Source organism: Streptomyces sp. NPDC046557, from assembly GCF_040645975.1.
Lineage (GTDB): Bacteria > Actinomycetota > Actinomycetes > Streptomycetales > Streptomycetaceae > Streptomyces.
On sequence record NZ_JBEYZH010000001.1, the window covers coordinates 331,432 to 443,399 of the forward strand.

The following is a 111,968-nucleotide window of genomic DNA, read 5'->3' on the forward strand; positions in this document are numbered from 1 at the left end:
TCCCCCTCGTCCACGAACGACCCGAGGCCGGCCGCGGAGCGCACTTCCTCCGCGAGCGGGATGGGCAGGTGGGTGTGAGGGTCCAGCAGGACGTACTCTTCCTCGACCCCAACGGTGATCATGTCCGTCGGCTACCCATGAATTCGGGCATGAATTCCGGCTCCAGGGGTTTGTGGCGGTCATTCGTGGTCAGACGCTTCAAGGTCCGCATTTCCCTTTCGGATGGAGTGAAAGCCATGTCGGGTGACGAGAAGGTCAAGTCCAAGGGCGAGCAGGCCAAGGGCAAGGTCAAGGAAGCCGCGGGACGCGCCGTCGGCAACGAGCGGCTCACCGCGGAGGGCCGTGCCGAACAGGCCAAGGGCGATGCCCGGCAGGCCAAGGAGAAGATCAAGGACACCCTCAAGGACTGACTCCCTTTCTCCGGCTCTTCCGCTTTTCCCGTGCCTCCCGAGCACCCTCGTGGTGCCGGGAGGCACGTTCCGTTCCGCTTCCGTTGCGCCAGGAGGTCCCATGCCCGCCGATGACACCGAGGACAAGGCCGACGGTGGCGCACGGGACCCGGGAGGCACCCGCCGGGACGACGGGCGCCACGAGAGTCCCGAACAGCGCGCTGACCGCCAGTGGGGTGAACTGGTGCAGGAGATCCGCGTGGCCCAGACGGGTGTGCAGATCCTGTTCGGCTTCCTCCTGACGGTCGCCTTCACCCCGGTCTTCCAGCACCTCGCGCAGGTGGACCGGACGATCTATCTGATCACCGTCATCCTCGGTTCGCTGGCCACCGGCGCCCTCATCGGTCCCGTCGCCTTCCACCGGATCGTCTTCCGGCGCCGCATCAAGCCGCAGGCGGTCACCTGGGCCTCGCGGCTCACCATGGCGGGCATCGTGCTGCTCCTGATGACCCTGTGCACGGCCCTGCTCCTGATCCTGCGGGTGGCGACGCACGACGCGCTCGTCCCGTGGCTGGTGGCGGGCGTGCTGGCCTGGTACCTGCTGTGCTGGTTCGCGCTCCCGCTGTGGGTGCGCCACCGGCACACGAGCCGGCGCGACTAGCGTCCGGGCCTCCGACGAGGCGCGCCTAGTCCGGAGGCTCCTGGGCGGGCGGCTGCTCGCTCGGGGGCTGTCCACCGGGCGCCGGCGACGTGGGGGCCGGCGCGGGCGGTTTCTCCCCGGGGCGGGCGGGCCGCGGGTCTCGGGGCACCGCTCCGGGGCCGGGGGTCGGGCCCGGCCCTTCGGGCGGCGGGGTCTTCGGGTCGTGGCCCGGCGTGTCCGGCTCCCGCGCGCCCGACGCCCGGTCGGTCCGTAGCGGCTCCGTGGCCCGGTCCATGCGACTCACCTCGGCTTTCGTCTCGTGCGTGCCGCTCGGCGCGGCCCGCGCGTCCCTCCGCATGCCCGGGAGCGCGACCTGCAACCGCACCGTCCGGGTGGTTCCGACGTTCCGAGTAGACCTGGTCCGGGCGGTTTCCGCATGGTTTCGTACCCATGGGCCGGTACGCGTCGACCTGGCATTCCCGCGGTCCGGGTACGCGCGGTCCGGGTACGCGCGGGCGGGCGGGTACGCGAAGCGGCCCCCGGGCCGCGCGGCGGCTTCCGGGGACCGTGTCGACGCGGGACTCAGCCGCCCGCCGGGCCCGCGGCCGGAGCGGCGGCCGGAGGGGCGGTGGTGCGGGCCGAGAGCGGGGTGGCGATCTGCTCCAGCGAGCGGCCCTCGGCGGCGACGGCGAAGAACACCGCCACCACCCCGGCCGCCACCATCAGGGAGGCGCCCACGCAGAAGGCGATGACCGCGTCGGACACCACACCGCTGGAGGTCAGCTTGGCGAAGAGCAACGGACCTGAGATGCCCCCGGCCGCCGTGCCGACGGCGTAGAAGAAGGCGATGGCCATCGCCCGCGTCTCCATCGGGAAGATCTCGCTGACGGTCAGGTAGGCCGAGCTGGCTCCCGCCGAGGCGAAGAACAGCACCACGCACCAGCAGGCGGTCATGGTCACCGCGCTGAGCCGCCCGGCGCCGAAGAGCCATGCCGTCCCGAAGAGCAGCAGCCCCGAGAGGATGTACGTGCCCGCGATCATCGGGCGACGTCCGGCGGTGTCGAAGAACTTGCCCAGCAGCAGCGGGCCGAGGAAGTTCCCGAAGGCGATGACGGCGAAGTAGTAACCGGTGTGACCGGAGGGGACGTCGAAGAACGTGACCAGGATGCTGCCGAACCCGAAGGTGATCGCGTTGTAGAGGAACGCCTGACCGATGAAGAGGGACAGCCCGAGGACGGCCCGGCGCGGATAGGAGCGGAAGACCGTCTTGGCGATCTCGCGGAAGCCGGTGCTGCGCCGCTGGGTGACGGTGATGGCATCGCCCGCCTCCGGCAGCGGCCGGCCCTTCTCCTCCTCCACCTGCCGTTCGACCTCGGTGACGAGTTCCTCGGCTTCGGTCGCCTTGCCGTGGATGAACATCCACCGCGGGCTCTCGGGTACGTGCCGGCGCACCAGGAGGATCACCAGCCCCAGGACCACGCCGAGGGCGAAGGTCAGCCGCCAGCCCAGCCACATGGGGAAGAGGTCGGTGTCGAGGGCGAGGACGGACAGCAGGGCCCCGGCGACGGCGCCGAGCCAGAAGCTGCCGTTGATGATGAGGTCGACGCGGCCCCGGTACTTGCTGGGGATCAGTTCGTCGATCGCGGAGTTGATCGCCGCGTACTCCCCGCCGATGCCGAATCCGGTGAGGAACCGGAAGACGAAGAACCACCAGGCGGAGAAGGAGAACGCGGTCAGCGCCGTCGCGGCCAGGTAGACCCCGAGCGTGATGAGGAACAGCTTCTTGCGCCCGAAGAGGTCGGTCAGCCGGCCGAAGACCAGGGCGCCGGCGCACGCCCCGGCCACGTACAGCGCCGCCGCCATACCGGTGACTTGGGCGTCCGTGACGGCGAGGCCGCTGCCGTGCTCGGAGAGCCGGCTGGCGATGTTGCCGACGATGGTGACTTCCAGACCGTCCAGGATCCATACGGTTCCCAGTCCGATCACGATCATCCAGTGCCATCGGGACCAGGGGAGCCGGTCCAGCCGCGCGGGAACCTTGGTGGTGACGGTCCCCTGTTCCACAAGATCAGCCATGCCACGGCGTCTGCCCTGCGCCCGCGGCCGTAAACCCGCCGTAAAGGCGCCGCGGCAGCCTGCCCGGGGGACACGCGCCGCCCGTTCGGGCGCGCCGCCGGTCCTGACGGCCCGTCGGCCTGTAGGGCAGACGTACGGCGCGGGGGCCGCGGGTTCCCGCTGCCGCGAGGCTCCCTGGAGGACGGATGACGTCGGTGGACCACGCACCGGATGCGGCACCCCCGGACGACCGGCCGGCGTCCGGCACCGACCGGCGGACCCGCCACGGCGCGACCGTGCTGCGCGTACTGTCGACCACCGACCACAAGGTGATCGGCAATCTCTACCTCGTCACCGCGTTCGGCTTCTTCCTCTTCGCGGGCGTGCTGGCGCTGACGATGCGGGCCGAACTCGCGCGCCCCGGAATGCAGTTCCTGTCGAACCAGCAGTACAACGAACTGTTCACCATCCACGGCACGATCATGATGCTGCTGTTCGCGACGCCGACCTTCACCGGATTCGCCAACGCGCTGATGCCGTTGCAGATCGGCTCGCCCGATGTGGCGTTCCCCCGGATGAACGCCTTCACCTACTGGGTCTACCTCTTCGGCGGGCTGATGGTGGTGGGCGGCTTCCTGACGCCGGACGGGCCGGCCGCCTTCGGTTGGTTCGCGTACGCGCCGCTGAACGGCGCCGCGCACTCCCCCGGCACCGGGCCGGACCTGTGGGTGATGGGACTGGCCGTGGCGGGGTTGAGCACGATCCTCGGGTCGGTGAACTTCATCGCCACCATCGTCTGCCTGCGGGCGCCGGGGATGACGCTGTTCCGGATGCCGATCTTCACCTGGAACGTGCTGTTCACCTCGATCCTGGCATTGCTGGCGTTCCCCGTGCTCACCGCGACGCTGCTGGTCCTGGAGGCCGACCGGAAGTTCGGCGCGCACGTCTTCGACCCGTCCAACGGCGGGGCGATCCTGTGGCAGCACCTCTTCTGGTTCTTCGGGCATCCGGAGGTCTACATCGTGGCCCTGCCGTTCTTCGGGGTGATCAGCGAGATCGTCCCGGTGTTCAGCCGGAAGCCGATGTTCGGTTACCAGGCCCTGATCGGGGCCACCATCGCCATCACGGCGCTGTCGGCGACGGTGTGGGCGCACCACATGTTCGCGACCGGCGCGGTGCTGCTGCCGTTCTTCTCCCTGCTGTCGTTCCTGATCGCCGTCCCGACGGGCGTGAAGTTCTTCAACTGGATCGGGACGATGTGGCACGGGTCGCTGTCCTTCGAGACGCCGATGCTGTGGTCCATCGGTTTCCTCGTCACCTTCCTGCTCGGCGGCCTGTCCGGAGTGCTTGTGGCGTCACCGCCGCTGGACTTCCATCTGACGGACAGCTACTTCGTGGTGGCGCACCTGCACTACGTGCTCTTCGGGACGATCGTCTTCGCCACGTTCGCCGGCTTCTACTTCTGGTGGCCCAAGTTCACCGGCCGGATGCTGGACGAGCGGCTCGGCAAGATCCATTTCTGGGCCCTGTTCATCGGTTTCCAGACGACGTTCCTGGTCCAGCACTGGCTGGGCGAGGCCGGCATGCCGCGCCGGTACGCGGACTACCTCGCGAGCGACGGTTTCACCGTCCTCAACTCCCTCTCCAGCATCGGCTCGTTCCTGTTGGGGTTGTCCACCCTGCCCTTCCTCTACAACGTGTGGAAGACGTGGCGTCACGGCACGCCGGTCGGGGTGGACGACCCGTGGGGCTGGGGGCGCTCGCTGGAGTGGGCGACCGGTTGCCCGCCGCCGAGGCACAACTTCCACGCGCTGCCCCGCATCCGTTCGGAGTCCCCCGCCTTCGACCTTCACCACCCGGAGGTGCCCCGTGAAAGTTGAGGCTTGGCTGTTCACCGGTACGGCCGCGTTCTTCGCGGTGACGTCGGTCGTCTACGGCTGGTTCTCCCCCGATCCCGCGGGACGCGCCGCGCTGTGCGTGTCCTTCGTGATGTCCGCCTTGATCGCGGCCTTCCTCTGGCGGCAGCGGGTGAAGGGCGGGGAACGCCCGGAGGACCACAAGACGGCCGAGGTACGGGACACCGCCGGACGCCGGCTCTACTTCCCCGCCCGCAGCTTCGCGCCGGTCCTGTCGGCCGCGGGCAGCGCGCTGATCGGCCTGGGCGTGGTGCAGGGCCTGTGGCTGTGCCTCGTCGGGTTCGGCGTACTGCTGCCGGGGGTCCTCGGTTTCGCCTTCCAGGAGCTGGGCCACGCGGAGTAGCCCGCCGGGTCAGTCGCCGGGCGGGGGTGGTGGCTCCCGGTCGGGGCCGGCGAGGGTCGCGGCGATCTTGCGGCGCTGTTCGGCGGTCGCCGGGAAGCGGATCCGGTCGCGGTAGTACCAGGCGCTGAGCGCCGTACGGGTCCGGTCCGCGAGCCGCCGCGGCCCGCCGCCGGGCGCCGGGTCGACGGGCTCCAAGGGGACCGGCACCTCGCGTACCAGGAGGGCGAGACGGGCGGGGACGGGCAGGGGCGCGTGGTCGGGGTGGAAGCCGCCTTCGAGACCCTGCCTCACCAGACCGGTCTCCTCGCCCTCGGTCAGCAGGTCCCGGTCGTGGGCCTGCAGCGCCAGAGCGAGGCGTCTGGTGAGCCAGAACGCGCCCGCCGGGACGGCGAAGAACCCGACGCGCAGCACCCAGGTCACCCCGGACACCGGGACGTCGAAGACGAAGGCGATGACGTCCTGACCGCCCGCGAGCAGCAGCACGGCGTAACAGGACAGGGCGGCCACTCCCAGGCCCGTACGGGCGGGTCGGTTGCGGGGGCGGTCGCACAGGTGCCGCTCGCCCGTCGCTCCGGTGACCCAGCGTTCGAAGAAGGGGTAGGAGTACAGGGCCGCGAAGAGCAGTCCGGGCAGGACCACCCCGGTCAGGAGCGGGTTCCACGCCACGGTGTGCCCCCACAGCCGGGTCTCCACGCCGGGCATCAGGCGCAGGGCTCCCTCCAGGAAGCCGACGTACCAGTCGGGCTGGGAGCCGGTGGAGACTACATCGGGGCGATAGGGGCCGTACGCCCAGATCGGGTTGACCTGCGCCAGCGCGCCGAGGGCCGCGAGCAGGCCGAAGACCATGAAGAACAGGCCGCCGGACTTGGCGAGGTACTGGGGGAAGAAGGGCAGTCCGATGACGTTTCGGCCGGTTCTGCCGGGGCCGGGCCACTGGGTGTGCTTGAGGGTGAACACCAGCAGGACGTGGAGCGTGATCAGGCCCAGGAGCAGGCCGGGGACCAGCAGGATGTGCACCGGGTAGAGGCGCGACACGATGTCGTGGCCGGGGAACTCGCCGCCGAAGACGAACATGTCCAGGTAGGTGCCGACCACCGGGACGGAGAGCACGATGCCCTGGGCGATGCGCAGTCCGGTGCCGGAGAGCAGGTCGTCCGGGAGCGAGTAGCCGCAGAAGCCCTCCAGCAGCGCCAGCAGGAAGAGGGTGACCCCGATGGTCCAGTTGGCCTCGCGGGGGCGGCGGAAGGCTCCGGTGAGGAACACGCGCAGCATGTGGGCACCGATCGCGGAGAGGAAGAGGATCGCCGCCCAGTGGTGGGTCTGGCGGATCAGCAGTCCGCCGCGTACGTCGAAGCTGATCCGGAGGGTGGAGAGGTACGCCTGGGACATGCGCACCCCGCGCAGGGGCGCGTACGTACCGCGGTAGGCGCTCTCGGCCGTCGAGGGGTCGAAGAAGAAGGTCAGGTAGACCCCGGTCAGCAGCAGGACCAGAAAGCTGTAGAGGGCGAGTTCGCCCAGGAGGAACGACCAGTGGTCGGGGAACACCTTGCGCAGCACGCCGCGCGCCAGCTCCCCCAGGGGCAGCCGGGCGTCCGCCCGGTGGGCGCCGCGCACCGCCGCGCGGCGCGCCCGGTCCAGCGGCCGAGCCCTGCGCCGTGACCCCAGCACCCCGGTGCACCTCCTGTCCGCGTGACCGGTCCAGGAGTCACTGTGCCGGGCCTCGCGGGCGCGGCAGCGTTCGGCGCGCCCGGGGCGGAACGCGGTCACCTGGTCGGTCACACCCTCGCGGTGGGGGGCGTGCGCGCGGCGCGGACGGGTAGGCGTCGACGGACACCACGTACGGCCACGAGGAGTCTTCTATGGATGTCACCCGAGCACTGAACGGTGTCCGGCGCCGCGCAAACCGCGAGGAGCGGGCCTACGCGGGGACGGAGGAGCGCCCGCTGAAGGGGTATCTCGCGCTCATGGGGGCGTACGGCGCCAGTGTCGCGGGGCTGGTGGCGGTCGCGCGGGCCACCCGCAGGCCGGTGCCCCGGCTGTCCCCCTTCGACGTGCTGCTGCTCGGCGGCGCCACGCACTGGGTCGCGCACACCCTCGCCAAGGACCCCGTCACCAGTCCGCTGCGGGCCCCCTTCGCCCGCTACAAGGGCACGTCGGGCCCGGCGGAGTTGGTCGAGGACGTGCGCGGTTCGGGGGCTCGGCACGCGATCGGCGAGTTGTTGACCTGCCCGTTCTGCCTGGGCCTGTGGGTGACGACGGGGTTCGGCGCCGGATACGTGTTCGCACCGGCCCTCACCCGCTTCGCGGTCGGTTCGCTGGCGGCGCTGACGGGGGCGGACCTGCTCCAGCTCTGTCGCGCCCGGCTGCAGGACGACGAAGGGTGACGGCGCGCGGATAACGGCGCGCGGCCCGGACGAGAGGCGGCGCGGCGCGCGCTCAGAGCGGGAGGTCGTCGGCGTCGGCCTCGCTGATGCGGGCGGACATGTTGGTCTCCATCATGCGCAGGGCGGCGTCCGCGAGGTCCCGGTGCAGGTATGCCACCGCGTCCCGGACGACGGTGACGTCGATGTGACGGATGTGCGCGTCCAGCGCGGAGTAGAGCACGCACTGTTCGGTCGCCTGCCCGCACAGCACCAGGTGGTCGACGTCCAGTTCCCCCAGCAGGTAGGCCAGCGGCGTCTCGAAGAAGATCGAGTGGCGTGCCTTGAGCACGAAGAGGGACTCCTCGTCGGGCAGCAACGGCTTCACCAGGTCGGCGTGCGGGCCGTCGAGGGCCGTCCGCAGGATCTCCCCGTGGTGCGAGCGCCACTGACCGAAGTTGTCGTTGACGTAGATGACGGGGGTGTCGCCGCGTCGGGCGCGGTCCAGGAGGAGCTGGATGCGGGGCACGGCCTCGCGGGCGGAGGGCAGGAGCAAATCCGCGTCGGCGTGCTCGTACCGGTTGATCATGTCGATGACTACGAGTGCGCTTCCTGCCATGTCCTGACCTCCCGCGCGTGCGCTTACCGCCCGGAGGAAGGCATCCTCCGGTCTTCGGCTGGTACCCGCCCGGCCGCCTCCGATGCCCTCGGCAAGCACCCGGGCGGGGGGTTTGCCCCCGCCCGTGGTGGGTTAGCCGCGAAGCAGGGCGCGCAGCGCGCCCCCGGCCCCGGCGGGCCGCACCGGTTTGCGAACGGAGTCCGCGCGATGAAGGTCTCGGATCATCTCCTGGAACGGCTGCGCGCGTGGGGGGTGGAGCACGTCTTCGCCTACCCGGGGGACGGCATCAACGGCCTGCTCGGCGCCTGGGGCAGGGCCGACGACAAACCCCGGTTCATCCAGGCCCGGCACGAGGAGATGGCCGCCTTCGAAGCGGTGGGCTACGCGAAGTTCTCGGGACGCACCGGGGTATGCGCCGCGACCTCGGGTCCGGGCGCCATCCACCTGCTCAACGGCCTCTACGACGCGAAGCTGGACCACGTACCGGTGGTCGCCATCGTCGGGCAGACCGCCCGGACCGCGATGGGCGGCTCCTACCAGCAGGAAGTGGACCTGTTGGCCCTCTACAAGGACGTGGCCTCGGAGTTCTGCGAGATGGTCACGGTCCCGCAGCAGCTGCCGGGCGTCCTGGACCGCGCCATGCGGGTCGCGACGGCGCGGCGCACGGTCACGGCGGTGATCATCCCGTCCGACGTGCAGGACCTGGAGTACGAGGCGCCCACGCACGAGTTCAAGATGGTGCCCTCCAGCCAGGGCATGGGCCGCTACGCGCCGGTGCCGGCGGACGAGGACCTGCAGCGGTGCGCCGAGATCCTCAACGCGGGCGAGAAGGTCGCGATGCTCGTCGGCCAGGGCGCGCGTAACGCGCGGGCGGAGGTCGAGGAGGTCGCCGAGGTTCTGGGCGCGGGCGCTGCCAAGGCGCTGCTGGGCAAGGACGTCCTGCCGGACACGCTGCCGTGGGTGACGGGCTCGATCGGGCTGCTGGGGACCCGGCCCTCGTACGAGATGATGCGTGACTGCGACACCCTGCTGGTGATCGGCTCCAGCTTCCCGTACAGCCAGTTCCTGCCCGCGTTCGGACAGGCGCGGGCGGTGCAGATCGATGTCGATCCCTCGATGGTCGGGATGCGCTACCCGTTCGAGGTGAACGTCGTCGGCGACGCGACGGAGACGCTCAAGCGGCTGCTGCCGTTGCTGGAGCGCAAGACCGACCGGAGCTGGCGCGACGGCATCGAGCAGGCCACCGAGCGGTGGTGGGAGGTGATGGAACGCCGGGCCAAGGTGCCGGCCGATCCCGTCAACCCGGAGCTGGTGGTGCACGCGCTGGACCCGCTGCTGCCGGACGACGCGATCCTCGCGGCGGATTCCGGTTCGGCCGCGAACTGGTACGCGCGACACCTGAGGATGCGCGGCACGATGCGCGGCTCCCTGTCGGGGACGTTGGCGACGATGGGGCCGGGTGTCCCGTACGTGATCGGGGCGAAGTTCGCCTTTCCCGAGCGGCCGGCGATCGCGATCGTCGGTGACGGCGCGATGCAGATGAACGGCTTGGCGGAGCTGATCACGATCGCCAAGTACTACCGGGAGTGGAGCGACCCGCGCCTGATCGTGGCCGTCCTGAACAACCAGGACCTCAACCAGGTCACCTGGGAGATGCGGGCGATGGAGGGCATGCCGCAGTTCGAGCAGTCGCAGCGGTTGCCCGACGTGCGCTACGCGGACTTCGCCATCGGGCTCGGGCTGGGCGGTGTCCGGGTGGAGGAGCCCGAGGGCGTCACGGCGGCCTGGCAGCAGGCGCTGGCGGCCGACCGCCCGTTCGTGATCGATTTCCGTACCGACCCGGCGGTGCCGCCGATTCCGCCGCACGCCACCTGGGACCAGTTCAAGGCGACCGCGGCGTCGGTGCTGCACGGCGACAGCGACCGCTCCTCCGTGGTCAAGCAGGGACTCAAGTCGAAGATCCAGGAGTTCCTGCCCGGCAGCGGGAAGGAGTGAGGCGCGATGGCGCCGACCCTTCAGGACATCCGGCACGGCCGGTTCGAACGGTCGCTGTCGCTGCTCACCTCCGGGGGCGCGCTGGTGACGGCGGCCGAGATCTACCTGGAGCACGACCGGGCGAGCTTCGGCAACCGGATGATGTGGTGGCCGGTCGTGCTGGGCCCGCTCGGCGCGGCGGCCGGGATCGCGGGGTTCTACAGCCCCCGGGCGGCGCACACCGTGCTCCCCGTGGTGTCCGCGGCGATCTTCGCCAACGGGTTGCAGGGCACGTACCTGCACGTGCGGGGCATCACCCGCAAGCCCGGCGGCTGGTCCATGGCCCGCTTCAACGTGGAGATGGGCCCGCCGTTGTTCGCGCCGTTGCTGGTCACCATGGTGGGCGGCATGGGGCTGCTGGCCTCCGTCCTGCGACGGGAGCCGTGACCATGCCCCTACGCAAGCCGCGCCCCGGCCCGCAGAGCGGTGCCGCGCAGCCCCGGACGGTGCCGTCCGGGGAGTCCGGGCGGCGTTTCCCCGGTTTCGACGTGTTCGACCAGGCGGACACCTGGGACGGCGCCACGCGCGCGGTCGTGACGGGGCGCCTGACGCTCCAGCCCGACCTGCGGTTCTTCACCCTCCCCGAGGAGGCGACCGCCTCCGCGCTCTTCGACCGGCTCCTCGCCCAGGACGGACCGCCGGGGGCTCCGAAGGTGCCGATCCTGCAGATGATCGACTCCCGGTTGGCGGAGGGACAGACCGACGGCTGGCACCACCGGGACATGCCCGAGGACGGCGAGGCCTGGCGGAGGTCGCTGCGCGGGCTCGACGTGGAGGCCGCCGAGCGGTACAGGACGGATTCCTTCGCGGGACTGACGCCCGAACGTCAGGACGAGCTGATCGAGGGTGTCCGGGTGACGGCGCACGAGACGCCCGGCAAGGAGTGGCACGGGATGCCGGTCGGGCACCTGTGGGACCTGTTGATGCGCTACGCCTGTACGGCCTTCTACGCCCACCCCTGGGCATGGAACGAGATCGGCTTCGCCGGCCCCGCCTATCCCCGCGGGCACTCCCGGCTCGGCGTGGGGCTGCGCGAGCCCTGGGAGCACCCGGACGAGGCGCCCGAGGACCCGGCCGCGCCGGGCGGCGCCGAAGGACGGCCCCGGTGACCGGGCGCGGCGGGCCGAAAGGGCCGGGCGGCGCGGGCGGGGCGGACGGCGCGGGCGTGGGCAGGGCCCGGGCCCTGCGGGAGACGCTGAAGCTGACCGCCGGCTCGCAGCGGGCGGTGCGGGAACGCAACGCGTCGGCCTGGCTGCTGCCCGACGGTGACGCCCGCTTCGACGCCCGCCTGGTCCGGGACATGCGCCGGTTCGAGGACTCCGACGAGGTGGACCTCGTCATCGTCGGCTGCGGGGCCGGCGGCGCCACCCTCGCCCAGCGCATGGCGCGCGCCGGCTGGTCGGTGGTGTGCCTGGAGGCGGGCCCGTTCTGGGATCCCGACCGGCACTGGGTCAGTGACGAGGCCGGCTCCCACCACCTCTACTGGACCGAACCCCGGGTGCTGTCCGGGACCGACCCCGTGCCGCTGGGCTCCAACAACTCGGGCCGGGGCGTAGGTGGTTCCACGGTGCACTTCGCCGGGTTCGTGCCGCGGCTGCACCCGTCGGACTTCTCCATGCTCACCGACGACCGGATCGGCGCCGACTGGCCGATGTCCTACGAGGACCTGCGCCCGTTCTACGAGCGGATCGAGCAGGAACTGCCCGTCGCGGGCCAGTTCTGGCCCTGGGGCGACCCGCACGCCTACCCGCACGCCCCGCACCCGGTCGGCGGCAACGGCGAGATCTTCCTGCGGGGTGCGGCGGCCCTCGGCATCGAGGCCCGGGTCGGACCGGTGGCGATCACCAACGGCCGCTTCGGGAACCGGCCGCACTGCGTCTACCGTGGCTTCTGCCTCCAGGGCTGCAAGGTCAACGCCAAGGCGTCCACCCTGATCACACACGTCCCGGACGCCCTCGCGCACGGCGCGGAGATCCGTACGCACTGCATGGCGACGACCGTGGTGACGGACGACGAGGGCCGCCTCGCCACCGGGGTGCGGTACCTGCGCGACGGCCGCGAGCACCTCCAGCGGGCCCGCACGGTGGCGGTCGCGGGGTACGCGATCGAGACGCCCCGGCTGCTGCTGAACTCCGCCAACCGCCGTTTCCCCGACGGACTGTGCAACGACCACGACCTGGTCGGCCGGTACGTGATGGTGCAGGGCGCGCCGCAGACCTCGGGCCGTTTCGCCGAGGAGATCCGCGCGTACAAGGCGCCGCCGCCCGAGGTCTCCACGGAGGAGTTCTACGAGAGCGACCGCCGCCGGCCCTACCGGCGCGGGTACGCGATCCAGACGGTCTCGCCGATGCCCGTCACCTGGGCCGAGCACGTGGCCGCCCAGGGCCACTGGGGACGCGACCTGCGCCGCTACATGCAGGACTACATCCACTGGGCCACGCTGGGCGCGCTCTGCGAGTTCCTGCCGCAGGCCACGAACCGGGTGACGCTCAGCGGGCAGCGGGACCGCTACGGGCTGCCCGTCGCCGAGTTCTCACACAGTCTGTGCGACAACGACCGGGCGCTGGTGCGTGCCGCCCGCACCACCATGGAGGAGATCCTCCGCGCGGCCGGCGCGACGGAGGTGATGACGATCGAGCGGTTCGCCCACCTCGTCGGCGGCTGCCGGATGGGCCGCGACGCCCCGCACGGTGTCGTGGACGCGTCCTTGCGTTCCTTCGCGGTTCCCAACCTTCTGGTCACCGACGGCAGCGTGCTTCCCACGCAGGGCTCGGCGAACCCGGCGCTGACCATCATGGCGCTGGTCGACCGTGCCGCCTCGCGGCTGGTCGCCGGCGCCCGGAGCGGGCTGCGCGCTCCGCTCCCGGCGGAAGGAGGCGGGCGGTGAGCGTACGCGGTGACACGCCGGTGCGGGGGCTGGAGGCGCGGGTGCTGACGATCCCGACCGACGGCCCGGAAGCGGACGGCACGATCCGCTGGGACTCCACCACCATGATCCTGGTCGAGGCGACGGCGGCTGGGGTGACGGGCACGGGCTGGACGTACGGTGCCGGCGCCGCGGCCGATGTCGTCCGCGAGCTTCTGCGCGAGACGGTGCTGGGGCGCAGTGCCCTGGACGTGCCCGGCGCCCACGAGGCGATGGGCCGCGCCGTGCGCAACGCCGGCCGGCCCGGGCTGGTCGCGGGCGCGCTCTCGGCGGTGGACATCGCCCTGTGGGACCTGAAGGCGCGCCTGCTGGGGCTCCCGTTGGCCGCGCTGCTGGGACGGGTCCGCCGGGAGGTGCCGGTGTACGGCAGTGGCGGTTTCACCACCTACGACCGGCAGCGCCTGGACGAGCAACTGGACGGCTGGCGAAAGCAGGGCATCCCGCGCTTCAAGATCAAGATCGGCGAGTCCTGGGGCAACTGCGAGGACCGGGACCTCGCCCGGGTCGAGCAGGCGCGGCTGGCGATCGGCGAGGACGCCGAACTGTTCGTGGACGCCAACGGCGGCTACACCCGCAAACAGGCCGTGCGCGTGGGACGGGTGCTGGCGGGGCTGGGAGTGACCTGGTTCGAGGAGCCGGTCTCCTCCGACGACCTGGCGGGCCTGGAGGTCGTGCGGGACGCGGTCACCGCCGACGTGGCCGCCGGCGAGTACGGCTACGACCTGCCGTACTTCGCCAGGATGGCGCCGGTCGTCGACTGCCTCCAGGCGGACGCCACCCGCTGCGGCGGGATCACTGGCTGGCTGCGGGCCGCGGCCCTCGCGGAGGCACACTGCCTCCAGTTGTCCGGACACTGCGCCCCGCACGCACACGCCCACGCGGCGGCCGCCGTGCCGAACCTGCGCCACCTGGAGTGGTTCCACGACCACGTGCGTGTCGAGGAGCTGCTCTTCGAGGGCTCCCTCCCGCCACGCGGCGGCGTACTGCGCCCCGGGGCGGACGGGGCGCCGGGGCTCGGCCTGACGCTGCGCGCCGAACGGGCGGCCGCCTACCGGACCGGCTGAGGCGGCCGTCGTGGTGCCCTCCTCCGGTCCCCCGCCGCCCCGGTCGCTGCGCGACTACGCGCTGCTGGCGGACGGTGAGCGCGGCGCGCTGGTGGGGCCGTGCGGGGACCTGGTGTGGCTCTGCGTGCCGCGCTGGGACAGCGACGCGGTGTTCGCGGCGCTGATCGGCGGCCCGGGCTGGTACCGGATCGCGCCGGACGAGCCCGGTGTCCGCAGCGGCTGGTACGAGGAGGGGTCGCTGATCTGGCGCGGTCGCTGGACGGGGCGCACCGGTAGCACCGAGTGCCGCCAGGCGCTCGCCTACCCGGCCGACCCGCACCGCGCGGTGGTGCTCCGGCAGGTGCGGGCGGTGGACGGCCCGGTGCGTACCGTGGTGTCCCTCCAGTTGTCGGCGGCGTTCGGCGACACGCCCGTGCGGGGACTGCGGCGCGCGGAGGACGGGAGCTGGACCGCGCGCGCCGCCGGACTCCACCTGCGCTGGTCGGGGGCGCCGGGGGCACGGGTCGAGGAGGAGGGCGGCCGGCCGCTGCTGTCCGCGGAGCTGCGACTGGAGGGCGGCGGCGTCCACGATCTGGTCCTGGAGTGTTCCGACCGGCCGCTCGGCCCGCCGGAATCCGCCCACCGGCTGTGGCGGGCCACCGAGGATCACTGGCGCGAGCGGGTCCCCGACGGCTTCCGCGGCGCTCTGGGGGCCCGGGACGCCCGGCTCGCCTACGCCGTGCTGCGCGGGATGACCGGCACGGACGGCGGGACGGTGGCCGCAGCCACCACCAGCCTGCCCGAAGGCGCCGAGCAGGGCCGCAACTACGACTACCGGTACGTGTGGATCCGGGATTTGTGCTACGTCGGGCAGGCCGTCGCCGCGGCGGGCCACCATCCGCTGCTGGACGACACGGTCCGGTTCCTGACCGCGCGGCTGCTGGAACACGGCGCCCGGCTGCGCCCGGCCTACACCTCCGCGGGCGGACCGGTCCCGGGCATCCGGCGGTTGGACCTGCCGGGCTACCCCGGCGGCTACGACGTCGTCGGCAACCGCGTCAACCGGCAGTTCCAGCTCGACGTGTTCGGGGAGGCGCTGCTGCTCCTGGCCGCCGCCGCCCGGCACGACGCGCTGGACGACGACGGCCGGCGGGCGGTGCGGATCGCCGCCGACGCGATCGCCGAACGGCACGTACGCCCCGACGCCGGCATCTGGGAACTCCGGGACGCCCACTGGACCCACAGCCGTCTGATCTGCGCCGCGGGACTGCGCGCCGCCGCCTCGGACTGCGCGGCGGGCGCCGGTCGGGCGGCGCGCTGGGCGGCCCTCGCCGACCACATCGTCGCCCGGACCGCCGCCGAGGGGCTGCACCCGAGCGGCCGCTGGCAGCGCTCCCCCGACGACCCGGGCTGTGACGCCGCGCTGCTGCTCCCGGCGCTGCGCGGCGCCGTGTCGGCCGCCGACCCGCGCAGCCGGGCGACGGTGCGCGCGGTGGCCGCGGAACTCGGCCGCGACCACTACCTCTACCGGTTCCGGCACGACGACCGGCCGCTGGGGGACGCGGAGGGCGCCTTCCTGCTGTGCGGGTTCCTGATGGCACTGGCCGAGCACCAGCAGGGCCGGCCGGTGGAGGCCGTGCGGTGGTTCGAGCGCAACCGCGCGGCCTGTGGGCCCCCCGGCCTGTACGCGGAGGAGTTCGACATCGTCCGCCAGGACCTGCGGGGCAACCTGCCGCAGGCCTTCGTCCACGCGCTGCTGCTGGAGTCGGCGGTGCGGCTCGCCGAGCCTCCCGGCGGCGGGCTCGGCGGGCTCAGGGCGGCTCGGGGATGAAGGGGAGGTAGTCCTCTTCCTCGTCGCCGGTCGGCAGGACGACGTAGCTCGCCTCGGGGAGTTCGTTCCACACGCCGGGCAGGTCACCGAGGGGTTCGGAGACCACCAGGCGGGTGTCGTCGGAGACCTTCCGCAGGTAGGGCAGCTCCGGGTACAGCTCCCGCACGGTGTCGGCCCGGCTGCTGTAGAACAGCGACCGGGAGCGACCCTGGCTGGAGTAGCGGAACGCCCAGACCTTCTGCCCGTCGCTGACGGCGATCGTCATCTGGAGCGGGTCGTCGACGCCGTGCTCCTTGCCGAGTCGTTCGACCAGGCCGACCATCCGGCCCACGGCGCCCGGCACGTCCTGGTCGAGGCCGAAGGTGACGGCCAGGTAGAACATGAGCTCGGAGTCCGTGGAGCCCTCGATGGAGGAGAAGAGGGCCGGGTCGACGGCCATGCACAGGTCCCGCTGGAGCCGGTGGAAGTCGGTGATCGCCCCGTTGTGCATCCACAGCCACCGGCCGTGCCGGAAGGGATGACAGTTCGTCTGCTGGATGGCGGAACCGGTGGAGGCGCGGACGTGGGCGAAGAAGAGCCGCGAGCTGACGTGGGCCGCCAGCTCGCGCAGGTTCCGGTTGTTCCAGGCCGGCCCGATGTCACGGAACACCGCCGGGGTGCCGTCACCGTGCTCGCTGTACCAGCCGATGCCGAAACCGTCGCCGTTGGTCGTCTCCACGCCCATCCGGGCGTGGAGGCTCTGGTTGATCAGCGAGTGCTCGGGACGGTAGAGGACGGTGTCGAGCAGGACCGGCGAACCCGAGTACGCGAGCCAGCGGCACATCGGCGGCACCCCTTTCAGCACATGGTTCGAGCCTAACGCGGCGGACGGCGGCGGGCCCGGCGGTCACAGGGGTGTCCGCAGCGCGCTCGCGCCCTGCCGCCACCGGTCCAGCAGCAGGGCGCCGAGGCGGTCCTCCAGCAGGACGGTGGCGTCGGCGCCGAAGGCGATGTCGCCTTCCAGCTCGGGTTCGTCCTCCAACAGACCGGCGATGACCTCGCGGCGCACCAGCTGCTCGTGGACGGCGTCGGCCTCGACGTGCTCGTCGTAGAAGTGCTCGGCGGCGGCGCCGGCGTCCAGCCGGCGCATGGCCGCCGCCAGCCGGCGGGAGCCGGGCGAGGAGGTGACCTCGACGCAGGCGAAGTGGCCGACCAGCGCACCGCGCAGCGCCCGGTGCAGCCCGAACAGGGACATCAGGTTCACGATCGCGAGGGCCTCGGCCGGGGCGGCGTCGAGGTAGTGGCCGTAGTCGGTGTTCAGGCCCAGGTCCGCCATCAGGCGGGCGAACAGCTCGGCGTGCACGCGGTCGGCGTGCCCGGCGCCGAACTCGTCGTACTCGATGGCGACCATGGCGGCCTTCGCGCGGCCGCGCAGGCGCGGGATGACCCAGACGTGCGGGTCGGCCTCCTTGAGGTGGTACAGGGAGCGCAGGGCGGCGTACTCGCGTACCTGCCCGAGGTCACCGTCGCGCTCCAGGTACCCGCTGACGCTGCCGGAGTGGTCGACGGGCTCCAGCAGCAGCTCGCCGAACGCCTCGTCGACGGTGCGGCCTCCGGGGGCGTCGGCGCGCAGGGCGGTGAGGAAGCGGTGCTCAAGGGCGCGGCGCAGGGTCAGGAGTGCCGGGTCCCATTCGCGGGTGTCGGCGACGCCTTCGAACCCCCGGTAGTGGAGTTCGTAGAGCAGGTAGAGGGCCAGGTGCAGGTCGTCGCCGTACGGGTCCGCGGTGTGGGCGGCGGTGGTGTCGGGGAGGGGGGCCGCCGGGTCGCGCAGGGCCGCGGCCACCGCGGCGGAGAGGGTTCCGCGCGGGGACGGGAGCCGGGGGGTGGCGGACGTGCGGGGGCGGGTGGTGCTCGCCGTCACGGGTGGACCCTCCTCAGGTGCCGGTGGGCGTCTCGGGGTGCGGGGGCGGCGGGCGCGACGGCGCGGACGACGACCAGTTCCTCCGTCGTCTCCTCCGGGCCCACCAGACCCCGCTCGCGCAGCCAGGGCAGCCGGGAGCGCAGCACCGGGCCGAAGGGGATGCGGGTCCGGTCCGCGACCTCGGCCCGCATCCCGGCGGCGGTGAGCCGCCGTAGCGTCTCCTCCGTGCCGCAGAGGGCGGAGTGGACGATCAGCAGGGTGCCGTGCGGCTTGAGGAGCCCGGGGGCGGTGGCGCAGATGCGGTCGACGATCTCGCGCCCGTCGTGGCCCGCGTCCCAGGCGCGCGCGGGCCCGCGCGTGGGCACGCCGGGGTCGGGGGCGGGGACGTAGGGCGGGTTGCTGACGACGAGGTCGAAGGGGCCGAGGGTCTCGGCGGTGGCCACGCTCCCCCGCCGGACGGTGACCGGCTGGCGCATCCGCAGGGCGTTGAGGCGTACGGTCAGGGCCGCGCGCCAAGAGACGTCCACCGCGGTCACCCGGGCCCCTCGGCGCGCCGCGTACAGGGCCAGCGCCCCGCTGCCGGTGCCGATGTCCAGCACGTCCATGCCCGGTGCCACCTCGTCCCGTACGGCTTCGGCGAGGAGGCAGGTGTCCTCCTGCGGGGCGTAGACCCCGGGGAGGGTCCACAGCCGGGCGAATTCGTGACGCGCCTGGGGGAATCCGAGGCTCAGCGACATCCAGCACCTCCGTTGTCGGTCGGTCAACGGGCGGCTACCCCGTCCCGGGCGCACCACACGTACCCGCCAGGTGTGCGGCCGCGTGAGGTGGGGAGGCGCGGGATGAAGAGTCCGCTTCTTCGACGGAGGGAAGACCATGCGCGCATTGACCTGGCAGGGCACGCGAGACGTGCGGGTGGAGACCGTTCCGGATCCCGGCATCAAGGACCCGACGGACATCATCGTGAAGGTGACGTCCACCGGGATCTGCGGCTCCGATCTGCACCTCTACGGGGTCCTCGGGCCGTTCTTGGAGCCCGGGGACATCCTCGGCCACGAGGCCATGGGCGTGGTCGAGGAGGTGGGCGCGGACGTGACGACGCTGCGCCCGGGTGACCGGGTGGTCGTCCCGTTCAACGTCTCCTGCGGCGACTGCTTCATGTGCGACCAGGGCCTGCACTCGCAGTGCGAGACCACGCAGGTGCGGGAGTACGAGAAGGGCGCCTCGCTGTTCGGCTACACCAAGCTCTACGGGCAGGTCCCCGGCGGGCAGGCGGAGTACGTGCGGGTCCCGTTCGGTGACAGCTTGCCGGTGAAGGTCCCCGAAGGACCGCCGGATGAGCGTTTCGTGTACCTGTCCGACGTGCTGCCGACCGCCTGGCAGGCGGTGCAGTACGCGGCGGTCCCGCCGGGCGGCAGCGTCGCCGTCCTCGGCCTCGGGCCGATCGGGCAGATGTCCGCGCGGGTCGCCCTGCACCGGGGTGCGAAGCTGGTCATCGGCGTGGACCTGGTGCCGGCCCGATTGGAGCGGGCGAAGGCGTTCGGGGTCCACACGCTGGATCTCAAGGAGCAGGGCAAGCACCTGGTGGCGGCGGTGCGCGACCTGACGGACGGCCGCGGCCCGGACTCCGTCATCGACGCCGTGGGCATGGAGGCCCACGGGGCCCCGCTGGCGTCCGCCGCGCAGCGGTTCACGGGGCTGCTGCCGGACGGCATGGCCAGGCCGCTGATGGAACGGGCCGGAGTGGACCGGCTGACCGCGCTGCACACCGCGATCGACCTGGTGCGCCGGGGCGGCACGGTCTCCGTGTCCGGCGTCTACGGCGGCGCGGCCGACCCGATGCCGCTGCTGACCATGTTCGACAAGCAGATCCAGCTCCGGATGGGGCAGGCGAACGTCCGGGCATGGGTGAACGACATCCTGCCGCTGCTGGAGGACTCCGACCCGCTGGGCGTCGAGGGCTTCGCCACCCACACCATGCCGCTCGACGAGGCGCCGCGGGCCTACGCCATGTTCCAGGCGAAGGAAGACGGCATGATCAAGACCCTGCTGAAGCCCTGAGCCGGCGGGCACCGGGCCGATGGCCCTGGGTCGGCGTGGAGCCGCTCAGGGCCACCGGCGTGGAGCCGCTCAGGGCCACCGGGCGAGGGGCCGGGCGAGGGGCCGCCGCCGGGCGAGTGAGGGGCTATGGGGCAAGTTAGGGGCTACGGGGCGAGGGGCACGGTGCCCATGCCCGCGCCCTCGCGCAGGCCGTCGAGGAACTCCTCCACCGCCTGCACCGCGGTGTGCCGCGGCTCCCAGCCGAGTTCGGCGCGGGCCCGCGCACTGTCCAGCAGCGGCAGCCGCAGCACCGCGTCGAACAGGTCGGGGGACGCCGGTACGGCGCGCAGCCGCCAGGCGGCGGAGAGCGCGGCCCGGACCGGCGCGGCCGGCATCCGCACGGTCTTGGCCTTGAAGATCTCGGCGAGGCGTGCCGCGTCCAGCGGCGGGTCGGCGGCGAGGTTGAAGGCGCCCCGGACGGGCCGGGTGACCGCGGCGACGTAGGCGGCCGCCGCGTCGTCGGTGTGGAGCGCCTGCATGCGCAGCCCGGGCAGGTCGGGGACGATCGGGATGAGGCCGGGCCGGACCAGCCGGCCGGGCAGCAGCCGGCCCGCGAAGATCCGGCGCTGTTCGGAGGCGGCTTCCCGCTTGAAGAGGAAACCGGGCCGCATCCGTACCACGCGGATCTCGGGGTGGGCCGTCTCGTAGGTGTCCAGGACCCGCTCCAGGTACGACTTCTCCCGGGTGTAGGCGGCCTGCGGCCACCCGTGCGTGGGCCAGGACTCGTCCACGGCGCGGTCCTTGGGGCCCGGCGAGTACGCGCCGACCGAGGAGGCGTGGACGAGTGCGGGCACCCCGGCGGCGGCCACGGCGTCGAACACGCGGATGCCGCCCAGCACGTTGGTGCGCCAGGTCTCGGCGGGATCGTGCGTGGGCTGGAATTTCCATGCCAGGTGGACCACGGCGGCGGCGCCCTCGAAGAGCGGGACGAGATCGTCGCCGCCCGGTTCGATGGTCACGGCGCGCCAGTCGGTGCCGTCCGGCCGCCAGTCGGGGAGCCTGCGCGCGAGGCCCAGAACCGATCCGACGGCGGGGTCGTCGAGCAGGGCACGTACGACGCTGGTGCCGACGTTGCCGGTGGCGCCGACGACCACGACGCGCAGCCCGCCGCCCGCCGCGCCGGTCTCGGGCGCGGGTGTCGCGGTCATGCCGCTCCCCTTCCCGCGGAGAGCCCCGTCCGGGATGAGGGGGACGTCTCGGAAGCGCGTTCCCCCGGTTCCCCGGCGAACGGACTGTCGTCGAGACGGGCGAGCAACTCGGCCGGGTCCGCGTACACCGCGCGGGCCCCGGCCTCTTCGAGGTCCTGGCGCGGCATGCCGCCGCACAGCAGGCCCACACAGGCGACGTCGGCCCGGGTGGCGGACTTCATGTCCCACACGCTGTCGCCGACGAACACCGAGGCGTGGGCGGGCGCGTCGGCGAGGTCGAGCGCGTGGTGCACCGGGTCGGGCGCCGGCTTGCCCGCGCTGACGTCGTCGGCGCTCGCGGTGGCGGTGATGGCGTCGTCGGCGCCGATCGCCCGCCGCAGTGCCTCCAGTTCGGTGCTTCCGGCCGAGGTGACCAGCACCACCCGCCATCCGCGCCCGTCGAGTGCGCGCAGCAGTTCGGCGGCGGAGTCGAAGCCGGGGAGCCGGTCGAAGTAGGTGGCGTAGAGGGTGTCGTGGGCGGCCTTCAACGCCTCGTCCCGGTCGGAGTCGCGGTCGTCGCCGAGCAAGTGGGCGATCAGGTCCTCACCGGGGAGGCCGATCGCGCGGTGGATGGCATGCATCGGCACGTCGTGACCGGCCTGGCGCAGGGCTTCCCACCAGGACGTCACATGCAGGTGGTTGGTGTCGGCGAGGGTGCCGTCGACATCGAACAAGGCGGCGCGGTTCATGCGTTTCCTCCCGTACGGCCGGTGGGGCGGCGGCTTGGGCGTCCCGGGCGTCGCGCGGCCCGGGACCACCCGGGGCTCACTTGCCCAACTTCTCCTTGAGCTCGGCCTTGTTCATGGACGAGCGGCCCTGCAGGTTCTTGCGCTTGGCCTCCGCGTAGAGCTGGTCGTAGGTCGGCCCCTGCGCACCGCTGTGGGAATGCCGGCCGCCGCGCTCGGACGAGGACATGTCCTCCAGGGAGGTCTTGCTCGCCGTCTTCGACTCCCCGGCCCGCGCCCGCTCCTTGTTGACGGTGCGGGCGGCAATCTCCTTGGCCCGGTCGGCGCTCTCGCCGCGCTCCTCCGCGCTCTCCTTGATGTGCTCGTACTGCCGCTCGCGCTTCGGGCTGGATCCGGCAGGCATGGTCACTCCTTCGATCGGTTGACGGTTTCGACCTTTCGGCTTCACGGCTGTTCGGTTTACGGCTGTTCGGTTTTACGGGTGGGGGGCCTGCACGCCGCGGGACGGCACGCCGTCGGCGCGGACCGCCGTGCGCGCGTGGGCGACGACGAAACCGCTGCGCGGCCGGGTGGGCATCCGGTGGAGCGGAATCGTCAGATCCTGATCCGGGACATCGCACTCCAACTGCGCGAGTGCGGTGACGAGGGCCGTCAGCAGATTGACGGCGATGTCCTCGCCCGGGCAGCGGTGCCCCGTGCGGGCGTCCCCGCCGCCTTGGGGGACGAGGTCGTTGGCCGGTGGTTCACGGCCCACGAAGCGGCAGGGGTCGAAGTCGCAGGGCCGGGGCCACAGCTCGGGGTCGTGGTTGCGCCCGTACAGGTCGAGCAGGAGCAGGCTGCCCTCGGGCACGGGGGTGTCCCGCCACCGCAGGTCACGGGCGGCGAGGCCGCCCACGAAGGGGGCGAAGGGGTAGAAGCGACGGACTTCGTGGGCGAAGGCCCGGGCGTACGTGCCGTCGTCCCCCCGGAGCCGGTCGCGGTGGACGGGGGCGCTGTGCAGGGCGTGCGCGGCGAAGACCGCGAACCAGGACAGGGCCACCGTGGGGCGGATGATGTTGAGGAGTTCCACGGCCGCGGTCCGGGGTTCCAACAGGCGCCCTTCGGCGTCGCGGTGCCAGGCCACCGCGGCCAGGGCCGAGCGGGGTCGTCCGTCGAGCGGGACCGGGACGGCCGCGCCGCGCAGCTCCGTCACGGCGCGGCACAGCGCCCGCTCCTGCCGGGCCCGGGCCCGGCGGGCCTTCCAGTGGCGCGGGCCCGCGGTGGCGAAGCCGTCGACCATGGCGACGCAGTCCTCGCCGACCGAGCGCGCCGCCCCCTCCGAGAGGGGCAGCCCGACCCAGTCGCAGACGGCGCCGGCGAGGACGGCGCTCACTTCGTCGAAGAGCACCACCTCGCGCCCCTGCCAGCCGGCCACGGCGCGCGGCCAGCGCGCCGTGAACCGTTCCGTGAGCGCGGCGATGCCGCCCTCGGCCATGAGGAGGGAGACGAACATGTCCTTGCGGACGCGATGGCGGTCGCCGTCCAGCGTGTGCACGGCGCCCCGGCCGAAGAGGGTGTCGAGGACGGGGCCGGGGAGCGCGCCCTCGCGCAGCACGTGCTGCTCGTCGTAGAAGAACTCCACCGCTCCGGGGCCGTCGAGGACGACCGTCCGTCGGCCCATCAGCCGCGTGACGACCGGTTCCTCTCCGGCCCGTTCCTGTAGACCGGGCAGCCAGGCGTAGCCGCGGGCCAGCAGTGAGGCGGTGCTGTCGATCACGGAAGCGAACATACGCGGCGCCTACCCGCTTCGCCGCTCGGCACTCCTGCCCGTTCGGGGTGGGCCCTGCGTGCCGGGGCCGCCGTCCGGGGTAGACGCGGGAGGGGAAGGGCCCGACGCGGGCCCTGCGGCGACGAGGAGGACGGCCATGGACGGGACGGGACGGACGGGCGGTACCGGTGCGGGCGGCGGCATGGAGGACAAGGCCCAGCGGCCCGGGATCGGCCGTGAGGAGCAGGTGGGCGAGGTTCCCGGGCAGGAGGGCCGCACGCGCGGCCGGAGCAAGGAGGAATCGACGCGTCGACGGCCCGGAGAGCCGCTCGCCCCGGAGGGCGAGCACGCGGACGACGACGGTGCGCGCGACCGGTAGGCCGGCGGGGCGGGAAACCGACGGCGCGGGCGGCCGAACGGGTTTCGGCGCGCCGTGACCGGCAAGGCGGACCGTATGAACGCGAAGCGATCCGAGGCATACGCGGCGCCCGCGCGCGGGGCGACACCCGCCGGCACCGGCAGTACCGGCACCGACTCCCCGGTGCGGCACATCGTCGAGCCGGACGGCCCCGAGCTGGTGGAAGGGCCGGTGGAGCGGCCCCGGCGGGACGGTTCCACTGCCCGCTCGGAGCGCCCGATGGTAGCCGTGTGTACCTGCCGGCGGAGCCGGATCTACCCCTGGTGCGACACCAGCCACCGTGAGCGCACCCGTGGGGACGAGGCCGCGGGCGGGCTTCGGCGGGAAGGAGAGCGGTCATGAGTGGCTCCCGCTCGTCGAGCCGGGTCGTGGTCGTCACGGGGGCCAGCGGCGGCGTCGGACGCGCGGTCGTCCGGGCGTTCGCGGCCCGCGGCGACCGTCTGGCACTGATCGCCCGCGGCGGGGCGGGCCTCGCAGGGGCCGTCCGGGACGCCGAGGAACTCGGCGCCAAGGCCCTCGCGATCGAGGCGGACGTCGCCGACCCGGAAGCGGTGGAAGCCGCCGCACAGCGCGCCGAGGACGAGTTCGGCCCGCTCGACGTCTGGGTCAACGTCGCCTTCACATCGGTGTTCGCGCCGTTCACCGAGATCGACCCGGAGGAGTTCCGCCGGGTCACCGAGGTCTCCTACCTCGGCTACGTGTACGGGACCCACGCGGCACTGCGCCGGATGCTCCCGCGCGACCGCGGCACGCTGGTCCACGCCGGTTCCGCGCTGGCCTACCGGGGCATTCCGCTGCAGAGCGCGTACTGCGGCGCCAAGCACGCCATCCAGGGCTGGCACGAGGCGCTGCGGTGCGAACTGCTCGCCTCGGGCACCCGGGTCCGCACCACGATGGTGCAGCTCCCGGCCCTCGACACCCCGCAGTTCGACTGGGTGCTGTCGCGGCTGCCGAGGCGGGCACAGCCGGTGCCGCCGATCTACCAGCCGGAGCTCGCCGCCCGGGCCATCGTGTACGCCGCCGACCACCCTCGGCGGCGGGAGTTCTGGGTCGGCGGCAGCACCGCGGCGACCTTGATGGCCAATGCGGTCGCGCCTGGTCTCCTCGACCGGTACCTGGCCCGTACGGGCTTCGATTCCCAGCAGACGGACACCCCGCGCGGGGCCGACGAGCCGGCGAACCTGTGGGAGCCGGCCGACACCCGGCAGGACTTCGGCGCGCACGGCCGGTTCGACGCGTCGGCGCACCCGCGCAGCTTCCAGTGGTGGGCCACCCGCCACCGGGGCGCCCTCGCGGCGGCGACGCTGTGCGGGGCGGGGGCCGCCGCCTTCGCCTGGGCCCGGCGCGCCGGCGGCTGAGCCGGCCCCCGTAGGCGCCCGACCGCCCGACCGCACTTCGTACGGGTGTCTCAGGTCAGGGGGAGCCGAACGCGGATGCTCTTGCCGCCGTCCGGGTGCAGCGTCACGGACACCTGATCCGCCAGCAGGCACACCAGTTCCCAGCCGAAGCCGCCCTCCGACATGGCGCTGTGCGAGGGCGCCGTTCGGGGCACGTCATCGCTGGCGTCGCCGACGGTGAGGGTCATACCGTCCCGGCCGAGTTCGGCGTCGAATCCGGTGAGGCCGCCGCCGTGGCGAAAGGCGTTGGTGATCAGTTCGGAGGTCACGAGGAGGATGTCGGCCCGGGCGGTGCCGCCGACCGGTGACCCGACCGTGCCGGGCGCCGCGTTCAGCAGGGCCGCCACGATGGAGCGTGCTTCAGCCGCGTCGGACGGCACTCGCCGTTCCGTCCGGCGTTGCGCGTGCTCCCCTGCCGTCACACCGTTCCACCCGCTTCTCGTCGTCCGATCGTCGCTTCATCACCCCGTGTGCCCCTTCGCCGCGGCCCCCATACCCCGCCTGCGGCCGTAAGCCGGCCGGGCAAGGCGCGAGGCCCTGATCATCGAACGCGATCCCGCCGGAAACCACGTCATCGTCCGACGGCGGGGGTGCCGGGCAGCCCCGGCGTCCCCAGCACCGCTCCGACCCGCCGGGCCGGCCGTCGACGTGCGACGTCCGCCCTCAGTCGCAGGGCTGCGTTCCGCGGCGGGCGCTGCGGATGCCGTGCGCGCGCTGTTCGAGGGCGCGGACGTACACGGCGCGCCGCAGGAACGACAGGGCCTCGTCGTCCGCGGGTGACGGCGGGCCGACCCTGGGAGCCAGGTGGGGCAGGGCCGGGAGAACCGCGATCCGCTCGGCGATGACGGCGACGGGGACGGCGTGGTCGGACCCGTGCCGGCCAGCCGGAGCAGTCCGGCGCCCGTGCCGGAGGCGCTGGGTCCGTGCTCGATGTCCAGCACGATCGCCTCCAGACCCGGGGGGAGTCTCTTGAGGGCGGCGTCGAACACGGCTTCGGTCCGCGGTCCGTCGCCGCCCACGCCGCAGAGCGTCAGGAGCGCGGTCCGGCCGTGGATCTGTACATGGATGCGCATGGGCTTCCGCACGGCGCACATGGCGGGCTCCCCGGGATGAATCGGGTAGCAGCCCAGAGCCGTACCCGGGGCGCCCTCTGACCAGGGGTGCGGGTCTCGGCGGTCTGGGGCGGGGCGCCCGGCGGGGCAAAGCGGGCGGGCAGGCTCGATGATGGAAGGGTGCCGTACGCGTTCTGGATCGGGGTCCGGCGGCAGGGGAACACCCTGCTGGTGACCCCGCACGGCGCGATCGACCACCGGGCGGAACCGGAACTCGCCCGGGTCCTGGCCGTGCTGCCGGTCGACGGGCGCTTGGTGGTCCTGGACATGCGGGGCGTCCCGTTCATGGACTTGACCGGCCTGCACTTCCTGGTGCGCCTGCATCGCCGCGTCCAGGAGAACGGACAGCAGCTCACGGGGCTGGGGTGGCAGTCCCAGCCCCGTCGGCTGCTGAACACCGTTCTGGAGCGCGACCACGCCGTCGACGAGGACGCGGCGGACCGCAGGCCCGCCGCCCGCGATCTGCGCCGGGCGCTGCGGGAGCGGGCCGCGTTCCTGCGGGAGCGGGGGCGCGAACGGCCCCGCGGCTCCCGCGCGCCCGAGGCAGTCACCGAAGTGCGTCGCTGGCTGCCCGCATCCCTGGAGGACCTGCTGGGCTAGGGGCCGGGTCGGATGACCCCCGGCACCACCCACCGCGCCCACCGCCTCCTGCTCAGGTCGTGAGGGCGCCGGTCAGGTGGTGAGGAGACGGTTGAAGAAGGAGCGGTAGCGCTGGAGCGCGATCCGCAGGTCTTCCGTCACTACTTCCTCGCCCTTGCTCCACTGGCCTTCCAACTCCTCCTTGTGCGAGGCGAACGTAGCGGCCAGTGTCTGCATCACCTCGGCGACGAGGGTGTCCGCGGACCTGACCGCCTCCTGCGGGTCGTCGACGAAGCGGCCCTGTATCTCGCCCCACCTCCTGCGGAACTCCTCCGCGTCGGGGCCCGCGAGCAACGGTTCGTTGCCGCTTTCGCCCTCCGCGCCCGTTCCGTTCCGGGTGCCTGCCGCCGTCGTGCCCGCCGTCGCGGTCGCCTCGTCCTGCCCCAGGTCGTCCGGGAACGTGCCCCGCGCGTCCGCGTCCTCTCCGGTGTCCTGTCCCGGTTCCTCTCCCGCGTAGTCTTCGCCAACGCCTGCGCCTTCGTTACGGTCGCCCGTCGCCTCGCCCGGGTACACGGCGGTGTTCCGCTCGTCGCCTCCCGGGTGCGCGAGGCTCTCCGTGGTCAGGCCGCCCTCGTCGGGCCGGCCGACCGTCTCGTCGCGGTCCTGCATGTCATCGGCCTCCTTGGTCACCGAGCAGCTCCTGGAACAGGGCCCGGTAGTGGACCATCGCCCCGCGGAGCTCCTCCGTCGTCGCCTGTCCTTCGCTGCTGCGCGCGTTGACCGCGTGCGCGGCGCGGTAGTGCTCCAGCGTGCTTCCGTGCTCGACCGAGAGGTCGCGCAGTTGATCACCGAACCCGTCGGTCGGATAGCCGCGTTCCCTCATGAGCCGGGTCACCAGCTCGTCCGCCTGGGCCACGGCCCCCTCGGGGCGGTCCACGAAGCGCTCCTGGACGCCCTGCCACTCCTCGGCGTACTGGGTCCGGCGCGCGGGCGGCAGTTCCTTGATGTCCAGGTCCGCGTGGCGCTGCTCGCGGGCGCGCAGTTCACGCTCGGCGGCCAGCCGGCCGCCCTCGTCCTCGACCGTGCGGTCGTACTCGGGACCGAACCGCTCCCGCAGGTGCCGTCGGCGCGAGACGAGCCAGAATCCGACCGCGATGGCGATCAGGACCACCACTACGGGAACGATGATCGCGATGAGCGTGCTTGTCGACATGGGGGCCTCCACTCGGGGCCGTGCTCTCATCGGTGTCGTCATTGGCGCGTGCCCGCCCATGGGTGTCGCAAACGCGCCGCGCGGCTCCGCCGGGGCGCCTGTCCCCGCCCGGTCGGTCGTGGGTCAGTCGCCGGGTGCCGGTTCGGCCACCGCCACTTGGGCGGGACGGAGCAGCCGGCCGCCGACCCGGTAGCCGGGGCTCAGGACACCGGCGCAGGACGGGGCGGTGCTGCCGGGGACGGGAGTGGAGGTGACGGCTTCGTGGACGCGCGGGTCGAAGGGGTCGCCGGGTTCGCCGAAGGTCTCAAGGCCGAGGCCGGCGAGGCGGGACGCGAGCGCGCGGGCCACGGCGTCGAGGCCCTCGCCGGCCTCGCCGCGCGCGCGGGCGTCGTCCACGGCGTCGAGGACGGGCAACAGTGCGGTGAGCACGTTGGCGACGGCCGCCTCGCGGACGGCGAGACGGTCCCGGCGGACGCGTTTGCGGTAGTTGTCGTACTCGGCTTTGAGCCGTTGCAGGTCGGCGGTGCGCTCGGCGAGCAGGCGGGCCGCTTCCGGCACAACCGGAGCCGAAGTGGGTCGACCCGGGGCCGGGTCTTGGGTTTCGGGACGGTCCCGGCGGCCGGGGCCACGCGGGTCGAGGGCACGGGGTGTGAGGGCACGGGGTGTGAGGGCACGGGGTGTGAGGGCCGGCGGGCCGGTCCGTCGGCGGTCGCGCAGGACGACGACCGTCGGGGCCTCGGGGCGCTCCGGGCGCGGGGGCTCGGCCGGGTCGTTCATACCGTGCCTCCTCTCGGTTTCTCGTCGTCGATGATCTCGGCGTCGACGACCTCGTCCTGGGCCGGGTCACCGTTCGGGGCCCGTCCGGTCCGGCCGTCGTCGGCCTTGGCCTGGCCGGCGTCGGCCGCGCCGCCGGCGGCGTGGGCCGCCTGCGCGTCGGCGTAGATCGCCTGGCCGAGCTTCTGGCTGACCGCCGCGACCTTCTCCGTCGCCGTACGGATCTCAGCGGTGTCCTCGCCCTTGAGCTTCTCCTTCAGCTCGGCGACGGCCGCCTCGACCTCGGACTTGACGTCGCCCGGGACCTTGTCCTCGTTGTCCTTGACGAACTTCTCCGTCTGGTACACGAGCCGCTCGGCCTGGTTGCGCGTCTCCGCGGCCTCCTTGCGGCGGCGGTCCTCCTCGGCGTGCTGTTCGGCGTCGTGGACCATCCGCCGGATGTCGTCCTTCGGCAGCGAGGAGCCGCCGGTGACGATCATCCGCTGTTCCTTGCCCGTGCCGAGGTCCTTCGCCGTGACGTGCATGATGCCGTTGGCGTCGATGTCGAAGGTGACCTCGATCTGCGGCACACCGCGCGGGGCCGGCGGCAGACCGGTCAGCTCGAACATGCCGAGCTTCTTGTTGTACGCCGCGATCTCGCGCTCGCCCTGGTAGACCTGGATCTGCACCGACGGCTGGTTGTCCTCGGCCGTCGTGAACGTCTCGGACCGCTTGGTCGGGATGGTCGTGTTGCGCTCGATGAGCTTGGTCATGATGCCGCCCTTGGTCTCGATGCCGAGGGACAGCGGCGTCACGTCGAGGAGCAGGACGTCCTTGACCTCACCCTTGAGCACACCGGCCTGCAGGCTCGCGCCGATCGCCACGACCTCGTCCGGGTTGACGCCCTTGTGAGGGTCCTTGCCGGTGAGTTCCCTGACGAGTTCCGTCACGGCCGGCATCCGGGTCGAGCCGCCGACCAGGATCACTTCGTTCACGTCCCCGACCTGGATCTTCGCGTCCTTGACGGCCTGGTGGAAGGGGGTCTTGCAGCGCTCCAGCAGATCGGCGGTCAGTTGCTGGAAGCCGGTGCGGGTGAGCTTCTCCTCCAGGTGCAGCGGGCCCTCCGGGGAGGCGCTGATGTAGGGCAGGTTGATGTTGGTCTCGGTGGCGGAGGACAGTTCGATCTTCGCCTTCTCGGCAGCCTCGCGCAGCCGCTGGAGCGCCATCTTGTCCTTGGTCAGGTCGATGCCGTAGCCGTTCCGGAACTGCTTGGCGAGGTGCTCGACGATCCGCTGGTCCCAGTCGTCGCCGCCCAGGTGCGTGTCGCCGTTGGTGGCCTTCACCTCCACGATGCCCTCGCCGATCTCCAGGAGGGACACGTCGAAGGTGCCGCCGCCGAGGTCGAAGACGAGGATCGTCTGGTCGTTCGCCTTGTCGAGCCCGTACGCCAGGGCGGCGGCCGTCGGCTCGTTGACGATGCGCAGGACCTTGAGGCCCGCGATCTCGCCGGCCTCCTTGGTGGCGGTGCGCTGGGCGTCGTTGAAGTAGGCGGGGACGGTGACCACGGCGTCGGTGACGTCCTCGCCGAGGTACGCCTCGGCGTCGCGCTTGAGTTTCTGCAGGACCCGCGCGGAGATCTCCTGCGCCGTGTACCGCTTGCCGTCCACGTCTCCGCGCTCGGGGAAGCGCCACTGCGGGTCGCCCATGTGCCGCTTGACCGAACGGGCGGTGCGGTCCACGTTGGTGACCGCCTGGCGTTTGGCGACCTCCCCGACGAGGACCTCCCCGCCCTTGGCGAAGGCCACGACCGAGGAGGTGGTCCTGGCCCCTTCCGCGTTGGGGATGACGGTGGGTTCGCCGCCTTCGAGAACGCTGACGACCGAGTTCGTCGTTCCGAGGTCGATGCCGACCGACCGTGCCATGGTCCGCTCCCTTCGCGCGTCAGCGGGCCGGTCGTGGATCACCTCGGCGCGGGAACCTCCCTGTCCCGCGGGACGGTTGCGGACAGCCGCCGACGCGTGCCGGGGCCGGCCCTCACTTCCTGGATACGTCCGTGCCGCGCGCCCTGTCAACGCGCCCCGACGGTTCACCCCGCCGGGCGGTTTTCGGGCGGTTCGCAGCGGGCAGGCGCCGGCACAGACGGTCCGTCGCGGCAGCGGAGGTGACCATGCCCGTCTTCGTCGGGACGTCCGGGTGGCAGTACCGGGACTGGGCCGGGACCTTCTATCCGCCGGGCGTGCCCCAGCGCCTGTGGCTGGAGGAGTACGGGCGCCGCTTCGGCACGGTGGAGAACAACAACGCCTTCTACCGGCTGCCGTCCCCCGAGACCTTCGCGGCCTGGCGCGCACGGACCCCGGAGGGCTTCGTCATGGCCGTCAAGGCCAGCCGTTTCCTGACCCACATCAAACGCCTGCGCGACCCGGAGGAACCGGTGCGGCGGCTGATGACGCACAGCGCCGGCCTCGGACCCCGGCTCGGACCCGTGCTCCTGCAACTGCCGCCCACCCTGCGCGCGGACGCGGGCACCTTGGACGCCTGCCTCGCCTGCTTCCCGGCCGGTGTCCGGGTGGCGGTGGAGCCGCGGCACGAGTCGTGGTGGACGGAGGAGATCCGGTCGGTGCTGGTCGAGCGGGGTGCCGCACTGTGCTGGGCGGACCGGCATTCGCGACCGGTGACCCCGCTGTGGCGGACCGCCGACTGGGGGTACGTACGGTTCCACGAGGGCCGGGCGCAGCCGTGGCCGCGGTACGGGCCCGGCGCTCTGCGTTCGTGGGCCGGGCGGATCGCTGAGACCTGGCCCGCGGCGGCGGACGTCTTCGCCTACTTCAACAACGACCCGGGCGGGGCGGCCGTCAGGGACGCCGAGGCGTTCCGGCGGATGGTGGTGGACGCGGCGGCCGTCCCCGCCTGAGCCGCTCGGGCCGTCCCCGCCCGCACGGTGGGCGTCAGCGGTTCACCCGTCCGCTCCCGCCGGACGGGCGGACGCGCGGCCGCAACGGTGGTTTGGGCCCGCGGGGCGCCCGGTACCTGCGAGGCTGGCGCCATGGTGCTGACGACCTCCCCTCCCACCAGCGGCCAGGAGCAGCGTCAGTGGGTACGCCGCAGGCCGGGCCCGCAGAGCGCGGCCGCCGCGGTCGCGGCGGCGGTGTCGATGGGGGCCTACTGCCTGGCGATGGCCGTGCACGGCACGTACCCCTTCGGCGGGCGCTCGCGTGCGGTCAACGACCTGGGCAACCAGTTCGTGCCGTTCCACGCCCACCTATGGGACCTGATGCGCGGGGGGACGGAAGGGGATCTCTTCTTCAACTGGGGCAGCGGCTACGGGGTCCCGTTCCTCGCCGACTTCTTCACGTATCTGATGAATCCGTTCTCCTGGCTCGTCGCACTGTTCCCGCGCGACCGGGTCGAGCTGCCGGTGTTCCTCGTGACGCTGCTGAGCATCGGTCTGGCGACCGCCCTGATGACGGTCTGGCTGGGCCGGTTGCGGCCGGGCCCGCCGTGGCCGCGCGCGGCCCTGGCGGTGGGCTACGGCGTCAGCGCGTGGACGGTGTCGAACGGTTTCGCGGACCCCATGTGGATGTGGGGGCTGGTGGCGTTCCCGCTGACCGGCTTCGCGTACGACTGGTGCCTGCGCCGCCGGCGCTGGGTGTCGGGGACGCTGCTCGTCGCCGCGTGCTGGGCCGGCAACTTCTACACCGCCGCGATGGCCACCCTCGGGATGGGGCTGGTCCTGCTGGTCAGGCTGCTGCTCGACGGGCGGCCACGGCCCGTTCGACGCCGGGTCCTGCTGCGGGCCGCGTCGATGACGGCGGTCGGCGTCGCGCTGGTCGCCCCCGTGCTGACGGTCACCTTCCCGGCCTCGCGGGCGTCGCAGCCGGGCCCCGAGGTCCACTACCCCGGGCCGCCCGCGCTCCACGACTACGTCGCCCACCTGCTGCCGGGCGGCTTTCACGCGAGCGCGCCGCAGATCTCGGTGGGCATGCTGCCGCTGGTGCTCGTCCTCGCCTATCCGTTCGTCCGCCGGGTCCCGGGCAGGGAGCGGGCCGCCTGGTGCGCGCTGCTCGTCCTGGTGGCGGCGTCGTACGTCTGGACGCCGACGATCCTGCTCTGGCACGGCCTCGCACTGCCCAACGGTGGCCCCTACCGGGCCTCGTTCACCCTCACCGGGATGCTGGTGGCCGTGGCGTGGTCGGCCCTGACCGCCCGGCCGCGTCCCCGGGAGCTGCTGGCGGGGGTCGGGGTGCTGGGCGTGCTGCTGGTCGTGGCCGGGTTCAGCGCGTACGTCACCGCCGCCACCTGGACCCTGACCGTGGTGGGGGGTGCGGTGGTCCTGGCCCTGCTGGTCATGGCGGCGCGGCGTCGGGGTCGTCGGGCGCGCGTCGCCGTGACGGGGGCGCTGATCGGCACGGTCTTCGTCTCGACGGTGTTCACGGTGCTGTCGGTGACCGAGCAGCGGGACCGGGACGAGTGGTGGCGGCCGAAGCGGACGCTGGACGCGCAATCCTCGGCGGCGCGGCGGGCGGTGGAGGCGCGGAACCGTTGGCCGGACCTGCGCAGTGAGCCCGGCCCGCACGAGTTCGCCGACAACGACCCGCTGTTGCTGGGCGGCCAGGGCGGCTCCTACTACAGCAGCTACCTGCCCGCCCGGACCGCGCAGACCCTGCGGGCACTGGGCGCCGGGTGGTACATGGCGGGCCGGCACACGGTCGGCTTCGAGGACCCGGTCGGTCGGGCGGTCATGGGGGTGGGCAGCTACCTGGACCACGGCGGCGCGGGCGGGTTCACCCCGCGGTCGGCCGACGCGGCTCCGGTGGTGACCTTGCGGGACGGCGCCCCGCCGGCCGCGGCGGACACCGTATTCGCCCGTCAGGAGCAGGTGCTGGGGGCGCGGGTCTACGCCGTGCCCGACGCCCGGCCGGTGGGCGGCGCGGCGGCCGGCTCGCGGCCCGACGGGTCGTGGCGGCTGTCCCGGGGCGTCCGGAGCACGTTCGCATTCACCTGCGCCCCCGGGACCTCGGCCTTCGCGTACGTGCCCTGGTTCTCCGGCACCCTGGACGCGCTCGGCACCGCCGAGCGGCTGTCGGGCGGGTATCCCATGACGAACAACGGGCTGGTGCCGCTCGGGACCGTCCCGGCCGGCGGTGAGGTGGTGCTGACGCTGACCGGCGACCGCGCCCAGGACGTCCCGCGCTCCCCCGTGGGCTGCCTGGACCGGGATGAACTCGGTGCGGCGGTGGCGCGCCTGAGGGCGTCGGCACCGACCCGGGTGACGGCGGGCGGCCACACGCTCGCAGCGGTGTTCCCGGCGCGGTCCTCCTCCGGCACCGCCGTCGTGGCCGTCCCCGCCGTGCGGGGCTGGCGGTGTTCCGTGGACGGGGCGGACGCGAAGGCGCCCGGCACGCTCGACGGCCTGATCGCGGTGCCGTTGGGGCCGGGGGCGTCCCGGATCGCCTGCGCGTACCGCACGCCCGGTCTGTCGGCCGGGATCGGGGTGAGCGGGGTGGCCCTGGCCGCGCTGCTCACCCTGGTCTCGGTGTCCTCCGCACCGCCGGGCAGCAGACGCCGCGCGGTGCGGGCGGGTGCGGTCCGGCGGCTGCGGCGACTGCGGCTGCGGCTGCGGCTCAGGACACGTTGACGGGCGCGGCGGCCTCCATCGCCCGGAGCCTCCGCAGGGAGGCGCGTCGCTGGACGACGGAGAGCGCCGCGACCGCCGCGCCGAGCACGATCCATCCCGCCGGTCCGGCCGACATCACGGCCCCGGTCAACAGCAGTGGCCCAGCCGACTTCTGTACGGACTGGGACATCCCCGCGACGCCCAGGTAGGCCGCCCTGGACCGGGCCGGGGCGAGGGAGACCGCCAGCTCCCAGGAACTCACCGACCGCATCAGCTCCGCCGCGGTGGCGAGCACCGCCGCGATGAGGAGGCCGACGGAGGCGGTCCAGGCTCCGGCCCCGCTGGACACGGCGAGCAGTACGCAGCAGGCGGACAGGGTGGCTCCGTAGACGGCCACCGCTCCCGCGGCCTGGCGCGGTTGCCCGACCTTCGCCGACACGCGCAGTTGGAGCACCACGACGAGCACCGTGTTGATCACGAGGAAGGCCGGGACGAGTGCGTGCGGCGCGTCGGTGCGGGTGATCAGCCACAGCGGCAGCCCGACGGAGAGGATCGAGTCGTCCAGGTTCATCGGGATGTCCAGCAGTACGAACCGCAGGTAGCCGCGGTCGCGCCAGGGGTTCGCCGCGGCCGGCGGCACGTGGGCGGGCTCGCCGGTCCGCGCCGCGACCCGCCCGTGCTCGCGCGGCTCGCGCGTGCGCCGGACCAGGAGGGCCGCCGCGAGGAAGGAGAGGGCGTTGGCCAGGATCAGGCCCTGGTACGCCTCGCGGCTGCCGATGGCGAGCCCGATCGCCGCGACGCCCGCGCCGAGCGCGTAACCCGCGTTGGCCGCACTGCGGGCGAGGGCCTGGTAGGTGGCGCGGCGGTTGCCCGCGACGCGGGTCGCGAAGAGCATCTCCAGTGTCTTGGCGGCCCGGTCGCCCAGGCTGGTGAGGGCCACGACCGCCAGGAGCACCTCGTACCGCGTCACGACGAGCAGCGCGCCCAACGTGCCCAGGCGCAGGAGGTGGGCGGCGATCAGCAGCCGGCGGACGGGGAACCGCCCCGCGAGGTGGCCGGCGAGCGGGGAGCCGGCGATCCCGGCCACCCCGGCGGCGCCGAGCAGGATGCCCACCTGCCGGGCGTCCAGCCCGACGACGAAGGTGAAGTAGAGGACGCTCGCGGCGGCCCACACGCCCGTTCCCGACCGGTCCAGGAACTGCGCGAGGAGCATGGTCCGCGCGTCCCGGCCGCCGGGTGGCCGGCGGAGCTGCCCCAGCAGGCCCTCCGGTCGGTCCTTACGGGTCCTCGTGCCGCCCCGCATCCCATGTCTCCGTTCCCCCGGACCATGTATCTCGATGTCGAGATACGTGCAGGAGCCTGCCCGATGAGAATCTTGACGTCAAGATATTTCCGACGTTCCGGAGGCCGGATGCGAGCGACCGCCACGCCGAGGGCCGCCGACAGTGCTACAACTGGGGACGTGACCGATCCTTGCCACCCGTGCCGGGGACGTCGGTGCGGTCACTGAGCAGAAATCGCCCTCGAAGCGTCGCCCGACAGGTATTCGTCCTCCAGGTGGCGATCGTGGTGCTGCTCGCGGCCGGTGCGGTCCTGGCCCTGGTGCTCCAGTCGCGCCACGACATCGACCGCGAGGCCCGCACCCGCTCCGTCGCCGTCGCCCAGTCCTTCGCGCACTCGCTCGGACTCCGGCAGGCGCTGCGCTCCCCCGATCCCTCCAAGATCCTCCAGCCCGTCACCGAGGCCACGCGCAAGGAGGCCGGGGTCGACTTCATCGTGGTGATGGACACCCATGGCATCCGCTACACCCACCCGCTGCCCGACCGCATCGGCAAACGTTTCGTCGGCACCATCGGCCCCTCCCTCGCCGGTCACGTCCACACCGAGAGCGTGAACGGACCCCTCGGCAAGGAGATCCAGGCCGTGGTGCCGGTCTTCGGCCCGGACCACAAGGTGGTGGGTCTGGTGTCGGCCGGTCTCACCGTCAAGAACGTCACCGGCGTCGTGGACCGACAGCTCCCCGTCATCCTGGGCGCCAGCGCGGTGGGCCTCGCCCTGGCCACCGTCGGCTCGGCGCTGATCAGCCGGCGCCTACGGCGCCAGACCCACGGCCTCGGCCCGCTCGAAATGACCCGGATGTACGAACACCACGACGCGGTGCTGCACGCCGTGCGCGAGGGCGTACTGATCACCGACGGGACCGGAAGGCTCCTTCTCGCCAACGACGAGGCCGTGCGACTGCTGCGGCTGCCGCCGGACGCCGAGGGCCGGCTCGTCGGGGAGTTGCCGGGGCTCGACCGGCAACTGGTCGAACTCCTGCGCTCCGGCCGGGAGGCCACCGACGAGATGCACGAGGCCGGGGACCGCCTGCTCGTGATCAACCAGCGCCCGACCCGGCTGCGCGGCCGGTCCGAGGGAACCTCGGTGACCATCAGGGACTCCACCGAGATGCGCGTCCTCAGCACCCGCGCCGACGCGGCCCGCAGACGGCTCAAGCTGCTGTACGACGCCGGTGTGGGCGTCGGGACCACCCTCGACGTGGAGCGCACGGCCCAGGAGCTGGCCGATGTCGCCGTCCCGCGCTTCGCGGACTTCGTCACCATCGACCTGGCCGAGCCCGTCCTGCACGGCGACGAGCCCACCTCCACGTCGGACCTGCGACGCACCGCCGTCAGCGGCATCCGCGACGACTCGCCGCTCTACCAGCGCGGCATCCTGATCGACTTCCTGCCCTCCACCCCCCAGGCCCGCGGCCTCGACAGCGGCCGGGGCGAGGTGGTCACCGACCTCGCCGACGCCCCCGGCTGGTACGCCCAAGACCCGCCCCGGGCCCAAGCCATCATCGACTACGGCATCCACTCCCTGATCACCGCGCCGCTCAAGGCCCGCGGCGTGGTGCTCGGGGTGGTCAACTTCTGGCGCTCGCGCAAGCCGGAGCCCTTCGACGAGGAGGACCTGTCGCTGGCGGAGGAACTCGTCGCCCGGGCCGGCATCACCATCGACAACGCGCGCCGCTACACGCGCGAACACGCCCTCGCCGTGACCCTCCAGCACAGCCTGCTGCCCCGCGACCTGCCGGAGCAGAACGCCGTCGACGTGGCGCACTACTACCTGCCCGCGCAGTCCGGGGTCGGCGGCGACTGGTTCGACGTGATCCCGCTGCCCGGCAGCCGGGTCGCGCTCGTGGTCGGCGACGTCGTCGGACACGGTCTGCACGCCGCCGCCACCATGGGCCGGCTGCGCACCGCCGTGCTCAACTTCTCCTCCCTCGACCTGCCGCCCGACGAACTCCTCGCCCGGCTCGACGACCTCGTCCAGTACATCGACCAGAGCACGGACGGCTCGGGCGGCGGCCCCGACAGCGCCGGCCTCCTCGGCGCCACCTGCCTGTACGCGGTGTACGACGCGGTCAGCCAGCGGTGCACGATCGCCCGGGCCGGACACGTCCCGCCGTTCGTCGTGCGTCCCGACGGCCGGGTCGAGATGCCGGAACTGCCGCCCGGCGCGCCCCTGGGGCTGGGCGGGTTCCCGTTCGAATCGGCCGAGCTGGACCTGAGCGAAGGCAGCCAGTTGGTGCTCTACACCGACGGGCTGATCGAGGACCGGGCCCGGGACATCGACGACGGACTCGCCCTGGTCCGCTCGGCGCTGGGCCACGCCGACCGGGAACCGGAGGAGACCTGCCGGGCCCTGCTGAAGGCGATGCTGCCGGTACGCCCACGCGACGACGTGGCCCTCCTGGTGGCGCGGACCTCGGCGCTCGGCGCGGACCGCATCGCCGAATGGGAGGTGCCGTTCGAGCCGAGCGCGGTCGGCGAGATGCGGGCCCTGGCGGTCGCGAAGCTGGAGGAGTGGGGTCTGTCGGAGCTCGCCTTCGGCACGGAGCTGGTGCTGAGCGAACTCGTCACCAACGCGATCCGGCACGGCGTCGCCCCCGTACGCCTGCGCCTGCTGCACGACCGGGTGCTGACCTGCGAGGTCTTCGACAGCAGCAGCACCTCGCCCCACCTGCGCTACGCCGCCACGACGGACGAAGGCGGCCGGGGGCTCTTCCTCGTCGCGCAGATCAGCCGGCGGTGGGGGGTCAGGTACACCCCGGAGGGCGGGAAGGTCATCTGGTCCGAGCAGCAACTGCCCGACGCCGCCGGCCCCTGACGCTCACTTGGGGCCCTTGGGGGTCGGGTACACCCGGGACTGCTTGACGCTGCCGTACGCGAAGCTCGACTCGATGGACGCGATGCCGGGGATGGCGTGGATGCGGTCGCGCACGAGGGCTTCGTACGCCTGGAGGCTCTCGATGACGACCCGCAACAGGTAGTCGCTGCTGCCGGCCATCAGGTAGCAGTCCTGGATGTGCTCGATGACGGCGACGTGCTCCTCGAAGAGCCGGACCGCCTCCCCCGTGTGCCGCTCCAGCCGTATCCGCACGAACACGGTGATCGGGAGTCCGAAGCCGACCTGGTCGACCATCGCGGTGTAGCCGCGGATGAGACCGGCCTCCTCCAACCGGCGCACCCGGCGCAGACAGGGCGACGGGGACAGCCGTACGCGGTCGGCGAGGTCCTGGTTGGACAGCCGGCCGTCGGCCTGCAACTCGCGAATGATCTGGAGATCGACCGCGTCCATCGGCACTCCTTGGCAGATTCTGCCCCCACGGTAGGTGCGGAGGGCAGAACTGGCAATCGGCTGCCCCCGCGAAAGCCATAGCGTTGCCCCGTGGCCGGCCCCGGCCCTTCCAGGCTGGAGGAACCTCCTTGGCAACGACGGAAAGTCGCCCCGCGACCGCACCACCGCAGGGCGCGGACGCGCCCGTCCGGCGGGTCTCGCCCCAGGCGCGCGGGCTGCTGGCGCTGGCCGCGACGGTGGCGATCTGGGCCGCCTTCGCGCTCAGCGCGCGGGCCCTGAGCACCTCGTCCCTGTTGCCCGCCGACGCGGCGCTGCTGCGCTTCGGGGTGCCCGTCGTGGCCTTGGCGCCGGCGCTCTGGCGCCGCCGTCGGAACATCGTGTCCGTACGGCCCGCCACCGCGGCGAAGATCATCTGTGGCGCGGGCGTGCCGTTCTTCCTGGCCGCGATGTACGGCGGCTCGCTGACCTCCGCGGCCTTCGTGGGTTCGCTGATACCGGGGATGGTCCCGCTGTTCGTCTCCGGGCTCATGGTGGCCGGCGGGCGCGGTGCGCCGCGCGGCACCCAGGCGGCGGGGCTCGCGCTGATCGCGGTGGGGGTCGTCGCCCTCGTGTGGCGCCACGTGGTGCCGGTGGACACGGACGTGCTCGCGGGAGCCGGGGTGCTGCTGCTGGCCAGCGGGCTGTGGGCGCTCTACACGGTGGGGCTGAAGGAGGTCGCGCTCGATCCGGTCGGGTCGATCGGGCTGCTGTGCGTGCCGTCGTTCGCCGTGATGGCGCTGTTGGTGCTGACCGGTGCGCTGCCCACCGGTCTGGCGTCGGCGGCGGGTGGCGACATCGCCTTGTTCTTGGTGGTGCAGGGGCTCGGGGTCGGGCTGTGCGCGGGTCTGCTGTACGCGTTCGCCATCCGGCGCCTCGGCGCCGAGCGCAGCTCGGTGTTCGGCAGCCTCAGCCCGGTCGCCGTCGTACTGCTCGCCGTTCCGCTGCTGCACGAGTCGCCGACGGTGAGCGTGCTCGTCGGCGTGCCCGTGATCACCGCGGGCGTCGTCCTCGCCAACCGACGCCCGACAACCGCCGCGTCCGCCTCCCCGGCTGCCGCCGCGTCCGAGTCGGTTGCCGCCGCCCCGCCGGCGCCCGTGTCCGCCCCCGCCACCCCGAGGTTGCCGTAATGCTTGAGCTCCTCCTCCCGCCGCCCGTCGACCCCCTGTGGGACCTCACCGAGGCGTTCGGCGCCGACACGCGGCCCGAGCGGTTGAACCTCGTCCTCGGCGTGTACCGCGACGAGAGCGGCGGCACGCCGGTCATGGCGGCCGTCCGCGAGGCCGAGATACGTCTGGCGGAACGTTCCGCCTCCAAGGAGTACCGGGGGTTGTCGGGGAACCTCGCCTTCAACCGCGCGATGCTGTCGATGGTCCTCGGCCCGGACGGCCCGGTCGAGCGGGCCGTGGCGGTCCAGACGGTGGCCGGCAGTGGCGCCCTGCGCCTGCTGGCGGACCTGATCTGCCGGACCCGCCCGGGCACGACGGTGTGGATCAGCGATCCCGCCTACGTCAACCACCGGCCCATCCTGGAGGCGGCGGGCCTCACGGTGCGCACGTACGGCCGGCCGGACCGGGACGGCATGCTGCGGGACCTGGCCGCGGCGCGCCGCGACGACGTGGTGCTGCTCCAGGGGTGCTGCCACAACCCGACCGGCGTCGACCCGACTCCCGACGCCTGGGAGGCGCTGGCCGCGCTGGCCGTGCGCGACGGCTGGGTGCCGTTCGTCGACCTGGCCTACCACGGGCTCGGCGATGGCCTCGAAGCGGACCTCGCGGCGACGCGGATGCTGGCGGAGCGGGTCCCGGAGATGCTGCTCGCCATCAGCTGCTCGAAGAACTTCGGCCTCTACAGCGACCGCACCGGCTGCGCCGTCGTCCTCGGGGCGTCCCGCGCCTCGCTCCGTCACGCGGAGACGGCCCTGCAGAACGCGGCCCGCACCCAGTACTCGATGCCGCCGGAGCACGGCGCGGCGGTCGTCACGACCATCTGGGAGGACGCGGACCTCCAGGCGTCCTGGCGCTCCGAGCTGGACGCCATGCGGCAGCGGATCGCGGCCAACCGGACGGCCCTGGTGGAGGAGCTGGTCGCGCTCGGCCGGGGCGCCGAGGCGTCCTCGCTGGCGCGGCAGAAGGGGATGTTCTCGATGCTCCCGCTGTCACCCGAGCAGATGCTGCGGCTGCGCCGGCGGTACGCGATCTACGGGACGACCGCGGGGCGGGTGAACATCGCCGGGATCGGGCTGGAACGGGTCCCCTGCCTCGCCCGGGGCATCGCCGGGGTCCTGGAGGAGCGGCGCGCGACCCTGGTGCGGTAGGCCCTGTCGTCACGGTGCTCCCGCCCCGGCGCGGTGGCCCTAGCCCCTTCGGCCGTCATCCCACCGGGTGCGCAGGGGATGCCCGCCGGCGCGGGAGGAGCCAGGCTGCGGTGACGGGCAAGCCATCACCGCACAGACGAGGACCGAGCCATGTCCCACCTCCGGCGCATCGGCGTCATCACCGGGGCGGCGCTGCTGCTCACGGCCACGGCCTGCTCGGCGGGCAAGACCACCGTCGGCAGCCTCAGCTTCCGCGCCCAGGACGGCCCGGTCGAGGTCACGTACCTGAACACCGCCGTCCAGGGCTGCCATACGATCGGCCTGCCGCGCGGCGCCGCGCACGTGGACAACAACACCCTGGTCGACGTCATCCTTTACCGGACGCCGAAGTGTCAGCGGACCGACGCGGCGGACGGGGTCTACATCCCGACGTCCAGCTCGAACGTGACCGCGCCCGGCAGCCTGCCGTGGCGCAGTTTCAGCGTCGTGCACTGAGCGGCCGCGCGGCGCGACCGTCCGTACGCGCGAAAGCGGGGCGGCGGCGGGGCCCCGTCCGTACGCGCGAAAGCGGGGCGGCGGCGGGGCGGCGGGCTCCCTCTCGGAAGCGTCGCCACCCCGTCCGTCGCCCCGCTTCACGAGACGGCCGACGGGCCGCCGGCGGTCGGACCGCCGGGGCCGTGCGCGGTCAGACCGCGGGGGCCGGGTAGGTCGGGTACTCCACGCCGGAGACGTGCTGGACGACGCGGATGACCTGGCACGAGTAGCCGAACTCGTTGTCGTACCAGAGGTAGAGGATGGCGTTGTCGCCGTCGACCTTGGTGGCGCCCGCGTCGACGATCGAGGAGTGCCGCGAGCCGACGAAGTCCATGGAAACGGCGTCGGGTGCGGTGGTGAAGTCGATCTGGCGCTTCAGCGGCGAGTGCAGCGACACGTCGCGGAGGTAGTCCAGGACCTCTTCGCGGGTGGTCTCGCGGCCCAGGCGCAGGCTCAGGATGGCGATCGAGACGTCCGGGACGGGGACACGGATCGAGCTGCCGGTGATCGGCGCCTTGAGGTCGGGCAGCGCCTTGGCGACGGCGGAGGCGGCGCCGGTCTCGGTGATGACCATGTTCAGCGGCGCGGAGCGACCGCGGCGGTCCGCCTTGTGGTAGTTGTCCAGCAGGTTCTGGTCGTTGGTGAACGAGTGGACGGTCTCCACGTGGCCGCGCAGCACGCCGTATTCGTCGTCCATGGCCTTCAGCGGCGGGACGATCGCGTTGGTGGTGCAGGAGGCGCAGGACAGGATCTGCTCGTCCGGCTTGATCGTGTCGTGGTTGACGCCGTGCACGATGTTCGGGACGTCGCCCTTGCCCGGGGCGGTCAGGACGACCTTGTCGATACCGGGACGCAGGTGCTTGGAGAGGCCCTCGCGGTCGCGCCACTTGCCGGTGTTGTCGATGAGGATGGCGTCCTTGATGCCGTACGCCGTGTAGTCGACCTCGGACGGGTCGTTGGCGTAGATCACCTTGATCGTGTTGCCGTTGGCGACGATCGTGCTGTTCGCCTCGTCCACGGTGATCGTGCCCTGGAACTGACCGTGGATGGAGTCGCGGCGCAGCAGCGAGGCGCGCTTGACGAGATCCTGCTCACCGCCGCCACGGACGACGATGGCACGCAGCCGCAGGCCGTTGCCGGAGCCGGCCTTCTCGATGAGCAGGCGGGCGACGAGGCGGCCGATGCGGCCGAAGCCGTACAGGACGACGTCGCGCGACGCGCCGCGCTCGATCTTGTTCGCACCGGTGGCGCCGGCCACGGCCTCGGCGGTGAACTCCTCGACGGACAGGCCGCGGTCGTCGGCCTTGTACGTGGCGGCCAGCATGCCGATGTCGATCTGGGAGGGGCCGAGATCGAGCGCGGCAAGGGCCTGGAGGAACGGAAGCGTCTCGGTGACCGAGAGCTCCTCGCCGTCGATCTGCCGGGCGAAGCGGTGGGTCTTGAGGATGCTGACCACCGACTTGTTCACCAAGGAGCGGCTGTGGAGGAGGACGGTGACGTCCTGCTCCCGGTGCAGCTTCCCGATGATCGGGATCATCGACTCCGCGATCTCCTCGCGGTTTTTCCAGTGGGTGAACGAGTCGTCGTTGACAGTCACAGGTTTATCTTTCGAGCTAGGCGGCGCTCAGATGCTAACGCACCACCCGTTCGGGCCCTCGAACGGGTGCCCCCGAGCGATCCCTCCATGGGTCGTTTCGTGATGATTGATCCCCATCTCAGCGGACAGGGCCGGCGTAGTAGCGGCGGCAGGCCCGGAGCATGCCCTCCGCGGAGAGGTGAAGACGTCCACGAATTCCCGCTGCTGGGGGGCGACCCGACCCATCGCCACCACGCAGTCCCCGTCGGCGACGATCCTGGTGATGTGGTGGCGGGCGCCGATCGCGGGGCGCTCCAGTTCGGCGACGCCGAGCAGGCCCGCGTGCAGGAGGGAGCCGTAGCCGTCGAGGTCGCCCGAGTCGAGGTAGTGGTAGGCGAGGCGTACGTGGTCGACTCCGGAGTCGGTGACCACGGGGCTCGGCGGCACCCGCCCGGAGCACCGTGTTCAGCTCGCTGTCCCTGGCCCTCGGCGTCCAGACCACCGGGCTGCTGTGCGGGGCGATCGCGTTCGTCTCGCCGCTCGCGGCCGTCCTGGCGCTGCGGCACCCCGCGAAGGCGGCGGAGCCGGCGCCGGTGCGGCTCCCCGTCCCCGCAGCCGTGTGAGGAGGTTCCCGCGATGAAACCGGGCACTGTTCACCTGCTCGTACCGACCCCGTTGTCGGGTCCGGGACCGGGTCCGGGAGCGGCCGGGGCCGTGTTGGTGGCGGCGAGTCCGCAGCTGTGGATCGTGGACACGACCACCTACCGGGCACACGCCTCCCGGCACGCCCCCGGCACCCTGGACGCCCAGGAACTGGCCCGCGCGGCCGAGTTCGTCCGGGCGGCGGACCGCGACGGCTACGTCTGCGCCCACGTGGCGCTGCGCCGGCTGCTCGGCGCCTACCTGGGCATGCCGGCGCGGGAGGTGGTCGTGGACCGGGCGCCCTGCACGCACTGCGACGAGCCGCACGGGCGTCCGGTGCTGCCGGGCGGGTCCCTGCACTTCTCCCTCTCGCATTGCACGGGGATCAGCCTGCTGGCCTTCGCGACCGCCCCGGTCGGGGTGGACGTGCAGGAGTTGATCCTCCCCCAGTCGATCGCGGAGACGGCCGACGTCCTGCACCCGAGGGAGGCGGCGGAGCTCGCCGCCCTCCCGGCGGCGGACCGCTCCCTGGCCTCCACGCGGGTGTGGACCCGCAAGGAGGCGTACCTCAAGGGGCTGGGGGTGGGTCTGTCGGAGAACCCGGCGGCGGACTACGTGGGTTCGGGCCCCGTTCCGGCCCGCCTGCCGGGGTGGACCCTGACCGACGCCCTGGTCCCGGACGGCCACTGCGCCGCCGTGGCCCTGCGGGACCCGTGACCCGACGGCCCTGTCAGTACGGCCGGTCACCTGCATCGGTGATCAAGACGACTGACGACGACCGGAGTTTCCCGGCCCGCCGAGGAGACCATCTCCTGGCTGCGGAGCCGGCCGGGCAACCCGGCCGCGGACGGTGACGCGTTGCGGGTGTTCGGCCAGGACGGCTCGGGCGGGCTCACCGCCCTGTGGTGCGTACGGGCCGGCCGACCCCTCGCCGTGTGCCGTCGCTCGCCGAGCGATACGCGACCACCCCCCGCCGCCCGGCCGACGAGATCGTCCTCGTCGGACGGGTGGAGTTCACGACGTATGCGCAGGACATCGCGGCCCTCTGCCGCCGAGCGCGCCGACCACCCCCCGGTGGGCGTGTCCGGTGGGACGATGAATCGTTTTCGCTGGCATGACGACGACGCACTCCTCGCCCACCACCACGGCGCGGCACCGGGCTGCGGACGACGGCGTCCGCAGCTTGTTCGTGCCACGCCGGCCGTCGCACGCCGCCGGGTCCGCCCCGTTGTTCGACGAACTCGCCCGGGAGTGGGCGGCGCGCGGCGCCACCGTGCCCAACCGGCCGGACCCGACCTGGCTGCGGCTGGTCTCCTGGGAGCACTTCCAGCGCGAGACGGCCGCCACCATCAGGGACCTGCACCTGCGGGGCCCCGAGCCGACGCCCGGGCCCGCCACGCCGGACGGCCGCCCCCGCAGGCAGCGCGTGTGAGTCGGTGAAGCCCGGCTACGCCAGGGCGGCGCCGCCGAGGGCAACGGCGTCCAGCTTGCCCGCCTTGGCGTCCTCGACCAGTGAGCCGAACTGGTCGGCGCTCATCTCCACGCGCTGCCCGAAGTCGTCGGTGATGACGATCCGCCGTTCGACGGGCGCGGACTCGTCGACGAACAACTGCGGGCAGCCACAGTCGCATTTGCCGCAGAACGTCGCCACGGGTTCCAGGGAACGGTTGTCGGTCACAGGTGCCTTCCTTCCACATCCCGTCCGGCACACGGCCTCCCGCCACCGGTCCCCAGGGACATGCCCGTACGGCGACCCCCGCAAGCCCCCGGGCCGAAGCACGGGGCGCGGTCGGCGTGCGCCCCGAACGCGCCCCGGTGGTCCTCAGTCGCCGACGTGGATGCCCGGGCGCCGGTCGGGGCGGGGTTCGTGCTTGCGGATGATCTCCCGGGTGACGGGCGCGGTGTCGCCCCGGCCGAGCAGGAAGTAGCGGAACATGTGCCGCAGCGGGCTCCCTTCCGCCCACGCGAAGTAGCAGTGCGGCCGGACGCCGGTCGTGTCGCGCAGGGCGAGGAGGATCGCGGCTATGGCGTTCGGCGCGGCCGGTGCCTCGGCCCGCAGGACGCGGTACCCGTCGACCTCGACACCGCGAACGGTGAGGGTCTCGCTGAAGTCGGAGGGATCGACGACGTCGATCTCCAGGAACAGGACGTCGGCCGGTCCGGGGACCGGGTTGGTGCCGCGCTGCTCCCGTTCCTTGCCGGCGTACTCGGCCCGGTCCCCCGCCTCGCGCCGGTTGGCGATGATGTTGATGGCGTTGTCGTGGGCGAGGGTGTCGGTGACGAATCGGCGCGCCGTGTCGTCGAAGACGATCCGATCGGCCCGCAGTTCGGTGGTGCGCGAGACGCGGGAGACCAGGGACACGATGACGATGCCGGCGATGAACATCCCAGAGATGGTGATGCCGTCGGGCTTGTCGACGATGTTGGCGACGAGCGCGTAGAGCAGGACCGCGGTCAGTACCGCGAAGCCCGCGGTCGCGGCCCGCCGGCGGCGGCGCAGGGCCGAGACGGTGACGGCGAAGGCGCCGGAGACCATCATGGCGAGGATGCCGGTGGCGTAGGCACCGGCCTGGGCGTTGACGTCGGCGCCGAAGGCGATGGTGAGGGCGACGCACAGGACGGTGTAGACGAGGACGACGGGCCGTACCGCGCGGCCCCATTCGGGGGCCATCCCGTAGTCGGGCAGGTAGCGGGGCACGATGTTGATCAGGCCCGCCATGGCCGAAGCGCCCGCGAACCACAGGATCAGGATGGTGCTGATGTCGTAGACGGTGCCGAAGGCTTCGCCGACGTGTTCGTGGGCGAGCCAGGCCAGCGCACGGCCGTTGGCCGCGCCACCGGGTTCGAACTCCTTGTGCGGGATGAGGACCGTGGTGACGAAACTCGCCGCCAGCAGGTAGACGCTCATCACGAGCGCGGCCGTGGTCAGGAGCTTGCGGGTGTTGCGGACACGAGACCGCAGGCGTTCCTCGGGGTCGGCGCCCTCGGCCGCGACGAGCGGCATCATGCTCACGCCGGTCTCGAATCCCGACAGGCCGAGGACGAGCAGGGGGAACGCCAGCAGTGCCGGTCCGGCCAGATCGCCGAGGCTGCCTCCGCCCGCGGCGAGGGCGTCCGTCCAGGCCGACCATGCGCCGGGGGTGGTGAAAACGTCGACCGTGCCGACGCCGATGGTCACCGCGTTGAGGAGCAGGAAGACGGCGACCAAGGGGATGGCGACGCTGACCGCCTCGCTGAACCCGAGCAGGAACACGCCGCCCAGGAGCAGCAGCATTCCCACCGTGATGGCCACCTCGTGACCGTGGAGCGATTGGGGAAAGAAGGGGTTCTCCACGACGTGCACGGACGCGTCCGCCGCCGAGAGGGTGATGGTGATGACCCACGAGGTGGCGACGAAGCCCAGCAGGACCAGTACGAACAACTTGCCGCGCCAGAAGGGCAGCAGGTCCTCCAGCATGGCCACCGAGCCGGCACCGTGCGGACTCTCCTTCGTGACCCTGCGGTACATCGGCAGCATGCCGAACAAGGTGAGTGCGACGATCACCAGCGTGGCCAGGGGCGAGACCGCGCCGGCCGCGAGCGCGGCGATCGCCGGTACGTAGGCCAGGCTGGAGAAGTAGTCGACGCCGGTCAGACACATCACCTTCCACCAGGCGTGCGGCTCGTTGTGCCCCTCGCCGGCCGCCGGCCCGACCGGCTGTACCCGGTGGCGCAGCAGCCACCGTGCCAGCCCTCCACTCGGTTGTGGTCGCAGGGCGGGGCTGTCCACCACTTCCGGCACGGCCAGTTCGTTCATTTCCTTCATGTCCCCCATCAATCCTTCCGGAGCGGAACGCGGGGCGCGGCCACCGTCGCGGCCACGTCTGCGCGACGATCACCGAGTATGCGGCCTGCCGCGCACGCCGCCCCGGCCGGGGGCGCTCCGGCGCCGGGAACCCGGGTTGACCCCCGCCCCGAGGTCTGCCTATACATCACCATGTCTTCGAACGTGGAGCCGCAGACCGTCGGTGACCCCCCGAAACCCGCGAAACCCGTGAACCACCTGTACCCACCGGAATCCGCGCGATCCGCGACCCCGGCCCCCCGACCCCTCACGAAACTGAGGGGTTTTCGCTTTTTCCTCCTGTCCAGGACGATCTCCGCACTGGGTTCGTCCGTCACCGCGGTCGTCCTCCCCGTCCTGACGTACCAGCAGACGCGGTCGCCGCTCCTGCTGTCCCTCGTCGCCGCGTCGGGGACCCTGCCTTACCTGCTGTTCGGGCTGGTGGCCGGCGTGGTGGCGGACCGGGTCGACCGCCGTCGCCTCATGGTGGCCTCCGACGTGCTGAACGCCCTCTGCCTGGGCTCCCTCCCGGTGGCCGCCGCGCTCGGCGTGCTGACCGGGGTCCAGTTGATCCTGGTGGCACTGCTGTCGTCCTGCCTCGCGCTGTTCTTCGACGCCGGGGTGTACGGGTTCGTTCCCGAGACGGTGGGCAAGGAGAACCTCGCCCGGGCCAACGGCCTCGTCCACGGCGCGGAGTCCCTCGTCCGGATCACCGGCACGGCGGTCGCGGGTGTCCTGATGGTCCTGCTGGGCCCCGCCGACTCCGTGGCCGTCGACGCGGTGTCCTTCATCGTCTCGGCCCTCCTCATCCGGGCCGTCGTCCGCACGCCGGGCGGGAAGGCTCCGGCCGTCGCCCGCCCCGGTGTCAGGCAGTCCGTCGCCGAGGGGCTGCGGTTCCTCCTGGGGCACCGGTTGCTGCGCACCATGACCGTGGTCGGCACGCTGCAGTCCTTCGCCGGAGGCGCGATCGTCGGCCAGCTGGTCGTCTACGCGGACCGGGGACTCGGGCTCCACGGCACGGACGCGCGGATCGGGTACCTGTACGCGGCGTGGAGCGCCGGCGGGATCGGCGGCGCGCTGCTCCTGCCCCGGCTGCGGCGCCGGCTGGACGCCTTCCGCGTCCTCCTGCCGGCGCTGCCGGCGGGGGCGCTGCTGGGGCTCGTCGTGGTGTCCGTCCACGACTGGCGGGTCGCGGTGCCGGCGCTCGCCCTGTGGGGCTCGGCGTATCTCGTGGTGCTGGTCAACACGATGACCTACGCGCAGGAGGTCACGCCGGCGGAGCTCCAAGGCCGGGTGAACACCACGCGCCGGATGCTCTCCTCGGGACTGGGCGTCCCGCTCGGCGCGCTGGTGGCGGGGGCCCTCACCGTACGCTTCGGTGTACGTGTCGGGATGTCCACGGCGGTCGCCTCCGTCGCGCTGGCGGCGCTGTTGGTCTGGTCGGTGCGGGTGCGCCGGCTCGTACGGGGCCCTCGCCGCGCGGGTGAGGAACCGGCGGCCTCAGCGCTGCCCGGTGTCGGCGGTGGGTCGGCGGCCCCACACGGTGATCATTCCGGGTGAGAGGGCGGCGCAGCCGGGAGAGTCGAGGTAGCGGATCGCCGCGTCGATGTCCGCGTCGTCCACCAGTCCCGTCCCGGTCATGGCTTCTCGGGCCCGGTCCCAGGTGTCCGCCCAGAATCGGCTCAGCGCAGAGCCGGGTACGAGCGGCGGGACGTGGATCTCGGCGGCCACGGCCTCCAGTCCGAGACCGCGCAGCAGGTGCGGGTAGCGCGGTGTCCAGGAGACGTCGGTGCCGATGGTGTCGTGCAGGCCCTGCCACATGGCCTGCACGGCCCGGCTGTACGGGCTGGGGGGCGCGGTGTCGGAGGCCGGATCGACCGCGTCGCTGAGGACCAGTAGCCCGCCGGGGAGCAGCAGTTCGCGCAGGCGCGCCATCAGTCGGTAGCGGGTGGGCAGGTGCATCAGGACGAAGCGGGCGTGGACCAGGTGGAACCGCCCGGGGTCGAAGCCGGGGTCGGTGAGGTCCGCCTCCAGGAGGTCGAGGCCGGGCCGTGGGTGGGCGGCGAGGAAACGGGTGTCACGGTCGACGGCCAGCACCCGCGTGACACCGAGCTCCCCCAGCAGGCGCCGGGCCACGCTGCCCGTGCCTGCCCCCACGTCGAGGCAGGTCCAGCCGGGCCCCGCTCCCAGCTCCCGCAGCCGGGCGATGGTGGTGTCGTCGTAAACCAGCGCACCGAGGTCGATGCGCTCGTCCTCGCCGGCCTGCCCGGGCCGGAACACCGCCTCGCCGTACTGGCCGGAGCCGGGGAGGCCGGAGCCGAGGCCGGAGGAGCCCGCGGGTGTTCCACCGTCGGTCGGATGCATGTGAACACCGCCTCCCGTGCCCGTCGGGCGGGACGCCCGCGAAAGCCCGTTGCCCCCAGTATCGACCACGCGGGCGGGGAACGCGGCGGGGGACGACCGCCGCCGGGCCGCGTACCCGGGGTCAGGTCACCTATCCCGAGGTCAGGGGAGCGTCTCGGATACGCTCGCCTGTGCACATGGAGATCGACGATGTGCACCCGGACCTCGGAAGGCAAGCTCGCCATGCCGGAGGTCACCGGCATCACGCAGGGCGCCGACGCGCGCTGCTCCCACCGCTGTTGTGGGTGGTCTCGGCGACGCTGTTGGCCGCCCGCATCACCTTCGACTCCGACACCTTCCGGCACTGCCGTTACCTCGGCCCGTCCCCGCGGATGTACGTCACCTCGTGAGCCGGTCTCGCGTGCGCGCTCGGCTCCGTGGTTGTGTACGCCGCCCCGCGCCGCGCCGCGCGCCGGTACGGACCGTCGGCGTGGTCGACATGGCAGGGGCGGTGCGCGACGGTGTCCGTCCCGATCACACCGATATCCCTCGTGCTCCTGCTCATGGCGACTACTTGTTGCACACCCCGGATCCGAGCGACGGGTACGACTGCTCGGGCCTCCACGTCGCCGTCCTGGCCGTGGTCCCCTTCCTCAGCGGCTCCGCCCGCTCCGAGGCCGGCAGCCCGCCCGCCGTATCCGACGGCAGCGTCTTCGCGGTGGGCGCGCTGCTCGTCCTCACCCTCGCGGCGTCCTTCTACGTCATCGCCCGGACCTCCGACGCCCTCGCCCGCCGCGCCACTTTGGCCACGCCCTGAGGCGCCGCTCCCGCCCGGTCGCTCCTCCTACCGCCGACCCTCACACGGCCGGGGCCCGAACGTCGAGGTAGGCCCGCGGCGTGCCGCCCGAGCGCAAGGCCACCTCGACCCTGGCGTACTCGTCCACCCGGCGTCGTCGTCTTCGGAGGAGACAACCACCAAGAGCCGTACCAGCCGTGCGGGGTACCTCCGGAGGATGCGCAGTCGACCTGGCGTGGGCCAACGTACCGACCGCGACGCGACGCAAACCCCCGCAGCGGCGCGAAGCGCGCCATCCGGCCCGCGGCGTCGCACGGGGCTCCGGCGCCCGCACGGTCCGTGTGCGTGCATGCAACGCAGCCGGTATCGTCCCTTATGTGCGATCCGCCCGACCTGCGGACATGCGGTCGGGCAGCCGTGGATGCAGGCATGCCGGCGGAGGACGCGATCACATGGCACCTCACAGCATCAGCCCGCAGGGCAGCGGTCCGAACAGCGATCGGTCGTCCGGATCGGAGGCGTCGGACACGGAGGAGCCGCCACGGCGGTCGGCCCGGCCTTTCGCGCGTGCGTCGTCGGCCGGGGTGAACGCGGCAGCCGCCACGGCGGCCATGCTCCTGCTGACCGGCTTCGGCCCGGCACTCGGCGGCGGCCCAACGGCGGAACACGACGTACGCCCGTCCGTCCACGGAGCGCTCGACGCGGTCGCCCCGGCGCGGTTCGTACCCGGTCCCTGCCCCGAGACGTCCGCGCCGGTCCAGGCCCTGCGTCACGCACGGTGCGGTTTCCTGGAGGTTCCGGAGAACCGTGAACACCCGGGCCAGCGCACGATCCGGTTGGCCGTCGCGGTCATTCCCGCCACGTCGGCGAAGCCCGCCGACGACCCCGTGGTCTTCATGGCGGGCGGCCCCGGAGGCGACGCGTTCGACGACATCCCCCTCCTCGTCGACGCCGGTCTGAACCGCGACCGCTCACTGATCATCATGGCCCAACGCGGGAACCTCCACTCCCGACCGAACCTCGCCTGCCCGGAGATCGACCGGGCGTCCGCGCAGGCGGTCGGACTCCGCTACGACGAGCCCGCCGCGCGACAACTCCTGCTGCGCGCGACGAAGGAGTGCCACGACCGCCTCACCGCCGACGGCACCGACCTGAGCGCCTACAACACCACCGAGAACGCCGCCGACTTCGCCGACCTGCGCACCGCGCTCGGCATCCGTCAGTGGAACGTCTACGCGTACTCCTACGGCACCGACCTCGCCCTCACCTACGTGCGCGAGCACCCCCAGGGCATCCGCTCGCTGGCCCTCGACTCGGTCACGCCCCCGCAGACCGTGAGCCTGCCCTGGACCTGGAGCAGCGCCCACGAGGGCATCGACACCATCCTCAAGGCGTGCGCGGCGCAGCCCGCCTGCAAGAGCCGCTACCCCGATGTCGTCCGTACGCTGACGGAGCAGGTGAACAAGCTGGAGGCGCACCCCCTGACCCTCGACTCCGCCCCGCCGCGCGGCGGGAAGCCCGTGAAGGTCGTCCTCGACGGCGGGGCGCTGGTGAACCTGCTGGTCGGCAACGCCCTCCCGGCCGCCGACGTCCCGGCGGCCCTCGACGAACTCGCCCACGGGCACCCGGAGCGCTTCGCCCGGGCCCGCGCGGCGGGTGCGCTTGCGGCCGTCGGGCAGACGGCGTACGGCCTCACGGAGTCGGTGGCCTGCGCCGAATGGGCGCCGGGTTCCTCGGAGTCCGACCTGCTGAACGCCGGACGCAAGGCGTTCCCCGGCATGGTGGACACGGTCCTGGCTCAGGCTCCGCAGCTTCCGTTCCAGCACGAGCTGTGCCGGGTCTGGAACGTTCCCGACCGGACCGCCGTCCAGCGGGTGGCCACCGTCAGTTCGGTGCCGGCGCTCGTCATCTCGGGCACGTACGACGCGAAGACAGGGGCGAGTTGGGGGGCTCGTACGGCACGTGACCTGTCGCGCTCGACCGTCCTGCGCATTCCCGGGATCGGGCACTTCGTCGTCCCCCAGTCACCGTGCGCGCAGCGCGTACTGTCCTCGTTCCTCGCCCGCCCCACCGCACCCGAAACGAGCTGCGCGGCCGACGTCAAGCCCAAACCGTTCACGATCACCCCGAAGTAACGCTTCGGCCCGCCCGCACCCACCGCTACACCGACCGCCCGCACCGACCGCCCCGCACCGACCGCCCGACGCAACCGGGAGGCACCCGATGGCATCCGATGATGTGCCCCGCCGTCACCGCACCACCGTACGGCGCCTGCGCGCCGTACCGGCCGGGTTGGCGACCGGCATCCTCGTCACCGGCCTCGTCGCGGTGCCCGCCCACGCCGCAGGCGCCGGCCCGTCCCCCGGCTCGGCGACCGGAGCGGCGATCGGCACGACCGCCGGGACGGCGGGCGACGCCCGCTACGACCCCGGACCCTGCCCGAAGACCCCGGACCCTGTCGCCGCCCTGAAGACGGCCCGCTGCGGAACGCTCACGGTCCCCGAGAACCGCGACAAGCCCGACGGCCGGAAGATCAGACTCGGTGTCGCGATCGTGCCGGCGGCCGCGCGACAACCGAAGCCCGACCCGGTCGTCTGGCTCGCCGGAGGCCCCGGCGACGACGCCGTCGGGGAGATCCCGCTGGCGCTCGACGGCGGCCTGAACCGCGACCGGGACGTCGTCTTCATGTCGCAGCGGGGAACGTATTCGGCCGACCCCGCGCTGACCTGCCCCAATGTCGACGAGTTCAACGCCCGCGCGGTCGGCCTCGTCTACGACGCGCCGTCCACCGGACGCCTGCACGTCGACGCGACGCGGGCCTGCCGCGAGCGACTGGCCGCCCGCGGCGTGGACCTCGCCGCCTACAACAGCTCCGAAAGCGCCGCCGATTACGCGGACTTGCGCGTCGCGCTGGGCGTCGACCAGTGGAACGTGTTCGGCATCTCCTACGGCACCGACCTGGCCCTCGTCTACATGCGGGAGCACCCGGAGGGCATCCGCTCCGTGGGCCTCGACGGCGTCCTGCCCCCGTCCACGGCCGGACCCGCCCTCACCTGGGACAGCGCGCGCGAGGGCTTCGACGGCCTGTTCCAGGCATGTGCGCGGCAGCCCGCCTGCAACAGCCGCTACCCGAACCTGTCGGCAACCTTCGACCGCCTCGTCCGGCAGCTCGAAGCCCGACCGGTCACCACCACCGTCTCGCTCCCCGGCCGGCCCCAGCCGGTGAAGGTGGTACTGGACGGCGGGGCATTGGTGACGTGGCTGACCTCCGCGACCCACCTCGCGGCCGGGGTGCCCCGTTCCCTCGACGAGCTGGCCCACGGCAAACCGCAGCGGATCGCGCGGCAGTGGGCGGGCGGCAAGCTCAGCCCCCAGTCCGTCGGCAGGGTCTCCCACGGGCTCGCCTACGGCGTCTTCTGCCGCGAGTGGATCCCCTTCGAGAGCGAGGCCGAGGGACTGCGCGCCGGGCAGCGGGCGTTCCCGTCGTACCCCCGCTCCGTCCTGGCCCAGGCTCCACAACTCGCCTTCCTCCACGCGGACTGCGACGCCTGGCACGTTCCCGCCGCGCCACGCTCCATCCGCGACGTGACGCGCGGCGACATCCCCACCCTCGTCATGTCGGCCGGCTTCGACGCCCAGACCGGTGCGCGCAACGGCCCGTACGTCGCCCGAACGCTGAGCCGGGCCACCGTCGTCACCATCCCCTACGTCGCCCACGTCGCCTTCGCGGCCTCCCCGTGCGCGCAGGACATCACCCTCTCCTTCCTCAACACCCCGACCGCCCCGAAGACAGGGTGCGTCGCCACCCTCAAGCCACCCGCGTTCGAGATCGCCCCGAAGTCCTGACGCGTCCCGTGCGCACGCCGTCCTCCCGGGTCGCTACCGGGACCCCAATCCCCTGAGGAGCAGTTCGACCAAGCGTCGGGGGTCGTAGCGGGGGTCGCTGTCACGCCCGATACGGAGGTTGCCGATGCCCCGCATCAGTTGGAGGTGCGCGTCTCCGCGCCGGTGACCGGGGCCCGGCTGCCGGTCGTCCTCCTCTCCCACGGCATGGGCCGCTCGAACAACCTCTCCCCCTTGAACGGCTAGGCCGTGTCTGACGGCTCTTTGATGAGGTCGCGGAGCCAGATGACTATGGCTGCGGTTGTCAGGGTGCCGTGGAAGATGTAGTCGCGTTTGTCGTAGCGAGTCGCGACGGCCCGGTGCTGCTTCAGCTTTCCGATGGTGCGTTCGACGGTGTTGCGCTGGCGGTATTGCTCGCGGTCGAAGGCTGGGGGTCGGCCGCCGGCCCGGCCGCGTCGTCGGCGGTTCGCGCGTTGGTCGTCCGGCTGCGAGATGGTTGTTTTGATGCCGCGTTTGCGCAGGTAGGTGCGGTTGGCGCGGCTGGAGTACGCCTTGTCGCCGCGGGCCCGGTCCGGTCGGGTGCGGGGGCGGCCGGGACCGGTGCGGGCCACGTTCAGGGCCTGCATGAGCGGGATGAACATCGGGCTGTCTCCGCGCTGGCCGGGTGAGGTCAGCCAGATCAGGGGCCTGCAACGGTCGTCGGCCAGCAGGTGGATCTTGCTGGTCAGTCCGCCCCGGGAGCGGCCAAGGGCCTCGCGGCCATCTCCGTCCACACGCGCGCCACCCCCTTTTCGGGGTGGTCGGTCGGGGGAGCGTGCCGGGCTCCGGCCGCGTGCTGGTGGGCCCGGCAGGTCGTCGAGTCGACATTCACCGCCCACGAGCCATCCGCGTCCTGGGCGGTGGCGTCGGCTCCGGTCTGGAGGGCTCGCAGGATCTTCGACCAGGTGCCATCGGCCGACCAGCGGCGGTGGCGTTCGTAGACCGTCTGCCAGGTTCCGTAGCGTTCGGGCAGGTCACGCCAGGGAATCCCGGTCCGTGTCCGGTAGAGCACACCGTTGACAACGGTGCGGTGATCGGCCCACCGCCCGCCCGGGTTTCCGGTCTGCGGCAGCAGTGGAGCTATACGGTCCCACTGAGCATTCGTCAGTTCATGCCGACGCACCATGACGACTTCTTGCCCGGAACAGCGGTAGATCCACCACCCGGGCAAGAGCCATCAGACACTGCCTAGGCCGACCGGTCGGGCGCGGTGCGGGCGCCCGGCGGAAACAGGGGACTGATCCTCGCGGTGTCGGCAGGGCGGGAGCAGCCGGGCGCCGGGCCCGGCGCAGCCTGCCTCGGCGCCCTCGTCTCGCTGACGGCCGGGGTGTGACCGACCAGGCTAGCGGGAGCCGAGGTCGGCCACCGTCTCGGCCTGGTCCCAGACCGTCAGGAACGACATCCGCAGGCAGGCCGCGAGGGCCGGGTGCTCGATGTAGAGGGCGGTGGTGGCCCGCGTCTCGGCCATCGGGTCGGGCATGTCACACAGGACCATGGAGGCGTCGGCGACGATCAGCTTCAGGGGGAGCTCCCGGGTGAAGCGGGACTCCTCACCGGCCCCGCCGAACCGATTGACGTTCTCCAGGACTTCCGCGTCGCCAAGGGCCTCGTGGGTGTAGACGGCACGCGCCCTGCCCCCGGCCCGACGCAGCCTGCGGACGGCCTCGATCCCCTCGTCGTTGGCCGCCGGGGCGACGAAGGGAGGCTTGCAGAAGCTGAGCAGCTCCTGCGTCGCCTGCTCCTGGATTCCCGCGAAACGCTCGGCGATCGCCTTGGGATCGCGCAGCACTTCGATGTAGTCGAGCGGGTCGGTGTGCGTCTGGCCGGCGGCCCAGACAGGGGCCAGCGCCGCGGCGAGGGCGACCGAGGCGCGTTCCATCCGCTCCAGCGACTCCCTCTGCAGGGCCATGAGCCGGGCGAGGGCCGGCTCCGGCGCCACGGCGGAGAAGGTGGCCACCCGCCCGGGGCGCAGGACGGCGAGGTTCCGGCGTACCAGCGCGTCGAGCACGTCGTACACCCGCTGGCGGGGTACGTCCGCGGCGCGCGCGACCTGCGCCGCGGTGTACGAGTCGCGCCTGACCAGCGTGAGGTAGACCCGTGCCTCGTAGCGGGAAATGCCAAGCGCCACAAGGTCGTTGACCGCGCTGTCGTCCAACTCCATGGCAGCACACGGTATACCCGGAGATGACTGACCGAAAGCAATCCTTTGCCCTTGCCGGGTAGCCCCTTGGGGCCGGCGTCACTAGGTTCTGCGGTGGCCACCACAGGACGTGGTGGCAGTTCGTCAGATCAATGAACCTGTGCCACTCGTCAGCCGCGGCGTTCCTCGTGATCAGAAATGACATGAACCTGCCACGCATGAGGACCCCATCCCACGCCGCGGCGATCCCACCCCCCATGGAGGGCCGTTCATTGCACTCGAAATCCGTCACCCGCGTCAGAAGCCTGGTCGCGGTCGCGGCCCTGATATCCGGCGGCTTACTCGCCGTCGCCTCGCCGTCCACGGCGTCGACCGGGCCCGCGCCGACCGCCTCATCGGCCGTGCACACCCAGCGGCTCTGCTCGGAGCCCGTGAAGGCCGGTTTCATGGCCTGCCACGCGCTGGCCCGCACCGACGTCAAGCAGCAACTCAGCCTCGCGCCGAACATCCTGCCGTCCGGCTACGGACCCACCGACCTGCAGAGCGCGTACGCCCTGCCGGCCTCGGCCGGCGCCGGCGCGACGGTCGCCATCATCGACGCCTACGACGACCCGAACGCCGAGTCCGACCTGGCGGCGTACCGCTCCCAGTACGGCCTGCCGGCCTGTACCACCGCCAACGGCTGCTTCAAGAAGGTGGACCAGAACGGCGGCACCTCCTACCCGACAGCCGACTCCGGCTGGGCCGGCGAGATCTCCCTCGACGTGGACATGGTCAGCGCCGTCTGCCCGTCGTGCCACATCCTGCTCGTCGAGGCGAACCAGCCGTCGATGGTAGACCTCGGCGCCGCCGTCAACCGCGCCGTGACCATGGGGGCGAAGTACGTCTCCAACAGCTACGGCGGCGGCGAGGACTCCACCGACCCGACCTCCGACTCCTCGTACTTCAACCACCCGGGCGTCGCGATCACCGTCAGCTCCGGTGACAGCGGCTACGGGGTCGAGTACCCGGCGGCCTCCCAGTACGTCACCTCGGTCGGCGGCACTTCGCTGACGCGGGCGAGCGGTACCTCCCGCGGCTGGTCCGAAGCCGTCTGGGGAAGCAGCGCCGGCGGCAACGGCGCGGGCTCCGGCTGCTCCGCGTACACCACCAAGCCGTCCTGGCAGCAGGACAGTGGCTGTGCCAAGCGCACCGTCGCCGACGTCTCGGCGGTCGCCGACCCGGCCACCGGCCTCGCCGTCTACGACAGCTACCAGGCGAGCGGCTGGAACGTCTACGGCGGCACCAGCGCCTCCGCGCCGATCATCGCCTCCGTCTACGCCCTCGCCGGAACCCCGGCGGCGGGAAGCTACCCGTCGTCGTACCCGTACGCCCACACCGCGTCCCTCAACGACGTGACCGGTGGCGCCAACGGCTCCTGCGGCAGCAGTTACCTCTGCACCGCCAAATCCGGCTACGACGGCCCGACCGGTCTCGGCACCCCCAACGGCACCGCCGCCTTCACCGGTGGCACGACCGGCGGCAACACCGTCACCGTGACCAACCCCGGCAACCGCTCCACCACCGTCAACACGGCCGCCTCGCTCCAGATCCAGGCCACCGACTCCGCGAGCGGCCAGACCCTCACCTACAGCGCCGCCGGGCTCCCGCCGGGCCTGTCCGTCAACGCCTCGACCGGCCTGATCAGCGGTACGCCGACCACCGCCGGCACCTACAACGTGACCGTCTCCGCCAAGGACACCACCAACGCGGCCGGCAGCGCGTCCTTCACCTGGACCGTCACCCCGACCGGCGGCGGCTGCACGCCCACGCAGCTCCTCGGCAACCCCGGCTTCGAAACCGGCAGCGCCACCCCTTGGACCGCCACCACCGGCGTGGTCGACAACGGCAGCGGCGAGCCCGCCCACTCCGGCTCCTGGAAGGCATGGCTGAACGGCTACGGCTCCACGCACTCCGACTCGCTCTCCCAGTCGGTGACCATCCCGGCCGGCTGCCACGCCACCCTCAGCTACTACCTGCACATCGACACGGCTGAGACGACCACCGCGACTGCCTACGACAAGCTGACGGTCCAGGCCAACTCCACCACCCTGGCGAGCTACTCCAACCTCAACAAGAACAGCGGCTACGCGCAGAAGTCCTTCGACCTCTCCTCCTTCGCGGGGCAGACGGTGACCATCAAGTTCAGCGGCGCCGAGGACTCCAGCCTGCAAACCTCGTTCGTCATCGACGACAGCACCGTCAGCACCAGCTGATCCGCACGTGAAGGGGGCGGGCCCGGACCGCAGGCATCGGTCCGGGCCCGTCCGCCCATGCGGCGATCACCTCACCGGACCACCACGGTGACCTGCCACGCCACCATCGCCAGGCAGCCCACCGAGCCGGGCACGGCGGGAGTCGGCTCCGGGCAGCTGCGGACCGCGGACGCCAAGACGGCGGTACCGGCGGACGCGCCCCGGAAGACGTGGTCGGAGACCTCTGCCAATGCCGGTCCCGTCACCGATACCGGGACCGCGGGGTTTCCCGGCAGCGACACCCGGACCGTGCCGTGCCGATCCAGGCAGATCCGACGGCCGTTGTCCCCTTCCCTGACAGTGACGTCCGCGCCGTGCACACAACCGTCACCGGCGGATGCCACGACGCCGTCCGTCACCCCCGGCCCGGGGGCCGTCGCACCCGAGCCGCAACCGGCCGCGAACAGCAACACCGCGAGAACCGTCCCCGCGCGCACACGCATCCCCGACCTCCCCACAGCGGATCATTGGTCGGCGGTTGGACGCGGTCCGCACGACCCGGGTTCCCGACCGCAGAAAGGTGCGGGTCGAGGAAGTACGGTGCCGGGCCGCCAGAACTGGTTGACGGCGCCGGCCACCACCATGCCGAGGACCAAGCGGATCTTGACGAGCGCGAAGAGGCCGTAGGCGTGAGGTGCTGAGGGCGGCGAGGGAAACCAGGCCACCGACCCGGACCACACCGAAGCCCGGCGACGTCTTCACGGGCGGCTCCGACCTGATCATCCCGGAGAAGACGAAGCGGCGCGCCCGACCGGGCAAGGCGCCGGCCTTTGTGGGCGGACATCTGGCGCCGCTTCGCGCTCGTCGCCCTCGTCGGCGTCGGCGCGGTGCTCACCTCGGGGCTGTGGCTGAGCTGAAGCGCGTCGGCGCCGTCGGCGCCGTCGGCCAACTGTGGACGACGGCTGATGATGTGTGCCTGGCTGAACACCAGGTCCCAGACCTCGTCCGCAGCCGGACCCCGGGGCTGCCGGGCCGCTGTCCCGGGCGTAGGGTGCCGACCGGCGGAGCCGTAGCGCAGAGGTCGACGCGCGCGGTCTCCAAAACCGTGAGGACGCCGGTTCGAATCCGGCCGGCTCCGCCGCCCGACCGCACGGCACCGACAGCGAACTCCGCTCGCATCCGGGGCTGTTGCGCGCTCATGGAGCCGCAAGGCATCCGCCCTCGTGTCGTCCGCGTCCCCGCACCCGTGCTGGGCAAGGATGACCGCATGGCCATCGAACCCGACAACCCGGCCGACGAGCCGCTGGAAGCATGGGCCGCCCGCCGGGAACGCCGCAGACGCACGGTGGGCGAGCTCCGCGCCGTACCGCTGACGACCGGTCCGGCCCGGGGCGAGCACGTCCGGCCGGACCGTCCGAGAGTCATCGTCCGCTGGGACGGCTTCACCTGGGAGCCCGTCGCCGTCGCCCCCCGACCACGCCGCCGCCCGGCGCCTCATCGACCCGACCGCCCCGGCCGTATCCGTCCCGGTGCCCGGCTACACCCCGGCGCCTCTGCGCGCGGGGCGCGGGGCGCGGCCGACACCGCCGTACCTGAGCCACCCGACCAGAATCGAGGCAGGACCCCATGGACGACGTGTGGAAGACCATCGGCGAACTCGCCCGGAGCTTCAGGGAACGGGACGACGAACGGAAGGTGCCCACCGAGCAACAGTGGACCCTCCAAGTCCTCAAGATCGGGGAGGAATTCGGCGAGGCCGCCCAAGCCGTGATCGGCGTGCACGGCACCAACCCGCGCAAGGGCACCTCGCACACGTGGGAGGAGGTACAGGCGGAGGTCGCGGACACCGCCATCACCGCGCTCGTCGCCCTGGCCCGGATGCGACCGGACGCCGCCGAGTTCTTCGCCCGCGTACTGGCCGACAAGTCGAGCCGGTTCCTCGCCCCGGCCCAGCCTTCCCTTGACGAGGCCGAGGCCGTGGAACTGCTCTGACCGGGCGGTCGGCGAACCCTCGGCAGGCCGGGGGTTCGCCCGCACCCCCTCAAGCGCGGAAACCCGTAACCGCGCCTTCTTTCAGCGCACCCGACCCCGCGGCTTCAGGCGGGTCGCGGGGAGTTCCGGAGCGGGGATCGGAGGGCCTTCGTAGCCCTTCACTTCGCCGTAGCGGGTGCCCTGCATCCAGTCTTGGCGGGCTTGTACGATCTCGTCATTGCTGCGCCCGATCCAGTTCCAGAACATGACGATCTCCTCCTCGAACGGTTCGCCGCCCAAGAGCATCACGCCCGCGTCCGAGGCGGCGCGAAGGGGGAGTTCCGTGCGCCCGCAGCCCAGGTAGAGCATCGAGCCCGGCATCAGCGGGACGCCGTCGACGTGGGTTTCGCCCGACATCGACAGGACCGCGTACTCGAAGTCCGGGTCGAGCGGGAGCCGGGTTTCGGTGCCGGCCGACAGGGCGAGGTCCGCGCCCACGATGGGGGTGTAGGCGGTGCCCGGCGAGGTGGCCTGGTCCAGGGTGCCCAGGATGACCGTCGCGGTCAGGCCCGGGGCCGTGACCCGGGGCAGGTCCGCGTGGTGCTGGAAGTGCGGGGCCACGTCGCGGTGGGCGTCCGGGAGGGCCACCCACAGCTGGGCGCCGTGCAGGAGGCGGGCGTGCGGGCGCGGGCTCTCCTCGGAGTGGCTGATGCCGTGGCCCGAGGTCATCAGCCCCAGCTCGCGCGGGCGGATCGTGGCGAGGCTGCCCACGCTGTCGCGGTGCAGGACCTCCCCCTCGTGCAGCCAGCTCACGGTCTGGAGACCGGAGTGCGGATGGGGCGCCACCTGCATGCCGGGCTCGTCGGCGATGTCATCGGGGCCGTAGTGGTCGACGAAGCACCAGGCGCCCACCATCCGGCGCCCCAGGTTCGGCAGCAGCCGGCGGACCTCGGTGGACTCCCCGAGCTTGACCGTACGCGGGCTGAGGAGCTCGCGTACCGGCTCGGCGACGACGAAGCCGCGGCCGCCGCACACGGAGAGAGCGGGCTGGCGATCGAGATTGCTCATACCGCACAACCTAGTACCGCCGGGGCCGCTTCGTTCCGAGGAATGCGTGGGGAAGCCACTGTGTTGGAGGGACCGACACACCACCCGAACGGCGGAAGGAGCGGTCATGGACGCCGAGGAGGCCCGGGAGCCCCAGGACGCCGTGCACCAGGCGCGCGAGGCGTACTACGGACACGGGACGGCGGCCGAGCGCTGGGAGCGGGCCGGTCTCTTCTTCGAGGCGAAGGAGTACGCGAGCGCGGCCCGCGTCCTGGCCACCCTGACCGCCGAGGTCCCGGAGCAGCTCGCGCCCCGGCTGCTGCTGGGCGCGCCTACTACCACTCCGCCCAGCTCTCGCGCGCCGAGGCGGAGCTGCGGGTCATCCTGGAGCGCTGGCCGGTGGAGGACTACGCGCAGCTGATGCTCGGCCGGACCCTGGAGCGCCGGGGCCGCGCCGCCGAGGCGGCCCCGTACCTGCGGATCGCCGCCGCCATGGCGGGCGAGCTGCCCGCGTAGGACCGCCATGGCGGGGCGGGATGCCCGTGCGGCGGTCCGCCCATGGCGCCCGACGCACGGCCGCCCGGCCCCGTCCATTGCGGGCCGGGCGGCCGTCTCGGATAGCCTGGGGCCAATATGAACCGTCTGACCACGCCTTTCGGCTCCTACGAGCTCACCCGCTTCCCCCAGGACCCGCGCGACCGGCTGCGCGCCTGGGACGCGGCTGACGAGTACCTGCTCCACCATCTCGACTCCGGGACCGGGGACCGCGGACCGGTGGACCTGGGCGGCGGTCGGCAGATCACCGTCCTCGGCGACCGCTGGGGCGCGCTGACGACGGCCCTGGCCGCCCACCACCCGACGCAGATCACCGACTCCTCCCTGACCCGCTCGGCCACCATGGCCAACCTGGATCGGGCCGGGATCGGCACCGCCAAGGACACGGTGACCCTGCTGACCACGCAGGACGAGCCGCCCGCCCGGATCGATGTGCTCCTGGTCCGGGTGCCCAAGAGCCTCGCGCTACTGGAGGACCAGCTCCACCGGCTGGCGCCGCGGCTGCACGCGGACAGCGTCGTGGTGGGCGCCGGCATGGTCAAGGAGATCCACACCTCCACGCTGCGTCTCTTCGAGCGGATCCTGGGTCCGACGAAGACCTCGCTCGCCGAGAAGAAGGCGCGCCTGATCTTCTGTACGCCCGGTGCGGCGGGCCCGACCGGTGCGCCGGGCGCCCCGGGCTCCGGGAGCGCCCAGGGCGCGTCCGCCGACCCTTGGCCGGTGACCTACACCGTCGACGCGGAGGGCGGCTCGGGTGCCGGCCTGACCGTGGTCAACCACGCGGGCATCTTCTGCGCCGACCGGCTCGACGTCGGCACCCGCTTCTTCCTGCAGTCCATCCCGAACAACACGAACGGTGCCCGGGTCGTGGACCTGGGCTGCGGCAACGGCGTGGTCGGCACCGCGGTGGCGGTCGCCGACCCCCGGGCGGAGGTCGTGTTCACCGACGAGTCGTACCAGGCGATCGCCTCTGCCAAGGCCACGTTCCGCGCCAACGTGACGCACGACCGCGACCGGGCCGACTTCCTCGTCGGCGACGGCGTGGCCATGCTGGACCCCGCTTCGGTGGACCTGGTGCTGTGCAACCCGCCGTTCCACTCCCACCAGGCGACCACCGACGCGACCGCGCTGCGGATGTTCGCCCAGTCCCGCAAGGTGCTGCGGCCGGGCGGCGAGCTGTGGGTGGTCGCCAACCGCCACATGGGCTACCACAGCCACCTCAAGCGGTTGTTCGGCAACAGCGAAGTCGCCGCGAGCGAACCCAAGTTCGTGGTGCTGCGGGCCGTCAAGCGGATGGAACGGGAAGGGCGTCCGTAGAGCCCATGTGACCTGCCGGTACGTCCTACACTCGGCCGGGTGGGCAGCCAGGGGGAAGTACGGGTCGGCCGGAGTGGCGACGACCGGAGGGACAGCGGGCGGAGCGACGGCGGCCGGAGCGGCGGCGGGCGCTACCGTCGCGAGGACGTGGCGCGGGCGGCCGGCGTCAAGGTCCGCAACCTGCGCTACTACCAGGAGCGCGGGCTGCTGCCCCCGCCGCGCCGGGAGGGCCGGGTCGCCTGGTACTCCGACGACCACCTGACGCGGCTGCGGCTGATCAGCGACCTCCTGGGCCGCGGCTACTCCGTCAACGGCATCGCCGAACTGCTGGACGCGTGGGAGCGGGGCGGCGGCCTGTCCCAACTGCTCGGATTGGAGCGGGCCATGACCGGCGACTGGGAGCAGGAGGAGCCGGTCACCATGTCGACGGCCGAGCTGCGCGACCTGTTCGGCGCGGCGGCGACCGCCGAGGACACCCGGCGGGCGGCGGAGCTGGGGTACGTACGGATCGACGGGGACCGGGTCACGCACCGCAGCAGGCGGCTACTGGAGGCGACGCTCACGCTGGTGCGCCAGGGCATGCCGCTCGCGGAGATCCTCGACGCGGGGGATTTCGTACAAGACCAGGCGGCGGCGCTCGCCGACCGGTTCGTGGGGCTGTTCCGGCGGCACGTGATCGGACCGGGCGGGCTCGTCGGACCGGACGGGCTCGTCGCTCCGGATGGGACGGAGCGGCTTTCGGCCACCCAGCTGGATCACATCTCCGAGGCGGCCGCGGCGCTGCGGCCGGTGGCCGGCGAGGTCGTGGCCGCCGAGTTCGCCCGCGCGATGGCCCGACGGGTCGAGGCGGAGGTGGCGGAACTGCTACGCACCGAGGCCACGGAACGGCGTACGGGGCAGTAGGAGTCGGCCGAAAAGGTACGTTCGAGCAACCTTGCCAACCTCCATTGGCACTCTTACATTCAACTCGTCGGTAACAAAGGTGCACAGCCGAGATACAGGGACGATCTCATGGCAAGCTCACCGAACTTATCCGAACCACCCGGCACCGAGGGCCCCGCCGGCGAGGACGACCGAAGGGGCACCGGACGGGTCCGTTGGCGGCGGTTCGCCCTGCTGACCGTGCCCGCCGTGGCCGTGACCGCAGGCCTCGGGATCGCTCTCGCCCAAGGCGCGCTCGCCGCCTCCTTCGCCGTCTCCGGGCAGCAGTTCAAGGTGTCGGCTAAGAGCCTGGAGGGCGAGGGCTTCGCCCAGTACGGCAGCGTGGACGTCAACGCCCGCCAAGACCTGATCCCCGTGGCGGTGACCGCCATCAAGGAGGCCAAACTCCACAGCCTCTGCCAGTCGGTGGTGACCACCCTCCCCCTCATCGGGGACATCTCGCTCAACCTCACCGCGGGGCGGAAGAACCCGGTCGAGGCGAGCAACCTGTTCGTCGACGCCACCCAGCTCTCCGGCGACGCCGTGTTCAGCAACATCGAGATCGGCCGCGACGCCTCCACCCTCGACAAGGGGCCGGCGGAGGCGGTGGGCATGCAGGACCTGTTCGCCCAGCAGGCCGACACCGTCGCCATCACCGATCTGCACCAGACCGCCTGGGCCACCAACGCGGGCACGTTCAAACTCTCCGGGCTGAGCATGGACATCAGCAAGGGGAAGAAGGAATGCTTCTGAGCCGTCACCGACCGTCGTGGCGGGGGTGGCGGCGTTGGCGGCGCGGCAGACCCTTCTGGGGCGGCCTGGCCGCCGTCGCGGCCGGGGCCTGGATCTGCGTCCTGCCGCTGGCACCGTTGAAGATCATGCTCCAACAGGGGGTGGCGGGCATCCCGTCCGTCCTGATGGGGATCGTCATGATCGTCCTCGGGCTCACGGCGTGGTTCGCCCCTCAACAGCGCACCCTCGCAGGCGTCCTCACCACCCTGATCGCCACCGCCGCCCTGGTGCTGTCGAACCTCGGCGGCTTCCTGATCGGCACCCTGCTCGGCATCCTCGGCGGCGGCCTGATCTTCGCCTGGCAGCCGTACGCCGCCCCGCGCGCCCCGGACACCACCGAGGCCGCGGACCCCACCGCTTCCCGGGATCCCATCCCCACCCGGGACGCACCGGCGGACCCCACCCGCTCCCCCACCCCGCACCACGATTCCCAAGGAGTACAGCCATGAGCCGTACGCGCACCGCGCTCGCCCTCGGCATGGCCGCCGCAGCCGCCCTGACGGTGGCCTCCGCCTCCGCGACCGCCGCACCGTTACCGCTGGCCGGGTCGACCACCGTCACGCCGGCCGGGCACGCCTTCAAGGCCACCCTCAGCGGCAAGGCCACGCTCAAGGCCGGGTCGGTCACCGTGACCTGCTCGGTCTCCGTCTCCACCGGTACGGTGCCGGCCGCCCCCGGCAACCACAACGCCGCCGGGCCCGTCTCCTCGCCGATCTCCGCTCCCACGTACAGCTCCTGTACGTCGAGCATGCCCGGCGTGACCCCGACGGTCACCACCAGCGGCGCCTGGTCGGTGTCCATGCAGAACGGCTCGCCCGTCACCGCGACCATGACCGTGCCGACCGGCGGCCTCGTCGTCCACACCAGCGGCTTGGCCACCTGTACGGTCACGGCCGCCCCGGGCGGCCCGGCGAGCGTCGGCGGCGCCTGGGCCAACGGCGCCCCGTCCGGTCTGACCTTCACCAACGCCTCGGTGCCGGTCACGGTCACGGGCGGGTTCGGCTGCCCGACGAGCGCGACCTCCTCCACCTTCAACGCCGTCTACAAGGTCACCGACACCACCGACCCCGCGCAGCAGATCACCGTCGCCCCCTGAGCCCATGCATCCCTGAGCCCCACGCACAGGCGGCCCGCCGGTCCCGGAGACGTCCGGGAGCGGCGGGCCGAGGGGCCGACTCCCGGCACCGACAATTGCGTTGCGCGCCCGACACTCCCGCGCGAAGCTGCACGGCATGTCACAGAGCACGGTACAGAACACGTCGCGGAGCACCCGAACCCCACCGCTCGGCGTCGAAGACCTCTTCTCCCACGGCCGCCTCACCGCCATTCCGCGCAAGGCGGCCCGGCGCGAGCAGTTGCTCGTCCACCTCGCCGAAAACCTCTTCACCCCCGGTCGGGAGTACACCGAGCCCGAGGTGAACGACGCGCTGCGCACGGTGTACGAGGACTGCTCGGCCCTGCGGCGGTACCTGATCACCTCGGGCCACCTCACCCGCACCCGGGACGGCAGCAGCTACCGGCGGTCCACGACGACCCGGTAATGGGTCGTCAGTCGTCCGTCCTCGCCCAGGACGTGGAACGCGACGACCGGCGGCTCGTCGAGGTGTAGGTGCTCGTCGGCACCGCTCCGCGCCTCCCACGGCAGCCGCGTCGTGGACACCACGCCCGGCGCCACCAGCAGCGGCCGGCCCGCGAAGGTCGTGGCGGCCCCGGTGTGGGCGTGACCGCACAGGAACGCCTTGAGGTGCGGGTGCCGTTCGGCGAGCGCCGCGAGGCGCTCCTCGCCGAACTGGCGGATGCCGTCCACGTACGGAATGTGCAGGGTGACGGGCGGGTGGTGGAAGGCCACCAGGACAGGGACGTCGCGCGGGGTTTCGGTCAGGACCCCCTCCAGCCATTCGAGCGTCGACTCCGCCAGCAAACCGTGGTGTTCGCCGGGGACGGAGGAGTCGCACACGGCGAGGACGAAGCCGTCGCCCCGCACCACCTGGTCCACCGGCTCCGCCGCCCGCTCCGTCTCCCTCTCCGACTCGGCCGCCGTTTCCGCCGCCCCGAGCAGACCCCGCCGGAAGGCGATCCGCTCGTCGTGGTTGCCGGGACAGACGATGAGCGGGTGGCGCGAGCGCAGCACCTTGCGGGCCACGTCGTACTCCTCGGGGGCGGCGTGGTCGGCGATGTCACCGCTCACGAGCACCGCGTCGAGGTCGTACGGCAGGCCGTCGAGGTACTCCATCACGAGGCGGGCGCGGTCGGTGGCCCGCGCGTCGCCGTCGAAGTGGACATCGCTGAGGTGTGCGATCACTATCACGGACGGTGGCTCCTTCGTTCGTCGGTACCGCCATTCAACCGGCCCGCGCCGACCTCCTTCCAGGGCCAATTGATCACCGGCGGCTCCCGACTCCCCCGCTGTCAGCCCCGGTACGTCTCCAACAGCCGCAGCCAGATCTCACTGACGGTCGGGAACGCCGGGACCGCGTGCCACAGCCGGCTGATCGGCACCTCCCCCGCGACCGCGATGGTGGCCGCGTGCAGCAGTTCCGCCGCGCCCGGGCCGACGAAGGTGGCGCCGAGCAGCACCTCGCGGTCCAGGTCGACGACCATCCGGGCCCGGCCCGGGTACGGGTCGGCGTACAGGCCGGCGCCGGAGACCTTCCCGAGGTCGTAGTCGACCGCGCGGACGCGGTGGCCCGCCTTCTGCGCCTCGGCCAGGGTCAGGCCGACGGCAGCGGCCTCGGGGTCGGTGAACACCGCCTGCGGGAGGGCGGCGGTGTCGGCGGTGGCGGTGTGGGCGCCCCACGGGCCGGTGTCGGCCGCCTCCCGGCCCGCCGCACGGGCGGCGATGACGGCGCCGGCGATCCGGGCCTGGTACTTGCCCTGGTGGGTGAGGAGCGCGCGGTGGTTGACATCACCGACGGCGTAGAGCCAGTCGTGGCCGGGGACCCGGCAGCTGTCGTCGACACCGATCCACTCGCCGGGCACCAGGCCCACGGTGTCCAGCCCGATGTCGTCGGTGCGCGGGGCGCGGCCCGTCGCCATCAGCAGTTCGTCGCCCTCGACGGTCTCGCCGCCTTCCAGCACGACGGTCACGGGCCCGGTCGCCCCGTCCCGTACGACCGCCTCCACCGCGACATCCGTACGGATCTCCGCGCCGGCCTCGCGCAGCGCCTCGGCGACCAGTTCCCCGGCGAACGGTTCCATGCGCGGCAGCAGTCCCGAGCCCCGTACGAGGACGGTGACGCGGGAGCCGAGGGCCTGCCAGGCGGTGGCCATCTCGGCGGCGACCACTGAGCCACCGACGATCAGCAGCCGCCCCGGCGCCTGACGGGCGGAGGTCGCCTCCCGGCTGGTCCACGGGCGGGCCCCGACGATCCCGGGAAGCCGGGGGATCACGGCCCGGGTACCCGTCGCGATCACCACGGCGTGGCGGGCCGTGAGGACGTGGTGTTCGCCCTCGGGGCTGGTGACGGCGACCTTGCGGATGCCGTAGAGCCGGCCGTGGCCGCGGTACACGTGGGCGCCGACGGAGTCGAGCCAGTCGATCTGGCCGTCGTCCTTCCAGTTCCCGGTCCAGTAGTCGCGGTGCGCGTACACCGCCTCCGCGTCGAGGGGGCCCCCGACGGCTCCCGCCAGGCCGGGGACCCTGCGCGCATCGGCCCGGGCCAGCACCGGGCGCAGCAGCGCCTTGCTCGGGATGCAGGCCCAGTACGAGCACTCGCCGCCCACGAGCTCGCTCTCCACCAGGGCCGTGGTGAGCCCGGCGGCCCGGGTCCGGTCCACGATGTTCTCGCCCGCCGGTCCCCCGCCGAGCACCACCACGTCGTACTCCACCGCTTCAGTCATGCGGCCAGTGTCGCCGCGGGGCTGGGGCGGCGGCGGGAAATGTCAGACCTCCGGCGTGCCGGACGTTCCCGGCTCACCCGCCCCCTCGTCGCCCTGTGCCTCCGGCCGGTCCGACGGGGCGATCTTCGCCCGGACCTCGTCCATGTCCAGGGCGCGGGCCTGCGCGATGAGGTCGGTCAGCGCCGCCTCGGGGAGCGCGCCGGGCTGCGCGAAGATCGCCACCTGGTCCCGGACGATCATCAGCGTCGGGATGGAGGTGATCTGGAAGGCCCCGGCCAGCTCCTGCTGCGCCTCGGTGTCCACCTTCGCGAAGAGCAGGTCCGGGTTGGCCTCCGACACCTTTTCGAAGACCGGTGCGAACTGCAGGCAGGGCCGGCACCAGCCCGCCCAGAAATCGATCAGCACGAACGGGTTGTCGCTGACCGTCCGGTCGAAGTTCTCTTTGGTGAGCTCGACTGTCGCCACGGTGTCCAGACCTCCTGCTAGCCGGTTGTCCTGCGTGAACGAACTATCCGCCCCGTGCATTCCGCGACGGGGGGCGGCCCCCTAGAACGGGTGGGCGGGCGCCGTCGAGCGGACCGTGGTCCAGCGGAGTTCGGTGAAGGCGTCCAGGTTCGCTTCGCCGCCGAAGCGGGCCCCCGTGCCCGACGCGCCGACCCCGCCGAAGGGGGCGACGGCCTCGTCGTTGACGGTCTGGTCGTTCACGTGGGCGATACCGGTCGGGATGCGGTCGGCAAGGTCGAGCCCGTGCGCGGCGTCGCGCGTGACGATCCCGAGGGAGAGCCCGTACGGTCCCGCCGAGGCCAGCGCCACCGCCTCGTCCTCCGTAGCGAAGGACCGTACGGGCGCCACCGGGCCGAAGACCTCCTCAGCGTAGGCGGGGCAGTCGTCGGACACCCCCGCCAGCACCGTCGGCCGGTAGAACAGGTCCTGGTGGGTGCCGCCCGCCACCACCTTGGCGCCCTGCTCGGCACTCGCCTCGACCAGGGCGTGGACCCGCTCCACCTGGCCCCGGTCGATGAGCGGCCCCAGGTGCACCTGCTCGCGGTACGGGTCACCCACCGCCAGCGCCTCCGCGCGCGCGGCGAGCCGCTCGACGTACTCGTCGTACAGCGAGGCGTGCACCAGGTGGCGCCCGGCCGTCATGCAAATCTGGCCCTGGTGGAAGAAGGAGCCCCAGGAGGCCTGCGCCACGGCGGCCTCGACATCGGCGTCCTCCAGCACGACGAGCGCCGAGTTGCCACCCAATTCCAGGTGCGCGCGCGTCAGGTGACGACCCGCCAGTTCGCCTACGGATCGCCCGGCGGCGGTCGAGCCGGTGAACGACACCACCCGTACGCGGGGATCGGCGACGACGGCCGCTCCCGTCGCGGCCCCGCCGGGCAGCACGTGCAGCAGCCCCGCCGGCAGCCCCGCAGCGGCGAACACCGCGGCCAAGGCGATGCCGCCGCAGACGGCGGTGCGCGGGTCGGGCTTGAGGAGCACCGCGTTGCCCAGCGCGAGGGCCGGCGCCACCGACCGGATCGACAGGATCAGCGGCGCGTTGAACGGGGCGATGACCCCGACGACCCCGGCCGGCACCCGGCGGGTGAAGGAGAGCCGGGGCGCCTCCCCGGCCAGGACCTGACCGGTGGGACGCGACGCGAGGGCGGCCGCCTCGTAGCACTCCTGCGCGGCGACGTGCAACTCGAAGTCCGCCTTGCCGGGTACGGAGCCCGACTCCCGCACCAGCCAGTCCCGCAGCTCGTCCGCGTGGGCCCCGAACAGGTCCCCGGCGCGGCGCAGCACGGCCGCCCGTTCCAGGTGGGTGGCCCGCGCCCAGTCGCGTTGCGCGGCCCCGGCCCGTACCGCGGCCTCCGCGACGTCGACGGGCGCGGCGAGGTCGAGGGTGGCGAGGGTGCGACCGGTCGCGGGTTCGACGACCGGGGCGGCGCCGCCGGTCAGGGTGGGTCCGTCCTGCCAGAGCGTCGGGTCGAGGAGCGGCATGGCGCGGGGCCTCCGGGTCTGGGGAGCGGGGGGCGGCACGCGCCATCGTGCCAGACCCGGGGCGGCACTTCTGTTCAGTTATTGGGCAGTTGCGGCGCCACCTTGACCGGAAATGATCGACAGGCGGCCCAGCACGAGGGTCAGCGCTCCAGGACCAGCGCGATCCCCTGCCCGACACCGATGCACAGCGCCGCCAACCCCGTACCGGAGCCCGCCGCCGCGAGCTGGTGGGCGACCGAGCCGGCCAGCCGGGCGCCCGAAGCGCCGAGCGGGTGCCCGATCGCGATCGCACCGCCGCGCGGGTTGACCACCGCCGGATCCAGCTCCGGCCAGGCCGCCAGACAGCCCAACGCCTGTGCGGCGAACGCCTCGTTGAGTTCCAGCACGGACAGGTCGTTCAGCCCCCGGCCGGCCTTGGTGAGCGCCCGCTGGACGGCTTCCACCGGACCGAGCCCGAAGAGCTGCGGCTCGATCCCCGTGACGGCGCTCGCGCTGATCCGGGCCAGCGGCTCCCGGCCGGTGGCGGCGAGCCCCGCCTCGTCCGTCAGCAACAGGGCCGCCGCCCCGTCGTTCAGCGGCGAGGCGTTGCCCGCGGTGACGGTGCCGGAGCCGTCGGTACGGAACGCGGGCTTCAGCCGGGCCATCGCCTCCGGGGTGGAACCCTCGCGGATCGACTCGTCCCGTACGAGGTCCACGCCCGGGTACCGGACGACCTCCGGCGCGTAGAGCCCCTCGGCCCAGGCGGCCGCGGCCTTGCGGTGGCTCTCCAGCGCGAACAGGTCCTGCGCCTCGCGCGTGACGGCGTACTTGTCCGCGACGAGTTCGGCGCCCTCGCCGAGCGAGCCCGTCCATTCCGCGGGCATCCGGGGGTTGGTCATCCGCCACCCCAGGGTGGTGGACCACATCTGCTGGTGCCCGGCCGGGAAGGCGCGCTCCGGCTTCTGCACCACCCACGGCGCACGGGACATCGACTCCACGCCGCCCGCGATGGCCACGGAGGCGTCACCGAGCGCGATGGCGCGGGCGGCCTGGATCACGGCCTCCAGGCCGGACCCGCAGAGCCGGTTCACGGTGACCCCGGGGACGGACACGGGCAGTCCGGCGAGCAGCACCGCCATGCGCGCGACGTCCCGGTTGTCCTCGCCCGCCCCGTTGGCGTCGCCGAAGACGACGTCGTCGATGCGTGCCGGGTCGAGATCGGGCGTACGGTCCACCAGCGCGCGCACCGTGTGGGCGGCCAGGTCGTCCGGGCGGACGCCGGCGAGCGCCCCGCCGAACTTGCCGATCGGGGTGCGGACGGCGTCGACGACGTAGACGTCGCGGACGGTGCGGATGCTCATGGGGTCTCTCCTGGGCGGATCCGTACGGGCGGTGCCGCGGCGGCGCCGGTGTCGACGCCGGCGCACGGCGCCGGGCACGCCCGGATGGGGCGCGCCCGCAGTCTCCGTCCGCCGATCACCGCCTGTCAACGGCCTGTCGGGAGGCAAGGGGGGTGGGAGCTGTGCGGGAGGTGGAAGGTGGCGAAGGGGTCGGAGGTGCGGAAGGGCTGGGAGGGAGGCGGGGCGGCGCTCAGGTGGACTCGCGCCGGACCGCCACGGCCGCCATCAGGTCGTGCCGCTCGGTGATCCGGGAAGGATCCCTGACCGCGCGGTCCACCAGGGCGGCCAAGTGGTCGCCGGTGGGCATCTCGATCTGCACGGTACTGAGCCGGGGCCGCAGCAGCCGCCCGAGCAGCAGGTCGTCGGCGCCCATGACGGCCACGTCCTCGGGCACGCGCAGACCGGCGTCCTGGAGGGCCCGCATCAGCAGCATCGCGTACTCGTCGTTGTACGCGAAGGCCGCGTCCAGCCCGAGCGTCCGCCAGCGGCCCGCGAGCGCAGCGGCCGACTCCTCGGTGTAGGCCAAGGGCAACGGCTCCACCTCGGCGGACGCCACCGACCGGGCGCCGGCCAACCGGGGGCCGGAGAACAGCCCCAGCCCCTCCTCCTCGGGAACGATCACCCCGATCCGGCGCCGGCCCCGCTCGACCAGGTGGGCGGCCGCCCGGGCGCCGACCTCCGCCTGGTCCATGACCAGCGCGTGCGCCCCGGGAACCCGCTCGGGCCCCAGCGTTATCACCGCCCGGGCCCCGGCCCGCTTGAGCGTGGCCACGTTGTGCGCGGAGAGGGCGATCGCCCCGAGCGAGATCACCGCGACCGGGCGCAGCTCGGCCCAGGCGCGGGCGGCCTCGTCACCGGTGAGGCCGAGGCTGCCGTACTGCACCACGGTGTAGTCGAGGCGCCGCAGGGCCCACTGGAGCTCGTTGAGGAACGCGCTGTAGAGCGGCCCGACGGGCACGTCGGAGGTCGGCAGCAGCACGATCCGGGTGTGCCCGGCGCGCAGGCTGCGCGCGGCGGCGTGCGGGACGTATCCCAGCTCCTCGGCGGCCTCGCGGACCTTGCGGCGGGTCGGCTCGCTGATGCGTACGGCTTCCGCGTTGTTCAGTACGTACGAGACCGTCGCGCGCGACACGCCGGCGAGGCGGGCGACGTCGGCGCTGGTCGGCACGGGGGCGGCCGGACCGCCCGCTGACGGGGTGCCCGCTGAGTGCGGGTTCTCTGATGGGTTGTTCGCTGATGGGGTGTTCGGTGACTGAGGCATTGCCCTGGAATCTTTCCAGACCGGTCGGGCACGGGGTCTAGCGGATGGCGTGAAACGAATGCTACACAGTGGTTACGCGCTTTATTGACACGTGTAACCGCTCCCCGCCCAGGAGGGCACCGTGGCCCTTTCCTCCCCCGGCACCGGCAACGCCGCGGCCGATCCCCGCACATCGGGCCAATCCGAGGGGTGCGGTGAGTTTCTGCGGTCCGGGCGTCGTGCCGTCCGTCCGGCGTCCTGCCGTCCTGCCGTCCTGCCCTGATTGACGAGGTTCACTTCCGGTATTTACGACTCTTACGACACTGCCGACTGACGCTGACGACAAGAAGACCGACGACCAGAAAGCAGAGCACCACCGTGAAACTGCACACGCGGACATGGGGCGACGGCGACCGGACCGCCCTCCTCATCCACGGCATGATGGCCGACCACCGGACCTGGCGCCGCGTCGCTCCCGCCCTCGCCGATCGCGGCTATCGGGTCATCGCCGTGGACCTACGGGGCCACGGTGCGAGCGGGCGGGGCGAGTACAGCCCCCGCCTCTTCGCCGACGACGTGGTCGAAACCCTGCCCACCGGCGCCGACCTCGCGCTGGGCCATTCCCTCGGTGGCCTCACGTTGTCACTGGCGGTGGATCGACTCAAGCCGAAGCGTGCCGTCTTCTCCGACCCGGCCTGGTACTTGGCTTCGGCGGAGGGGTTCGGACCGGAGGTGTTCGCGCGGTTCAAGGCGTTGGCGAGCAAGGAGCGGGTGCGGGAGATGAACCCGCGTTGGGACGAGGTCGACGTGGAGATCGAGCTGGAGACCCTGGCGGCGTGGGACGACGCCACGGCCTCGTCCCTGGCGGAACTCTCCACCAGCGACCTCCTCCCGGCGGCCCCGGTCGTCCCGTCCCTGGTCCAGATCGCCGACCCGAGCTTCTTGATCTCACCGGAACGCGCGACGCTCCTCCGGCAACGGGGCTTCGAAGTCCGCCCGGTCCCGGGCGCGGGCCACACCATCCACCGGGACGACTTCGAGGCGTTCATGGCATCGCTGGAGGGGTGGATCTAGCGGGCGAGGCGGGGGTTTCGGGGGCGGGGTTCCGGCGGGGCGGTCTCGAGGAGGTGCTGGGGGCTTTCCGGCAGTCTTTGGCGTTTCGGGGCGGGCCGGGCGGTCAAGGGTGGCCGAAGGCCATCGCGCAGCGACGCGACGACGAGGGAGGAGGAGGCGCGCCCTTGACGGGCCGGCACGACACGAAAGGACGGTGGACCGACGGGACACCCCCAGCACCTCCCGACACCGCCCCACCGGAACACTGCCCCCAAAACCCCCGCCCGCGCGTCCCCTTGGCCATGATGGTCGCGATGGCTCATCACATCGAGGAGTGTGTACCCATGGCGCCCACGACGCCCATGACCACCGCCGACCGCTTCCGCTCCGCCGTCGACGACCGCGACCTGACCGCCCTGGGGGAGCTGTTCACCGAGGACGTACGGCTCTACAGCCCAGTGAAGTTCACGCCGTTCGAAGGCAAGGCGACGGTCATCGCGCTGTTCGGCGTACTGCTGCGCACCTTCCAGGACTTCCGCTACGTCGGCCGACTGGACGGCGCCGCCGAGAGCAGCGCCCCTGAGCCGGCCGGAGCCGGCGATGCCCCCGCCGCGGTGCTGGTCTTCCGGGCCACGGTGGACGGGAAGCAGATCCACGGCATCGATCTGCTGCACCTCGACGCGGACGAGCGGATCAAGGAGATCACGGTGATGGTCCGCCCCCAGTCCGCCGTGCATGCCTTGGGCCAAGCGGTACTGGCCGGGCTGGTGGCCGACGGTCTGGTCCCGGCCGTATAGGGCGTAGGGCGCGGCGACCGTCGGCGTCCTCACCCCTGGGCACGAAGCAGTAATCTCACCCGCATGACGGCACTTTCGCACCACGCCGGCGGCGCCGGCAACGATCAGGTCGACCAGCCCGGCCGCGGCGGGCTCACCGCCACCTCCGAGGCCGATCCGCACGCCATCGGCCCGGTCCGCACCGAGTACGCCCCCGACAAGGACGGCGACCCCGACCCCGGCGAGATCGTCTGGACCTGGGTCCCCTTCGAGGAGAACGACGGGCGCGGCAAGGACCGGCCCGTGCTGGTGGTCGCGCGTGAGGCGGGTCGCCGGACGTTGCTCGCGGTGCGGCTGTCCAGCAAGCGGCACGACCACGACCGCGAGTGGGTGCCGATCGGCACCGGGCCGTGGGACGGCGCGGGGCGGGAGTCCTGGGTGGATGTGGACCGGGTGCTCCGGGTGCACGAGTCGGGCATGCGTCGGGAGGCGTGCGCGCTGGACCGGGACCGGTTCCAGCTCGTGGTGAACCGGCTGCGGGAGCGCTACGGCTGGCGGTAGTCGGGCGGGTCGTCAGGTGGCGGGAAGACCCCGCCCGTTGCTCGGGCGGGGCCCCGGCCGTCTGTCGGAGCCGATGGGGTTGCGGTCAGCCGACGCAGTGCGCGACGTTGCCGGCGCAGTTGGTGGGCAGGTTGTGGTTGAGCTTGGTGTCCCTGAGCTCCACGAGCGCGTTCAGGGCGTTGTTGATGCCGCCGCCGTCCTCCGCCGCCCGGTTCTCAACGACGAGGGAGCGGGTGAGCGTGAGCCGGATGGCGGGTACGCGCGCGCTCGCCGGTCCGTTGTTGATGCCACCGCCGTCCCGGCCGGCGGAGTTCTTCTCGACCTTGATTCGCTCCAGGGTGGCGACGCCGAGGTTGTTGATCGCACCGCCGTCGCGGCCCGCCTTGTTCAGCTCGAAGACCGTCTCGCGGGCCTCCAGCGACGCACCGGGGGTGTTGTTGACGGCGCCACCGTCGTAGTCCGCCCAGTTCGCGATGAACCGGCTGTCGCTGATCGTGGTGATGCCGTCGTTGTCGATGGCACCGCCATCGTGTTCGAATGCCTCGTTGTGCGTGAATACGCTGTGGTCCAGGACCCGGAGCGTGCCGCCGTTCTCGACGCCGCCACCGTCGGTGTTGGCCGTGTTGCCCGCGACGGTCGTCTTTTTCAGGGTGACGTTGCCGTTCGTGGAGTTGTAGAGGCCGCCGCCCTGAAGCGTGACGGCGATGTTGTTGAGGATCCTGCTGTCGACCGCGGTGACATGGCCGTTGTTGTTGAAGATGCCACCGCCGTTGAGGGCCGCGTGGTTTCCGGAGACGGTGGTGTCTTCGAGCAGCAGTGTGCCCGCGTTGTAGATGCCACCGCCGTTGTCGGAGTTGCCTCCGTTGACGACGATGCCCTTCAGCGTCAGGTAACCGGTCGGCGCCACGTTCAGCAGCCGAAAGCCGGGCACGACCGTGGACCGCATCAGGGTCGAGTCCTCGCCCTTGATGGTGACCCGGCTGGTGATGGGCGGCAGCGCGCTGTCACCGATGCCGGCCGTGAAGCGGTAGACGCAGCGGTGGGCCAGTGAGATCGTGCCGCCGTCGGGATTGCTGTTCGCCTGTGTGACGGCGGTGATGAGTCCTGCGATGTCACCGCACCGCACGTTCAGGGTCAGGGGCTGGGCCACGGCCGGAACTGCCGCGATGCCCAGGCCCAGGCTTGCCACCACAGCGGATCCGGCGAGCACGAGACGCTTCTTCATTCGCTTGTCTTCCTCTCGGTACCCAGGCGGGCCCCCGCGCCGTCGTCCTGCGTCCAGCCGTGGTGGAGTGGAGTGGGAGGGAAGTGAGGGGCGCCGTCATGACGTGACAGGGGTAGCCCATGGATCCCGGCGTGTTCCCGTACCTGCGTACGGACCCTCCGGAAATTCATACGAATGGTGGCCGCTTCTCACCGTGCTCCACGCCGACGGCCGCGCGGACCGCGCCCGCCCCGTGGTCAGAGCCCCGCGAAGGCCCGCTCGAAGGCCGCCCGCGGCCCCGGATCACGGTCGAGGATCCCGAACACCACATGCTCGAAGACGGCCTCGAAGCGCCCGGCGAGCAGCCCCCGGAAGGCCCCCGCCACCTCCGCCGGGTCGTTGCGGAACACCCCGCACCCCCAGGCGCCCAGTACCAGCCGCCGGTAGCGGTGCAGTGCGGCGACCTCCAGCACCCGCTCGGCCCTCCGGGCGAGGGCGGCCGGGATCTCGGGGGCGCGCTCCGGCTCCTGGCGGCGGATGGTGCCCGCGTTCGGCGCCGGGGAGGTGAGGAATCCGACCCGGAAGGGCGCCTCCAGCAGGTCGCCCCGGTCATCGCGGAATACGGGGACCCCCGGCGAGTGAATCACCCGGTCGGTGTAGAAGGTGCTGCGGCCGGCGCGGTGCGTCTCGTAGTAGTCCGGCGCCTCCAGCAGGGTCTCGTAGAGAGCTGAGGCGCGGCACAGCGCTTCCTCCTGGGCTTTGGCCCCGCGGACGTATCCACCGCCGGGATTGCGGGCCGAGGCGAAGTTGAGGACGGCGACGGCGGGCTCCGCGTCGCGGTGGGCGGCGAGCCTACGGGCGGCGACCGTGCTGCTCTCCCCCGTGACCTCGATGGTGGTCCGGCCGGTGCCGGTCAGCGATTCCTCATCTGGAATGACCTGGTTTGGCCCATATATCCTGGTTCCTGCCTTCGCTTCCGCCAGGGCGGCGGCCAGGGAGATCTGCCGTCCGGAGGGCGTCCGGTAACCGCCGGCCGCCAGGATCGCCGAGTTGTGCCGCGCGATCTCACGCAATCTGCTGCTCACGCCGTGATCCTGCGGTGCTGGAGCGGACGCGGCAAGGGATTTTTGTCCCGCGCGGGCGGGTAGGCACGGGTGACATCCGAGCCGTCGACATGGACGGCCGACGACAGGAGATGAGGTTCCCGTCATGCGCCAGGACTCACCCGCTCCACCCTGCCAGCCCCCTGCCGACTCCCCCCTGACCGAAGCCACCGCCGAGGAACTGATCCACGGCATCTGCTTCAAGACCGGTCCGCCGCGCCTGCTCGGCGCCGAGCTCGAATGGCTGGTGGTGGACGCCGAGCGCCCCTGGCTGCCGCTGGACGCCGACCGGCTGACCGCGGCGCACGACGCGGCGGGCTCCCTGCCACTGCGGTCCCGGTTCACCGTCGAGCCCGGCGGACAGCTGGAGCTCAGCTCCGCCCCCGCCGACTCCCTCACCGCCTGCGTGGACGGGCTACAGGCCGACCTGGCGGCCGTCCGGGGCGCGCTGCGTGAGCGGGGCCTGGTCCTACAGGGGCTGGGCCGCGACCCGCGCAGCCCCTACCGCCGTCTCCTCGACAGCCCCCGGTACCGGGCTATGGAGCGCTACTTCGACCGTACGGGCCCGGCCGGGCGCGCCATGATGCGCGCCTCCGCGTCCGTGCAGGTCTGTGTGGACGCCGGACTGGAGGAGCCGGGCCCGCTCGGGCACGGCCGGCGGTGGCGGCTGGCGCACCTGCTGGGCGCGGTGCTGGTGGCGTCGTTCGCCAACTCGCCCGCGCGCGAGGGTCCGTACGCCGGGTGGCGGTGCGCGCGGCAGGGGATCTGGGGCGACATCGACGCGCGGCGGGCGCTCGCCCCGCCGTTGGATGTGGAGCCCCGCGCCGCCTGGGCCCGGCACGCGCTGGACACCGAGGTGATGTGCGTGTGCTCAGCCGATCCGTCGTGGGAGGTCCCGGGTGGGCTGACGTTCCGCGACTGGCTGCGCACCGGGGGGCCGAGGCCACCCACCCCGGCGGATCTGGACTACCACCTGACGACCCTGTTCCCGCCGGTCCGGCCGCGCGGCCACCTGGAGCTGCGGATGATCGACGCGCAGCCGGGCGAGGACGGCTGGCTGGTCCCGGTGGCCGTCACACACGCGCTGTTCGACGACCCAGAGGCGGCCGAGACCGCCTACCGGGTGGTGAAGGCGCTGGCGGACGCGTACGGGGGCCGGCACGCGCCCCGCAATCCGCTGTGGCTGACCGCCGCCCGGCTGGGACCGGCCGACCCCGATCTGCGTGCGGCCGCCGTCGCCTGCTTCGCGGCGGCCGGGGAGGCGCTGCCGCGGCTGGGCGCGAGTTCCCACGTACAGGACATGGTCGGCGCCTTCACCGAGCGCTACGTACGGCGCGGCCGCTGTCCGGCCGACGATTTGGACGAGCGGCAGCCCGCCGGGAAGGAACCGCGATCGTGACCACCGAATCCCATCCCGCCGCGTCACGTGAACGGGCGGCCGCGGAGCTGACCGCGGCCCGGGCCCGTACCGCCGCACTGACCGACGCCGTGACCGACGAAGACCTCACGACGCAGCACTCGCCGTTGATGTCGCCACTGGTCTGGGACCTCGCGCACATCGGGAACCAGGAGGAGCTCTGGCTGCTCCGCCGGGTGGACGGACGCGAGTCGATGCGCCCGGAGATCGACCCGCTCTACGACGCCTTCCAACACCCGCGTGCGGAGAGGCCGAAGTTGCCGTTGCTGGGGCCGGAAGAGGCCCGCCGGTACGCGGCGGAGGTGCGGGGCCGGGTCTTCGACCTGCTGGAGCGCACTCCGCTGGAGGGCACCCCGCTGCTGGACGACGGTTTCGCCTTCGGCATGATCGCCCAGCATGAACAGCAGCACGACGAAACGATGCTGATCACCCACCAGTTGCGGCGCGGCGCCCCGGTACTCACCGCGCCCGACCCCGGTCCGCCCCAGGGGCCTCCGCCGGCGGCGGCGGAAGTCCTCGTACCCGGTGGTCCGTTCACGATGGGGACGTCGGCTGAGCCCTGGTCCCTGGACAACGAACGGCCCGCGCACGTCCGCGAGGTGGCACCGTTCTGGATCGACACGGCGCCCGTCACCAATGCCGCTTACCAGGCGTTCATGGCGGACGGCGGTTACCGGGAGCCCCGCTGGTGGGCTGCCGAGGGCTGGGACCAGATCCGCGCGCACGCGATCGAGGCGCCCTTGTTCTGGCACCGGGAGGGCGGGATCTGGCTGCGCCGCAGGTTCGGCGTCACCGAACCCGTCCCGGACGACGAGCCGGTGCTGCACGTGAGTTGGTACGAGGCCGATGCCTACGCCCGCTGGGCGGGACGCCGGCTGCCCACGGAGGCGGAGTGGGAGAAGGCGGCCCGCCACGACCCGCGCTCCGGGCGCTCCACCCGGTACCCGTGGGGCGACGCCGACCCGACGCCCGCCCACGCCAACCTGGGCCAGCGCCATCTGCGCCCCGCCCGGGCGGGCAGCTATCCGGCCGGCGCCTCCCCGCTCGGGTTGCGCCAGTTGATCGGCGACGTGTGGGAGTGGACCGCCTCGGACTTCCTCCCGTACCCGGGGTTCAGGGCATTCCCGTACCGGGAGTACTCGGAGGTGTTCTTCGGCCCGGAGCACAAGGTGCTGCGGGGCGGGTCCTTCGCCGTGGCCCCGGTGGCCTGCCGGGGCACGTTCCGCAACTGGGACCTGCCGGTGCGCCGGCAGATCTTCGCCGGCTTCCGGACCGCGCGCGGCGGTGGGGCCTGATGTGCCGTCACCTGGCCTATCTGGGGCCGGAGGTGTGCCTGGCCCGGCTGCTGAGCGAGCCCGAGCACTCCCTGGTCCGACAGTCCTACGCGCCCCGCCGCCAGCGGTTCGGCACGATCAACGCCGACGGCTTCGGAGTCGGCTGGTACGCGGAGGGGGATCCGGTTCCGGCCCGCTACCGGCGCTCCGGCCCGGTCTGGGGCGATCTGACCTTCGCGGACCTGGCCCGGGTGGTGCGCAGCGCGGCGGTGCTGGCCGCCGTACGGGACGCCACGTTGGCCGGGGCGGACGGTGAGGCCGCCGCCTCGCCGTTCGCGTCGGGGCCGTGGCTGTTCAGTCACAACGGGGCGATACGCGACTGGCCGGACGCGGCGGCCCCGTTGGCCGCGGGGCTGCCGCCGCACGAGTTGCTCCAGTTGGCCGCGCGCACCGATTCGGCGTTGATCTGGGCGCTGGTACTGCGCCGCCTGCGGGAGGGGGACGGTCTCGGCGAGGCGCTCGCCGGGCCGGTGCGGGAGTTGGCGGCCGCTTCCCCGGGCTCCCGGCTGAACCTGCTGCTGACGGACGGCACGGGCATCGCCGCGACCGCGTGGGGCGACTCCCTCTGGTACCTGTCCGATCCGGCGGCCGGGCGCACGGTCGTGGCGTCCGAGCCGTATGACGACGACAGCCGTTGGATCGAGGTAGCCGATCGCACCCTGTTGACCGCCACCCGTACCCGGGTCGACCTGACCCCGCTCAAGGAGAGCCTGTCGTGAGTGACTTCCAGTTGACCCGTACCCTCGACGAGCACTCGGCGGACACCGCGCTGCGGGCGGACGTGCGCGGCGGCCTGACCCGCTCGCCGAAGGAGCTGCCGCCCAAGTGGTTCTACGACGCCCGGGGCAGTGAACTCTTCGAGGAGATCACGCGGTTGTCCGAGTACTACCCGACGCGCGCCGAGCGGGAGATCCTCCTGGGGCGGGCCCGGGAGATCGCCGCGGAAACGGGCGCGCGCACGCTCGTGGAGCTGGGTTCCGGCTCCTCGGAGAAGACCCGGCACCTGATCGAGGCGTTGCCCGAGCTGGAGACGTATATTCCGGTGGACGTGAGCGAGAGCGCCCTGCGGGGTGCGGCGCAGACGCTGCTCGCCGCGCACCCGGGGTTGCGGGTGCACGCCCTCCTGGCGGACTTCACGCGCCCGCTGCGCCTGCCGGAGTCGGGCGGTCCCCGGCTGGTGGTGTTCCTGGGCGGCACGATCGGGAACCTGCGGCCGCCGGAGCGCGCCGCGTTCCTGGCGTCGGTGCGGGCGATGTTGTCGCCGGGTGACGCCTTGCTGATGGGGACGGACCTGGTCAAGGACGAGGCGGTGCTGGTGGCCGCCTACGACGATGCCCAGGGGGTGACGGCGGAGTTCAACAAGAACGTGCTGGCCGTGATCGACCGGGAGTTGGGCGCCGATTTCCACACTGCCGACTTCGCGCACGTGGCGGTGTGGAACCGGGAGCAGGAGTGGATCGAGATGCGGTTGCGGGCCCGGTCGGAGGTGGTGGTGAAGATCCGGGCCCTGGACCTGGTGGTGCGTTTCGAGGCGGGTGAGGAGATCCTCACGGAGATCTCCGCGAAGTTCCGTCAGGAGGGCGTACGGCGGGAGCTGGCCGCCGCCGGGCTGGAGTTGACCCGCTGGTGGACGGACGCGGAGGGGCGTTTCGCGCTGTCCCTGTCGGTGGCCGACGGCCTGGAGGGCTGAGTGCGGATGCCGGGCAGCGTCGGTTGCCCGGTGTCGCAGCGGACGGCTTCCTGAGCGGCCTTCGCGAGGTCCCGTCGGTCCGGGTGCCGGCCCGGCGGGATGCGCGGCAGCAGCCGCACCTCGGCCCGTATCCCGCGGGCGCGGGCGATCCGCCACAGGGAGGCGGTCAGCGGATCGTCCCCGACGAAGGCGGGCGCCCCGGCGAGGCGCCCGTCGGCCGCCGACCGGTAGGCGAGCCGTACGGGTTGTACGGGCACCCGGGCGTCCAGGGCCGACTGGAACGCTGCCCGCCGGAAGGGTCCTTGGGCTCGTCCGCACCAGGTGGACCCTTCGGGGAAGACGGTGACCCGGTCCCCGGCCAGCAGGGACCGGGTGAGGGTGTCGACGGTGTGGGGCAGGGCCCTGATCCGGTCGCGTTCGATGAAGAGGGTTCCGGCCCGGGCGGCGAGGCGACCGAGTACGGGCCAGGCGCCGATCTCGCTCTTGGCCAGCATCCGGGAGGGCAGGACGGCGGCGACGAGGGGGATGTCCAGCCAGGAGATGTGGTTGGCGACGATCAGTCGGCCGCCGTCCGGCCCCGGGCTGCCGTGCACGGTGATCCGTATCCCCAGGGCCCGCAGCAGTGCCGCCGCCCAGGCCCGGACGAGGGCGTGGCGGAGGCGTTGCGGCAGCAGCCTGACCGGCGGGGCGGTCAGGACCGCGAGCAGCGTCAGGGCGGCGGCGCAGGCGAGACGCGCCACCGCGTGCGGAATGCTCGCCGCCCGCCCCTCGTGGGCCGCGCAGGCTTCGGGAGTGCAGGGCGCGGTGGGCAGCCAGCCGCTCATGCGCCCGGGGCGAGCGAGAGGAAGTGGTTGAGGTAGCGCGGGTTGGTGCGGCGCAGCGAGAGCAGGACGTACAGGTCTGCGCTGCCGAACCCGGCGTCGAGTGCGGGCTCGCCGCAGACCCAGGCGCCCAGGCGCAGGTAGCCGCGCAGCAGCGGGGGCAGTTTCGTGCGGTCGGGGAAGGCGATGCCTTCGGGGGTCCAGGGGAGGTGCGGGGTGACCCGGTACTCCTCGGGCGCGAGGTGGCGGGTGAGGACGTTGGCGCGGGTGGCGGCGGCCAGCAGCCCGCCGTCGGCCAGCGGGATCGAACAGCACCCGGCGAGCCAGTTGTGGCCGGAGCGGTCCATGTAGCGGGCGAGGCCGGCCCAGATGAGGGCGATGACGGCGCCGTTGCGGTGGTCGGGGTGGACGCAGGAGCGGCCGACTTCGACGAGGTCGGGGCGGATGGGGTCCAGCGCCGTCAGGTCGAACTCGCCTTCGGAGTAGAGGCGGCCGGCGATCGCGGCGCGTTCCGGGGGCAGCAGCCGGTAGGTGCCGACGACCTGTCCGGTGTTCTCGTCCACCACCAGGAGGTGGTCGCAGTAGGCGTCGAAGGCGTCGGCGTCGATGCCCGGCTCGGGGCCGTCCAGGCGGGCGCCGAACTCTCCGGCGAAGACGAGGTGGCGCAGCCGCTGGGCGGCGCGCACCTCGTCCTCGTCGCGGGCGAGGCGGACGGCGTACCGGGGGGTGGTGGCGGGGGGTGCGAGGGTGGTCGGGGACAGGGGGGCGATGGTCATGACTGCTCCTGATCCGGGCACGGTGGCCGGGCCGGCGGGTTGGCGGCCTGGCTCCTTTACTTCTTCCGTGACCGGCTGGATTCGACATGACCCCTCAGCGGCGGCGGGATGTGCGGACGCTGAACTCGGTGCTCGGACGGTGTGGCGGCCTCAGCGTCGGCTGCTCAGGATCTTGCCGATCGCGTCGGACGCGGTCGCCGCCGCCCGGTTGGGGTCCTGGCCGGTGAGGACGGCCGTCATGAACGGCTTGATCGGGTTCTTGGCCTCGACGTCGGCCCAGTGCGCGGAGTTCGGGGTGGCGCGGCCCTGGGCGGCGCCGGTGGCCATGGCTGCGGCGCCCTCGTTTCCCTCGACGACGTGGGCGAGGGTCGTCTTGTTCGGCACGTAGCTCATGGTGGTGGCGAGTTCGGTCTGCCACTTCTCGCTGACCAGCGCGGTGATCACGTCGACCGCCTGGGCGCGCCGCTTCGTCTTCTCCGGGATGATCAGGTCGGAGCCGCCCGTGAAGACGGCGCCGGGCTTCTCGGAGGTCTTGCCGGGGATGGGGAAGAAGCCGAGCTTGCCCTTGAGCGCGGGGTTGGCCGCCTCGATCTCGCGGGCCTGGCCGGGCGGGGCGATGATCTGGGCGACCTGGCCCCGGGCGAATACCTGGGACTGCGGGGGCGTTTCCTCGTCGGCGTCCTTGGGGCCGTCGCCCAGGCTCTGGAGCTGCTTGTAGAACTCCATCGCGGACAGGGCCTTGTCGTCGTCGAGGGCGCCGGACCATTCGCCGCTGTTCTCCACGGCGAGGTCGCCGCCCTCGTCCCAGATGAAGCCGGCGAGGACGTACCAGTTCTGGCCGGGCAGGTAGATGCCCTGCTGACCGCCCGGTTCGCCCTTGCCCCCCTTGTCGAGCTTCTGGGTGGCCGCGAGCCATTCCTGGCGGGTCTTGGGGGCGCTCTTGATGCCGGCGCTCGCGAAGAGGTCCTTGTTGTAGATGACCACACGGTTGGCCGCGTACCAGGGGACGCCGTATTGGGCTCCGTCGACACTGCCGGGATCGGACAGGCCCCGCAGCCAGTCGTTGCTGCCCCAGGCGCGCAGTCCCTCCAGGGTGAGTTCGCGCAGCCCGCCGGTCTCCACGTACTGGGCGACCTGGGTGTTGCCGACCTCGATGACGTCGGCGTTCTCCTTGCTCTTGCCTTCGAGGACGGCGTTGACCTTGTCGACGACGCCGGTCCATTCCTGGATCTTGACGACGAGGTCGATGTCGGGGTGTTCCTTCTCGAAGTCGGCGGTGAACTTGGCGATGAAGTCGTCCGACGCGCTTCCCTTCATGAGCCACAGCGTCACCTTTTCGGGCCCCGCCTCCGATCCGGCCGACCCGGTGCAGCCGGAGAGGGCGGTCGCGGCCGCGAGGGCGGTGCACAGGGCGAGGAAGCGCATCTTCACGGAAAGTCACCTTCTGGGGACGGATCTCAGATGGCTTGAAAATTGGCATGGACCAATGGGCTGGTCAAGACCTTCCGCCTCGGGACTGTTCACGCAAAGTTCGCGGGAGCGGAGTTACTGGGGCACCGTGGAACCAGACAACAGCGACCACTGTCGGGAGACGCCCATGTCCCAGCACACGTACCGGGTGACCGAAATCGTCGGCACTTCCCACGAGGGCATCGATCAGGCCATCCGCAACGGGATCGCGCGAGCGGGCGCGAAGCTGCGCAACCTGGACTGGTTCGAGGTCACGCAGGTGCGCGGGCACATCGAGAACGGCGAGGTCGCCCACTACCAGGTGGGCCTGAAGGTGGGCTTCCGGCTCGACGACGAGGACTGACGGGAGCCGACGGCGGCCGAAAGGGTGGGCGGGCGGACCGGACCACGCCGTGCGGCCCCGCGTCGGAGGCGGCCAGGTGGAACGTCAGGTACGGCCCGGCGGCGCGTCAGGTGCGGCCCTCGGTCTCCTGGGCGGTGGTGAGTTCCGGCGCGTCCGCCGCCCAGTCGGCGAGCACCACGCGGAAGCCCGCCTCCCGGGCCGCCCGGCAGACCAGTTCGTCGTCGTCCACGAGCATCCGCACCTCCCGCCCCCGGGCGATCCGGCCGAGCACCTCCAGCTTCGTCGCCCGGGCGGGGCGGCGGTCCCGGTCGCCCCGCATCCACAGCCGGCCCTCCGGCAGTCCGTGCCATGCCAGCCACTCGACCGTGTCCGCCCGGCAGCGCTCCGGCCGCCCGGTCAGGTAGACCACCTCGCAGTCGGCCGCGCTCTCCACTGCCAGGGCCACCCCGCGCGCGAGCGGCGGATCGGCCGGAGCGGCGGCGAAGAAACCGTCCCAGTCGCGCGGACGGCGCTCCAGGAAGTGCTGGCGGTGGTCGGTGTCGGACAGGGTGTTGTCGATGTCGAAGACGGCCAGGGGCCGACGAGCGGCGCTCTCAAGGGACATGGCGCAAGCGTAGAGGCCTCTCCCGGCTTCGGGAATCCTGGCGGTCCGCGGACGTTGAGCAGTGTGTGATCCCGAGAATCTCGATACTCGACCGGTCCCGCACGCGCGTGGGGCACCCCGCCCCGCAGGCTCTGCGGGACACCGTGGACCTCGCCCGTGCGGCGGAGCGGCTCGGCTACCACCGCTTCTGGGTGTCCGAGCACCACGGCGTGCCGGGCGTCGCGGGTTCCGCGCCGACCGTGCTGGCCGCCGCCGTGGCCGCCTCCACCCGGCGCATCCGGGTCGGTACGGGCGGGGTGATGCTGCCCAACCACCGGCCGATGGTCGTCGCCGAGCAGTTCGGGGTGTTGGAGGCCCTGTTCCCCGGTCGCGTCGACATGGGCCTGGGCCGCTCGGTCGGCTTCACCGACGGGATCCGGCGGGCCCTGGGCCGGGACACCAGGGACGCGGACCGGTTCGAGGAACAACTCGCCGAGCTGCTGGGCTGGATCGACGGGACCCAGCGGGCCCACCCGGAGGTGCACGCCCGACCGGCCGAGGGGCTGCGGGTCCCCGCGTACGTACTGGCCACCGGCGAGGGCGCGCGGATCGCGGCACGGGCCGGGCTGCCGGTGGTCGTGGGCGACCTGCGGGCCCGCGGCCGGGTGGCCCAGGCCGTGGCGGCGTACCGCGAGGAGTTCCGGCCCTCCCCCTGGGGCGCGCGGCCGTACGTGGTGGTCTCGGGGACGGTGGCGGTCGCTGCCACCGAGGAGGCCGCCCGGCGGATCCTGCTCCCGGAGGCCTGGTCCCTCGCCTACTCGCGCACCCGGGGCTCCTTCCCGCCCCTGCGCCCGGCCGAGGAGATCGGGGCGCTGGAGATGACCGCGAAGGAGCGCGAGCTGTACGAGGGCGCGCTGCAAGGGCACGTCCACGGCAGCGAGGAGCAGGTCGCGGCGGAGCTGACGGAGGTCGCCGGGGCGTTGGGCGCCGACGAGCTGCTGGTCACGACGTCCACGTACGACCGTACGGCGCTGTTGGACTCGTTCACCCGGCTGGCCCGGCTCGCGGGCCTGCACGGGAGGGGGGCCGGAGGGCCGGGGGCCGGAGGGACGGGCGCGGGTGCCGGAGGGGCGGGCGGGGCCGCGGAGGGTGGCGCCCCCTAAACTGGGACGAATGCACCCGCAGACCGCTCCGCAGACCCACACCCACGCCCACGACCCCTACGTACGGGTGCGGGGGGCCCGGGAGCACAATCTGCGCGGCGTCGATGTGGACATCCCGCGCGACGCGCTCACCGTCTTCACCGGTGTTTCCGGCTCCGGCAAGAGCTCCCTCGCCTTCGGCACGCTCTACGCCGAGGCCCAGCGTCGGTACTTCGAGTCCGTGGCCCCGTACGCCCGGCGGCTGATCCACCAGATCGGCGCCCCCAAGGTGGACTCCGTCACGGGACTGCCGCCCGCCGTCTCGCTGGAACAGCGGCGCTCCTCCCCCGGGTCCCGCTCCTCGGTCGGCACGGTGACGATGCTGTCCAACTCCCTGCGGATGCTGTACTCCCGTGCGGGCGCCTACCCGCCGGGCGCGGCACGCCTCGACTCCGACTCCTTCTCCCCCAACACCGCCGTCGGCGCCTGCCCGTCCTGTCACGGCATCGGCCGCGTCCACCACACCAGCGAGGAACTCCTGGTGCCGGACCCGGACCTGTCCATCCGTCAGGGCGCCATCGCCGCCTGGCCGGGCGCCTGGCAGGGCAAGAATTTGCGGGACATCCTGGAGGCGCTCGGCCACGACGTGGACGCGCCCTGGCGGGAGCTGTCGGCGAAGGACCGCGCGTGGATCCTGTTCACCGAGGAGCAGCCGGTGGTCACCGTGCACCCGGTTCGGGACGCCGACCGCATCCAACGTCCTTACCAGGGAACCTACATGAGTGCCCACCGCTATGTGATGCGGACCTTCGCCGACAGCAAGAGCGCCACCCTGCGCGCACGCGCCGAGAAGTTCCTCACCGACTCGCCGTGCCCGCGCTGCGAGGGCCGCAGGCTGCGGCCCGAGGCCCTCGCCGTGACCTTCGCGGGGCGCACGATCGCGGAGCTGGCGGCACTGGCGCTGACCGCCCTGGACGAGGTACTGGCCTCCACGCCCGCCGCCGGAGAGGCGGCGCGGGTGCTCATCGAGGACCTGCGGGCACGGATCGGGCCGATCACCGAACTCGGGCTCGGCTACTTGAGCCTGGACCGGAGCGCGCCCTCCCTGTCGGCGGGCGAGTTGCAGCGGCTTCGGCTGGCGACGCAGCTGCGGTCGGGGCTGTTCGGGGTGGTGTACGTACTGGACGAACCGTCGGCGGGGCTGCACCCGGCCGACACCGAGGCGCTGCTCGGCGTACTGGACCGGCTCAAGGCGGCAGGGAACACGGTGTTCGTGGTGGAGCACGACATGGAGGTGGTGCGGCACGCGGACTGGCTGGTGGACGTGGGCCCGCTGGCCGGGGAGCACGGCGGGCGGGTGCTGCACAGCGGGCCGCCGGACGCGCTGGCCGGGGTGGCGCGGTCGGCGACGGCCCGGCACCTGTTCGGGCCGGGCGGGTCGGCCCCGGCCCGGGCGGCGCGCACCGCGACGGGTACGGTGCGGCTCAGCGGGATCGAGCGGCACAACCTGCGCGGCGTGGACGCGGAGTTCCCGCTCGGCGTGTTCACGGCCGTCACCGGCGTCTCCGGGTCGGGGAAGTCCACGCTGGTCGGCCAGGCGCTGGCCGGGGAGGTCGGGGAGCGGATCACGGACGCGCGGTTCCCGGTGCGGCGGCTGGTGGAGGTGGACCAGAAGCCGATCGGTCGCACCCCGCGCTCCAACCTCGCCACGTACACGGGGTTGTTCGATGTGGTGCGCCGGCTCTTCACGGCCTCGCCACAGGCGCGGGAGCGGGGTTGGAAGGCGGGGCGGTTCTCCTTCAACGTGCCGGGCGGCCGCTGCGAGACCTGCCAGGGCGAGGGCTTCGTCTCGGTGGAGTTGCTCTTCCTGCCCAGTACGTACGCCCCCTGCCCGGACTGCGCGGGCGCGCGCTACAACCCCGAGACCCTGGAGGTCCGCTACGAAGGGCTGAGCATTGCGGAGGTGCTGGCCCTGACGGTGGAGTCGGCGTCGGAATTCTTCGCGGGGGTCCCGGCGGCGGCGCGCAGCCTTCGGGCGCTGGAGGACATCGGGCTGGGCTATCTGCGGCTGGGGCAGCCGGCGACGGAGTTGTCGGGCGGTGAGGCACAGCGGATCAAGCTGGCGACGGAGCTGCAGAGGGTGCGCCGCGACCACACGCTGTACCTGCTGGACGAGCCGACGACGGGGCTGCACCCGGCCGATGTGCGGGTTCTGCTGCGGCAGTTGCACGGCCTGGTGGACGCCGGGCACTCGGTGGTGGTCGTGGAGCACGACATGGAGGTGGTGGCGGGTGCGGACTGGGTGATCGACCTGGGCCCGGGCGGCGGGGCGGACGGCGGACGGGTGGTCGCGGCCGGAACCCCGGCCGAGGTGGCGCGCACCCCGGGCAGCGCCACGGCGCGCTATCTGGCGCGGGCCCTGGGGTGAGCCGGCGGGGTGCCAGGTGAGCCGGCAGGTCTTCGCGATCGGCGCCGGGGAGGCTCAGGCGATCTGCCCCTACTGGTGGGCCGGGTCCCCGTACGCCTCGAACTCGTAGAGGGAGTAACCGTACGCCGTACCGCGCTGGGTGCCGTACACGCGGATGTAGCGGCCGGAACCGGTCAGGCCGGTCAGGTCCTGGACGGCGCCCGCGCCGGTGGTGGTGGAGTAGACGGTGCGCCAGGTGGCGGCGTCGTCGGAGAGCTGGATACGGAACGACTTGCCGTACGCGGCCTCCCAGCGCAGCACCACGCGGTCGATACGGCGGACGGCGCCGAGGTCGACCTGGAGCCACTGCGGATCGCGGTACGCGCTGGACCAGCGGGTACCGGGATCGCCGTCCGTCGCGGCGGCCGCGGGGAAGTTCGCCGTCTCGGTGCTGGACGCGGTGGTGGGGCGGCCCAGGGCCAGGTCGCCCGGTCGGACGACGCCCGGCCAGGCGGGGTTGTGGCCCACGGCCGCCACGATCGGTGTGAAGGCCGCGTACGTCGCCGCCGGCTTCGGTGAACCCCAGGTCTGCTGGGCCAGGGCGCGCACCGGGTACATGATCCCCGCCGCGATCTGGTCCTCGGTCTCGGCCGTGGGGTTGTCGCACCAGACGTGGAGGAGCGAGCCGGGGTTCTTCGCCGCGTCGGAGAGGGTGTTGCCGCCCTCGAAGCGGTCCGCGGTCCAGGTCTCGTACATCCACTTGGTGTCGGGTTTCGCGCCGCCGAGCACGTAATAGGTGGGCGTCCAGGATTCGTTGGCGACGGTGTGCCCGGCAGCGGCCAACTGCTGTGGGGTGAGGCCGTAGGTGTACCAGTACTCGACGACGATCGCGGGGTTCGGGGTGAGCGTTCCGTCGCCGGACTTGATGCCGTCGTTCCACATGCGGGTGGTCTTGCCGCCGGCCCGGACCAGCGCGTCGGCCCAGTTGACGAACCCGTAGTAGGTGTCCTTGGCGGTGGCGTTCGCGCCGTAGTGGGCGCGGGCGTAGGAGAGGAGCTGGGGGTACTTGGTGTAGTCGGTGACGTATTCGTCCGCTCCGATGTGCCAGTACGGCCCGGGGAACAGGGGCAGGTACTCGTCGATCAGGTCTTTGATCAGGGTGTACGAGGCGGGGAGGGAGAGGTCGATGAAGTCGGGGCTGAGGGCGCCGGAGCCGCTCTTGAGTTTGAGTTCGGGGTGCGCCGCCAGCACCGCGTTCATGTGCCCGGGTGTGTCCACCTCCGGGACGATGGTGACGTGGTACTTACGACCGAGGGCGACGAGGTCGGCGATGTCCTGCTTGGTGTAGTGGTCGGTGGAGACGATCTCGGGGTGCGTGGAGCTTTCCAGGCGGAAGCCGAAGGTGTCGGAGAGATGGAAGTGGAAGGTGTTGAGCTTGAGGTAGGCGAGTTCCTTGATGTGCTGCTTGAGCCAGTCGACGGTGAAGAACTTCCGTCCCTGGTCGACCATGAGCCCGCGCTCCGCCTTGGCGGGCCAGTCGACCGCCGTTCCGGCCGGCACCGATGTGGACTGGTGGAGCAGTTGCAGGACGCTGCGCGTGCCGTTGAAGGCGCCGGTGTCGGTGGCGGCCCGGATGGTGACGGAGGCGGCGACGGTCATCCGGTAGCCCTCGGCGGGCAGGGCGGGCTCCCCGAGGGTGAGGCCGATGTCCCCGGGGGCCGGGGCGGCGCTGACCACGGCCACGCTGCGGCCGGTCAGGGCGGCCAGGTCGTCGGCGAAGGTGGCTGCCACGTCGGCGAGTTGGGCGGTGAAGGCGGGGTCGACGGTGATGCGGGTGGCGGCGGTGAAGGTGTAGGTACCGGCGCCGGCCGTCCATTGCCGCAGGGCCGGTACGGTCTGCGGCGGCGCGACGGCGGCCACGGGGGCGGCGGCCACCGGGGTGGGGTGGGCGGCGGCACCGGGGAGGGCCGGCGCGCAGACCGCGCAGACGGCGGCGATCAGGAGTCCGAGCAGACGCATGGGTGCCTCCAGCCGGCTGTGGCCGCGGAGCGGAACGGGGGCTCAAGTGCAGCCCAGTGCCGCGTACATGTCAATACATGCTCGGAACCCGGCCGGATCGAGCACGGTCGCGCAGTCTGATGCCCGTCCGGACATCCCCTAAGCGTCGCCGGCCAACAGGTGTTGCGGGAGTTCGCGGAAGTCCCATCGGCCCTGGTGGCGGGTGAACATCCAGACCAGGTCGTGGCGGTCGGGCCAGGCGGCGGGGACGCCGAGGACGTGGTGGGCGCCGAGGGCGCGGACCAGGCGGGGGATGCCCGGGTGCTCCCAGCAGACGAGTACGGGCATCCGCGCGGCCAGCACCGCCTGCGCCAGGGCCGGCTCCGCGCCGATGGCGAACTCGGCGCGGACGGGCAGGCGCAGGGCCGTCGCCAGCGGCCCCACGGTCTGCTTGCTGCGGGCGGGCGCGGACGGGCCACCGCCCGTCGCGAAGATCACCGCCGGGCGCGGCAACGGAGCCCGGGCCGCCGGGGGGAACAGCCGCGGGAGTTCCTCGGCGCGGCGCTCGCCCCGGCCGGCCAGGGACCCGGGGTGTTCGTTGCCGTCGTCGTCCTCGCCGGTGTCCCCGGGGGGCGGCTGCTCCCCGTGCCGGATGATCATGACGAGGGCGTCCTCGGGGCGGGCTTTCGGGCCGGGGGCCGGGCGCGCGGACTCCGTGGTGCAGCCCGCCACCGCGAGCGGGGCGAGGGCGGCGGCCAGCACGGCTCGGCGGCGCGGTCCGGACCCGGCGGGGGCTTGTGGCATGGGGTCACTGTCCCCCACGGCCGGGATACCGCCCGGTCGCGGCGCGACGTACGGCCGCCACGAGCCCCCGGTCGGCGGATCGGATCCCTCGTTCGGATCCGTCGTCGGGTCCGTCGTCGGATCCCTCCGCCGGGGTCTCGCCCGACCCGAGGGCGGTCGGGTACTACCCCTTGCGGACCGCGCGGAGCCACTCCTTGTTCATCGCGGCGATCGACGGCAGCGGGATGCCCTTGGGGCAGGCCGTGGCGCATTCGCCGGTCAGGGTGCAGCCGCCGAAGCCTTCGTCGTCCATCCGGGCCACCATGTCCAGGACCCGCGTCTCCCGCTCGGGCGAGCCCTGCGGCAGCACGTTCAGGTGGTTGACCTTGGCGGAGGTGAACAGCATCGCGGAGCCGTTGGGGCAGGCCGCCACACAGGCGCCGCAGCCTATGCACTCGGCGTGTTCGAAGGCGTAGTCGGCGTCGGCCTTCGGCACGGCGTTGGCGTGCGCCTCGGGGGCGGAGCCGGTGGGGGCGGTGATGTAACCGCCGGCCTGGATGATCCGGTCGAAGGCGCTGCGGTCGACGACGAGGTCTTTGACCACCGGGAAGGCCGAGGCGCGCCACGGTTCGACGTCGATGGTGTCGCCGTCGGCGAAGGCCCGCATGTGGAGCTGGCAGGTGGTGGTCCGCTCGGGGCCGTGGGCGTCGCCGTTGATGACGAGGCTGCACGCGCCGCAGATGCCTTCGCGGCAGTCGTGATCGAAGGCGACCGGATCCTCACCGCGCAGGATGAGGTCCTCGTTGAGGGTGTCGAGCATCTCCAGGAAGGACATGTCCTTCGATATGCCGTCGACCTCGTAGGAGGCCATGGCGCCGGGTGCGTCGGCGTTTCGCTGGCGCCAGACGCGCAGGGTGAGCTTCATGCGTAGCTCCGCTGGGTGGGGTGGACGTACTCGAAGACGAGGTCTTCCTTGTGCAGGACGGGCGCGGTGCCCGTCCCCTGGTACTGCCAGGCCGCCGCGTAGCCGAACTCCTCGTCCCGACGGGCGGCTTCGCCGTCGGGGGTCTGGGACTCCTCGCGGAAGTGGCCGCCGCAGGACTCGGCGCGATGGAGCGCGTCGAGGCACATCAGCTCGGCGAGCTCCAGGTAGTCGACGACGCGGTTGGCCTTCTCCAGCGACTGGTTGAGCTCCTCCCCGCTGCCCGGGACCTTGATCCGCCGCCAGAACTCCTCGCGGATCTCCGGGATGCGGGCGAGGGCCTTGCGCAGGCCGGCGTCGGTGCGGGCCATGCCGCAGAACTCCCACATGAGCTCGCCGATCTCGCGGTGGAAGGAGTCCGGGGTGCGGTCGCCGTCGACGGCGAGCAGCTTCGCGAGGGTGTCGCGGGTTTCGCGGACGACGGCCGCCGCCTCGGGGTGGGTGTCGTCCACGCTGTCGTGGTGCGGGTTGCGGGCCAGGTAGTCGTTGATGGTGGAGGGCAGGACGAAATAGCCGTCGGCGAGGCCCTGCATGAGCGCGGAGGCGCCGAGCCGGTTGGCGCCGTGGTCGGAGAAGTTGGCCTCCCCGATCGCGAACAGGCCGGGAACGGTGGTCTGGAGGTCGTAGTCGACCCACAGTCCGCCCATCGTGTAGTGGACGGCCGGGTAGATCCGCATGGGGACCTCGTACGGGTTCTCCGCGGTGATCCGCTCGTACATGTCGAAGAGGTTGCCGTACTTCTCGGCGACCTTGTCCTTGCCCATGCGGCGGATGGCGTCCGCGAAGTCGAGGTAGACGCCCTGGCCGCCGGGGCCGACGCCACGGCCCTCGTCGCAGACGTTCTTCGCGGCACGGGAGGCGATGTCGCGGGGCACGAGGTTGCCGAAGGAGGGGTAGATCCGCTCCAGGTAGTAGTCGCGCTCCGCTTCGGGGATCTCCGCGGCGGGGCGGGTGTCCCCCTTGGCCTTGGGCACCCAGATGCGGCCGTCGTTGCGCAGGGACTCGCTCATCAGCGTCAGCTTCGACTGGTGGTCGCCGGTGCGCGGGATGCAGGTGGGGTGGATCTGGGTGAAGCAGGGGTTCGCGAAGTAGGCGCCGCGCCGGTGCGCCCGCCAGATGGCGGTCGCGTTGGAGTTCATGGCGTTGGTGGAGAGGTAGAAGACGTTGCCGTAGCCGCCGCTCGCCAGGACGACGGCGTCGGCGTAGTACGTGCCGATCTTCCCGGTGATCAGGTCACGGGCGACGACGCCGCGCGCGACTCCGTCGACGGTGATCAGGTCGAGCATCTCGGTGCGGGCGTGCATCTCGACGTTGCCCGCGGCGATCTGGCGGGACAGCGCCTGGTAGGCGCCGAGGAGCAGCTGCTGGCCCGTCTGGCCGCGGGCGTAGAAGGTGCGCGAGACCTGGACGCCGCCGAAGGAGCGGGTGTCGAGGAGGCCGCCGTACTCGCGGGCGAAGGGGACGCCCTGGGCCACGCACTGGTCGATGATCTCGACGGAGATCTGGGCGAGGCGGTGGACGTTGGACTCGCGGGCGCGGAAGTCGCCGCCCTTGACGGTGTCGTAGAAGAGGCGGTGCACGGAGTCGCCGTCGTTGCGGTAGTTCTTGGCGGCGTTGATGCCGCCCTGGGCGGCGATGGAGTGGGCGCGGCGCGGGGAGTCGGAGTAGCAGAACTGGACCACGTGGTAGCCCTGTTCGGCGAGGGTCGCGCCGGCCGCGCCGCCGGCCAGGCCGGTGCCGACGACGATGACGGTGTGCTTGCGCCGGTTGGCCGGGTTGACCAGCTTGGCCTCGAAGCGGCGGCGGTCCCAGCGTTCGGCGATGGGGCCGGCGGGGGCCTTGGTGTCGGTGACGGGCTCGCCGGTGGTGTAGGCGACGTAGTCGGTGTTGTCGGTGTTGGTCATCTCAGCTCACCACTCCGGTCATGACGGCTACGGGAACGGACACGAAACCCGCGAAGAGGACGAGGGCCAGGGCGTTGGCCAGGAACCTGAGGGACCGCTCGCGTCGGGCGTTGCCGGCGCCGAGGGTCTGGGCGGCGCTCCAGAAGCCGTGCCGCACGTGCAGCCCGAGCGCCGCCATGGCCACGATGTAGATCGTGTTCCCGTACCAGGTGGAGAAGGTGGCGAGGACGTTCTCGTAGGGGTGGCCGGCCCACGCCCGCTTGTTGACGGTGAGGGTGGTGAGGTCGAGGAGGTGCCAGACGATGAACAGGGCGAGGATGACGCCGCCCCAGCGCATCGTGCGGGTGGCGTAGCTCGCGCGGCGCCTCTTGTGGGCGTACTTGACGGGGCGTGCCTTGATGTCGCGGCGGCTGAGCTGGTAGGCGCAGACCGCGTGTGCGACGACGGCGGCGACGAGCACGAGGCGGACGATCCACAGGGCCCACTCGTGGTGCAGGAACGGGGATCCGAGGGTGCGCAGCCAGTGCGCGTAGCCGTTGAACTCCTCCGACCCGAAGAAGATCTTCAGGTTGCCCAGCATGTGGACGACCAGGTAGCCGAGCATGATCAGGCCGGAGACGGCCATCACGGACTTCTTGCCGACGGTGGAGTCCCAGAGCGTGCGCGTGGTGGACGGCCGTCGATCCGTCCGCGGTGCCAGAGCCATGGGACGACGGTAGGGACGAAGGTCCTGAAAGGTCCAAGACATGATGGAGCTGCACTCGATAGGCGTTGTCTATTAGTGGCGATACCCTGGGGTGATGCAGTTCCAGCAGCTCCTCTATTTCGTGGCGGTCGCCGAGACCCGGCACTTCACCCGGGCGGCGGAGCGGGTGCATGTGGCACAGCCGTCGCTCTCGCAGCAGATCAGGGCCCTGGAGCGGGAGCTGGGGGCGGAGCTGTTCAGCCGGGCGCGGGGGAACATCGCCCTGACGGACGCGGGAGAGGCGCTACTGCCGCTGGCCCGGCGGATTCTGGCGGACGCGGACACGGCGCGCCTGGAGGTGCAGGAGCTGGCGCAACTGCGACGCGGGCGGGTGCGGCTGGGGGCCACGCCGAGCGTCTGCACGGGCTTGCTGCCGGACGTACTGCGCGCCTTTCACACCGCGCACCCGGGGATCGAGTTGCTGATCGAGGAGAGCGGTTCGCTGGACCTCGTACGGGAACTCGCGCGCGGCGTCCTGGACCTGGCGTTGATCGCGCTGCCGCTCCCGCCGTCGGCGCCGGCGCTGACGACCGTGGAGCTGCTGACCGAGGACCTGGTGGTGGTCTCGTCGGCGGAGCTGCCGGCGCCGGGCGGAGGCGGCCCACTGACCATCGCGGCGCTGCGCGACGAGCCGATGGTGATGTTCCGGCACGGCTACGACCTGCGGGACCTGACGGTGGCGGCCTGCCGGGCGGCCGGCTTCGAGCCGGCGTTCACGGTGGAGGGCGGCGAGATGGACGCAGTCCTCGGCTTCGTGCGGGCGGGGCTCGGTATCGCGGTGGTCCCGGCGATGGTCGTCGACCACGGCGGACCGGGCTTGCGCGCCACCCCGCTCTCGGGCTCGCCGCTGCGCCGCACGATCGCCCTGGCCCACCGCACCGACGTCGCTCCCCCGCGCGCGGCCCGGGAACTCAAGCGCATGCTGCTGTCCTGACGGCGCACGCACCACCCGGCCGGTTCCCGGAAGGTGCGGGGCGTCAGGACCGGCGTATGGAGAGGGTGCGGTCGAGGCCGTCCGCCAGCATCGCGAAGGCCTGTTCGGCGTCGGCGACGGCGGTGGGGTACGCCGCGTCGGCGCTCTGCCCTGCGGCGAGGCGGTGGTGGTTCTCGCGGCCCAGTTCGTGGCGGACCGTCACCAGGTGCTGCGCCGCGAGCCGCGCGGCGAGCGGGGCGACCCGCTCCTCCTCCAGCGCCGCGGCGAGCAGTTCCACCTCGCGGGCGGTGTAGTGACCGAGCCGGGATTCCAGGCTGCCGGTGGCGTACAGCAGCCCCTGGAAGGCGAGCACGGTCGGGTGGTCGCAGAGGCCGGTGATGGGATCGCGCTTGGCGAGCGCCGCCAGGAAGTGTGCGCGCAGGGCCCCGACCGGGCTCTGGTCCGACTCGCGGTCGCGCACCAGGCGGGCGGCCTCGTCCTGGTGGTCGGCGAACCGGTCGAGGACCAGGTCCTCCTTGGTCGGGAAGTAGCGGAACAGGGTGGGTTTGGAGACCTCCGCCGCGGCGGCGACGTCGGCCACGGACACGGCGTCGAAGCCGCGCTCCAGGAACAGTTCGAGCGCCGTGGCCGCCAGGTGGTGGCGCGTGCGCAACTTCTTGCTCTCGCGCAGACCTGTCGTGCGCGGATCGGTCGTCTTTTCCATGTCCCGAGCGTACCACGAATTTTATGACTCGGTTATTTTTTTTACCGGGTTGCATTTTTTCCACGAAGCGGCTTTCCTAGGGGCAACGACGAGGAGAGGACCTCCCATGACCGACGTACTGATCGCGGGCTCCGGCCCCACCGGATTGACCCTGGCCTGCGCCCTCGCGCTGCGCGGCGCCGCCGTGAGGGTCCTCGAACAACGCTCCGCCGCGCACCGCGAGTCCCGCGGCAAGGGGCTACGGCCCGGCAGTCTGGAGATCTTCGAAACCCTCGGTGTGGCCGGGGCCGTGAGGGCCGTAGGCAGCCGGGGCGTGGTCCTGCGCAAGTACTTCGACGGGGAGCCGGTCGCGGACACCCTGGTCGACGACGGCGGTGTACTGATCGGGCAATGGCAGGTCGAACAGGCCCTGCGCGACCGGCTCGCCGGGCTGGGCGTCCGCGTCGAGTACGGGTCCCGGCTCGTCGCCGTCACCCACGACGCGACCGGCGTGCGAGCGGAGCTCGCTGACGGCAGCGTGGTGACCGCCGGCTACCTCGCCGGATGTGACGGCGGTCGTAGCACCACCCGCCGCCTCCTCGGCATCCCCTTCGAAGGCAGTACCCGGGAGGAGCCGGCGATGGTCCTCGGGGATGTGCGGGCGCCGGGGCTCAGCCGGGACTTCTGGCACCAGTGGTTCACCTCGGAGGGCGGCGGGATACTGCTCTGCCCCATCCCGGGGACGGACGGATTCCAGCTCCAGGCCGCACCCGAGGTGGACGCCGAGGGCGGGTGTGTGCCGCCCTCGCTGGAGAGCTTCCAGCGGATCTTCGACCGGTGCGCCCGCATGCCGGGAATCCGGCTCACCGATGCCACCTGGCTCTCCGACTGGCGGATCAACGTCCGCGCGGCCACCCGCATGCGTGAGGGGAGGGCCTTCCTCGCCGGGGACGCGGCGCACGTCCATCCGATAGCCGGCGGCCTGGGCATGAACACCGGCGTCCAGGACGCGGTCGCCCTCGCCCGGACCCTGGCCGCAGCGCTCGGTGACCCGGCCCGGCAGGAGGACGTGCTCGACGCCTACGAGGCGGAGCGCCTGCCGGTGGCCATGGAAGTCGTCGCCGACACGGCGCGGCGGTACGAGCGGGTCGTGCACGCCGTCCGGACGCCCGGCCGGGGGACGGAGGCGGGCCTGGCCTGATCCCGCCGGGGCCCGCCGTGTCGGCCCCGCGACTCCACGCCCCTCAGCGCCTCCGCACGCCCTCTACGACTCCGCGATGCCGGGCGTCGGCGCCCGGAACCGGCCGTCAGGACGGGGCGGGGACGGCGTCCGAGAGGGACAGCGCGTAGATCCGGTCGGGGGAGCCGGGGCGGGCGTAGTACCAGCCCTGGGCGGTGTCGCAGCCGAGCTCGCGGAGCTGCGCCGCCTGGACACCGGTCTCCACGCCCTCGACGGTGACGGCGAGTTCCAGGCTGTGGGCCAGCGCGACGATGCCTTGCACGATCTTGACGTCGACGGGGTTGGCCGGCTGCTGCTGCATCCCTTGCGTGAACGAGCGGTCCAGCTTGAGCACGCTGACGGGCAGCCGACGCAGGTTGGCCAGGTTGGAGTAGCCCGTGCCGAAGTCGTCCAAGGCGATGTCCACGCCGAGTGCGGCGAGCCGGCGCAGCGGTTCCAGGAGTTCGTCGTCGGCGCCGATCAGCGCCGACTCGGTGACCTCCAGGCAGAGCGCGCCCGGGGCGAGGCCGGACGCCTCCAGTACGCGGACGGTGTCGGCGACCAGGCCGGGGTGGTGCAACTGCGTCGGCGAGAGGTTGACGTTGATGCGCAGCGCGGAGCCGCCGTGCCGGCGCTGCCAGGTGCATGCCTGACGCACGGACTCCTCGAGGACCCAGCGGCCGAGCGGGACGATCAGACCCGTACGCTCGGCGAGCGGGATGAAGCGGTCCGGGCCCAGCACCCCGTACTGCGGGTGCGACCAGCGCACCAGCGCCTCCGCCCCGTGCACGCTGCCGTCGTGCATGTGCACCAGCGGCTGGTACTCGATGAAGAACTCGCCGCGCTCCAGGGCGGCGGGCAGGGCGTTGGTCAGTCCGTGCCGGGTGATGGCGCGGGCGTCGGCCTCCTCGTCGGCGAACTCGAACCGGTTTCCGCCCGCCGCCTTGGCCCGGTACATCGTGATGTCGGCGCTGCGCAGCACCTCCGCCGGGGTCCGTTCGCCCGCCGGTCCCTCGACGATGCCGATGCTGCCGCGCACCGACAGCTCGCGGCCCTCCAACCGGATCGGGGTGGACAGCGCGGACAGCACCCGGACCGCCATCTCGGTGGCCTTCTCCTCGGTGTCGGAGCCGGTGGTCAGCGCCACGAACTCGTCACCGCCGAGCCGGGCGACGACCTCGCCCGGTCCCGTCGCGCAGCTCTGGAGCCGGTCGGCGACCTCCACCAGCAGCCGGTCGCCCGCCGAGTGGCCCAGGCTGTCGTTGACCGCCTTGAACCCGTCGAGGTCCAGGTAGCAGAGGCCGAAGCGAGGTCCGCCGGCCCCGCTGAGGGCCTTCTCCAGCCGCTCGAAGAACAGGGTGCGGTTGGGCAGGCCCGTCAGGGCGTCGTGGGTGGCCTCGTAGCGCAGCCGCAGGTTCAGCAGCCGGCGTTCGGTGGTGTCCTCCATCAGGGCCAGCTGGTACTGCGGCCGCCCTTCGGCGTCCCGCAGCAGCGACACCGTCAGATTGGTCCACAGGACGGTGCCGTCGTTGCGGTAATAGGGCTTCTCCACCCGGTAGTGCTCACGCTCCCCGCGCACCAGCTCGCCGTACATCCGCCACACGTGGGGGGTGTCGTCGGGGTGGCCCCACTCGCTGACGTTGCGGCTGCGGACGTGCCCTTCGAGGCCGCCGAACATCTGGAGCAACGTGTCGTTGACCTCCAGGACGTTGCCCTCCAGGTCGGCGATACCTATGCCGATGGCCGCCCCCTCGAAGACCGCCCGGAAGCGTTCCTCGCTCGCGTGCAGCGCCTGTTGCGCGTCGGCGCGGGCGGTCAGCGCGGAGCGCGCGATGGCCTCCTGCTCCTTCAGCGTGCGCTCCCGCAGGGCACGGGCGAAACCGGCCGCGATGCCGTGCTGGAGCCGCGCGCAGCGGGACCGGTACTCCTCGGTGCTCTCCGCCCCCACGCCGTCGGGACCGCAGTACAGCACCAGGTAGGACTCGACGACGCCCAGGGTTCCCGCCAGGGCATCGGGGTCGGTGCAGTGCACGGCCACGAGTTCGGCGCCGACCCGCTGGGCGGCGGAGGCGTCGAAGGGCCGGGCGTGCAGGGCCTCGGTGAGCGTGCGCGTCAGCGGGACCAGGTGCCGTTCGAATTCGGGGCGGGTCAGCGACGTCGCCGTGACGGGGAAGATGGCCCGGCCCCAGATGGTCGCGAACCGCGCGATCCGGTCCTCCAGCCCGCTGCGCTGTTCCCGCACGTCCGCCCGGCCCGCATGCGGGCCGGGCGGAGCGTCGCGGGTCGAAGGCTGCTTCGCCGGCGTCACGGCCCCGGCCGCCGGTGGACGGGCCGGGCTCGGGCTGACGGGCGGCGGGGTCGGGGCCGGGAGTCTCACGCCTTGCGTCCCACGCCGGCGAAGCCCGAAAAGGCGAACGGGTCCTCCGGCGTGTCACCGTCCGCCGGGGATTCGGTGAGCTCCGGGCGCCAGTCCGGCATAGACACCAGGCCCGGTTCGAGCAGTTCCAACCCGTCGAAGAAACGCGTGACCTCCTCGCGCGTGCGCATCACCAGGGGGTTGCGGATGTCCCGGTAGACGCCGACGGCCCCGACCGCGACCTCTTCGGCGAGCGGGATGCCCTCGTAGGAGGCGTGGGTGAGGATCAGCATGCTGCCGGGGGCGAGCGCGTCGCGCAGCTGGGCGACGGCGGTGTACGGGTCGTCGGTGTCCTCCAGGAAGTGCAGGACGGCGACGAGCAGCAGGGCGACGGGACGGCCCAGATCCAGTAGCCGGGTGACCTCGGGCGCGGCCAGGATGTCCTGCGGCTTGCGCAGGTCGGCGGCGACGACGTCGGTCCGGTCGTCACCGGCGAGGACGGCCTGGCTGTGCGCGACGGCCACCGGGTCGTGGTCGACGTAGACGACACGCGCCTCGGGGGTGGCCTGGCGGGCGATCTCGTGGACGTTGCCGAAGGTGGGGATGCCGGAGCCGATGTCGAGGAACTGGGTGATGCCCTCGGCGACGGCGTGGCGCACGGCCCGGCGCATGAACGCCCGGTTGGCCTGCATGATCTTGGGAAGCCCCGGCAGGAATTCCATGGCCCGGCGGGCCGCCTGGCGGTCGACTTCGAAGTTGTGCGAACCGCCCAGGTAGTAATCGTAGATGCGGGACACGCTCGGCACCGATATGTCGATGCCTGGCGGGGCCCAGGCGGGGCGCTCCATCGGGGTCTCCAAGCCGTAGTCGTGCCGTGGTCCGGTGGGGTCGGTCAGGAACCGGACTCCTGTCCGAGCCGAATGTACTGATCATTGGCCAACGGAGCGAGCGAAAGCGGAAATTGGCGATCCGTTCTTGGTCACACACCTAACGCGAGCAAGGGCGTCGCCGCGCCCCGTGACAGAAACCGACAAATACCTTTTGGGAATTGACCGGCTGGTCATGGAAGACGGTCAAAAGGTGGCTCAAACCACTATGGTCCGAACTCCGCCCGTTCAGGCGAACCACGGCCGACCGCCGCGTGCAGGTGCTCATGCGCGCCCATGCTCCCCGGGTGAACAGAGCATGTGCCCGGCGCCTGCTGGCGGTACCGGTCCTGGTGTGGGCGGCGTTGTCCGTCACACCGGCCGTGGCCGATAGCCGCGCCTCCACGTCGATCGGCCCGGGCGACGGCGGGGCCCCCGCCGGGGTGCCCACCGCCGCCCACGCCATCCGGGCCGGGACCGGCCTGGGTGGCGGACATCACGAAGACGCCCCCGAAGACGGTCATGGGAGCGACCGCGGGAACGGCCGTGGTCAGGCGGACGGACACCGAGACGGACAGGGCTGGGGCCACCACGGCGGGCACCACTGCCCGCCACCGCCTCCGCCGCCCTGCCCCCCGAAACCGACCCCGACCCCCACGCCCACGCCCACACCACCTCCCCCCTCCCCCAAGCCCACGCCACCCCCACCACCGAAGCCCACGCCACCGCCGCCGCCCGCGCCCCCGAGGCCCGCCCCGCCACCGCCGGTGGTCGCGCACCCGCCCGCCCCGCGCCCGCCGAAACCGGCCCCGGCCCCCGAGCCGGAGCCCACGCCCACCCCGACGGTGACGCCCCCACCCGCCCCCAAGCCGGTGGCCCGCCCCACCTACCACGCACCGTCCCGCAAACCGGCCGAACACCACATCTCGCCGGTCACCTTCACGCTCATGACCGCGGCCCCCGCGGTGCTCGCGATCGTCGCGCTGCGGCCCCGCTAGGCCCGGCCCGTGGGCCCCGGCCCCTCACCCTTGTTTGGAGTCATCGTGTCGGAATGGCTCGTCCTGTCCCTGGCGATGGCCGCGGCCTGCGCCGTGGTACTGAGCATCGCCTTCTTCAACCAACGCCGGATCGGCGAGGACGACGATCCCAGCGAGACCCCGGACGTCATCGAGTACATGACGATGATGATCGGGGTGATCTACGCGATCGTCCTGGGACTGGCGATCGCCGGCGTCTGGGAGGGCCGCGGCGCCGCCCAGGAGTACGTGCGCCAGGAGTCGCAGGCCCTGCACGAGATCAGCGTCCGCTCCGAGGTCTATCCGCCTGAGATCCGCAAGACCATCCGCTCCGACGTCGACGCGTACGTGACGTACGTGGTGGACACGGAGTGGAAGGAGATGACCGACCACGGCAAGATCACCGACCGCAGCGGCCAACTGCTCGAACGCATCCGCCGGGACGTCACGGACTACGAGCCGAAGACCGACCACGAGGGGCAGGCGTACCAGCCGCTGGTCGACCAGGTCGCGGCGGTGGACGACGCCCGCAACGCCCGCGGGCAGAGCGCCCAGGCCACGATGCCGGGGGTGGTGTGGTTCGGTCTGGTCGTGGGGGCGCTCGTGACAGTCGGTCTGATCTTCACGCTCCAGATCCGGCGCTCGTTCCGCGAACTGCTGCTGGCCGGGCTGTTCAGCGCGCTGATCGCCTTCCTGCTGTTCCTGATCTGGGACTTCGACGCACCCTTCGGAAGGGGCATCGCGGCCACCGCCGAACCCTTCTTCGCCCAGTTCCCGCACCTCGGGCTCGGCGACTGAGCGCGGCAGCCGCGCCCACTGACGGCCGGTCGGCCCGACCGCCCCGACAAACCGGGGACGGGGCTCCCGTCCCCGGTTCGGCCCATCGATATGACCCGTTCGCCCGTTCCTGATCGCGGGCCCCCGGACCCCCGCCTACCGTGACGGACATCGAGGCGCACGTCCCTCCACGTGCGGAAACCATTCCGCGGCTGCTCCTCGGGGATCCGGAGAATCACTCATGGGTGCGATACGCAGCTCCGCCACAGCCCTGCTGAGCGCCGGCGCCACGGGCGTCGTCCTCGCGCTCGGCCCGGCGGGCACCAGCGCCGCCCTCGCGGCCGAGGCCCAGCCCGTCACCCCGTTCGCCTTCGCCATCACCCCGTCGACGGTCGCCCCCGGCGGCCAGGTGGTGCTCTCCGTCAGCGGTTGCGACGCCGCGTTCGCCACCTCCTCCTCCGGGGTGTTCGACACCGTGAGCATCGCGCGTGGCCAGACCGCACGGGTCACCGTCGACCGGGACGCCCGTCCCGGGGCGCTGTACTCCGTCACCTTCACCTGCAACGGCGAGACCCGTTCCGCCGACCTGACCATCGCCGGCGGTACCAGCCGGCCCACCACGAGCTCCACCGTCGGCCCGCCGCGGCGCCTCCCGTTGCCGCCGACCGCACCGGCCGCGCCGACCGCACCCGTCGCACCCGCCTCGCGCGGCGCCACCCTCGGCGTGCGCGGTGGTCTCGGCGGCAGCGTCGCCGGGATGGACCTGCTGGAACTGGGCGTCGGAGCCGGCTTCGTGTTGGCCGCCGTGGGCGGCACGGGATACATGCTGCGCCGTCGCTCCCGTGGCCACTGACGGCGCCGGGGCTCCCGCCGGGCCGTGGCGGGAACCGCACGCGCCCCGAGCCCTCGTCAGGACTCGGGGCGACCGCGGTGCCGGGCGCACCGGGGAGGTCGGCCGGTCAGGCCCGGCTGCCGATCGGGCGGCGACGGCGCATCACGTGGATGCCCGCGCCGAGCGCGGCCGCGGCGACGAGACCGGAACCGATGGCGGTCTCGGTGGTGGACGGGCCGAAGGAACCGCCGAGTCCGCCCTGGGCGCCGTTGCCGTCGAGGATCGTGAAGCGGTGCGTGGCGACGAGGCTGCTGTCGTTGCACCGGACGGACAGCGTCTGGTGGCCGGGAGAGGCGTGGTTGAAGATGCGGACGGTCGCGAATCCGATGGAACCGGCCGACAGTCTCGTCTCGGGAAAGTTGCCGTGCGACCAGACCGTGCCGCCGTGGGTGCATCCGGCGGCGCTGACCTGCATCGTCGAGCCCTGGTGCACGGAGTAGGGGTTGACCGTGACGTTGCTGGGCCCGGTGCCGCCGCCCAGCGGTGGGCCGCCCGCCGGGTTCGCCGAGGCGAACGGTGCGCCGAGGGCGACGGCGGCGCAGGCCGCCGCGGTCACGGTGAGTGCGCGCAAAACACGCATGGTGGAACCTCCAGCGGGAAGCGCCCCGGAGCGGTCGCCCGGGATGATCGACGAGAACGCCTCCCATCACGAACCCTCGGGGCGGCTCGCAACCAGCGCATGTTCGACTTTGGGCCGCCCGGTTGAGCGACACGCCGGGCAGGTCGAAGTGTTTCTGACGGATCCGCAGGTCACGACCCGTCAGGCATTTATGTGACGATTACCTGGATGGGCGCACCCCTTCCGGCCGCACCACCCGTTCGCCCGCCCCGGATCGCCGTCCCGACCGTGCGCGCTTAGCGTGCGTGACGTAGGGCTTACAGGGGAGGGACTGGAACGCGGGTCGGGACCCCCGCGTCGGGAAGGGAGAGCCATGACCGAGGACGAGGGTGAGCAGCGGCCGAGGAGGCGCTCCCCGTGGGGACCACTCGCACTGGTCCTGCTCACCGGCCTCGCCATGATGCGCAACGGCGTGAACCTGAACGAGGGTCCGCCGCAGCCCGCCGCCGCGGCGGCCGTCGCGGTACGGCCCGACCAGGCGGCGGTGGCGCCGCCGGCTCCGCCGCCGGACCTGGAGGTGCTGGAGCACTCGTCGGTGCAGCGCATCAGGATTCCCGCGATCAAGGTGGACGCGCCGGTGATGACGGTCGGGTTGGACGCGCAGGGCTTCATCGACGCGCCACCTCCGCAGGACCCGAACCTGGCCGGCTGGTACCTCAACGGGATCTCCCCGGGCCAGCAGGGTTCGGCGGTGATCGTGGGCCACGTGGACAACGCGCAGGGCCCGGCGGTCTTCTACGGCCTGGGCTCGCTCAACAAGGGCCAGCACATCGAGGTGGAGCGGTACGACGGGCGCACGGCGGTGTTCGAGGTGTACGGCGTGGAGGTGTTCTCGAAGGAGACCTTTCCCGGAGCCCGGGTGTACGGGGACACCGGTCACCCGGAACTCCGCGTGATCACCTGTGGCGGCGGTTACTCGAAGGGCCGCGGCTACGACGGCAACGTGGTCGTCTTCGCCCGGATGGTGGAGGCCCGCTGACACCGCCGGGGCGCCCCCGCCGCGGTGGGGGTGGTCGGCGGTCCCTCAGTGGGCCCGCGCCGTAGGGAGGGTGGGGAGCGTCATCCGATAGCCCTTGGCGAGCAGTCGGGGCAGGTACGTACCGAGCGCCTCGACGCTCTGGGAGCGGTTGCCGCCGGCGTCGTGGGACAGCACGATCACCCCGGGGGCGGCGCCTCCCAGGATGCGGGAGACGATGGTGGAGGTGCCCGGTTCCGTCCAGTCGAGGCTGTCCACGGTCCAGGCAAGGGGCTCCATGCCCAGTTCGGCGCCGATCTCGAAGGCGGCCCGGTTCCAGGCCCCGTAGGGCGCCCGGAACCACTGGGGCGCGGTGCCGACGGCGGCTTCCACGACGTCGCTGGTGCGCCCGATCTCGCCGGCCAGGTCGGGGCGGGTGAGGGTGGGGATGAGCGGGTGGGTCCAGGTGTGGTTGCCGATGACGTGGCCCTCGGCGGCCATCCGGCGCAGCAGGTCGCGGTTGTCGGTGGCCATCTCCCCGCATACGAAGAACACGGCGCGGACCCCGTACCGGGCGAGGGTGTCGAGGATACCGGGGGTATAGCGGGGGTCGGGGCCGTCGTCGAAGGTGAGGACCATCTGGCCGGACCGGCTCGCCTCGGCGGGCAGTTCCAGGATGGGGCGGGTGCGGACGGCGGGCTTCACCGCGGGGGGCCGGGCCGGGGCCTCCGCCGTCATCGGGTTCAACCGGTAGCTGTTCGGCGGAGGCCCCCCCGCTCGCAGGGCGGGGGCTCCCGGCGCCCCCCGACCGGTGGCGCCCGCGCCGCCGGGGCCGGGCGCGGGGCCGGTTCCGGCGGCGTCGCCGGGGGCCGGGGTGTCGCTCTCGCCGCCGGTGATCAGCGACGCGGCCGCCGCGACCCCGAGGAAGACGGCGGAGCGCAGGAGCACGCGCCGCCCTACTGTCGGCTCGTCATTTTTCATTCTCAACTGGTATCAATCACATCGGTGAAGTCGCCGGGAGACGCGAAGGCGCCCGCCGGCCGTCACCCGCCCGGCGCAGGCCGGACCGGCCGGAGGGCCCGTCGGCCGGGGCGTGGTGGGAACCGTCAGCCGCGTCGTACGAGCGGGAACGGAAGCGTCTCGCGGATCGTCAGACCGGTGAGGAACATGACGAGGCGGTCCACGCCGATGCCCAGGCCCCCGGTCGGCGGCATCGCGTACTCCAACGCGTCCAGGAAGTCGTTGTCGAGTTCCATCGCCTCGGGATCGCCGCCCGCCGCCAGCAGTGACTGCGCGGTCAGCCGGCGGCGCTGCTCCACGGGGTCGGTGAGCTCCGAGTAGGCGGTGCCGAGCTCGGTGCCGAAGGCGACCAGGTCCCAGCGTTCGGCCAGCCTGGGGTCCTTGCGGTGCTGCCGGGTCAGCGGGGAGACGTCGGTGGGGAAGTCCTTGTAGAAGGTGGGCAGCTTCGTCCGCTCCTCCACCAGCCGCTCGTACATCTCCAGCACGACGTCGCCCCGGGTGTCGTCGGGCGAGTGGGGGACCCCGGCCCGGTCGCACAGGCGGCGCAGCGCCCGCTCGTCGGTGTCGGCGTCGACCTCCTCGCCCAGCGCGTCACCGATGGCCCCGTACACCGTCTTGACCGGCCAGTACCCGGAGATGTCGTGGACGACGAGGGCGCCGTCGGCATCGGCCTTGTGGGCGACGGGCGAGCCGAAGGCCGCGGTGGCGGCGCCCTGGATCAGCTCGCGCGTCAGGTCGAGCATGACGTCGTAGTCCGCGAACGCCTGGTACGCCTCCAGCATGGTGAACTCGGGGTTGTGCTTGTAGGAGACGCCTTCGTTGCGGAAGGTGCGGCCCATCTCGAAGACCTTCTCCATGCCGCCGACGCACAGCCGTTTCAGGTACAACTCGGGGGCGATGCGCAGGTACAGGTCGAGGTCGTAGGCGTTGATGTGGGTGCGGAAGGGGCGGGCGTTGGCGCCGCCGTGGATCTGCTGGAGCATCGGGGTCTCGACCTCCAGGTAGCCGCGGTCCAGCAGCCCTTGGCGCAGCGCCTGCACGGCGACGGAGCGGGCCCGTACGACGTCGCGTGCGTCGGGGCTGGCGACCAGGTCGAGGTAGCGGCGCCGGACCCGGGCCTCGGGATCGGCGAGGCCCTTGCGCTTGTCGGGCAGGGGGCGCAGGCACTTGCCGGTGAGTTGCCAGGAGTGGACGACGACGGACAGCCGGCCGGTCTTGCTGGCACCGACCTCGCCGGTGGCCACGACGTGGTCGCCGAAGTCGACCTGTGAGGTGAAGGCGTCCAGGACGGCCGGGCCCGCCTCGTCGCGGGTGAACATCAGCTGGGTGTCGCCGGTCCAGTCCCGCAGTACGGCGAAGACGACTCCGCCGAGGTCGCGTACGACCATCACCCGGCCCGCGAGGGTGACCTGTTCGCCGGTGCGGGTGCCGGGCGGGTAGCCCGGGTGGGTCGCTTCGAGGCGGGCGACGGTGTGGGTGGGCTGCGGGATGCCGACCGGGTAGGGGTCGGTGCCGGAGGCCCGGATCCGGTCCAGTTTGGCGTGCCGTACCCGGACCTGCTCGGGCAGCCGTTCGGCCGCCGGGCGTTCGCCGGCCTCCCTTAGGAGGTGCAGGCCGAGGGAGTCGATGGAGGGCAGGCCCTCGGTGGTGGCGGGCGCGGTGAGGCCCTTGGGGTGGGCGTTGCCCCACAGTTTGCGCATGCTCGGTACGGAGACGAAGCCCTCGGCGATGCCGGAGGCGAGGCTGACCCGGGCGAGGGAGCCGGCGTCCTGGTAGCAGAGGAAGCGCGGGTACCACTCGGGACCGTACTTGACGTTCGAGCGGTACAGCGCCTCCAGCTGCCACCAGCGGGAGAAGAACAGCAGCAGTCTGCGCCAGAGCCTGAGGACCGGGCCGGCGCCGATCCGGCCGCCCTCCTCGAAGGCCGAGCGGAAGACGGCGAAGTTGAGGGAGATCCGGCGCACGCCCAGCCCGGGCGCGGCGGCGCAGAGCTGGGCGACCATGAACTCCATGACGCCGTTGGGGGCGGCGCGGTCGCGGCGCATCAGGTCGAGGGAGATGCCGTCCTTCCCCCAGGGGACGAAGGACAGCAGGGCGATCAGCCGGCGCTCGGCGTCGAACGCCTCGACGAGGAGGCAGTCGCCGTCGGCTGGGTCGCCGAGCCGGTCCAGGGCCATGGAGAAGCCGCGTTCGGTCTCGGTGTCGCGCCAGCTGTCGGCCCGTTCGACGATGGTGTGCATCTCCTCCTCGGAGAGGGCGGAGTGGCGGCGGATGACCGTGGTGGCGCCCGTGCGCCGGACCCGGTTGACCGCTTGCCTGGTGACGCGCATGTCGCGGCCGTCGAGGTCGAACTGGGCGACGTGCAGGATCGCCTCGTCGCCGAGTTGCAGCGCGCCGAGCCCGGAGCGGGCGTACGCGGTCGCGCCGTCCTCGGAGGCGCCCATGACGGCCGGCTGCCAGCCGTAGCGACGGGCCACGGCCAGCCAGGCGTTGATGGCGGGGGTCCAGGCGGCGGGGTCGCCGACCGGGTCGCCGCTGGCCAGACATACGCCGGCCTCGACCCGGTAGGTGACGGCGGCCTTGCCGTTGGGGGCGAAGACGACGGCCTTGTCCCGCCGGGTCGCGAAATAGCCGAGGGAGTCACCGCGCCCGTACGCACCGAGGAGCGCGCGGATGCGGGCTTC

General features: G+C 72.5%; 105 protein-coding genes, 1 tRNA gene and 4 pseudogenes (2 of these 110 only partly in view). 58 read left to right on the top strand and 52 right to left on the bottom strand.

The features are described from left to right. On the bottom strand, nt 1–122 hold the 5' end (the start) of the coding sequence (locus ABZ934_RS01645; RefSeq protein ID WP_361307378.1) for a glutamate--cysteine ligase. The gene continues 973 nt to the left of window position 1, outside the view; only the first 122 of its 1,095 coding nucleotides appear in the window; its start codon is at nt 120–122; its stop codon lies beyond the left edge, outside the window. 114 nt (nt 123–236) lie between these two features. On the opposite strand from ABZ934_RS01645, the gene ABZ934_RS01650 reads away from it, so the two are divergent. Together ABZ934_RS01650 and ABZ934_RS01655 are read left to right on the top strand one after the other, a co-directional pair. Continuing rightward, the gene (locus tag ABZ934_RS01650; protein ID WP_361307380.1) at nt 237–410 is read left to right on the top strand and encodes a CsbD family protein; all 174 of its coding nucleotides are present in this window, start codon (nt 237–239) and stop codon (nt 408–410) included. Between the two features lie 100 nt (nt 411–510). Beyond that, the gene (locus ABZ934_RS01655; RefSeq protein ID WP_361307382.1) at nt 511–1,050 is read left to right on the top strand and encodes a DUF6328 family protein; all 540 of its coding nucleotides are present in this window, start codon (nt 511–513) and stop codon (nt 1,048–1,050) included. Between the two features lie 561 nt (nt 1,051–1,611). Here ABZ934_RS01655 and ABZ934_RS01660 read toward each other — a convergent pair. Next, entirely contained in the window at nt 1,612–3,105 is a 1,494-nt protein-coding gene (locus ABZ934_RS01660) for an MFS transporter (protein WP_361307384.1), read from the bottom strand. Nucleotides 3,106–3,290: 185 nt separating this feature from the next. Here ABZ934_RS01660 and ctaD point away from each other — a divergent pair, with 185 nt between their 5' ends. Both ctaD and ABZ934_RS01670 read left to right on the top strand, forming a co-directional pair. Next, complete coding sequence (gene ctaD / locus ABZ934_RS01665) at nt 3,291–4,964, top strand: cytochrome c oxidase subunit I (protein WP_361307386.1); 1,674 nt, start codon at nt 3,291–3,293, stop codon at nt 4,962–4,964. Beyond that, complete coding sequence (locus tag ABZ934_RS01670) at nt 4,954–5,343, top strand: cytochrome c oxidase subunit 4 (RefSeq protein ID WP_361307388.1); 390 nt, start codon at nt 4,954–4,956, stop codon at nt 5,341–5,343. The genes ctaD and ABZ934_RS01670 overlap by 11 nt, the downstream gene beginning before the upstream one ends. A 9-nt stretch (nt 5,344–5,352) precedes the next feature. Here the strand turns inward: ABZ934_RS01670 and ABZ934_RS01675 are convergent, their stop codons facing one another. Beyond that, entirely contained in the window at nt 5,353–7,011 is a 1,659-nt protein-coding gene (locus ABZ934_RS01675; RefSeq protein WP_361308661.1) for a ubiquinol-cytochrome c reductase cytochrome b subunit, read from the bottom strand. 191 nt (nt 7,012–7,202) lie between these two features. Here ABZ934_RS01675 and ABZ934_RS01680 point away from each other — a divergent pair, with 191 nt between their 5' ends. Then, the gene (locus ABZ934_RS01680) at nt 7,203–7,727 is read left to right on the top strand and encodes a DUF1360 domain-containing protein (protein ID WP_361307390.1); all 525 of its coding nucleotides are present in this window, start codon (nt 7,203–7,205) and stop codon (nt 7,725–7,727) included. A gap of 52 nt (nt 7,728–7,779) precedes the next feature. On the opposite strand, the gene ABZ934_RS01685 is transcribed toward ABZ934_RS01680, so the two are convergent. Further along, the gene (locus tag ABZ934_RS01685) at nt 7,780–8,322 is read right to left on the bottom strand and encodes an isochorismatase family cysteine hydrolase (protein WP_361307391.1); all 543 of its coding nucleotides are present in this window, start codon (nt 8,320–8,322) and stop codon (nt 7,780–7,782) included. A gap of 207 nt (nt 8,323–8,529) precedes the next feature. On the opposite strand from ABZ934_RS01685, the gene ABZ934_RS01690 reads away from it, so the two are divergent. Genes ABZ934_RS01690 through ABZ934_RS01715 form a run of 6 tightly spaced genes read left to right on the top strand, consistent with a single transcriptional unit; the run spans nt 8,530 to nt 16,156 of the window. Continuing rightward, nucleotides 8,530–10,317, top strand: coding sequence for a thiamine pyrophosphate-requiring protein (locus ABZ934_RS01690; protein WP_361307393.1), 1,788 nt, complete (start codon nt 8,530–8,532; stop codon nt 10,315–10,317). Between the two features lie 6 nt (nt 10,318–10,323). After that, nucleotides 10,324–10,743, top strand: coding sequence for a hypothetical protein (locus tag ABZ934_RS01695; protein ID WP_361307395.1), 420 nt, complete (start codon nt 10,324–10,326; stop codon nt 10,741–10,743). A gap of 2 nt (nt 10,744–10,745) precedes the next feature. Beyond that, nucleotides 10,746–11,465 carry a gluconate 2-dehydrogenase subunit 3 family protein gene (locus ABZ934_RS01700; protein ID WP_361307397.1) on the top strand — a complete coding sequence of 240 codons (720 nt, stop codon included), beginning with the start codon at nt 10,746–10,748 and terminating at the stop codon, nt 11,463–11,465. Continuing rightward, nucleotides 11,462–13,243: a GMC family oxidoreductase gene (locus ABZ934_RS01705; protein WP_361307399.1), complete on the top strand. Its 1,782-nt coding sequence runs from the start codon at nt 11,462–11,464 to the stop codon at nt 13,241–13,243. Before ABZ934_RS01700 ends, ABZ934_RS01705 begins: the two co-directional genes overlap by 4 nt. Then, nucleotides 13,240–14,346: an enolase C-terminal domain-like protein gene (locus ABZ934_RS01710; protein WP_361307401.1), complete on the top strand. Its 1,107-nt coding sequence runs from the start codon at nt 13,240–13,242 to the stop codon at nt 14,344–14,346. Before ABZ934_RS01705 ends, ABZ934_RS01710 begins: the two co-directional genes overlap by 4 nt. Nucleotides 14,347–14,356: 10 nt before the next feature. Beyond that, nucleotides 14,357–16,156 carry a glycoside hydrolase family 15 protein gene (locus ABZ934_RS01715; RefSeq protein ID WP_361307403.1) on the top strand — a complete coding sequence of 600 codons (1,800 nt, stop codon included), beginning with the start codon at nt 14,357–14,359 and terminating at the stop codon, nt 16,154–16,156. Here ABZ934_RS01715 and ABZ934_RS01720 read toward each other — a convergent pair. From ABZ934_RS01720 to ABZ934_RS01730, 3 genes are all read right to left on the bottom strand, one after another. Continuing rightward, a complete protein-coding gene (locus ABZ934_RS01720; RefSeq protein ID WP_361307405.1) occupies nt 16,137–16,979 on the bottom strand; it encodes a class II glutamine amidotransferase in 843 nt (280 codons plus the stop codon). The genes ABZ934_RS01715 and ABZ934_RS01720 overlap by 20 nt on opposite strands. A gap of 63 nt (nt 16,980–17,042) precedes the next feature. Further along, complete coding sequence (locus ABZ934_RS01725) at nt 17,043–18,056, bottom strand: iron-containing redox enzyme family protein (protein ID WP_361307407.1); 1,014 nt, start codon at nt 18,054–18,056, stop codon at nt 17,043–17,045. After that, a complete protein-coding gene (locus ABZ934_RS01730; RefSeq protein ID WP_361307409.1) occupies nt 18,053–18,793 on the bottom strand; it encodes a HemK2/MTQ2 family protein methyltransferase in 741 nt (246 codons plus the stop codon). The genes ABZ934_RS01725 and ABZ934_RS01730 overlap by 4 nt, the downstream gene beginning before the upstream one ends. Nucleotides 18,794–18,929: 136 nt before the next feature. Between ABZ934_RS01730 and ABZ934_RS01735 the strand changes: the two genes are divergently transcribed. Beyond that, complete coding sequence (locus tag ABZ934_RS01735; protein WP_361307411.1) at nt 18,930–20,114, top strand: zinc-dependent alcohol dehydrogenase; 1,185 nt, start codon at nt 18,930–18,932, stop codon at nt 20,112–20,114. Between the two features lie 143 nt (nt 20,115–20,257). Here ABZ934_RS01735 and ABZ934_RS01740 read toward each other — a convergent pair whose 3' ends face one another. The 4 genes from ABZ934_RS01740 to ABZ934_RS01755 all read right to left on the bottom strand — a co-directional run bounded on the left by ABZ934_RS01740 (nt 20,258) and on the right by ABZ934_RS01755 (nt 23,782). Then, on the bottom strand, nt 20,258–21,301 hold the full coding sequence (locus ABZ934_RS01740; RefSeq protein ID WP_361307413.1) for an NAD-dependent epimerase/dehydratase family protein: 1,044 nt from the start codon (nt 21,299–21,301) through the stop codon (nt 20,258–20,260). Beyond that, entirely contained in the window at nt 21,298–22,029 is a 732-nt protein-coding gene (locus tag ABZ934_RS01745) for an HAD family hydrolase (RefSeq protein WP_361307415.1), read from the bottom strand. The genes ABZ934_RS01740 and ABZ934_RS01745 overlap by 4 nt, the downstream gene beginning before the upstream one ends. Nucleotides 22,030–22,105: 76 nt before the next feature. Further along, complete coding sequence (locus ABZ934_RS01750; protein ID WP_361307417.1) at nt 22,106–22,429, bottom strand: plasmid stabilization protein; 324 nt, start codon at nt 22,427–22,429, stop codon at nt 22,106–22,108. A 72-nt stretch (nt 22,430–22,501) separates the two neighbouring features. After that, nucleotides 22,502–23,782 (bottom strand): cytochrome P450, encoded by a 1,281-nt coding sequence (locus ABZ934_RS01755; RefSeq protein WP_361307419.1) that lies wholly within the window; start codon nt 23,780–23,782, stop codon nt 22,502–22,504. Between the two features lie 148 nt (nt 23,783–23,930). On the opposite strand from ABZ934_RS01755, the gene ABZ934_RS01760 reads away from it, so the two are divergent. The 3 genes from ABZ934_RS01760 (at nt 23,931) to ABZ934_RS01770 (ending at nt 25,549) form a co-directional block, all read left to right on the top strand. Continuing rightward, on the top strand, nt 23,931–24,152 hold the full coding sequence (locus ABZ934_RS01760) for a hypothetical protein (RefSeq protein ID WP_361307421.1): 222 nt from the start codon (nt 23,931–23,933) through the stop codon (nt 24,150–24,152). Nucleotides 24,153–24,314: 162 nt separating this feature from the next. After that, nucleotides 24,315–24,533 (top strand): CDGSH iron-sulfur domain-containing protein, encoded by a 219-nt coding sequence (locus ABZ934_RS01765; protein WP_361308663.1) that lies wholly within the window; start codon nt 24,315–24,317, stop codon nt 24,531–24,533. Further along, entirely contained in the window at nt 24,530–25,549 is a 1,020-nt protein-coding gene (locus tag ABZ934_RS01770; protein ID WP_361307423.1) for an SDR family oxidoreductase, read from the top strand. Before ABZ934_RS01765 ends, ABZ934_RS01770 begins: the two co-directional genes overlap by 4 nt. Nucleotides 25,550–25,599: 50 nt before the next feature. On the opposite strand, the gene ABZ934_RS01775 is transcribed toward ABZ934_RS01770, so the two are convergent. Continuing rightward, nucleotides 25,600–25,968 carry an ATP-binding protein gene (locus ABZ934_RS01775; protein ID WP_361307425.1) on the bottom strand — a complete coding sequence of 123 codons (369 nt, stop codon included), beginning with the start codon at nt 25,966–25,968 and terminating at the stop codon, nt 25,600–25,602. An 852-nt stretch (nt 25,969–26,820) separates the two neighbouring features. Here ABZ934_RS01775 and ABZ934_RS01780 point away from each other — a divergent pair. Further along, entirely contained in the window at nt 26,821–27,300 is a 480-nt protein-coding gene (locus ABZ934_RS01780) for an STAS domain-containing protein (RefSeq protein WP_361307427.1), read from the top strand. A gap of 72 nt (nt 27,301–27,372) precedes the next feature. Here ABZ934_RS01780 and ABZ934_RS01785 read toward each other — a convergent pair whose 3' ends face one another. The 4 genes from ABZ934_RS01785 to dnaK all read right to left on the bottom strand — a co-directional run bounded on the left by ABZ934_RS01785 (nt 27,373) and on the right by dnaK (nt 31,167). After that, nucleotides 27,373–27,969: a hypothetical protein gene (locus ABZ934_RS01785; protein ID WP_361307429.1), complete on the bottom strand. Its 597-nt coding sequence runs from the start codon at nt 27,967–27,969 to the stop codon at nt 27,373–27,375. Further along, the gene (locus ABZ934_RS01790; protein ID WP_361307431.1) at nt 27,950–28,492 is read right to left on the bottom strand and encodes a hypothetical protein; all 543 of its coding nucleotides are present in this window, start codon (nt 28,490–28,492) and stop codon (nt 27,950–27,952) included. The genes ABZ934_RS01785 and ABZ934_RS01790 overlap by 20 nt, the downstream gene beginning before the upstream one ends. Nucleotides 28,493–28,615: 123 nt before the next feature. Next, complete coding sequence (gene grpE, locus ABZ934_RS01795) at nt 28,616–29,050, bottom strand: nucleotide exchange factor GrpE (RefSeq protein ID WP_361307433.1); 435 nt, start codon at nt 29,048–29,050, stop codon at nt 28,616–28,618. Nucleotides 29,051–29,265: 215 nt separating this feature from the next. Further along, nucleotides 29,266–31,167, bottom strand: coding sequence for a molecular chaperone DnaK (gene dnaK / locus ABZ934_RS01800; RefSeq protein WP_361307435.1), 1,902 nt, complete (start codon nt 31,165–31,167; stop codon nt 29,266–29,268). A gap of 245 nt (nt 31,168–31,412) precedes the next feature. Between dnaK and ABZ934_RS01805 the strand changes: the two genes are divergently transcribed. Together ABZ934_RS01805 and ABZ934_RS01810 are read left to right on the top strand one after the other, a co-directional pair. Next, on the top strand, nt 31,413–32,156 hold the full coding sequence (locus ABZ934_RS01805; protein WP_361307437.1) for a DUF72 domain-containing protein: 744 nt from the start codon (nt 31,413–31,415) through the stop codon (nt 32,154–32,156). A 132-nt stretch (nt 32,157–32,288) separates the two neighbouring features. Then, on the top strand, nt 32,289–34,880 hold the full coding sequence (locus tag ABZ934_RS01810; protein ID WP_361307439.1) for a YfhO family protein: 2,592 nt from the start codon (nt 32,289–32,291) through the stop codon (nt 34,878–34,880). Here ABZ934_RS01810 and ABZ934_RS01815 read toward each other — a convergent pair. Then, a complete protein-coding gene (locus ABZ934_RS01815) occupies nt 34,867–36,162 on the bottom strand; it encodes an MFS transporter (RefSeq protein WP_361307441.1) in 1,296 nt (431 codons plus the stop codon). The genes ABZ934_RS01810 and ABZ934_RS01815 overlap by 14 nt on opposite strands. Before the next feature lie 194 nt (nt 36,163–36,356). Between ABZ934_RS01815 and ABZ934_RS01820 the strand changes: the two genes are divergently transcribed. Next, complete coding sequence (locus ABZ934_RS01820; RefSeq protein WP_361308665.1) at nt 36,357–39,014, top strand: SpoIIE family protein phosphatase; 2,658 nt, start codon at nt 36,357–36,359, stop codon at nt 39,012–39,014. A 3-nt stretch (nt 39,015–39,017) separates the two neighbouring features. Here the strand turns inward: ABZ934_RS01820 and ABZ934_RS01825 are convergent, their stop codons facing one another. Further along, nucleotides 39,018–39,485 carry an Lrp/AsnC family transcriptional regulator gene (locus ABZ934_RS01825; RefSeq protein ID WP_361307443.1) on the bottom strand — a complete coding sequence of 156 codons (468 nt, stop codon included), beginning with the start codon at nt 39,483–39,485 and terminating at the stop codon, nt 39,018–39,020. Nucleotides 39,486–39,613: 128 nt separating this feature from the next. On the opposite strand from ABZ934_RS01825, the gene ABZ934_RS01830 reads away from it, so the two are divergent. The 3 genes from ABZ934_RS01830 (at nt 39,614) to ABZ934_RS01840 (ending at nt 42,333) form a co-directional block, all read left to right on the top strand. Then, nucleotides 39,614–40,651: a DMT family transporter gene (locus ABZ934_RS01830; RefSeq protein WP_361307445.1), complete on the top strand. Its 1,038-nt coding sequence runs from the start codon at nt 39,614–39,616 to the stop codon at nt 40,649–40,651. Continuing rightward, complete coding sequence (locus tag ABZ934_RS01835) at nt 40,651–41,838, top strand: aromatic amino acid transaminase (protein ID WP_361307447.1); 1,188 nt, start codon at nt 40,651–40,653, stop codon at nt 41,836–41,838. Before ABZ934_RS01830 ends, ABZ934_RS01835 begins: the two co-directional genes overlap by 1 nt. Before the next feature lie 150 nt (nt 41,839–41,988). Further along, entirely contained in the window at nt 41,989–42,333 is a 345-nt protein-coding gene (locus tag ABZ934_RS01840; protein ID WP_361307449.1) for a hypothetical protein, read from the top strand. Nucleotides 42,334–42,523: 190 nt separating this feature from the next. Here ABZ934_RS01840 and ABZ934_RS01845 read toward each other — a convergent pair whose 3' ends face one another. Both ABZ934_RS01845 and ABZ934_RS01850 read right to left on the bottom strand, forming a co-directional pair. Next, the gene (locus tag ABZ934_RS01845; protein WP_361307451.1) at nt 42,524–43,969 is read right to left on the bottom strand and encodes a glyceraldehyde-3-phosphate dehydrogenase; all 1,446 of its coding nucleotides are present in this window, start codon (nt 43,967–43,969) and stop codon (nt 42,524–42,526) included. Between the two features lie 27 nt (nt 43,970–43,996). Continuing rightward, nucleotides 43,997–44,395: a hypothetical protein gene (locus ABZ934_RS01850; RefSeq protein WP_361307453.1), complete on the bottom strand. Its 399-nt coding sequence runs from the start codon at nt 44,393–44,395 to the stop codon at nt 43,997–43,999. A 14-nt stretch (nt 44,396–44,409) separates the two neighbouring features. Here ABZ934_RS01850 and ABZ934_RS01855 point away from each other — a divergent pair, with 14 nt between their 5' ends. The 3 genes from ABZ934_RS01855 (at nt 44,410) to ABZ934_RS01865 (ending at nt 46,022) form a co-directional block, all read left to right on the top strand. Continuing rightward, on the top strand, nt 44,410–44,571 hold the full coding sequence (locus ABZ934_RS01855; protein WP_361307455.1) for a hypothetical protein: 162 nt from the start codon (nt 44,410–44,412) through the stop codon (nt 44,569–44,571). Nucleotides 44,572–44,584: 13 nt separating this feature from the next. Beyond that, complete coding sequence (locus ABZ934_RS01860) at nt 44,585–45,307, top strand: 4'-phosphopantetheinyl transferase superfamily protein (protein WP_361307457.1); 723 nt, start codon at nt 44,585–44,587, stop codon at nt 45,305–45,307. 397 nt (nt 45,308–45,704) lie between these two features. Next, complete coding sequence (locus ABZ934_RS01865) at nt 45,705–46,022, top strand: hypothetical protein (protein WP_361307459.1); 318 nt, start codon at nt 45,705–45,707, stop codon at nt 46,020–46,022. A 15-nt stretch (nt 46,023–46,037) separates the two neighbouring features. Here the strand turns inward: ABZ934_RS01865 and ABZ934_RS01870 are convergent, their stop codons facing one another. Then, nucleotides 46,038–46,268 carry a hypothetical protein gene (locus tag ABZ934_RS01870; protein WP_361307461.1) on the bottom strand — a complete coding sequence of 77 codons (231 nt, stop codon included), beginning with the start codon at nt 46,266–46,268 and terminating at the stop codon, nt 46,038–46,040. A gap of 144 nt (nt 46,269–46,412) precedes the next feature. Continuing rightward, nucleotides 46,413–48,395, bottom strand: coding sequence for an amino acid transporter (locus ABZ934_RS01875; protein ID WP_361307463.1), 1,983 nt, complete (start codon nt 48,393–48,395; stop codon nt 46,413–46,415). A 171-nt stretch (nt 48,396–48,566) separates the two neighbouring features. On the opposite strand from ABZ934_RS01875, the gene ABZ934_RS01880 reads away from it, so the two are divergent. Further along, on the top strand, nt 48,567–49,973 hold the full coding sequence (locus ABZ934_RS01880) for an MFS transporter (RefSeq protein ID WP_361307465.1): 1,407 nt from the start codon (nt 48,567–48,569) through the stop codon (nt 49,971–49,973). Here ABZ934_RS01880 and ABZ934_RS01885 read toward each other — a convergent pair. After that, nucleotides 49,914–50,777 (bottom strand): class I SAM-dependent methyltransferase, encoded by an 864-nt coding sequence (locus tag ABZ934_RS01885; RefSeq protein ID WP_361307467.1) that lies wholly within the window; start codon nt 50,775–50,777, stop codon nt 49,914–49,916. The two genes, ABZ934_RS01880 and ABZ934_RS01885, sit on opposite strands and share 60 nt — an antisense overlap. A 176-nt stretch (nt 50,778–50,953) precedes the next feature. On the opposite strand from ABZ934_RS01885, the gene ABZ934_RS01890 reads away from it, so the two are divergent. Both ABZ934_RS01890 and ABZ934_RS01895 read left to right on the top strand, forming a co-directional pair. Beyond that, a complete protein-coding gene (locus tag ABZ934_RS01890; protein WP_361307469.1) occupies nt 50,954–51,166 on the top strand; it encodes a hypothetical protein in 213 nt (70 codons plus the stop codon). A 164-nt stretch (nt 51,167–51,330) separates the two neighbouring features. After that, the gene (locus ABZ934_RS01895; RefSeq protein WP_361307471.1) at nt 51,331–51,573 is read left to right on the top strand and encodes a hypothetical protein; all 243 of its coding nucleotides are present in this window, start codon (nt 51,331–51,333) and stop codon (nt 51,571–51,573) included. Between the two features lie 439 nt (nt 51,574–52,012). Here ABZ934_RS01895 and ABZ934_RS01900 read toward each other — a convergent pair whose 3' ends face one another. Further along, on the bottom strand, nt 52,013–52,165 hold the full coding sequence (locus ABZ934_RS01900; RefSeq protein ID WP_361307473.1) for a hypothetical protein: 153 nt from the start codon (nt 52,163–52,165) through the stop codon (nt 52,013–52,015). On the opposite strand from ABZ934_RS01900, the gene ABZ934_RS01905 reads away from it, so the two are divergent. Beyond that, entirely contained in the window at nt 52,164–53,687 is a 1,524-nt protein-coding gene (locus ABZ934_RS01905; protein WP_361307475.1) for an alpha/beta hydrolase, read from the top strand. The genes ABZ934_RS01900 and ABZ934_RS01905 overlap by 2 nt on opposite strands. A gap of 88 nt (nt 53,688–53,775) precedes the next feature. Next, nucleotides 53,776–55,398: an alpha/beta fold hydrolase gene (locus ABZ934_RS01910; protein WP_361307477.1), complete on the top strand. Its 1,623-nt coding sequence runs from the start codon at nt 53,776–53,778 to the stop codon at nt 55,396–55,398. A gap of 33 nt (nt 55,399–55,431) precedes the next feature. Here the strand turns inward: ABZ934_RS01910 and ABZ934_RS01915 are convergent. After that, nucleotides 55,432–55,539 (bottom strand): annotated as a pseudogene (locus ABZ934_RS01915) (TetR family transcriptional regulator); the annotation flags it as partial. Here ABZ934_RS01915 and ABZ934_RS01920 point away from each other — a divergent pair. Further along, nucleotides 55,537–55,638: pseudogene (locus tag ABZ934_RS01920) on the top strand (chlorophyllase); the annotation flags it as partial. The pseudogenes ABZ934_RS01915 and ABZ934_RS01920 overlap by 3 nt on opposite strands. Here ABZ934_RS01920 and ABZ934_RS01925 read toward each other — a convergent pair. Beyond that, nucleotides 55,638–56,557, bottom strand: a protein-coding gene (locus ABZ934_RS01925; RefSeq protein WP_361308667.1) for an IS5 family transposase whose coding sequence is annotated in 2 segments (ribosomal slippage) — nt 55,638–56,198 and nt 56,201–56,557 — 918 coding nt in all. Because the reading frame shifts where the segments join, the coding sequence is not laid out codon by codon here. The pseudogene ABZ934_RS01920 and the gene ABZ934_RS01925 sit on opposite strands and share 1 nt — an antisense overlap. A gap of 219 nt (nt 56,558–56,776) precedes the next feature. Beyond that, on the bottom strand, nt 56,777–57,595 hold the full coding sequence (locus ABZ934_RS01930; protein WP_361307478.1) for a helix-turn-helix domain-containing protein: 819 nt from the start codon (nt 57,593–57,595) through the stop codon (nt 56,777–56,779). A gap of 251 nt (nt 57,596–57,846) precedes the next feature. On the opposite strand from ABZ934_RS01930, the gene ABZ934_RS01935 reads away from it, so the two are divergent. Continuing rightward, nucleotides 57,847–59,829, top strand: a complete 1,983-nt coding sequence (locus ABZ934_RS01935; RefSeq protein ID WP_361307479.1) for a putative Ig domain-containing protein — start codon at nt 57,847–57,849, stop codon at nt 59,827–59,829. Between the two features lie 71 nt (nt 59,830–59,900). Here the strand turns inward: ABZ934_RS01935 and ABZ934_RS01940 are convergent, their stop codons facing one another. Beyond that, entirely contained in the window at nt 59,901–60,311 is a 411-nt protein-coding gene (locus tag ABZ934_RS01940) for a hypothetical protein (RefSeq protein ID WP_361307481.1), read from the bottom strand. Between the two features lie 560 nt (nt 60,312–60,871). On the opposite strand from ABZ934_RS01940, the gene ABZ934_RS01945 reads away from it, so the two are divergent. From ABZ934_RS01945 to ABZ934_RS01955, 3 genes and pseudogenes are all read left to right on the top strand, one after another. Next, nucleotides 60,872–60,946 (top strand) — tRNA-Trp (locus ABZ934_RS01945). Nucleotides 60,947–61,075: 129 nt separating this feature from the next. Further along, nucleotides 61,076–61,222 (top strand): annotated as a pseudogene (locus tag ABZ934_RS01950) (DUF6087 family protein); the annotation flags it as partial. Between the two features lie 212 nt (nt 61,223–61,434). Then, a complete protein-coding gene (locus tag ABZ934_RS01955; RefSeq protein ID WP_361307483.1) occupies nt 61,435–61,800 on the top strand; it encodes a MazG-like family protein in 366 nt (121 codons plus the stop codon). An 81-nt stretch (nt 61,801–61,881) separates the two neighbouring features. On the opposite strand, the gene ABZ934_RS01960 is transcribed toward ABZ934_RS01955, so the two are convergent. After that, nucleotides 61,882–62,847 (bottom strand): pirin family protein, encoded by a 966-nt coding sequence (locus ABZ934_RS01960; protein WP_361307485.1) that lies wholly within the window; start codon nt 62,845–62,847, stop codon nt 61,882–61,884. A 106-nt stretch (nt 62,848–62,953) separates the two neighbouring features. Between ABZ934_RS01960 and ABZ934_RS01965 the strand changes: the two are divergent. From ABZ934_RS01965 to ABZ934_RS01995, 7 genes and pseudogenes are all read left to right on the top strand, one after another. Then, a pseudogene (locus tag ABZ934_RS01965) lies at nt 62,954–63,342 on the top strand (tetratricopeptide repeat protein). 117 nt (nt 63,343–63,459) lie between these two features. Next, entirely contained in the window at nt 63,460–64,698 is a 1,239-nt protein-coding gene (locus ABZ934_RS01970) for a methyltransferase (protein ID WP_361307487.1), read from the top strand. A gap of 39 nt (nt 64,699–64,737) precedes the next feature. Then, nucleotides 64,738–65,601, top strand: a complete 864-nt coding sequence (locus ABZ934_RS01975) for a MerR family transcriptional regulator (RefSeq protein ID WP_361307489.1) — start codon at nt 64,738–64,740, stop codon at nt 65,599–65,601. A 213-nt stretch (nt 65,602–65,814) separates the two neighbouring features. Next, the gene (locus tag ABZ934_RS01980) at nt 65,815–66,372 is read left to right on the top strand and encodes a DUF6230 family protein (protein ID WP_361308669.1); all 558 of its coding nucleotides are present in this window, start codon (nt 65,815–65,817) and stop codon (nt 66,370–66,372) included. Continuing rightward, nucleotides 66,363–66,860 (top strand): DUF6114 domain-containing protein, encoded by a 498-nt coding sequence (locus tag ABZ934_RS01985; protein ID WP_361307491.1) that lies wholly within the window; start codon nt 66,363–66,365, stop codon nt 66,858–66,860. The genes ABZ934_RS01980 and ABZ934_RS01985 overlap by 10 nt, the downstream gene beginning before the upstream one ends. After that, nucleotides 66,857–67,507 carry a hypothetical protein gene (locus ABZ934_RS01990; protein ID WP_361307493.1) on the top strand — a complete coding sequence of 217 codons (651 nt, stop codon included), beginning with the start codon at nt 66,857–66,859 and terminating at the stop codon, nt 67,505–67,507. Before ABZ934_RS01985 ends, ABZ934_RS01990 begins: the two co-directional genes overlap by 4 nt. A 136-nt stretch (nt 67,508–67,643) precedes the next feature. Next, a complete protein-coding gene (locus tag ABZ934_RS01995; protein ID WP_361307495.1) occupies nt 67,644–67,952 on the top strand; it encodes a DUF2087 domain-containing protein in 309 nt (102 codons plus the stop codon). Here ABZ934_RS01995 and ABZ934_RS02000 read toward each other — a convergent pair. The 6 genes from ABZ934_RS02000 to ABZ934_RS02025 all read right to left on the bottom strand — a co-directional run bounded on the left by ABZ934_RS02000 (nt 67,925) and on the right by ABZ934_RS02025 (nt 74,784). Continuing rightward, nucleotides 67,925–68,719 (bottom strand): metallophosphoesterase, encoded by a 795-nt coding sequence (locus ABZ934_RS02000; RefSeq protein WP_361307497.1) that lies wholly within the window; start codon nt 68,717–68,719, stop codon nt 67,925–67,927. The genes ABZ934_RS01995 and ABZ934_RS02000 overlap by 28 nt on opposite strands. A 101-nt stretch (nt 68,720–68,820) precedes the next feature. Further along, entirely contained in the window at nt 68,821–70,251 is a 1,431-nt protein-coding gene (locus tag ABZ934_RS02005; protein ID WP_361307499.1) for an NAD(P)/FAD-dependent oxidoreductase, read from the bottom strand. A gap of 42 nt (nt 70,252–70,293) precedes the next feature. Beyond that, a complete protein-coding gene (locus ABZ934_RS02010) occupies nt 70,294–70,716 on the bottom strand; it encodes a thioredoxin family protein (RefSeq protein ID WP_361307501.1) in 423 nt (140 codons plus the stop codon). A gap of 81 nt (nt 70,717–70,797) precedes the next feature. After that, the gene (locus ABZ934_RS02015) at nt 70,798–72,237 is read right to left on the bottom strand and encodes an aldehyde dehydrogenase family protein (RefSeq protein WP_361307503.1); all 1,440 of its coding nucleotides are present in this window, start codon (nt 72,235–72,237) and stop codon (nt 70,798–70,800) included. 140 nt (nt 72,238–72,377) lie between these two features. Continuing rightward, nucleotides 72,378–73,577 (bottom strand): thiolase family protein, encoded by a 1,200-nt coding sequence (locus ABZ934_RS02020; protein WP_361307505.1) that lies wholly within the window; start codon nt 73,575–73,577, stop codon nt 72,378–72,380. 229 nt (nt 73,578–73,806) lie between these two features. Next, on the bottom strand, nt 73,807–74,784 hold the full coding sequence (locus tag ABZ934_RS02025) for a LacI family DNA-binding transcriptional regulator (protein WP_361307507.1): 978 nt from the start codon (nt 74,782–74,784) through the stop codon (nt 73,807–73,809). Between the two features lie 450 nt (nt 74,785–75,234). On the opposite strand from ABZ934_RS02025, the gene ABZ934_RS02030 reads away from it, so the two are divergent. From ABZ934_RS02030 to ABZ934_RS02040, 3 genes are all read left to right on the top strand, one after another. Further along, nucleotides 75,235–75,930 carry an alpha/beta hydrolase gene (locus tag ABZ934_RS02030; protein WP_361307509.1) on the top strand — a complete coding sequence of 232 codons (696 nt, stop codon included), beginning with the start codon at nt 75,235–75,237 and terminating at the stop codon, nt 75,928–75,930. Between the two features lie 341 nt (nt 75,931–76,271). Next, nucleotides 76,272–76,706 (top strand): nuclear transport factor 2 family protein, encoded by a 435-nt coding sequence (locus tag ABZ934_RS02035; protein WP_361308671.1) that lies wholly within the window; start codon nt 76,272–76,274, stop codon nt 76,704–76,706. Nucleotides 76,707–76,769: 63 nt separating this feature from the next. Then, nucleotides 76,770–77,246 carry a type II toxin-antitoxin system PemK/MazF family toxin gene (locus ABZ934_RS02040; RefSeq protein WP_361307511.1) on the top strand — a complete coding sequence of 159 codons (477 nt, stop codon included), beginning with the start codon at nt 76,770–76,772 and terminating at the stop codon, nt 77,244–77,246. A gap of 85 nt (nt 77,247–77,331) precedes the next feature. Here ABZ934_RS02040 and ABZ934_RS02045 read toward each other — a convergent pair whose 3' ends face one another. After that, nucleotides 77,332–78,471, bottom strand: coding sequence for a hypothetical protein (locus tag ABZ934_RS02045; protein WP_361307513.1), 1,140 nt, complete (start codon nt 78,469–78,471; stop codon nt 77,332–77,334). Between the two features lie 236 nt (nt 78,472–78,707). Further along, the gene (locus ABZ934_RS02050) at nt 78,708–79,535 is read right to left on the bottom strand and encodes a TIGR02452 family protein (RefSeq protein WP_361307515.1); all 828 of its coding nucleotides are present in this window, start codon (nt 79,533–79,535) and stop codon (nt 78,708–78,710) included. A 124-nt stretch (nt 79,536–79,659) separates the two neighbouring features. On the opposite strand from ABZ934_RS02050, the gene egtA reads away from it, so the two are divergent. The 4 genes from egtA to egtD are packed head-to-tail and all read left to right on the top strand — an operon-like array spanning nt 79,660 to nt 83,994. Then, nucleotides 79,660–80,952: an ergothioneine biosynthesis glutamate--cysteine ligase EgtA gene (gene egtA / locus ABZ934_RS02055; protein WP_361307517.1), complete on the top strand. Its 1,293-nt coding sequence runs from the start codon at nt 79,660–79,662 to the stop codon at nt 80,950–80,952. Then, nucleotides 80,949–82,265, top strand: coding sequence for an ergothioneine biosynthesis protein EgtB (egtB, locus tag ABZ934_RS02060; protein WP_361307519.1), 1,317 nt, complete (start codon nt 80,949–80,951; stop codon nt 82,263–82,265). Before egtA ends, egtB begins: the two co-directional genes overlap by 4 nt. Then, on the top strand, nt 82,265–83,023 hold the full coding sequence (gene egtC / locus ABZ934_RS02065) for an ergothioneine biosynthesis protein EgtC (RefSeq protein ID WP_361307521.1): 759 nt from the start codon (nt 82,265–82,267) through the stop codon (nt 83,021–83,023). The genes egtB and egtC overlap by 1 nt, the downstream gene beginning before the upstream one ends. Further along, nucleotides 83,020–83,994: an L-histidine N(alpha)-methyltransferase gene (gene egtD, locus ABZ934_RS02070; RefSeq protein WP_361307523.1), complete on the top strand. Its 975-nt coding sequence runs from the start codon at nt 83,020–83,022 to the stop codon at nt 83,992–83,994. The genes egtC and egtD overlap by 4 nt, the downstream gene beginning before the upstream one ends. On the opposite strand, the gene ABZ934_RS02075 is transcribed toward egtD, so the two are convergent. The 3 genes from ABZ934_RS02075 to ABZ934_RS02085 all read right to left on the bottom strand — a co-directional run bounded on the left by ABZ934_RS02075 (nt 83,877) and on the right by ABZ934_RS02085 (nt 87,016). Then, nucleotides 83,877–84,818: a lysophospholipid acyltransferase family protein gene (locus ABZ934_RS02075; protein ID WP_361307525.1), complete on the bottom strand. Its 942-nt coding sequence runs from the start codon at nt 84,816–84,818 to the stop codon at nt 83,877–83,879. The two genes, egtD and ABZ934_RS02075, sit on opposite strands and share 118 nt — an antisense overlap. Then, nucleotides 84,815–85,591 (bottom strand): GNAT family N-acyltransferase, encoded by a 777-nt coding sequence (locus tag ABZ934_RS02080; protein ID WP_361307527.1) that lies wholly within the window; start codon nt 85,589–85,591, stop codon nt 84,815–84,817. Before ABZ934_RS02080 ends, ABZ934_RS02075 begins: the two co-directional genes overlap by 4 nt. Before the next feature lie 150 nt (nt 85,592–85,741). Continuing rightward, nucleotides 85,742–87,016: an extracellular solute-binding protein gene (locus ABZ934_RS02085; protein ID WP_361308673.1), complete on the bottom strand. Its 1,275-nt coding sequence runs from the start codon at nt 87,014–87,016 to the stop codon at nt 85,742–85,744. 172 nt (nt 87,017–87,188) lie between these two features. Here ABZ934_RS02085 and ABZ934_RS02090 point away from each other — a divergent pair, with 172 nt between their 5' ends. Further along, complete coding sequence (locus ABZ934_RS02090; RefSeq protein ID WP_361307529.1) at nt 87,189–87,404, top strand: dodecin; 216 nt, start codon at nt 87,189–87,191, stop codon at nt 87,402–87,404. 106 nt (nt 87,405–87,510) lie between these two features. On the opposite strand, the gene ABZ934_RS02095 is transcribed toward ABZ934_RS02090, so the two are convergent. Continuing rightward, nucleotides 87,511–88,008 (bottom strand): hypothetical protein, encoded by a 498-nt coding sequence (locus ABZ934_RS02095; RefSeq protein WP_361307531.1) that lies wholly within the window; start codon nt 88,006–88,008, stop codon nt 87,511–87,513. A gap of 65 nt (nt 88,009–88,073) precedes the next feature. On the opposite strand from ABZ934_RS02095, the gene ABZ934_RS02100 reads away from it, so the two are divergent. Beyond that, complete coding sequence (locus ABZ934_RS02100; protein WP_361307533.1) at nt 88,074–89,150, top strand: LLM class flavin-dependent oxidoreductase; 1,077 nt, start codon at nt 88,074–88,076, stop codon at nt 89,148–89,150. 10 nt (nt 89,151–89,160) lie between these two features. After that, nucleotides 89,161–91,557, top strand: coding sequence for an excinuclease ABC subunit UvrA (locus ABZ934_RS02105; protein ID WP_361307535.1), 2,397 nt, complete (start codon nt 89,161–89,163; stop codon nt 91,555–91,557). A 69-nt stretch (nt 91,558–91,626) separates the two neighbouring features. Here ABZ934_RS02105 and ABZ934_RS02110 read toward each other — a convergent pair whose 3' ends face one another. The 5 genes from ABZ934_RS02110 to ABZ934_RS02130 all read right to left on the bottom strand — a co-directional run bounded on the left by ABZ934_RS02110 (nt 91,627) and on the right by ABZ934_RS02130 (nt 97,909). Beyond that, nucleotides 91,627–93,555, bottom strand: a complete 1,929-nt coding sequence (locus tag ABZ934_RS02110) for a family 20 glycosylhydrolase (RefSeq protein ID WP_361307537.1) — start codon at nt 93,553–93,555, stop codon at nt 91,627–91,629. Nucleotides 93,556–93,693: 138 nt separating this feature from the next. Further along, on the bottom strand, nt 93,694–94,338 hold the full coding sequence (locus tag ABZ934_RS02115; RefSeq protein WP_361307540.1) for a hypothetical protein: 645 nt from the start codon (nt 94,336–94,338) through the stop codon (nt 93,694–93,696). A 163-nt stretch (nt 94,339–94,501) separates the two neighbouring features. Next, entirely contained in the window at nt 94,502–95,242 is a 741-nt protein-coding gene (locus ABZ934_RS02120) for a succinate dehydrogenase/fumarate reductase iron-sulfur subunit (protein ID WP_361307542.1), read from the bottom strand. Continuing rightward, nucleotides 95,239–97,203, bottom strand: a complete 1,965-nt coding sequence (locus ABZ934_RS02125; RefSeq protein WP_361307544.1) for a fumarate reductase/succinate dehydrogenase flavoprotein subunit — start codon at nt 97,201–97,203, stop codon at nt 95,239–95,241. Before ABZ934_RS02125 ends, ABZ934_RS02120 begins: the two co-directional genes overlap by 4 nt. A gap of 1 nt (nt 97,204) precedes the next feature. Then, on the bottom strand, nt 97,205–97,909 hold the full coding sequence (locus ABZ934_RS02130; protein ID WP_361307545.1) for a succinate dehydrogenase cytochrome b subunit: 705 nt from the start codon (nt 97,907–97,909) through the stop codon (nt 97,205–97,207). Between the two features lie 94 nt (nt 97,910–98,003). On the opposite strand from ABZ934_RS02130, the gene ABZ934_RS02135 reads away from it, so the two are divergent. Continuing rightward, nucleotides 98,004–98,882, top strand: a complete 879-nt coding sequence (locus ABZ934_RS02135) for a LysR substrate-binding domain-containing protein (RefSeq protein ID WP_361307547.1) — start codon at nt 98,004–98,006, stop codon at nt 98,880–98,882. 43 nt (nt 98,883–98,925) lie between these two features. Here the strand turns inward: ABZ934_RS02135 and ABZ934_RS02140 are convergent, their stop codons facing one another. Further along, nucleotides 98,926–99,585 (bottom strand): TetR family transcriptional regulator, encoded by a 660-nt coding sequence (locus ABZ934_RS02140; RefSeq protein WP_361307549.1) that lies wholly within the window; start codon nt 99,583–99,585, stop codon nt 98,926–98,928. A 106-nt stretch (nt 99,586–99,691) separates the two neighbouring features. Between ABZ934_RS02140 and ABZ934_RS02145 the strand changes: the two genes are divergently transcribed. Beyond that, nucleotides 99,692–100,765, top strand: a complete 1,074-nt coding sequence (locus ABZ934_RS02145) for an FAD-dependent monooxygenase (protein ID WP_361307551.1) — start codon at nt 99,692–99,694, stop codon at nt 100,763–100,765. A 106-nt stretch (nt 100,766–100,871) separates the two neighbouring features. On the opposite strand, the gene ABZ934_RS02150 is transcribed toward ABZ934_RS02145, so the two are convergent. Continuing rightward, nucleotides 100,872–103,025 carry an EAL domain-containing protein gene (locus ABZ934_RS02150; protein WP_361308675.1) on the bottom strand — a complete coding sequence of 718 codons (2,154 nt, stop codon included), beginning with the start codon at nt 103,023–103,025 and terminating at the stop codon, nt 100,872–100,874. Between the two features lie 131 nt (nt 103,026–103,156). Then, nucleotides 103,157–103,987, bottom strand: a complete 831-nt coding sequence (locus ABZ934_RS02155) for an SAM-dependent methyltransferase (protein WP_361307553.1) — start codon at nt 103,985–103,987, stop codon at nt 103,157–103,159. An 863-nt stretch (nt 103,988–104,850) separates the two neighbouring features. On the opposite strand from ABZ934_RS02155, the gene ABZ934_RS02160 reads away from it, so the two are divergent. From ABZ934_RS02160 to ABZ934_RS02170, 3 genes are all read left to right on the top strand, one after another. Beyond that, nucleotides 104,851–105,003: a hypothetical protein gene (locus ABZ934_RS02160; RefSeq protein ID WP_361307555.1), complete on the top strand. Its 153-nt coding sequence runs from the start codon at nt 104,851–104,853 to the stop codon at nt 105,001–105,003. A gap of 45 nt (nt 105,004–105,048) precedes the next feature. Continuing rightward, nucleotides 105,049–105,819: a hypothetical protein gene (locus ABZ934_RS02165; RefSeq protein WP_361307557.1), complete on the top strand. Its 771-nt coding sequence runs from the start codon at nt 105,049–105,051 to the stop codon at nt 105,817–105,819. Between the two features lie 220 nt (nt 105,820–106,039). Beyond that, the gene (locus ABZ934_RS02170) at nt 106,040–106,651 is read left to right on the top strand and encodes a hypothetical protein (protein ID WP_361307559.1); all 612 of its coding nucleotides are present in this window, start codon (nt 106,040–106,042) and stop codon (nt 106,649–106,651) included. Between the two features lie 106 nt (nt 106,652–106,757). Here ABZ934_RS02170 and ABZ934_RS02175 read toward each other — a convergent pair whose 3' ends face one another. Next, nucleotides 106,758–107,270 carry a hypothetical protein gene (locus ABZ934_RS02175; RefSeq protein ID WP_361307561.1) on the bottom strand — a complete coding sequence of 171 codons (513 nt, stop codon included), beginning with the start codon at nt 107,268–107,270 and terminating at the stop codon, nt 106,758–106,760. Nucleotides 107,271–107,622: 352 nt separating this feature from the next. Here ABZ934_RS02175 and ABZ934_RS02180 point away from each other — a divergent pair, with 352 nt between their 5' ends. Then, nucleotides 107,623–108,288: a class F sortase gene (locus tag ABZ934_RS02180; RefSeq protein ID WP_361307563.1), complete on the top strand. Its 666-nt coding sequence runs from the start codon at nt 107,623–107,625 to the stop codon at nt 108,286–108,288. Nucleotides 108,289–108,333: 45 nt separating this feature from the next. Here the strand turns inward: ABZ934_RS02180 and ABZ934_RS02185 are convergent, their stop codons facing one another. Together ABZ934_RS02185 and lysX are read right to left on the bottom strand one after the other, a co-directional pair. Further along, on the bottom strand, nt 108,334–109,245 hold the full coding sequence (locus ABZ934_RS02185) for a polysaccharide deacetylase family protein (protein WP_361307565.1): 912 nt from the start codon (nt 109,243–109,245) through the stop codon (nt 108,334–108,336). A gap of 125 nt (nt 109,246–109,370) precedes the next feature. Beyond that, nucleotides 109,371–111,968, bottom strand: the 3' portion of a protein-coding gene (gene lysX, locus ABZ934_RS02190; RefSeq protein WP_361307567.1) for a bifunctional lysylphosphatidylglycerol synthetase/lysine--tRNA ligase LysX. It continues 705 nt past the right edge of the window; 2,598 of the gene's 3,303 nt are visible here — the last part of the coding sequence; its start codon lies off the right edge, out of view; the stop codon is at nt 109,371–109,373.

Bases quoted from the DNA above. Each gene is read 5' to 3' on its own strand.
- ABZ934_RS01650 (WP_361307380.1), top strand. From the start codon at position 237: ATGTCGGGTGACGAGAAGGTCAAGTCCAAGGGCGAGCAGGCCAAGGGC.
- ABZ934_RS01655 (WP_361307382.1), top strand. From the start codon at position 511: ATGCCCGCCGATGACACCGAGGACAAGGCCGACGGTGGCGCACGGGAC.
- ABZ934_RS01660 (WP_361307384.1), bottom strand. From the start codon at position 3,105: ATGGCTGATCTTGTGGAACAGGGGACCGTCACCACCAAGGTTCCCGCG.
- ctaD (WP_361307386.1), top strand. From the start codon at position 3,291: ATGACGTCGGTGGACCACGCACCGGATGCGGCACCCCCGGACGACCGG.
- ABZ934_RS01680 (WP_361307390.1), top strand. From the start codon at position 7,203: ATGGATGTCACCCGAGCACTGAACGGTGTCCGGCGCCGCGCAAACCGC.
- ABZ934_RS01685 (WP_361307391.1), bottom strand. From the start codon at position 8,322: ATGGCAGGAAGCGCACTCGTAGTCATCGACATGATCAACCGGTACGAG.
- ABZ934_RS01690 (WP_361307393.1), top strand. From the start codon at position 8,530: ATGAAGGTCTCGGATCATCTCCTGGAACGGCTGCGCGCGTGGGGGGTG.
- ABZ934_RS01695 (WP_361307395.1), top strand. From the start codon at position 10,324: ATGGCGCCGACCCTTCAGGACATCCGGCACGGCCGGTTCGAACGGTCG.
- ABZ934_RS01700 (WP_361307397.1), top strand. From the start codon at position 10,746: ATGCCCCTACGCAAGCCGCGCCCCGGCCCGCAGAGCGGTGCCGCGCAG.
- ABZ934_RS01720 (WP_361307405.1), bottom strand. From the start codon at position 16,979: ATGTGCCGCTGGCTCGCGTACTCGGGTTCGCCGGTCCTGCTCGACACC.
- ABZ934_RS01730 (WP_361307409.1), bottom strand. From the start codon at position 18,793: ATGTCGCTGAGCCTCGGATTCCCCCAGGCGCGTCACGAATTCGCCCGG.
- ABZ934_RS01735 (WP_361307411.1), top strand. From the start codon at position 18,930: ATGCGCGCATTGACCTGGCAGGGCACGCGAGACGTGCGGGTGGAGACC.
- ABZ934_RS01740 (WP_361307413.1), bottom strand. From the start codon at position 21,301: ATGACCGCGACACCCGCGCCCGAGACCGGCGCGGCGGGCGGCGGGCTG.
- ABZ934_RS01745 (WP_361307415.1), bottom strand. From the start codon at position 22,029: ATGAACCGCGCCGCCTTGTTCGATGTCGACGGCACCCTCGCCGACACC.
- ABZ934_RS01750 (WP_361307417.1), bottom strand. From the start codon at position 22,429: ATGCCTGCCGGATCCAGCCCGAAGCGCGAGCGGCAGTACGAGCACATC.
- ABZ934_RS01760 (WP_361307421.1), top strand. From the start codon at position 23,931: ATGGACGGGACGGGACGGACGGGCGGTACCGGTGCGGGCGGCGGCATG.
- ABZ934_RS01770 (WP_361307423.1), top strand. From the start codon at position 24,530: ATGAGTGGCTCCCGCTCGTCGAGCCGGGTCGTGGTCGTCACGGGGGCC.
- ABZ934_RS01790 (WP_361307431.1), bottom strand. From the start codon at position 28,492: ATGTCGACAAGCACGCTCATCGCGATCATCGTTCCCGTAGTGGTGGTC.
- dnaK (WP_361307435.1), bottom strand. From the start codon at position 31,167: ATGGCACGGTCGGTCGGCATCGACCTCGGAACGACGAACTCGGTCGTC.
- ABZ934_RS01805 (WP_361307437.1), top strand. From the start codon at position 31,413: ATGCCCGTCTTCGTCGGGACGTCCGGGTGGCAGTACCGGGACTGGGCC.
- ABZ934_RS01810 (WP_361307439.1), top strand. From the start codon at position 32,289: ATGGTGCTGACGACCTCCCCTCCCACCAGCGGCCAGGAGCAGCGTCAG.
- ABZ934_RS01815 (WP_361307441.1), bottom strand. From the start codon at position 36,162: ATGCGGGGCGGCACGAGGACCCGTAAGGACCGACCGGAGGGCCTGCTG.
- ABZ934_RS01825 (WP_361307443.1), bottom strand. From the start codon at position 39,485: ATGGACGCGGTCGATCTCCAGATCATTCGCGAGTTGCAGGCCGACGGC.
- ABZ934_RS01835 (WP_361307447.1), top strand. From the start codon at position 40,651: ATGCTTGAGCTCCTCCTCCCGCCGCCCGTCGACCCCCTGTGGGACCTC.
- ABZ934_RS01840 (WP_361307449.1), top strand. From the start codon at position 41,989: ATGTCCCACCTCCGGCGCATCGGCGTCATCACCGGGGCGGCGCTGCTG.
- ABZ934_RS01860 (WP_361307457.1), top strand. From the start codon at position 44,585: ATGAAACCGGGCACTGTTCACCTGCTCGTACCGACCCCGTTGTCGGGT.
- ABZ934_RS01865 (WP_361307459.1), top strand. From the start codon at position 45,705: ATGACGACGACGCACTCCTCGCCCACCACCACGGCGCGGCACCGGGCT.
- ABZ934_RS01875 (WP_361307463.1), bottom strand. From the start codon at position 48,395: ATGAAGGAAATGAACGAACTGGCCGTGCCGGAAGTGGTGGACAGCCCC.
- ABZ934_RS01880 (WP_361307465.1), top strand. From the start codon at position 48,567: ATGTCTTCGAACGTGGAGCCGCAGACCGTCGGTGACCCCCCGAAACCC.
- ABZ934_RS01885 (WP_361307467.1), bottom strand. From the start codon at position 50,777: ATGCATCCGACCGACGGTGGAACACCCGCGGGCTCCTCCGGCCTCGGC.
- ABZ934_RS01890 (WP_361307469.1), top strand. From the start codon at position 50,954: ATGGAGATCGACGATGTGCACCCGGACCTCGGAAGGCAAGCTCGCCAT.
- ABZ934_RS01905 (WP_361307475.1), top strand. From the start codon at position 52,164: ATGCTCCTGCTGACCGGCTTCGGCCCGGCACTCGGCGGCGGCCCAACG.
- ABZ934_RS01900 (WP_361307473.1), bottom strand. From the start codon at position 52,165: ATGGCCGCCGTGGCGGCTGCCGCGTTCACCCCGGCCGACGACGCACGC.
- ABZ934_RS01910 (WP_361307477.1), top strand. From the start codon at position 53,776: ATGGCATCCGATGATGTGCCCCGCCGTCACCGCACCACCGTACGGCGC.
- ABZ934_RS01930 (WP_361307478.1), bottom strand. From the start codon at position 57,595: ATGGAGTTGGACGACAGCGCGGTCAACGACCTTGTGGCGCTTGGCATT.
- ABZ934_RS01940 (WP_361307481.1), bottom strand. From the start codon at position 60,311: ATGCGTGTGCGCGCGGGGACGGTTCTCGCGGTGTTGCTGTTCGCGGCC.
- ABZ934_RS01955 (WP_361307483.1), top strand. From the start codon at position 61,435: ATGGACGACGTGTGGAAGACCATCGGCGAACTCGCCCGGAGCTTCAGG.
- ABZ934_RS01960 (WP_361307485.1), bottom strand. From the start codon at position 62,847: ATGAGCAATCTCGATCGCCAGCCCGCTCTCTCCGTGTGCGGCGGCCGC.
- ABZ934_RS01970 (WP_361307487.1), top strand. From the start codon at position 63,460: ATGAACCGTCTGACCACGCCTTTCGGCTCCTACGAGCTCACCCGCTTC.
- ABZ934_RS01985 (WP_361307491.1), top strand. From the start codon at position 66,363: ATGCTTCTGAGCCGTCACCGACCGTCGTGGCGGGGGTGGCGGCGTTGG.
- ABZ934_RS01990 (WP_361307493.1), top strand. From the start codon at position 66,857: ATGAGCCGTACGCGCACCGCGCTCGCCCTCGGCATGGCCGCCGCAGCC.
- ABZ934_RS01995 (WP_361307495.1), top strand. From the start codon at position 67,644: ATGTCACAGAGCACGGTACAGAACACGTCGCGGAGCACCCGAACCCCA.
- ABZ934_RS02005 (WP_361307499.1), bottom strand. From the start codon at position 70,251: ATGACTGAAGCGGTGGAGTACGACGTGGTGGTGCTCGGCGGGGGACCG.
- ABZ934_RS02015 (WP_361307503.1), bottom strand. From the start codon at position 72,237: ATGCCGCTCCTCGACCCGACGCTCTGGCAGGACGGACCCACCCTGACC.
- ABZ934_RS02020 (WP_361307505.1), bottom strand. From the start codon at position 73,577: ATGAGCATCCGCACCGTCCGCGACGTCTACGTCGTCGACGCCGTCCGC.
- ABZ934_RS02035 (WP_361308671.1), top strand. From the start codon at position 76,272: ATGACCACCGCCGACCGCTTCCGCTCCGCCGTCGACGACCGCGACCTG.
- ABZ934_RS02040 (WP_361307511.1), top strand. From the start codon at position 76,770: ATGACGGCACTTTCGCACCACGCCGGCGGCGCCGGCAACGATCAGGTC.
- ABZ934_RS02045 (WP_361307513.1), bottom strand. From the start codon at position 78,471: ATGAAGAAGCGTCTCGTGCTCGCCGGATCCGCTGTGGTGGCAAGCCTG.
- egtA (WP_361307517.1), top strand. From the start codon at position 79,660: ATGCGCCAGGACTCACCCGCTCCACCCTGCCAGCCCCCTGCCGACTCC.
- egtC (WP_361307521.1), top strand. From the start codon at position 82,265: ATGTGCCGTCACCTGGCCTATCTGGGGCCGGAGGTGTGCCTGGCCCGG.
- ABZ934_RS02075 (WP_361307525.1), bottom strand. From the start codon at position 84,818: ATGAGCGGCTGGCTGCCCACCGCGCCCTGCACTCCCGAAGCCTGCGCG.
- ABZ934_RS02080 (WP_361307527.1), bottom strand. From the start codon at position 85,591: ATGACCATCGCCCCCCTGTCCCCGACCACCCTCGCACCCCCCGCCACC.
- ABZ934_RS02085 (WP_361308673.1), bottom strand. From the start codon at position 87,016: ATGCGCTTCCTCGCCCTGTGCACCGCCCTCGCGGCCGCGACCGCCCTC.
- ABZ934_RS02090 (WP_361307529.1), top strand. From the start codon at position 87,189: ATGTCCCAGCACACGTACCGGGTGACCGAAATCGTCGGCACTTCCCAC.
- ABZ934_RS02095 (WP_361307531.1), bottom strand. From the start codon at position 88,008: ATGTCCCTTGAGAGCGCCGCTCGTCGGCCCCTGGCCGTCTTCGACATC.
- ABZ934_RS02105 (WP_361307535.1), top strand. From the start codon at position 89,161: ATGCACCCGCAGACCGCTCCGCAGACCCACACCCACGCCCACGACCCC.
- ABZ934_RS02110 (WP_361307537.1), bottom strand. From the start codon at position 93,555: ATGCGTCTGCTCGGACTCCTGATCGCCGCCGTCTGCGCGGTCTGCGCG.
- ABZ934_RS02115 (WP_361307540.1), bottom strand. From the start codon at position 94,338: ATGCCACAAGCCCCCGCCGGGTCCGGACCGCGCCGCCGAGCCGTGCTG.
- ABZ934_RS02120 (WP_361307542.1), bottom strand. From the start codon at position 95,242: ATGAAGCTCACCCTGCGCGTCTGGCGCCAGCGAAACGCCGACGCACCC.
- ABZ934_RS02125 (WP_361307544.1), bottom strand. From the start codon at position 97,203: ATGACCAACACCGACAACACCGACTACGTCGCCTACACCACCGGCGAG.
- ABZ934_RS02130 (WP_361307545.1), bottom strand. From the start codon at position 97,909: ATGGCTCTGGCACCGCGGACGGATCGACGGCCGTCCACCACGCGCACG.
- ABZ934_RS02135 (WP_361307547.1), top strand. From the start codon at position 98,004: ATGCAGTTCCAGCAGCTCCTCTATTTCGTGGCGGTCGCCGAGACCCGG.
- ABZ934_RS02140 (WP_361307549.1), bottom strand. From the start codon at position 99,585: ATGGAAAAGACGACCGATCCGCGCACGACAGGTCTGCGCGAGAGCAAG.
- ABZ934_RS02145 (WP_361307551.1), top strand. From the start codon at position 99,692: ATGACCGACGTACTGATCGCGGGCTCCGGCCCCACCGGATTGACCCTG.
- ABZ934_RS02155 (WP_361307553.1), bottom strand. From the start codon at position 103,987: ATGGAGCGCCCCGCCTGGGCCCCGCCAGGCATCGACATATCGGTGCCG.
- ABZ934_RS02170 (WP_361307559.1), top strand. From the start codon at position 106,040: ATGGGTGCGATACGCAGCTCCGCCACAGCCCTGCTGAGCGCCGGCGCC.
- ABZ934_RS02175 (WP_361307561.1), bottom strand. From the start codon at position 107,270: ATGCGTGTTTTGCGCGCACTCACCGTGACCGCGGCGGCCTGCGCCGCC.
- ABZ934_RS02180 (WP_361307563.1), top strand. From the start codon at position 107,623: ATGACCGAGGACGAGGGTGAGCAGCGGCCGAGGAGGCGCTCCCCGTGG.
- ABZ934_RS02185 (WP_361307565.1), bottom strand. From the start codon at position 109,245: ATGAAAAATGACGAGCCGACAGTAGGGCGGCGCGTGCTCCTGCGCTCC.